Origin of the sequence: Catellatospora methionotrophica, assembly GCF_011297335.1 — a bacterium.
Classification (GTDB): Bacteria; Actinomycetota; Actinomycetes; order Mycobacteriales; family Micromonosporaceae; genus Catellatospora; species Catellatospora methionotrophica.
Genome location: NZ_JAAOTJ010000017.1, coordinates 1 through 113,844 on the forward strand (window position 1 = coordinate 1; position 113,844 = coordinate 113,844).

The window sequence follows — 113,844 nt, forward strand, 5'->3', positions numbered from 1 at the left end:
ACCCACCCCGCCCCGCCTCGCCCCCGGCCTGGCCACCTGCCGCAACTCTTAAAGAGTCGCGGGCTCATGACGGCTTTGAGGCCGCGACTCTTCAAGAGTTGCGCGGGGGTGGTGGGGGATGGGAAAAGGGCGGGTCCGGAGGACCCGCCCTTTTCAGGTGATCAGTGTGGTCAGACCTCGGTCATGTTCAGGCGGCGGCGGCGCGCCAGCATGAAGACGGCGAAGCCGATGGCCACCAGGGCCAGGCCCGAGATCACGAAGGTCGTGACGTTGGTGCCGGTCCGGGGGAGGGTCGGCGGGGCGGAGGGGGAGACCGACGGCGACGGCGTCGGCGTCGGGCACTCCTTGGCCTCGGCCTGGTACTCGTCGATCTTGACGCCGTTCTCGAAGACCTCGATCTTCGTGGCGGCGGCCTTCGGCACGGTCACCTTGACCGGGTCCTCGCCCGGCTGGATGGTGATCTTCTCGCTGGTGAAGCCGCCCGCGCCCTTGACCTCGAACACGGCCGCCTTGGTGGCGTCCTTGGCGTTCATCAGGGTGACGGTGGCGACGCCGGTGCAGTCCGAGGCGAACACGGCCGACGGCTTCGGCGCGTTCTTCACGCAGGTGCCCTCGAACGCGACGACGCGCGACTGGGTGTCGGCCGAGCCGGTCCAGTTCAGGCGGATCTTCAGGCGCGCAGCGGTGGCGTTGCCAGGCACGGCCTGGGTGGCCTGGACCGTGCCGCCGCCCGGGATGCTGACGTCGCCGTGCAGGCCGACCACGCTGGCCAGGTCGGTCAGCGGCTGCCAGTTGTCGGTGCCGAACTCGATCGCCGAGAACTTCGGGTCGTTCGGGTTGGCGGCCTGGTTGATGATCGTGACCTTGGCCGGGTCGGTGTAGTGCTTGTTGATCGCGGCCCAGGAGACCTTCCAGTTGCCGGTCTCGGTGTCACACGCGGCCTGACCGGTGAGGTCGGCCTTGTAGTTGCCGCACTCGGACTTGTCGAGGGCGATGTGGCCCGCGTTGGTCTGGGTGACGTTGTTGGTCCACTTGCCGAAGACGGTGAGGTCGGCGGTGGTGGTGTCCAGGCTGACGCGCTGCTCGCCGACGAGCTTGCCCAGCTTGTTACCGGTCTTGCCGGGCAGGGTGGCACCGTCGACGATGTTCGTGATCGCGGTGTCGGGCGACGACTTGTCGTCCACGACGTCGATCACGGCGCTCAACTTGGTGTCCCAGTTCTCGACGGTCCAAGTGATGATCCACTCGTTCGGCGTGCACTTCGCCTTGGCGGTGACCGTGGTGTGGTGCGCCTGGGCGGGGCTCGCCAGAACGGCGACGCCCGCGAGGCCGAGCAGCACACTGCCGGAGTAGGCGGCCAAGCGGTGCAGGAGGGGGCTCTTCACACGTGCTCCAGTTCGGGGTGTGTGGGACGAGAGGTGAAGCTGTGAAGCGACCGCCTGACCCTAGTGAAGCCCCATCCGGGGTACGAAGTGCTCAGAGTGCAGTTAAAGGAACCGTTGCCGAATCGTTATCGCATTTGCGAGAAGGGCTTCCCGACGGTGGCGCTGCGCGCATGAACAGGTGAACAAGCGTCACCAAGAGGACGACGGCGACCGTCGCACGGCCATGCCGTAGCGTCGTGATCGTGACCAGGATTGTGGCCGGCCGGTACGGCGGGCGACGGCTGACCGCCCCGACCGGCCGCGACACCCGGCCCACGTCCGATCGCGTACGCGAGGCGCTGTTCTCGGCCCTGGAAGCCATGACGGAGCTGTCCGGCGCGCGGGTGCTGGACCTGTTCGCGGGCTCCGGCGCGGTCGGGCTGGAGGCGCTGTCGCGCGGGGCGTCGCACGTGCTGCTGGTGGAGTCCGACGCCAAGGCCGTCCGGGTGATCCGGGAGAACATCGCCGTGCTCGGCGCGGGGAACGCGGCCCGGGTGGCGGCGGGCAAGGCGGCGACGGTGCTGGCGGCGGGCCCGGCCGACGGGGCATACGACATCGTCTTCGTCGATCCGCCGTACGCGCTGGGCGAGGACGACCTCACCGCGGTGCTGGCCGGGCTCGCCGGCAACGGCTGGCTGGCCGAGGACGCGGTGCTGGTCGTGGAGCGCTCCAGCCGGTCCCCGGAACCCGGCTGGGTGCAGGGCGTCACTGGGCAACGCTGCCGCCGTTACGGCGAGACCGCCCTTTGGTACGGTCGCGCCGTTGCGCAGAGTGGCGGAGCGGTCTTACCGGAAGGGTGAGCAGCTAGTGAGGCGTGCGGTCTGTCCCGGGTCCTTCGACCCGGTCACCCGGGGGCATCTGGACATCATCGATCGGTCGTCGCGGCTGTTCGACGAGGTGATCATCGCGGTTCTGGTCAACCAGACGAAGCAGGGCTTGTTCTCCATCGCCGAGCGCATCGAGATCCTGCGCGAGGTCACCAAGAACCTGCCCAACGTACGGGTCGAGTCGTTCCAGGGGCTGCTGGTGGACTACTGCCGGGACAACGACGCCCAGGTCGTGGTCAAGGGCATCCGCGCGGTCAGCGACTTCGACTACGAGCTGCAGATGGCGCAGATGAACATCGGCCTGTCCGGGGTGGAGACCCTGTTCATGCCGACCAACCCGCTGTACTCGTTCGTGGCGTCCAGCCTGGTCAAGGAGATCGCCAAGTGGGGAGGCGAGGTCTCCTCCTTCGTCCCCGAGTTGGTCGAACGGCGTCTGCTGGAGAAGTTCCGGGACGTCGGAACCGACTGAACCGCAGGTCCGTCGCGGCGACGCGCCGCAGGGGTCCCCGGTCTCCCGTGCGGGTGGACGGGGGACGCATCATGGTGTGGACAACAACGCTGGACAAGGAGTGACCGTCGGTGGACCCACTCGACCGTATTGACGACATCATCGCGCTGGTGGAAGCCGCGCGATCGGTGCCGATGTCGCGTAACTGCATGGTCGACCGCGGTGAGCTGATCGGCGCGCTGGACCAGCTCCGGGCAGAGTTGCCCGGCGAGCTGCGGCGCTCCGCCGCGCTGCTGGAGGAGCGGGACAAGATCCTCGACTCCGGCCGGCGCGAGGCGGACCGGATCATCCACGAGGGTGAGCAGGAACACGCCCGGCTCGTCTCGGTGAACGAGATCACGGTCTCGGCCGAGCACGAGGGCTCCCGCATCGTCGGCGACGCCCGCGCCGAGGCGCAGCGGCTGCGCGAGGAGGTCGACGAGTACGTCGACACCGCGCTGGGCAATTTCGAGCAGTTCCTCACGCGCGCGCTGGCCTCCATCGAGCGCGGCCGGGACAAGATGCACGCGCTGCGCGAGATCGGCTCGTTCGTCCCCGGCGACGACGACCGCCCCCTCCCCTTCTGAGTCATGCGGATCCCGGTACGCGGCCTCCATCGGTGTCATCCTGCGCTTCGCTCCGGATGACACCGAGCGGCCGCTCGACGGGCTCCTGGGGCGCACTACCGCGCCGACAGTGGTGGCGGTTCGACGGCGGCCTGTCGCTTCAGGTAATCTTCTACGTCGGCCTGCGATAACGGCCTCCATCTACCTGCTCAGTGAAAGCTCATGCCTGCACACTCGATGAAACACCTCGACCCGCGCGCGCCGCTCGTCCTCGACACTCGGGACCTGCCGCGAGGCGCGGGAGCGATGCGTACCCTCCATCGGGTGGTGCCGGCCCCCGCCGAGCTGGGTCTCCAGCTGATCGGGGTGCCCGAGGGCGCGGATCTGACACTGGACCTGCGGCTGGAGTCGGTGACCGAAGGCGTGCTCGTCTCCGGGACGGTCTCCGGCGACGTGGTGGGCGAGTGCGGCCGCTGCCTCACCGACATCGGTGAGTCGCTGGTCGTCCCGATCCAGGAACTGTTCGCGTACGAGGACAGCGCCACGGACGAGACCACGGACGAGTACGAGGTGGGACGCCTCCAGGACGACATGATCGACCTGGAGCCGTCGCTGCGGGACGCGGTGGTGCTGGCGTTGCCGGTCAATCCGGTGTGCCGAGAGGACTGCCCAGGGCTGTGCCCCGGCTGCGGGGTGCGCTGGGACGATTTGCCCGAGGGTCACACCCACGAGCAGCTCGACCCTCGCTGGGCGAAGTTGGGCAAGCTGACCGGCTCTTCAGGGCCGGACGAGCCGGCTGAGCCGGCGCCCTAGATCGGCCGCTGCCTGCCGCGTTCAGCGCGGTGGGGGCCGAGACCCGGGTACGACGGCTGCGGCCGTACCGAGATAATGGTCGGCGACCGCCGACTACTACTGAGGAGTAAGACAGTGGCAGTCCCGAAGCGCAAGATGTCGCGCAGCAACACCCGTCACCGCCGGGCGCAGTGGAAGGCGACCGTGGTCGCGACCGTGGCCTGCCCGCAGTGCAAGTCGGCCAAGCTGCCGCACGCCGCGTGCAGCGTGTGCGGCACCTACAACGGCCGCCAGGTTCTCGAGGTCTGAGTCTCAGGCGATCCCGGTGTGTCCGGGAAGCTGTGAAACGTCACGTCGCCGGCTGGTCACCGCCAGCCGGCGACGTCGCCGTACCTGTGCTGCCCCTCAGCCGCCGGGAGGGGAGTGAGTGATGGCCTCGAAGCCGTCGCAGGACACGCGAGCCGCAGAGCGGTCCGCGCAGGCCGCCGCGTCCGATCTCGCCGCGGCCTTCGGCGTGACGCTCGAACCTGAGCTGCTGGAACGGGCGCTGACCCACCGGTCGTACGCGTACGAGCACGGTGGTCTGCCGACCAACGAGCGGCTGGAGTTCCTCGGCGACTCGGTGCTCGGCGTCGTCATCACCGCCTCGCTGTACAACGCGCACCCCGACCTGCCCGAGGGTCGGCTGGCGAAGCTGCGGGCCAGCGTCGTGAACTCGCGCGCCCTGGCCGGGGTAGCCCGCTCGCTGGGCAACGCCGGCATCGGCCCGCACCTGCTGCTGGGTAAGGGCGAGGAGACCACCGGCGGGCGTGACAAGGAGTCGATCCTCGCCGACACGCTCGAGGCGCTGCTGGGCGCGATCTACCTCGAGCACGGCATGGAACGGGCCGCCGAGGTCGTCCGCGCGCTGTTCGACCCGCTGATGGCGGAGTCCGCGCGCCGGGGCGCGTCCCTGGACTGGAAGACCAGCCTGCAGGAGCTGACCTCCGCGCACGGCTGGGGCGTGCCCGAGTACGCCATCGAGGAGCAGGGCCCCGACCACGCCAAGATGTTCACCGCCTGGGCGGTCGTCGGCGGCGAGCGTTTCGGCGGGGTCACCGGCCGCACCAAGAAGGACGCCGAGCAGCGGGCCGCGGAGGACGCCTGGCAGGTGCTGTCGCACCGGGCCGTGGACACCTCCCACCCGGAGGCCCGCGAGGCCTAGAGGGAGGCTGGAGCGATGCCTGAGTTGCCCGAGGTCGAGACGGTCCGCAGCGGGCTGGCCCGCTGGGTGGTCGGCCGCACCATCGCCACCGTCGAGGTGCGGCACCCGCGCGCGGTGCGCCGCCACCCGGCCGGGGCGCAGGACTTCGCCGACGTGCTGGCCGGGCGGACGATCACCGAGGCCCGGCGGCGGGGCAAGTACCTGTGGCTGCCGCTGGACAGCGGGGACGCGGTCGTCGGCCACCTCGGCATGTCCGGCCAGTTGCTGGTGCAGCCCGCCGAGACGGCCGAGGAGAAGCACCTGCACATCCGGTTCGACTTCACCGACGGCGGCCCCCAGCTGCGCTTCGTCGACCAGCGTACGTTCGGCGGGCTGGCCGTCTCGCCCGGTGGCGCGACGCTGCCCGCGGAGATCGCGCACATCGCCCTGGACCCGATGGACGACGCCTTCGTCGCGGCGGACTTCCTGGCCGCGCTGCGGCGCAGGCGCACCGCGGTCAAGCGGGCCCTGCTCGACCAGACGCTGATCTCGGGGGTCGGCAACATCTACGCCGACGAGGCGCTGTGGCGGGCGAGACTGCACGGTGAGCGACCCAGCGACGAGCTGACCAAACCGGCCGCCGCGCGCCTGCTGGGGCACGTACGCGACGTGCTCGGCGAGGCGATCGAGGTCGGCGGCACCACGTTCGACGCGCTGTACGTCAACGTCAACGGCGAGTCGGGCTACTTCGAACGCTCGCTCAACGCGTACGGGCGCGAGGGCGAGCCGTGTACGCGGTGCGGCTCGCCGATCCGGCGCGAGCAGTTCATGAACCGCTCGTCGTTCTCCTGCCCGCGCTGCCAGCCCCGCCCGCGCGTGGTCGGCCGGGCCTGACCCTCAGCCCGGCGGCCGGTCGGGGGAGGCGGGCACGGTCAGGTCGGCGTCGGGGTGTACGGCATCGAGCAGGCCGACCGGCAGCGACAGCCGGTGCGCCTGGATGACGAGCTCGTCGACGACGCCGGCCGGGGCACCGGCCAGTTGGTCGAGTGCGGCGGCGTCGAAGCCCTTGTCCCGGCACAGCCGGAGCCGGTCGGTCAGGATCGGCGTGATCCGGGTGCGCAGCGCCGCCTCGGGGGAGTCCCAGCGCACCCGCCCGGCCTGGTCGGTCAGCTCGGCGGGGAAGCGCGCGGCGTCGGGCCGGTCGCGCTCGACCTCGGCCAGCGGGAGGTAGCAGACCGCGCGGCGGCGGGCCCGGTGCAGGTCCTCGACGGTGGACGCGGCGGTGGTGAAGCCGTCGAGCACGTACACGTCGGCAGCGGTGGACCGGGGCGGCGCGGTCAGCGACCACTGCCAGTGCAACCGCTCGGGCATGGCGGCCGGGGGCGGGGCGTCGTACCAGTGCGACGGCCGGGCCGGTGTGGCGCAGGCGACGCAGCCCAGCACGACCATCGCGCTGACCGGCAGGCGTACCCGGCGCACGGCTAGACCGGCACCGGCACGACCGTGGACGCGCCGTGGATCGAGGCCTCGTGAGTGGCCAGGCCGAACCGTGCGCCACGTCCGCGCATCAGCTCGTGGCAGGCGGCGATCTGGTCCAGCGGCACCGAGTGCACCAGGTGCGCGTCGCCGGGGCGTACGCCGGACTCGGTGCCGTGCCGGTAGCGGTCCCACGGGCCCTCGTAGGTGCACAGGACCGCGCCCAGCCCCCGGTAGATCGAGTCGGTGGGGCGGCCGGGGTTCACCAGCAGCGTGTCGAAGCCGATGCGGCGGGCGGCGCGCACCGCGACGGCGACCGGTCCGATCGAGTACGGGCTGGTCGGGGCCTGGTCGAAGAACACGCCCCGGACCGGGTAACCGGCCCAGCGGCCGAGTTCGGCCCGCACCTGCTCGGCCGGGCGCGCGCCGAAGGCGAGGTCGACGTAGCCGAGCAGGCCCGCTCCGGCGCGGACCAGCCGGGTGGTCGCTGCAGTCCAGGTCGGGTCGAGCCCGCTGCCGGGCCCGGCGTCGATGTTGAGCAGGACGGTGGCGCCGACGCCGGCAGCCTCGATCGTCGCCCACAGCTCCGGGTTCAGCTGGGGGTGTGCGGAAAGTGTCAGCAGGGGGGTCACACCCGTTCAACGACCGGTGTCGGCGGCTCGCGACTACCCGCAGGTGACTGTCGGCTAGCTGACCGCCCCGTCCCGCGACTACTCGCGGCCGAACTCCTGGGTCCAGTACGCCGTGCGCCCGCGGTAGGCCAGGCCCACGCCGGTCGCCCGCGCGTCGCAGTTGAGGATGTTGCTGCGATGCCCCGAACTGTCCATCCACGCGTCGACGACGGCCTGGGCGGTCGAGTAGCCGTACGCGATGTTCTCCCCGGCTGCCTCGCGGCGGGGATATCCGGTGGCGGCGAGGCGGTCGACGAAGGTGCTGTCGTTGCGGCCGGTGTGGCTGAAGTAGTTCTGGCGCGCCATGTCGGCGCTGTGGCGGCGGGCCGCGACGGCCATCCGGGGGTCGGCGCGCAGCCGGCGGCAGCCCTCCCGCTCCCGCTCCCGATTGATCAGGAGGGCGACCTGGTTCTCCATCGTGGTGATCCGGTCGGCCTCGGGACTCGTACGCGGTTTGGCCCGCGCGTCGACAGGACGGCCCACGGCCGGTGCACTCGGCCCGGCGGCGACCGGTGCGACAGGCGCGGGTCTCGACGCCGGTGGGGTGATCCGCGATGACGCTGTGTCACCGGAAAGGGAGACGGCGGCGTCACCCGAATCGGTGACGTGCTGGACGTCCGCGGCGGCGGAAGCGCCGGGCGCGGCGGAGACGACGACCGATCCGTCCAAGGTCATCGCGCCACCGAGCAGGGCGGCGACCAGCGCACCCGCGCCGAGGAGCGCGGGCCGCCACCGCAGGGGCGCACGATGCCGGCCGTGGTAACGGCCACGAGGTGCCACGCCCTGACGCTAGCAAGTCCGAACGATTTGTACTGTCGAGACACCTTTTGTGATGTGTGAGCCAGGGCAACTTGACGTGACGGTCGTATCGGCGGACTATGGATACGTCGCCAGTCGCGCCCGACCGCGCTCGCCAGCCATATTCGGAGAAACATTCCGGATGGCCCGGGCCGGGAGTCGCGAATAACTGGGCGCGCGTTTGGCCGGCGAACCGGCAGCGCTTCACAAGGAGACGATATGGCGAAGGCCCTCTATGGCCACGTCACTGCTGCGCCTGATCGGCGTATGCTCGACGAGGTCACCCGGTTGCGTGCCACGGTGCGGGCACTGGAGTTCGAGGTAACCCGGTTGCGTGCGGAGAACGATCGGCTGGCGGCTGCTGCTGCCGAGGCCGACGAGTTCTTCCGTATTGCCGAGCCGGCTCTCACCTGAGCGATCCCCGCGTCAGCGGGGCCGTGGCCATCCACATCATGTATGCGGATCGGCCACAGCGCACCATTCCTTATGCGCGCCTCCACTCCTGTGGCGGCGCGCTTCCTTTTGTCCCGGCCCGTTTTCGCGCCGCCACCCGTTTGACCGGTGGGCGGCGCGGGGCACGTGGCACCCGCACCGACGGCGGCACGTCAGAAGGCCGATCTCCTCGCCGGGTACCCTGCTGCTTTGACCCGATAGCATGTGCCACCCGCCGACCGGCGGGATCGCTGATGATCATTTCGGAGCGCCGTGCACCTCAAGAGCCTGACGGTGAAGGGCTTCAAGTCCTTCGCCTCCGCGACCACGCTGCGGCTGGAGCCGGGCATCACCTGTGTGGTGGGCCCCAACGGCTCCGGCAAGTCCAACGTGGTGGACGCGATCTCCTGGGTGCTCGGCGAGCAGGGCGCCAAGGCCCTGCGCGGCGGCAAGATGGAAGACGTGATCTTCGCGGGGACGTCCGGCCGCCAGCCGCTGGGCCGCGCCGAGGTCACCCTCACCATCGACAACGCCGACGGCGCGCTGCCGATCGACTACACCGAGGTCTCGATCACCCGCCGGATGTTCCGCTCCGGCGAGAGCGAGTACGAGATCAACGGCGACGCCTGCCGCCTGATGGACATCCAGGAACTGCTGTCCGACTCCGGCATCGGCCGCGAGATGCACGTCATCGTCGGTCAGGGCCGGCTGGACAGCGTGCTGCACGCCCGGCCCGAGGACCGCCGCGCGTTCATCGAGGAGGCCGCGGGCGTCCTCAAGCACCGCAAGCGCAAAGAGAAGGCGCTGCGCAAGCTGGACGCGATGCAGGCCAACCTGAACCGCGTCACCGACCTCACCGACGAGCTGCGCCGCCAGCTCAAGCCGCTGGGCCGGCAGGCCGAGGTGGCCCGCCGCGCCGCCACCATCCAGGCCGACCTGCGCGACGCCCGGCTGCGGCTGCTCGCCGACGACCTGTACACGCTGCGCACCACCCTGGACCGGGAGGTCGCCGACGAGGCGGCCCTGCGCACGAAGCGCGAACTGGTCGAGGAGGAGTACGAGCAGGTCCAGTTGCGGCTGTCGGCGCTGGAGTCGGCGCACGCCGCCGACGCGCCCGCGCTGACCCAGGCCCAGGACGTCTGGTATCAGCTCTCCGCGCTGCAGGAGCGCTTCCGCTCCACCGCCCAGCTCGCCGCCGAGCGCCACCGCCACCTGGCCGCACCGGCCGAGGAGGAGCGGTCCGGTCGCGACCCCGACCGGCTGGAGGCCGAGGCGGAGGCTGTACGCGAGCAGGAGGAGGCGCTGCGCGAGGCGCTGACCGACGACCAGGTGCGCCTGGCCGAGGCCGTCGAGCGCCGCCAGGAGCTGGAGCGCCAGCTCGCCGGAGCCGAACGTGCCCTGGTCGCCGCCGTCAAGGCCATCGCGGACCGGCGCGAGGGCATGGCCAAGCTGTCCGGCCAGGTCAACGCCGCGCGCACGCGTACCGCGACCGCGTCGGAGGAGATCGAGCGCCTGTCCACGGCGTACGGCGACGCCGCGATGCGCGCCGAGGCCGCCCAGGAGCAGGTCGACGCCGTCGCCGAGCAGACCTCCGACGCCGACCGCGACAACGCCGACCTCGACACGGCCCACGCCGTCGCGGTCGCCGCGTACGAGGAGGCCAACGCCGCCGTCAAGCGCGCCTCCGACGCCGAACGCGCCGCCGAGAAGGAGGCCACCGGCTGGAAGGCCCGCGAGGAGGCGCTCGCGCTCGGCCTCAACCGCAAGGACGGTGCGGGCGCGCTGCTGGCCCGCGGCGGCGAGGTGCCCGGCCTGCTGGGCAGCGTCGCGTCGCTGCTGGCCGTCGAGCCCGGCTGCGAGGCGGCGCTGGCCGCGGCGCTGGGCGCGCTCGCCGACGCGGTCGCGGTGTCCGGTGTCGACGAGGCGGCCGAGGCGATGCGGCTGCTCAAGATCCAGGATGCGGGCCGTGCCGCGCTGCTGATCGGCACGCCCACCCCGCAGTCGCGGCCCGACGTGGCGCTGCCGAGCGGCGCGCGCTGGGTGCTCGACGTGGTGCGCTGCGCGGACACCATCCGCCCCGCGATCACCAGCGCCCTGCGCGACGTGGTCCTCGTCGCCGACCTGCGGGCCGCTTCCGCCCTGGTCGCCGCCCATCCGTCGCTGCGCGCGGTGACCGCCGAGGGCGACCTGGTCGGCGCGTTCTCCGGCGCGGGCGGCTCGGCCAAGGCCCCCAGCTACATCGAGGTCCAGGCGGCCGTCGACGAGGCCCGCGCCAAGCGGGCCGCGGCCGAGGAGTCCATCGCCGTACTGCGCGAGGAGATCGCCGAGACACGCGAGGTCGCGACCGGCCGCAAGCGCGAGGTCGACGAGGCCGCCGCCGCCAAGCGCGCCGCCGAGGGCGAGCGCAACGCCGCCGCCCGGCGGCTGGCCGAGGTCAGCGCCGGGGCCCGCTCCGCGCAGGCCGAGGCGCAGCGCCTGGCCGCGTCCCGGGACAAGGCCGTCGCCGCCCGCGAGCAGGACCTCGCGCACCTGACCGAACTCGAGGAGCGGCTGATGGCCGCCGAGGCGGTGCCGGTCGACGAGGACCCGTCCACCGCCGAGCGCGACCAGCTCGCCGCGCTGGTGCCGCAGGCCCGCCAGAACGAGGTCGAGGTCCGGCTGGCCGTACGCACCGCCGAGGAGCGGGTCTCGCAGATCGCGGGCCGGGCCGACTCGCTGCTGCGCCAGGCCGCCGCCGAGCGGGCCGCCCGGGAGCGCGCCGCCGCCCGCCGGGCCGCCCGCGAGCGGGGCGCCGCCGTGGCCAAGGCCGTCGAATCCGGCACCCGTGACGTGCTGAACAGGCTGAACGTGGCGCTGGAGGAGGCCGCGGAACGCCGGGACACCATCGCGCAGGCGCGTACGGCGCGGGAGGCCGAGCTGGCCCAGGTGCGCAACGGGGCCAAGCGGCTCGGCGACGACCTGAACCGGCTGACCTCCGAGGTCCACCGCGACGAGGTCGCCCGCGCCGAGCAGCGCATGCGCATCGAGCAGCTGGAAACCCGCGCCGCCGAGGAGTTCTCGATGGACGTGGAGACCCTGCTCGGCGAGTACGGTCCCGACGTGCCGGTGCCGGTGATCATGCTGGGGTCCGCCGACCTGGCCGAGCCGGAGCCGTACGACCGGGCGATCCAGGAGAAGCGCGCCGCCAAGGCCGAACGCGACCTCGCCCTGCTCGGCAAGGTCAACCCGCTGGCGCTGGAGGAGTTCGCGGCGCTGGAGGAGCGCTACAAGTTCCTCTCCGACCAGCTCGAAGACCTCAAGGCCACCCGCAAGGACCTGCTCACCGTGGTCAAGGACGTCGACGACCGCATCCTGGAGGTGTTCGCGACGGCGTTCGAGGACACCGCGCGCGAGTTCCAGGTCGTCTTCCCGATCCTGTTCCCGGGCGGCGAGGGCCGCCTCGTGCTGACCGACCCGGACAACATGCTCACCACCGGCGTCGAGGTCGAGGCCCGCCCGCCCGGCAAGAAGATCAAGCGGCTGTCGCTGCTGTCGGGTGGCGAGCGCTCGCTGACCGCCGTGGCGATGCTGTGCGCGATCTTCCGCGCCCGCCCCAGTCCCTTCTACATCATGGACGAGGTGGAGGCGGCGCTCGACGACGTCAACCTCGGCCGCCTGATCACCCTGTTCCGGGAGCTGCGCTCGCGCAGTCAGCTGATCATCATCACGCACCAGAAGCGCACCATGGAGGTCGCCGACGCCCTGTACGGCGTGACCATGCGCAACGGTGTCACCGAAGTGATCAGCCAGCGGCTGAAGGGCGAGTCCGAATGAGGCGCCGGCCCGCCGAGGCACTGCTGATCGACTTCGACGGTGTGCTCCGCCACTTCGACCCCGCGGCGTACGGCGACTTCGAGTCCCGCCATGGCGTCGCGCCCGCGAAGCTGCTGGAGTCGGGGCTGGAATGGGCCCGCCAGCTGCCCGCGATCACCGGTCACTGGACCCGGCAGCAGTGGCTGGACGAGATCGCGGCGCACACCGGCGCGTCCGCGGCGGCGCTGACCGAGTGGGACGCCTACCCCGGCTACGTCGACGAGGCCGTGCTCGGCTTCGTACGCGAGGTGCGCGCCGCCGGGCGCAGGGTCGGCCTGGCCACCAACGCCACCGACGACCTGTACGACGACCTGGCCCTGCTCGGCCTGACCGACGAGTTCGACGCGATCGTCTCCTCGGCGGAACTGGGCTTGCACAAGCCGTCGAAGGAGTTCTTCAAGGCGGCCTGCCTGGCCCTGGAGACCCCCGCCGACCGCTGCCTGTTCCTCGACGACACCGACCGCAACATCCGCGGCGCCCGCGCCGCCGGACTGTCCGCGCTCCGCTGGGACGGCCCCGCCGCCCTCCCGTACGCCCGAGCCGCCCTGAACCTCTAACCCCACCCGCCGCGCCCCGCGCACCCCGCGCGCCCCGCGCCCACCCCCGGGCCGCAACTCTTAAAGAGTCGCGCCTTCTTGACTGTCCCCAGGCCGCGACTCTTTAAGAGTTGCGGCAGAGGGGGCGTGGCGGGCGGGCGGGGCGGAGGCGCGGCGCGACGTGGCGGTGGGGGCGGTGGGGTGGGTTGGTGTGAAAGTTTCTCTCGGGATGTGGAATCGGTAAGGGGCGGTGACAACCGGATCTCCGTGCTGCGCGTGACTACTACCGGACTCTTGACGATCTCCATGGGCGGCTCTCGGGTAGAGAGCGGTTTCCGGAGATGCGGGGGTGCGCACGACCCGATTCGGCGAGGGGAGCGCGGCGATGTCGTCGTCGCTGGTAGTGGACCGCGTAACGGTGGAGTACACCGCCGGAGCGCCGGTGCTGCGTGACGTGTCCGTGACGGCCATGGCGGGCCGCATGCTCGCGGTGACCGGCCCGTCCGGCGCGGGTAAGACGACCCTGCTGCGGGCCATGGCGGGTGTGCTGCGCCCGGTCAGCGGCGCGGTCGCGGTCGACGGCAGACCGCTGAGGGACCGCGACGACGCGGTCGGTCGCCGGGTGGTGCTGATCCCGCAGGACAACGGACTGGCCACCATCCTCACCGCGGGTGAGAACGTGCAGGTCGTGCTGGTGGCCAACGGGTTCACCCCGGAGGACGCGCGCCGGGCCACGGCCGAGTCGCTGGAGCACGTCGGCCTGTCCGCGCAGGCGGGGCAGCTGGTCGAGGAGCTGTCCGGCGGCCAGCAGCAGCGTACGGCGATCGCCCGCGGCCTGGCCCTGTCCGGTGCGGTGCTGCTGGCCGACGAGGTCACCAGCGAGCTGGACGCGGCCAACCGCGCCCGGGTGCTCGACCTGCTGCGCGCCGAGGCAGACCGGGGCGCCTGCGTCGTGCTGGCCACCCACGACCTCGAAGCCGCCGCCGCCTGCGACGCCGAACTACACCTGCTCGACGGCGCTGCCGAGCTGGTCCGGGCCTGACAACCCATCCAGGCTGCCCCACCGGGCCAGGCCGACTGTCTTGAACCTCACCCCCGATCCGCCTCCCGTGGAAGCGCCTGCCGCGCCGTGATCGGGGAACCCCCGAAGAGGTAGCGCATGCTTCGCTTGGTACTCGGCGTGCTGGCGAGCCGCCGCAGCCAGGCTGTGACCCTGGCCGTGCTGGCCGTGCTGGCGGTCGCCGCCGGCACCGCCGCGCCGCTCTACGCCTCCGCCGCCGACCGCGCCGTGGTCTCCGCCGAACTGCGCGCCGCCACCGCGGCCGAGCGCTCCATCGCCTTCACCGCCGAGATCGCCGCGGCCGGCGGGTACACCGCGCAGCTCGACAGCCTGCGCGGTCAGGTCGCCGAACGCACCGACGGCAGCGGGCTGACCGAGGTCGTCGCGGTGCACGCGGACGGCCGGGTGCCGGGCATCGCGCCGGTCGACGCGCCGCTGTCGATGCGCGCCGACGTGTGCGAGCACCTGGTGTTCACCGCCGGAACCTGCCCGGCCGCCGCGAACGAGGTCGCGATCAGCGAACCCACCGCGCAGCGGCTCGGCGTGAGCACCGGCGGCGAGTTCGTCTACGAGGCCCAGCGCGCCCCGAAGCCGCTGACCCTGCGCGTGGTCGGGGTGTACGACCCGGCGGGGCCGCTGTCCACCGGTGACCCGTACTGGGCCGGGCGGGCCGACTACACGCCGCGTCCGCAGCGGGTGGGCAATCCGATGTTCGTGGCCGCGCCGACGATCGCGGCCCTGGACGCGGCCACGCTGGTCGCGACCGTGGACATGATCGCGGGCGACGAGACCTTCACGGCGGGCAACCTCGACGGGCTGACCGAGGTGGTCAAGCCGGGGCTGGGGCTGGTCGGCGTACGGATCGACAACGGCCTGCCGCGGCTGCTCCAGCGGATCGAGGACACCCGCGAGGTGCTGGGCCTGGCCGCCCCGCTCGGCGCGGTGCAGCTGCTCGTCGTGTGCTGGTTCGTGCTGCTGATGGCAATCGGGTACACCGCCTCGGAGCGGCGCAGCGAGCTGGCGCTGGGCCTGCTGCGCGGCGTGCTGCCCCGGCACCGGGGCCTGCTCGCGCTCGGCCCGACAGCCCTGGTGCTGCTGGTCGCCGCGCCGTTCGGGGTGCTGCTGGGCTGGCTGCTGGTGCGGTTGCTGACCTGGGCGACGTTCGCGCGCGCCCAGGACGTCGTGCTCGATCGGGGGGCTCTGCTGGCAGCGGGTGGCACGCTGCTCGTCGTCATGATCAGTGCGGCGGTCGCCGAGTGGCGGGTGTTCTCCGGCTCGCTGATGGAGGGGCTGCGGCAGGTGCCGACCCGGCGTCGGCGGCGCGTCGGGCTGGTCGAGCTGGCGGTGGCGGTGGTCGCCCTGGCCGCGATCGGGCAGTCGTACGCCACGGACAGCCAGGAGGGCGGGCTGCCACTGCTCGCGCCGCTGCTGCTGGCGATCGTGGTCGGCCTGCTCACCGCCCGGGTGGTGCGGTCCGCGGCGACCCGGTTCGGCGCGTCCCGCCTGCACCGGGGCAAGCTCGCGCACGGGCTCGCGGCGCTCCAGGTGGCACGCCGCCCCGGTGCCGACCGCCTGGTCGCGCTGACCGTCGTCGCGGTGGCCCTGGTCGGATACACGGTGAGCGCCTGGGATGTGGCCGCGAACGCGGCCCGGGAACGGGCCGAGCTGGCGCTGGGCGCGCCCCGGGCGCTGACCGTGTACGCCCAGTCGCGTACCGCGCTGCTGACGGCGGTCGCCAAGGCCGACCCCGCCGGGGCCTGGGCGATGGCGGTGACCCGGCAGGACGACCCCGACATGACGCTGCTCGGTGTGGACAGCACCCGGCTGGCCGCCGTCGCGCTGTGGCCCGAGAACGCGACCGTGTCCGCGGCCGACGCGGCGAACCTGCTGCGTGCGCCCGCCGGTGATCCGGTGATGGTGGCGGGCGGCGGCCTGGAGTTCGACGTGAACACCACCGCGGACTTCGGCGGCCCGATGCGGTTGACCGCCGCCCTGGTCGGACCCGACGGGGCTCCGGTCACCGGCGCGGTGCAGATCGCCGACGGGGCCGGGCGCGCGTCGTACAAGCTGGATCTGCCCGCGTGTGCGGTCGCGCCGGGCTGCCGCCTGTTCTGGCTCAGCTTCCCCCAGTCGCCGGAGGGCTTCGGGCTGGTCCGGCTGCGCCAGCTCGGCCCGGACCGCACGCTGCTGGAGGGGCGGGCCATCGGCGCTGCCTCGCGGTGGCGGCCCGAGCTGGGTGCCGAGCGCGAGGTCACGGTGCTCAGCTCGGACGACGCCGTGGGCCTGAACTACGTGCCCAGCGACCCGCGCCAGATCAGCACCGACATCAGGCTGTACGTGTCCGACGCGCCCGTGCCGCTGCCCGTGGTGGTGTCGGGGCCGCCGTGGCTGCCGCACACCGGCGAACTGTCCGAGATCGAGCCGCTGCAGGCCCTGCCACGGCCGGTGGACCTGCGCTGGCTGTCGCCGGTGCTGCCGGGGGCGGGCGCCTCGGGGGCGCTGTTCGACCTGCAGCTCGCCGACCGGCTCAGCGGCAGCCGCGACAACGCCATCCAGCTGCAGGTATGGCTCAACGAGAAGGCCCCCGCCGACGCCGTGGACCGGCTGCGCGCCGCGGGCCTGGTGCCGGTACGCGACGAGGCGGTGGCCGCGCGCGTCGACCGGTACCGCGAACAGGGTGCGGGGCTGGCCCTGCGGCTGCACCTGGCGGCGGCGGTGCTCAGCGTGCTGCTGGTGGCGCTGGCCGTGCTGGTGCTCGCCGCGACGGACCGCCGCAACCGCTCGGCCGAGCTGGCGGCGCTGCGCCTGCAGGGCCTGCCCGCCGGTGCGGCCGCCCGTGCGGGCCGCCTCGGCAACCTCGCCATGATCGGCATCGCGGCGCCCGTCGGCGCGCTCACCGCCGTCGTCGCCTGGGCCGTCAGCGGCCCGGCCCGGCAGATGCTGACCGCCAGCGGCGGGCTCGCGCCACCGGGACCGGGCCTGCCGGTCGTCGCGGCGGCGGTCGTCGCCGCCACCGCGGTGCTGCTGGCGGCCGCGCTCACCGCCGGGCGCTCGCTGGCTCGGGCCACCACCGGCCGCCCCGGCACTCAGGAGGGACCGCGATGACCGCGCTGCTGTGGGCGATGGTGAAGGCCCGGCGCGGGCTGGCCGTCATCACGCTGGTGCTGACGGCACTGGCCGCGGCCGCCGCGTCGGCGGGACCGCTCTACCAGGAGGCGGCCGCGGTGTCGCTGCGCGGCGTCGAGGTCGCCGCGGCCACCGTCGGCGAACGCGTGGTCACCGCGCAGACCTCGGACGATCCGCGCGGCGGCGAGCAGCCGCTGCGCCCGTACGTCCCCGGCATGATCACCCTCAGCGGCACCTCGGCGCAGGTCGTCGTCACCGGTGAGCAGGGCGAGGAGGGCGAGCAGGGCATGTTCCTGGCCGCCCGGACCGGGGTCTGCCAGCACCTGACCATCGCCCGGGGGCGGTGCGCCACCGGCGAGCGCGAGGTCGTGCTCCGCGAGGACGCCGCCCGCGAACTGAACGCGGTGCTCGGCCAGGACCTGGCGTTCCGGACACCGCCCGTCGGGTCAATGGAGTTCGAGCGCCCCCCGGCGGTCCGGCTCACCGTCGTCGGCCTCTACCGGCCGGTCCGGCTCGACGACCCGTACTGGGGCGACCGCGAGATCCTCACCGGCATCGACCGGCCCGCCGCGTTCGCCACCGAGCGCACCGTGGCCGCCGTCGAGGGCAGCCGGATGCGCATGGTGGACCTCCTGGTCACCCCGGCGGCCTTCGAGAACATGGACGCGCTGCGCGACGACCTGGGCGACGCCGAGTCCGAACTCGACGCGGGCGGCTTCGGCACCGACAGCGAGCTGAGCAAGCTCATCGGCCGGATCAAGGACGGGGAGTCGCAGCTGTCGTCGAGCCTGCTGCTGGCGGCGGTGCCGCTGGTGATGCTGTGCTGGCTGGTCCTGTTCATCGCGGTGGCCGGTGGGGTCGAGCAGCGGCGCGGCGAGCTGGGCCTGACCGCGCTGCGCGGCGTGCCCGCCCGCACCCGGTGGCTGCTGGCCACCGCCGAGACGTCCGTGCCGGTGCTGGTCGCGGTGATCCCCGGCTACCTGCTCGGGTACGCGCTGACGGCACTGCTCGCCACGGTCGCGCTGCCCGGCTCGCCGCCGGTCTACCTGAACCCGGCGTCGGCGCTGTACACGGCCGCCGCCGTGCTCGGCGCGCTGCTGGCCGGGCTGCTCGCGCAGGTGCGCGCGCTGACCACCCCCGTGCTCGGCCTGCTGCGCCGGGCTCGGGTGCGCCGCAGCGGCGGGCTCGTCGGCGGTGTCGAGGCGATGGTCGGCGCGCTCGCGCTGGTCGCCGGTTACCAGGTGGCGGCTGGTGAGGACACCGGCGCCGGCGGCATCGGTCTGCTCGCGCCGCTGTGCATCGCACTGGGTCTCGGCCTGGTCGCCGCCCGCGCGATCGGCATCCCGGCGGAGCGGCTGGGCCGCCGGGCGCTGCGCCGGGGCCGGGTGCGCACCGGCCTGGCCGCGCTGACGCTGGCCCGCGGCGGTGGCACGCACTGGGTCGTGGTCCTGCTGACCGTCGTGTTCGGGCTGCTCGGGTTCGCGCTGTCGGCCCGCGACGTGGCCGCGCAGGCCTGGCACGAACGGGCCGAGGTGCAGGTCGGCGCGGCGCGCGTGCTGCAGGTCGAGACGCTGCCCGCGGCCAGCCTGGTGCACGCGGTGCGCACCGCGGACCCGGCGGGCCGCTACGCGATGGCGGCCATGCGGGTGAACGTGAACACCGAGACGAAGCTGCTGGCCGTGGACAGTTCCCGGTTCGCGGCGGTGGCGCTGTGGCCGGGCGCGTACGGCGCGGCCACGCCCGCCGAGGTGGCGCGGCAGTTGCGGCCCGCCGAGGGCACGCCGCTTACGCTGACCGCCGCCGACGTCGAGATCACGGTGACCCTGGACCGGATCGAGCCGGGCGCGAAGGCGGGACTCACCCTGCGGCTGGTGGGCACCGCCGGGGCCCAGTCCGTCGTACGGGTGGAGGCACTGCGGCCGGGCACGCAGACGTACCGGGTTGCCACGCCCACCTGTGCGGCCAGCCCGTGCCAGGTCAGGAGCCTGTCGGTGGACCTGTTCACGCCCAAGCGCTATCTGGTCGACCTGACCGTCGGCGACCTGCGCGACCCCACGGGCAGGACGCTGCTGTCCGGGGCGGACCTGGCCGGGCACCACTGGCGGCTGCCGCAGACCAGCGCCGCCCGGCCGGTGCCCGAGATGGCTCCCGGCTCCGGTGGCCTGCGGATCTGGGTCGACAGTGTGCTCACGCCCGACATGCGGGCCGCCGCCGACCCCGCGCCCGACCCGCTGCCCCTGGTCGCCGCCGGTGACCTGCCCCCCGAACTGCTCGGGGCGGGCGGCACGGTCCGGGTCCCGATCGTCCGTGCGGGCACCCTGCCACTGGTGCCCCGTTACGGGGCGCACGGCGCGCTGGTCGACCTGCAGTACGCCGACCTGCGTACGGGCGGCGAATCGGACGCGCAGGAGCCCGAGGTGTGGCTGGCCGCCGACGCGCCCGCCGACCTCGTCCAGCGCCTGGAGGCCAACGGCCTGAAGGTGCTCGGCGAGCGCGACGCGGCCGGGCAGCTGCACCTCTACCAGGAGCAGGCTCCCGCGCTGGCGCTGCTGTTCCTGGCCGTGGCGGCGTTCGCCGGGGTGCTGTTCGCCGCGGGCGGCCTGCTCATCACCGCGGTGCTGGAGCGCGGCCGCGGCGACGGCGGACTGGCCGTCCTGCGCGGGCAGGGTGTGAGCCAGCGGGCGCTGCGCGACGCGGACCTGGGCGGACGGTTCGCCCTGGTGCTCGCGGGCACCGTCATCGGCCTGCTCGCCGCCGGGTTGTCGTGGGCGCTGGCCCGCGGGGTGCTGCCCGTGTTCGGCGACGGGGGCACCGCCGTGCCCCCGCCCGACCTGCCCGGCCCGCTGGTCACCGTGCCGATCGTGGCGGCCCTGCTGGTGCTGTTGACAACCTGCCTGCTGGCCACGAGGGTGGCCCGCGGAAGCGAGGGAGTGACGTCGTGAAGAACAACTCCAGCCTGACCGGCCTGGCCGTGGTGTGCCGCCGGGTGGTGCACATCTATCGCGCCGAGGGCGGCGACGTGGTGGCGCTGGCCGGTGTCGACCTCGACATCGCGCCGGGCGAGCGGGTGGCCCTGGTCGGGCCGTCCGGCTCCGGCAAGTCGACGCTGATCGCGCTGCTGGCCGGGCTGATGCGGCCCAGCGCCGGCCGGGTGCAGATCGGCCTGGTCGACATCGGCCGGATCAGCGAGGCCGAACTCGCCCGCCTGCGCGGCACCGACCTCGGCGTGGTGCTGCAGGGCGCGCGGCGCAACCTGCTGCCGTACGCGACCGTGCTCAGCAACGTGTGGCTGGCCCAGCGGCGGGCGGCGCACGTACGCCCCGCCGACCTGGAGCCGCCGGAGCGCATCCTGTCCCTGCTCGGGCTGACCGGGCTGGGCCACCGCAAGGTGCAGGACCTGCCGCCCGGAGCCGCGCAGCGGGCCGCCATCGCCGTCGGCATGGCCGCCTCGCCGGGCCTGCTCCTGGTCGACGAGCCGACCAGCCAGCTCGACCGGACCGCGCGCGACGAGGTGCTGGCCGCGCTGGAGGCCGTCAACACCGAGCGCGGCACCACCATCGTCGCCGTCACGCACGACCCCGACGTGGGCGCGCGGCTGGGCCGGGCGGTGACCATCCGCGACGGCCGGGTCGGCTCCGAGGGCCGCGACGGCCGCGAGTTCGCGGTCATCGCCGGGGACGGGACCGTGCAGCTCCCGCCGGACGTGCTCGACGTGCTGCCGCCCGGCACCCTGCTCTCCGTCGAACACGCCAACGGCAAGGTCACCCTGGTCACCGACGACCACTCGGTCTCCGTACCGGTAGCCTCCGACGCTGCCTGACGGCTTCCCCGCGACCGGCGTGTGGGCCGGTCGTGGGGTGGCTGGGCGCGGGTGTCGGAATGGCGACAGTGATCGGGGTCAGGGTGTGAGGTCGTAGCGGAGGGCGGGGGACAGGCCCTTGCCGTCGGCGGTGCCCTCGATGGTGACGGTCGCGGCGCGGCCGTGGTGGGTCAGCGTGGCGACGGCGCTGCCGAAGTACGGGCGGTCGTACGCCTTCCAGCGCACTCGGGGGCGGGGTACGCCGAGCAGGCGGGCGACCAGGGCCGCCGGGCCGGACAGGGCGCGCGACCAGCCGACCCGGAGCAGGGTGCGCATGACGCCTTGGATGCTCTGGTGCAGTGGTGAGCAGGTGATCTGGTGGACGGTCGCGGTCGCGCCGGGGACGGCGGCACGGGCGACTTACGAGTGGTGCACGTCGCCGCCGAGCACGCTCACCGTGGCGGGGCCCCGTACACCGGCGATCAGGGCGGTGAGCTCGTCGAAGGAGTGCCCGACGGCCGCCCAGTGCTCCAGGTCGTACTGCTGGCGCAGGCGTTCCATGCGGGGGAGCTTCGCGGCCAGCACCTCGATGACGGCCTCGCCGTGGTGGATGGTCGGGGCGAGCAGCCAGGGCAGCGAGCAGGCCAGCACGAGGTGGTCGCAGTCGGCGCGGGCCTGCTCGGCGAGGTCGTCCCAGTGCTCCTGGGGCCACATCCGGCGCGCGGGCCCGTCGAGCACCCGGTTGCCGCGGCAGTCGAGCATGACCAGCCGGGTCCGGCCGACGTCCACGGTGTACCCCCACGGGTAGGGGTCCGGCCCGGCAGGCGTCGCGACGCGCGTCGCGAACGCCGTGAGCACGGCCGTGGCGTCCTCGCCCGCCTGGACGCGGGTCCACACCGGGTCGCGGCGAAGCTGGTCGGGGGTGAGGTTGCCGAGGTGCTGGAACAGCCAGTAGGAGGCGATGCCGGTGGTGCTGCGCTCGTCCCACCAGGGCTCGCGGCGCACCGCGTCGAGCCAGGCGGCCGAGGAGTTCCAGTCGTCCATGATCTCGTGGTCATCGAAGATCATCACACTGGGTACGGTGGACAGCAGCCAGCGGACCGGCATCTCGCCCCACGACTCGTGGTAGAGGTGCACGTACTCGGCGAAGGTGACCACGTGGCCGTCGGGCGCGAACGGGGGCCGGGTCTGCCCGGCCAGCCAGTCGCGGGTCGAGGCGGACAGCCCGTCGGCGTAGATCTGGTCGCCGATCAGCGCCAGCAGGTCCGGCGGGTCGGCCGGTCCGGTCCGGGCCTGGGCGAGCAGCCGGTGCCCGAGCGCTTCGAGGGCGTCGGGATCGTGCCCGGCCTCGGCGTGCGTCTGCGCGCTGGCCTCGCGGCAGGACCCGAACGCGATCACCGCGTCGGTGTGTCCGGGATCGCGGATGGTGATCACCGAATCGGGGTATCCCGGCAGCGGCCAGACGGCCGCGTCGTCGAGTTCGACGGCGTACGACGTCGTGCCGGGCGGCAGCCCTCCCAGCACCACCAGTCCCACGTGCACCCCGAACGCCTCGAACGTGTCCGACGTCACGCTGGCCCCACCGGCCCGCACGCGCACCCGCGCGGGCCGGTCGGTCTGTACCCAGATGACCGCCTGGTCACCGTCGACGCGGCGCAGGAGGGGGCCGAGAAGGAGGTTCGCCACGCGGACATCCTCCGTGATCGGGGCGGTGGGAGCCAGGGCCGGGGCTGTCGTATCGGCGCGCTTGGCCTCCGGTGTCAGCCGGACGGCCCCAGGTTTGAGAGGATGCCGAGCATGAAAGACGCGCTCGTCCCCGTACTCGTGGTCATCGGCCTGCTGCTGCTGGCCGGGCTGACGCTGTTCCTCGTCCGCCGGCCGCGCCGCGGCGCGCTGCCGCCCACCGAGCAGCCGCGCCCGGGGATCGAGCGCGGGGAGCAGGTCCCGCCCAGCGTGATCACGGCTCCCGCGCCGGAGAAGGCCCCCGAGCGGGTCACGCCGACCAAGCCGGCCGTGCCCGCCCCGGCCCCGCCCGCCGCCGGTGAGACCGCACCGCCGGTCGAGGCGCCGCCCGCCCCGGCCGCGCCGGAGATCGAGCAGCCCGAGCCGACCGCGGGCCGCCTGGTGCGGCTGCGCGCGCGGCTGTCGCGCTCGCAGAACGTGTTCGGCAAGGGCCTGCTCGGCCTGCTGTCCCGCGACCACCTCGACGACGACGCGTGGGACGAGGTAGAGGAGAGCCTGATCAGCGCCGACGTGGGCGTGCAGGCGACCACCGAGATCGTGGCGAAGCTGCGCGAGCGCACCCGGGTGCTCGGCACCCGGACCAGCTCCGATCTGCGTACGCTGCTGACCGAGGAGCTGACCGAGGCGCTGGACCCGAAGCTGGACCGCTCGCTGCACACCGGTGTCGTCGACGGCAGGCCGTCGGTGATCCTGGTCGTCGGCGTGAACGGCGCGGGCAAGACCACCAGCTGCGGCAAGATCGCCCGGGTGCTGGTGGCCGACGGCCACACCGTGGTGCTCGGCGCGGCCGACACCTTCCGCGCGGCCGCCGCCGAGCAGCTGGCCACCTGGGGCAGCCGGGTCGGCGCGCAGGTCGTGCGCGGCCCCGAGGGCGGCGACCCGGCCGCCGTGGCGTTCGACGCGGTCAAGAAGGGCATCGAGGCGGGCGTCGACACCGTGCTCATCGACACCGCGGGCCGCCTGCAGAACAAGGTCGGCCTGATGGACGAGCTGGGCAAGATCAAGCGCGTGGTGGAGAAGCACGGCCCGGTGTCGGAGACCCTGCTGGTGCTCGACGCGACCGCGGGTCAGAATGGGTTGAGCCAGGCTCGGGTCTTCACCGAGGTCGCCGACGTCACCGGCGTGGTGCTCACTAAATTGGACGGCACGGCGAAGGGCGGTATCGTGATCGCGGTGCAGCGTGCTCTCGGCATTCCGGTGAAGCTGGTCGGCCTCGGCGAGGGCCCCGACGATCTGGCGCCCTTCGATCCGCAGCAGTTCGTCGCCGCCCTGCTGGGCGACGAGTGACGAACCGACGAGCGACGAGCAGCTGACGAGTCCATGGTGACAGCCCCTTTTCAGGATCCCACCGAGATCCCGCTGCGTGGCGGAAACGTCAGCACCGTGGTGCGGGTCGGCGAGACGGTCCGGCGCAACGCCGGCCCGTGGACCCCGACCGTGCACGCCCTGCTGCGCCATCTCGAGTACGCCGGGTTCACCGGCTCCCCGCGCGCCCTGGGCATGGACGAGCACAACCGCGAGGTGCTGTCCTACCTGCCGGGCGAGTGCGGGGAGTACCCGCTGGCCCCGCACTGGGTCACCGACGAGGCGCTGGTCACCGTGGCCACCATGCTGCGCATGTTCCACGACGCGCAGGCCGGTTTCCGTACGCCGCCGGGCGGGGTGTGGCGCTCGTTCGGGCCGCCCCCGCCGGACGCGGAGATCATCTGCCACCACGACGCCGCCCCGCACAACGTCATCTGGCGGCCGGACGGCACCCTCGCGATGATCGACTTCGACCTGGCGTCGCCCGGCTCGCGCATCTACGACGTGGCGTACGCCGCGTGGACCTGGGTGCCGATCTTCAGTGACCGGGACTCGATCACGCTCGGCTGGCACCGGCCGGACCGGCCCCGCCGGCTGCGCCTGTTCGCCGACGCGTACGGGCTGATCCCGCGCGACCGGCACCGCCTGGTGCGGACCATCCGCAAGCGCATCGTGGACCACGTCGAGGGCATCCGCCGCCTCGCCACCGCGGGGGAGCCCGCGTTCGTCCGGATCGTGCAGAAGGGCCACCTTCGGCGGCCGCTTCGCGACCTTCGGCTGATTGACTACGAGCGGTACACGCTGGAGCACGCACTGCGCTGAATCGCGCCATGAATGGTCTCCTCACGTGTGAACATTTCTTCACACGTACGAAACAGACCGTGACGTGCCGGAAACCGAGCAGCGTCATTGCGCGAAACAGGGGTTGGCAATGCTGCCCTCCAACCAGCACCGATGGCACTGCGGCGATCGGTCGGGGATGACACGAACGGCACTCCGCCGACACGGCGGAGCACCGCGGTCGCCCTCGGGGCTGGCTGGGAGGAACCCACTCACTTTAGGAGGGCAGCGTGCTGCTCGCTGAAGATCCGGTAGTGCTCAGCACCGGAAATACGGCCTGGATTCTCGCGTCGAGCGCCCTCGTGCTGCTGATGACGCCCGGTCTCGCACTGTTCTACGGTGGCATGACCAAGACCAAGAGCGTGCTCAACATGTTCATGATGAGCTTCTCCGCCATCGGTCTGGTCTCCATCCTGTGGCTGGTCTACGGCTTCTCCGTGGCGTTCGGCGACGACGTCAACGGGTTCTGGGGCAACGCGACCCAGTACCTCGGCTCCAACGTGCCGACCGACGCGCTCTGGGGCGCGCTCGACATCCCGGTGTACGTGTTCATCGCCTTCCAGATGATGTTCGCGGTCATCACCGTCGCGCTGATCAGCGGCGCGATCGCGGACCGGGCGAAGTTCGTCGGCTGGCTCGTGTTCGCGTTCGCCTGGGCCACCCTGGTCTACTTCCCGGTCGCGCACTGGGTGTGGGGCGGTGGCTGGATCGGTGCGAAGCTCGGCGCGCTCGACTTCGCCGGCGGCACCGCGGTGCACATCAACGCCGGTGCGGCCGCGCTCGCCCTGGCGATCGTCCTGGGCAAGCGGGTCGGCTGGCCCAAGGACAAGTTCAAGCCGCACAACGTCCCCATGGTGGCGCTGGGCGCGGGCCTGCTCTGGTTCGGCTGGTTCGGCTTCAACGCCGGTTCGGAGCTCGCCGCCGACGGCATCGCCGCGCTGGCCTTCATCAACACCCAGGTCGCCACGGCCGCCGCGCTCGTCGGCTGGCTGATCGTCGAGTGGATCCGTGACGGCAAGCCCACGCTGCTGGGTGCGTCCTCCGGCGCCATCGCCGGTCTGGTCGCGATCACCCCGGCCTGTGCCTTCATCACGCCGCTCGGCGCGGTCGGCCTGGGCATCGTCGCCGGTGTCGTCTGCGCGCTGGCGGTCAGCCTCAAGTACAAGCTCGGCTACGACGACTCGCTCGACGTGGTCGGCGTGCACCTGGTCGGCGGTCTGATCGGCTCGCTGGCGATCGGCCTCATCGGCACCGCCGCCGTCGGCGGCATCGCGGTCGACGGCCTGTTCTACGGCGGCGGCTTCACCCAGCTGGGCAAGCAGGCCATCGGCTCGTTCGCGGTGCTCGGGTACTCGTTCGTGGTGGCCCTGATCCTGGGCTTCCTGATCGACAAGACCATCGGGTTCCGGGTCTCCGCCGACGCCGAGCTCGAGGGCGTCGACGTGGTCGAGCACGCCGAGAGCGCGTACGACACCACGCCCTCCGGCGGCGGCAGCGGCGCCGGCGCCTTCGCCCTGGCCGGTATCGGCGCGGCGGGCAAGGCCCCCAAGGCCGAGGTGGAAGAGACGGCTCCGGTCACCGAAAAGGTCTCCGGCTAAGGTTCCCAGATGGAGGGGTTGAGCATGAAGCTGGTTACCGCCGTCATCAAGCCGTACCAGTTGGACGCGGTGAAGGAGGCCCTGCACGCCATGGGCGTCGCCGGGCTGACGGTCAGCGAGGTTCAGGGTTACGGCCGGCAGAAGGGCCACACCGAGGTGTACCGGGGTGCCGAGTACACGGTCGAGTTCCTGCCGAAGATCCGGATCGAGGTCGTCACGGACGAGCTGGACGTGGAGAAGGTCGTCGACTCCATCGTCACCGCCGCCCGCACCGGCAAGATCGGGGACGGAAAGGTCTGGGTCACCGAGGTATCCGAGGTGGTCCGGGTCCGCACCGGCGAGCGCGGACTCGACGCGCTCTGAGGTATCAGTCGTAACAACCTGAAAGAGGACCACATGGGCCCGGGGAACGTCGTAACTTCCGCATCGGAGGGCGCGGCGGGCCCCGGGCCCGACTACGCGCGGCTCGCCCAGCGCGACCAGGCCTCCATCGGCGCGGACGCCCGGCTCGCCCGCGCCGGGGTGCTCGACGGCTGGCTGCGGCGGCTGCTGCCGGACACCCCCGGCGTCGCCCTGGTGGCCGTCGGCGGGCTGGGCCGCCGCGAGTGCACCCCGCACGGCGACCTCGACCTGATCCTGGTGCACGCCGGGGTGCCGCGGGTCGACGAACTGGCCGCCTCGCTGTGGTACCCGATCTGGGACGCCCGGATGGGCCTGGACCACTCCACGCGTACCGTCGCCGAGTCGCTCGACGCGGCCCACGACGACGTCAAGGTCGCCCTAGGGCTGCTCGACGCCCGCCACATCGCCGGTGACCCGGCCCTGTCCGCCCAGCTCAGCCGCGCTGCGGTGGACCAGTGGCGGCGCACCGCCCGCCGCCAGCTGCTGCGGCTGCGCGAGCTGGTCGAGGAGCGCCACGCCGCCCACGGCGAGCTGGCGTACCTGCTCGAAGGAGACGTGAAGGAGGCCGCCGGCGGCCTGCGCGACGTCGGCGTGCTGCGCGGCATCGGCGTCGCCGGGGTCGCCGACGCGCTGCCGCCCCAGGTGCGCGCCGCCGCGACCCGGCTGCTCGACGTACGCGACGCGCTGCACGTCAGCATCGGCCGCCGCAACGACCGGCTGCGGGCCCAGGAGCGCCTGCAGGTCGCGGAGCTGCTCGGGCTCGCCGACGGCGACGCGCTGCTGCGCCGGATCGGGCTCGACGCGCGGGCCGTGTCCTGGTCGCTGACCGACGCCTGGCGCTCCGTGCAGCGCTGGACCGCCGCCGGAGCCCGCCACGGCGAACCGCGCCCCCGCGAGGCGGTGGCCGTACGCCGCCCGATCGCCCGCGACGTCGTCGCCGCCGACGGCGAGATCGTGCTCGCCCGCGCCGCCGTCGGCCCGCACCCCGACCCGTCGCTGTCGCTGCGCGTGGCCGCCGCCGCCGCCCAGCACCAGATGCCCATCGCCCGCGCCACCCTGGAATGGCTGGCCCGCTTCTGCCCGCCGCTGCCGACCCCGTGGCCCGCCTCGGCGCGCTCCGCACTGCTGACCCTGCTCGGCGCGGGCACCGGACTGGTCGCGGCCTGGGAGGCGTGCGACCGGTTCGGGCTGACCTCGACCTGGCTGCCGCAGTGGACCCGGCTGCGCGGCACCCCGCAGCACCACCCCGTACACCGCTTCACCCTCGACCGGCACCTGGTGCAGGCCGCCGCGAACGCCGCCACCTGGTCGCGCGAGGTCGCCCGGCCCGACCTGCTGGTGCTCGGCGCGCTGCTGCACGACGTCGGCAAGGGCCTGCCCGGCGACCACAGCGAGGTCGGCGCGGAGCTGGCCCGCGAGATCGCCACCGCGATCGGGCTGCCGACCGCCGACGTGGACACGATCGCCGCGCTGGTGCGATACCACCTGGTGCTGCCCGACACCGCGACCCGCCGCGACCTCGACGACCCCGCGACGATCAACTACGTCGCCAAGCTCGTCGGGGACACCGGCACCCTGGACCTGCTGCAGATGCTCGCCCGCTCCGACGCCCAGGCCACCGGCCCGGCCGCCTGGTCGGGCTGGAAGTCGAAGCTCATCGACGACCTGTGCGCGCGGGTACGCAAGGTGCTCGGCGGCGGGCAGCTGCCCGAGCCGACCCCACCCGACCCGGCGCTGCTGGCCGGGCCGCTGCCCGTGGTGCAGGTCGCCGACGACTGGGTGGCGCTGGCCGCGCACGACCGCGTCGGGCTGCTCGCCGCGGTTGCGGGTTGCCTGGCCACGCACAAGCTGGAGATCGTCGCCGCGGGCACCTCAACGATCGGCGAGCGGGCCATCATCGAGTGCGCGGTGAACAACCGCTACGGCGCACCACCGGACCGGGAACTGCTGGCCGCGGACCTGCGCCGGGTCGGGCTGGACCAGCTGCCGCTGCCCCGCCGCCTGGGCGGCGCGGGCGGCCGTAAGCCGGTCACCGGAGCCGAGCCGCGGGTGATCTGGGGCGAGGCCACCGGCGCGACCCTGCTCGAACTGCGCGCCACGGACTCGCCCGGCCTGCTCTACCGGGTCACCTCGGCACTGGCCGCACTCGGCGTCGACGTGCGCACCGCCCGCGTCTCCACCCTCGGCGCCGACGTCGTCGACGCCTTCTACCTCGTCGGCGACGTCGACCGCGACGCCGCCGAAGCCGCCGTCCTCGCCGCCGCCTGACCCGGCCCGGCCGACCTGGTCGGGCTTCGCGGTCAACCCGCGTCAGTCGCGAAGATCGCCGTTTGCGGTCAAAACCTGGAGTCCAACCGCAGGTTTTGACCGCAAACGGCGATCTTGGGCAGCGGGGCCGCGGGTGGTGGGCGGGGCGGTTCGGGGGGCTGGGCAGGTGGGTATGGGGCGACCGGGCGGCAGTGGGATCGGGCCGTGAGGGCAGCGGCTACCCTTACCAGGGCTGCCTGTGGCCGCTCATTCTGACGAACTCGACCCATTGGGGATGTTGCGCTGTGTTTGACACCCTGAGCGACCGGCTCTCCGGCATCTTCTCCAAGCTGCGGAGCAAGGGCCGGCTCACCGACGCCGACGTGGACGCCACCGCCCGGGAGATCCGGCTGGCGCTGCTGGAGGCGGATGTCGCCCTGCCGGTGGTGAAGGCCTTCATCTTCCGGCTCAAGGAGCGGGCGCGCGGCGCGCAGGTCTCGCAGGCGCTCAACCCCGCCCAGCAGATCATCAAGATCGTGCACGAGGAGCTGGTCGCGGTCCTCGGTGGGGAGGCGCGGCGGCTCCAGTTCGCCAAGCAGCCGCCCACCGTGATCATGCTGGCCGGTCTGCAGGGTTCCGGTAAGACCACGCTCGCGGGCAAGCTCGCCCGCTGGCTCAAGGCCCAGGGCAACCAGCCGCTGCTGGTCGCCTGCGACCTCCAGCGCCCGAACGCCGTCAATCAGCTGCAGGTGCTCGGCCAGCGCGCGGGCGTCGAGGTGTACGCGCCGGAGCCCGGCAACGGCACCGGCGACCCCGTACAGGTCGCCAAGGACTCGATCGAGCACGCCCGCCGCCACATGCGCGACATCGTGATCGTCGACACCGCCGGTCGTCTCGGCATCGACACCGAGATGATGGCGCAGGCCGCCGCGATCCGTGACGCGGTCAACCCGGACGAGGTCATCTTCGTCATCGACGCGATGGTCGGCCAGGACGCGGTGGCGACCGCGGAGGCGTTCCGCGACGGCGTGGGCATCACCGGCGTCGTGCTCTCCAAGCTCGACGGCGACGCCCGCGGTGGTGCCGCGCTGTCCGTGCGGGAGGTCACCGGCCAGCCGATCCTGTTCGCGTCCACCGGCGAGAAGCTGGAGGACTTCGACGTCTTCCACCCCGACCGGATGGCCAGCCGCATCCTGGGCATGGGCGACGTGCTGACCCTCATCGAGCAGGCCGAGCAGGCCTTCGACGAGGATCAGAAGGAGAAGATGGCGGCGAAGCTGCTCGGGGGCGAGCAGTTCACGCTGGAGGACTTCCTGGACCAGCTCATCGCCGTACGCCGGATGGGTCCGATCGCGAACCTGCTGGGCATGATGCCGGGCATGGGCCAGATGAAGGACCAGCTGGCCGAGCTGGACGACAGCCACTTCGACAAGGTCACCGCGATCATCCGCTCGATGACGCCGGGCGAGCGGACCACGCCGAAGATCCTCAACGGCTCGCGCCGGGCCCGTATCGCCCGCGGTTCCGGGGTCACCGTCACCGACGTGAACCAGCTGCTCAACCGCTTCGAGCAGGCGCAGAAGATGATGAAGCAGATGGGCGGCATGATGGGCCTGCCCGGCGGCGGCCGCCGCAAGGCGACCAAGTCGCCCAAGAACAAGCGCAAGGGCACCAAGAGCGGCGGCGGTCCGCGCGGCGGTTTCCCGGCCGGTCTGCCCGGCATGGGCGGCGGCATGCCGCAGCTGCCCCCGGGCATGGACCCGGCGGCGCTGGAGCAGCAGATGGGGATGGGCGGCGGCAGCCCGTTCAAGGCGCCGAAGCTCGACTTCGGCAAGCTGATGAAGGGCGACGACAAGGACAAGGACAAATAGGTCCGGTCCGTCCCGCACTTTTTTCGAAGATCGCCACCTCAGGGTCCGCTACCGGTCACCCCCCGACGCCGGGCCTGAGGTGGCGATCTTCGTCTGCATGGGATCGATGCATGCAGTCGGGGAGGCGCCGGCACAGTTGCTGACTGCCATCACTCAGCTGTGCCGACGCCCCGCGCCTGGATCCATTATCGAACACATGTTCGAACAAGGCAAGCGAACCTGCTCGATCGACGCCGACCCCTCCCCGTTCGGGTGACGCGGGAGCGATCGGGCGGTGCGCGTCCACGATGTGGCGGCGATGGCGATGGCGCACACCATGGACGGCAGTGATCAAGTGTGTGGCACAGTGCCTACATGGCGACGGCACTGCATGTGCGGGGCGTGGTACTCCCCGACGACGAGGTCCGTGATCTGTGGCTGGTCGGCGACCGGGTGACCCGCACCCCGGTGCCGGGGGCGCAGACGGTCGCCGACGGCGGCTACGTGCTGCCCGGCCTGGTGGACGCCCACTGCCACATCGGCATCGCGCCTGGCGGGACCCCGGTGACCAGCCTGGAGCAGGCCCGGGAGCTGGCCTTCATGGACCGTGACGCCGGAGTGCTGGCGATCCGGGACGCGGGCTCGCCGTTCCCGTACGCCCAGCTGGACGACGACCACGACGTGCCGCGACTGGCCCGCGCGGGCCGGCACGTCGCCCCGCCGCGCCGGTATCTGCCCGAGATCGGGGTCGAGGTGCCCGCGGACCAGGTCGCGGCAGAGGTGACCCGGCAGGCGGCGGCGGGCACGGGCTGGGTGAAGCTGGTCGGCGACTGGATCGACCGCGATCGCGGCGACCTCGCGCCCGCCTGGGACGAGGCCACGCTCACCGCGGCGGTCGGGGCGGCGCACGCGGCCGGAGCGCGGATCACCGCGCACTGCTTCGAGGAGTCGAGCGTCGCGACGCTGGTCCGCGCGGGCATCGACTGCGTCGAGCACGGCACCGGGCTGTCCACCGACCTGCTGGACGAGATGGCACGCCGGGGGACCGCCCTGGTGCCCACGATGATCAACATCGACACGTTCGGGCACATCGCGGAGCGGGCCGAGGCGAAGTTCCCCGGATACGCCAAGCACATGCGCGCGCTGCGGGACCGGTTCCCGGCCGTGGTGTCGGCGGCGCACGAGGCCGGGGTGCCGATCTACGTCGGCTCCGACGCGGGCGGCGGCATCGCGCACGGCCTGGCCGCGCAGGAGATGCTGCGCCTGCACGCGGCCGGGATGTCCGCGTCCGACGTGCTGGCGGCCGGTTCCTGGGGCGCCCGCGACTGGCTCGGCTTCCCCGGCCTCACCGAAGGCGGCCTGGCCGACCTGACCGTCTACACCGAGGACCCGCGCCGCGACCTGCGTACCCTGCTCCGCCCACAGCGCATCGTGCTGCGCGGCCGGGTCGTCCGCTGACCCGACCGCGGCGCGGGACACGGGCGGGCTGCGGGGAGCGGGCCCGGCGCGGGTCAGTAGGATGACCCGCTATGGCGCGTGTGCTCACTCCCCGGGCGGAAGACTTTCCCCGCTGGTATCAGGACCTGATCTCCAAGGCTCAGCTGGCCGACAACGGCCCGGTCCGGGGCACGATGGTCATCCGGCCGACGGCGTACTCCATCTGGGAGCGCATGCAGGCCGACATGGACGCCCGGATCAAGGCGGCGGGCGCGGAGAACGCGTACTTCCCGCTGTTCATCCCTGAGAGCTACCTCAAGCGCGAGGCCGAGCACGTCGAAGGCTTCTCGCCCGAGCTCGCGGTCGTCACCCACGGCGGCGGCAAGCAGCTGGCCGAGCCGGTCGTGGTGCGCCCGACCAGCGAGACCGTCATCGGCGAGTTCATGGCCAAGTGGGTCGACTCCTACCGTGACCTGCCGCTGCTGCTCAACCAGTGGGCCAACGTGGTCCGCTGGGAGATGCGCCCGCGGATCTTCCTGCGCACGTCGGAGTTCCTGTGGCAGGAGGGGCACACCGCCCACGCCACCGAGGCCGACGCCAAGGCATACACCCTGAAGATCCACCACGAGGTGTACGAGCGCCACATGCGTGAGCTGCTCGCCATCCCGGTCGTGCTGGGCCGCAAGACCAACCGTGAACGCTTCGCGGGCGCCACCAGCACGTACACGCTGGAGGCCATGATGGGCGACGGCAAGGCGCTGCAGATGGGCACCTCACACGAGCTCGGCCAGAACTTCGCCAAGGCCTTCGACGTGGCCTACTCGTCGCAGGCGGGCACCCGCGAGCACGCCTGGACGACCTCCTGGGGCACCTCGACCCGCATGCTCGGCGGCCTGATCATGTGCCACGGCGACGACAGCGGCATGCGGGTCCCGCCCGCGCTCGCGCCGATCCAGGCGCTGGTGACCGTGGTCAAGGAGACCGACGGCTCGATCACCGCCGCGGCTCGCGCGCTGGTCGACGACCTGGCCGCGGCCGGGGTCCGGGTCAAGCTCGACGACCGGGTCGACACCCCGTTCGGCCGCCGCGCCGTCGACGCGGAGCTGAAGGGCTACCCGATCCGGGTCGAGGTCGGCCCGCGCGACCTGGCCGAGGGCCGCGTCGTGCTGGTGCGCCGCATCGACGGCTCGAAGACCCCGCTGCAGCTCGGCGAGACGGTCGGCGCGGTCACCGCCGCGCTGGAGGCCGACCAGAAGGCGCTGTACGACGAGGCGCTGGCGCGTCGCGAAGCCAACACCGTCGAGGTGTCCACGCTGGACGAGGCCATGGAGGCGGCGGGCACCGGCTGGGCACGCGTGCCGTGGTCGGCGGTCGGCGTCGACGGCGAGGCGAAGGCCAACGAGCGCGCGATCACGGTGCGCTGCCTGTTCCGGGCCGACGGCTCGGTCCCGGCCTCCCAGGACGAGCCCGACCTGACCGCGATCCTGGCCCGCTCGTACTGATCCGAACGACACGAGAGCGGCCCCCGTCAGGCTCGGGGGCCGCTCTCGTCATGTCACGCGACCGGTTGCTCCGGCAGGCGCGACAGGATCACCTCGAGCTTGTCCTTGATCAGCGTCACGTCGGTCTTCAGGCCCGCGACGTCGGTCTTCAGGCCGGCGACGTCGTCGTCCAGTGCCGAGAAGCGGGTGTTCATCTCGGCGCGGGTGTCGTCGAGATCGCGCCGCAGCCCCGTGAGGTCGGACCGGTGCTGCTGGTGGTAGACGGTGTGTCGTTCCAGCATCGCCGTGTGCTTGTGCTGGATCGCGGCGATCTCGCCGACCTGCACGATGACCACGGTGGCATCCTCGTCGATCTTGGGGATGCGCCTGTGCTCGGCGTGCTGGTGCTGTTCGATGGGAATCGACATTCCCATTCCTCCTGAGTGTGGAGAACGGACAGGACTCAGGCATGTGGCAGGCTCGTCGATCCGGCCCGGTCGCCCGGACGAGTGCCACCCATCCCGCTCCTGTGTGAGCGGGCCGGGACAGGCCGCTGCTGTGCATCGCGGCAGGGTCGACTCTAGTGTCGTACGACTTGGTCAATCAAGTTCTTCGCTAGGGTTGGCACATGCGCTTCGAACCCGGACGGGTGATCCTGCACCGCCACTTCCACGGCCACCGGATCGGCCTGCTCAAGACCGCCGTGGTCGCCGCCGACGACGAGCAGGGCCTGCTGCTGTGGGTGCCGCGCGGCGCGCCGATGCTGGACCGGCTGGCCGTTGACCGGCGCGGCCTGCGGGCCATGCCGTTCTCGGAGTGGATCGAGACGGAGACGAAGCTCTGGGAGGTCACCTGGTCGGGCCCGAGCCTGCTCAAGTGGCTGCCGCGCGGTGAGGACCACTCGGTGTGGTTCTTCCGCGACGAGGACGGCCGCTTCACGAAGTGGTACGTCAACCTGGAGGAGTCCGGACAGCGGTGGGACGACGGCCACGTCGCGGGCGTCGACATCGTGGACCAGGACCTCGACATCGTGGTCACCCCCGACCGGTCCTGGCGCTGGAAGGACGAGGAGGAGTTCACCGAGCGCCTGGCGTACCCGCAGCACTACTGGGTGGCCGACGGCGACGGGGTGCGGGCCGAGGGCGAGCGCGTGGTCAAGCTGATCGAGGCGGGCGCGTTTCCGTTCGACGGCACCTGGTGTGACTTCCAGCCTGACCCGTCCTGGTCGGTGCCCGCCGAGGTCCCCGGGGGCTGGGACCGCCCCCGCACCCACCCCGCCTGACGGCTCCGCCGCCACCCGATCGGCTCTTCTCGCCGCCCGCGACGCCTCACGGCCCATGATCGCTGTTTCCGGTCAACATCCGCAGTTGGACCGCGCATGCTGACCGGAAACGGCGATCATGCTCACGGTGAGACGGCGCGACAGGGCTGTGCGGTCACGGGCGGGTCGGTAGGGCCGCCCGGATCCGGGCCGACGGGGTGCGGCTCGTCGAGATCGCCGAGGCGGGGCGGTTCCCGTTCGACGGGACCTGGTGTGATTTCCGTCCCGATCCCGCCTGGCCGGTGCCGCGGCGCACAGCGGGTGGGGACCGCCCGCGTGCGATCCGTCCGGTTCCGTCTGGCAGAATGACTAGCTGATATTCGGTGCGTTTCCGGCTGCCCTCTAACTTCCGGGGCGCGGCGATGTCTCGAGCAACGGAGCCCGGCAACCCCACGCAGGGCGATGGCGCTCACCTCAATCCCACAGGAGTGTAAAACCGTGGCCGTTCGTATCCGGCTTCTGCGGATGGGCAAGATCCGCAACCCGCAGTACCGCATCGTCATCGCCGACTCGCGTACCAAGCGCGACGGCAAGGCGATCGAGTACGTCGGTATCTACCAGCCGAAGGAAGACCCTTCGGTCATCGAGGTCAAGTCGGACCGGGTGCAGCACTGGCTGTCGGTCGGCGCGCAGCCGAGCGAGTCCGTGATCGCCATCCTGTCCAAGACCGGCGACTGGCAGAAGTTCAAGGGCCTGCCGGCCCCGCCGCCGCTGCTGGTGGCCGCGCCGAAGGCCGACCGTAAGGCGACCTACGAGGCCGCCGCCCAGGCTGCCGCAGGTCTCGAGCCCGCCAAGGCCGCCCCGGCCAAGAAGGCCCCCAAGGCCGAGAAGGCTGCCGAGCCGGTAGCCGAGGCCAAGGCTGAGGAGCAGACTGTTGCGGCCGGCGACGACCAGCAGAACTGACGCGGCGCTCCGGCCCGCGCTGGAGCACCTCGTCAAGGGCATCGTGGACCACCCGGACGACGTCCGGGTGCGCATGGTCGACAACCGTCGCGGGCCGCGGCTGGAGGTCCGGGTTCACCCCGAGGACCTCGGCACGGTCATCGGCCGTGGTGGTCGTACCGCACGGGCCCTGCGCCAGGTGGTCGGCTCGGTCGGCGGCAAGGGCATCCGTGTCGACATCGTCGACGCGTTCTGACGGCGGATCAGCAGTCACATGCTTCTGATCGTCGGACATGTCATGCGCGCGCACGGCATCCGGGGCGAGGTCCTGGTGCATCCGCGCACTGACGAGCCCGCGTTGCGCTTCGCGGTGGGCTCGACGCTGGTCGTCGAGCCCGCCGTGGCGGGACTGCCGGGCACACTCACGGTGGAGGAGGCGCGCCCGCACTCGGGCGAGCTCATCGTCACCTTCGCGGAGATCGCGGACCGCAACACGGCCGAGCTGGCCAAGAGCGCGGTCCTCAACGTCGACTCCGAGCACGTTCCCGCTCCGGAGGACCCGGACGAGTTCCTGGACCACCACCTGGTCGGGCTCGACGTGGTCACCGTCGGGGGCGAGCCGCTGGGCAAGGTCGTCCGCATCGACCACGCGCCCGCGTCGGATCTGCTGGTCGTACGCATGCCCGACGGCCGTACCGGTCTCATCCCGTTCGTCAGCGCCATCGTGCCCGAGGTGGACGTGCCCGGGGGCCGGATCGTCGTCGACCCGCCCGGCGGGCTGTTCGACCTGTGACGGCCATGCGCGTCGACGTCGTCAGCATCTTCCCCGAGTACTTCGCCCCGCTGGAGCTGTCGCTCATCGGCAAGGCGCGCACCACCGGGGTGCTCGACCTGCACCTGCACGACCTGCGCGGGTGGACGCACGACGTGCACCGCACCGTCGACGACACCCCGTACGGCGGGGGGCCGGGCATGGTGATGCGGCCCGAGCCGTGGGGGCAGGCCCTCGACGAGCTGGTGCCGGAGGGCGCCGCGGCGCGGCTGGTCGTCCCGTCGCCCGCGGGCGCCCCGTTCACCCAGGCCACCGCGTACGAGCTGGCGGCCGCGCAGCACCTGGTCTTCGCGTGCGGCCGGTATGAGGGCATCGACCAGCGGGTGCTGGACCACGCCGCGGAGCGGATGCCGGTCAGCGAGGTGTCGCTGGGTGACTATGTGCTGTTCGGCGGCGAGGTCGCGGTGCTGGTGATGCTGGAGGCGATCACCCGGCTGATCCCGGGCGTGCTCGGCAACGCCGACTCGCTGGCCGACGAGTCGCACGCGCACGGGCTGCTGGAGACGCCGGTCTACACCAAGCCGCAGTCGTGGCGCGGGCACGACGTGCCCGACATCCTGCGCTCGGGCGACCACGGCAAGATCGCCCGCTGGCGGCGTGACCAGGCGCTGCTGCGTACCGCCACCCGGCGGCCCGACCTGCTGGCGGCGCTGGACCCGGCCGCGCTGGACAAGCGTGACCTCGCGCTACTCGACGGGGCTGGATTTCCGGCCCGCCGGGTCGATGTGGCAGAGTAGAGGGGTTGCCGTCCGCGGACGGTGACGTATGCCGTCTGTCGCGCACGCCGTGCACGACGACGAGGACTCCAGCCGACCGCCGCCCCGTGCGGCACGAGCCTGGGTCAGTATCGCCCACACGCGTATCGGCAGCCGATGCGCTGAGATTCAAGGATGCAGCGATGCAAACGCTGGACGTACTTGACGCCGCCTCCCTGCGGACCGACCTTCCCCTGTTCCGGGCTGGTGACACCGTCAAGGTGCACGCCCGGGTCGTCGAGGGCAACCGGTCCCGTGTGCAGGTCTTCCAGGGCGTCGTGATCCGCCGCCAGGGCTCGGGCCTGCGCGAGACCTTCACGGTCCGCAAGCTGAGCTTCGGCGTGGGTGTCGAGCGCACCTACCCGCTCCACGGGCCCGCCATCGACCGGGTCGAGGTCGTGACCCGCGGTGACGTGCGCCGTGCCAAGCTCTACTTCCTGCGCGACCTGCGCGGCAAGAAGGCGAAGATCAAGGAGCTGCGCGAGGCCAAGGTCTCCTGAGACCACGGCATCGACGATCACGGGCGGTGACCCCCTGCGGGGTCGCCGCCCGTTTCGCGTACCCGATGGTTTGTCAAGGCTGTGTTTCACTGGCCGATCGGGACTCCCGAAAAGTTCTCTCTTCTTCTAGGCTTGCGGCCGACATCACGTAGTGGCGAACTTCACGAGCGGCGGCAGCTGTGGCACTCCTCCCCACCGACAGGCCATCCCACGACGACGGCATCACGGGCGAGCAGTGGAAGAAGCGCCGCCGCCGCAGCCGTCGCGGGCGCAAGGGCATGCCGCTGTGGCAGGAACTTCCGCTGCTGCTGGTGGTGGCGTTCTGCCTGGCGGTGCTCATCCGCACCTTCCTGATGCAGGCGTTCTACATCCCGTCCGGTTCGATGGAGGACACCCTGCTGGTCGGCGACCGCGTGCTGGTCAACAAGGTGGTGTACGAGTTCCGCGACCCCGCGCGCGGTGAGGTCATCGTCTTCAAGGGCCCTGACAACTGGGCCCCGGAGAACGGCCTCGACCCCGACGCCGGTTTCTTCTCCAAGCTCGGCCGGACGGTCGGCGACCTGGTCGGCATCAGCCAGCCCGGGGAGAAGGACTTCATCAAGCGGGTCGTCGGGCTGCCCGGCGACCGGGTGTCCTGTTGCGACGTCGACGGCCGGATCTACGTCAACGGCGTCCCCATCGACGAGCCGTACGTGATCCGCAACTCCCCGCGCGGCGACAAGGGCGACAAGACCTGCAACACCCGCGACTTCGACGAGGTCATCGTCGATCCCGGCATGCTGTTCGTGATGGGCGACCACCGTCTGGTGTCACAGGACTCGCGCTGCCAGGGTCAGGTGCCGATCGACGACGTCATCGGCAAGGCGATGGTCGTCGCGCTGCCGTTGAGCCGCTGGGACTCGGTGGCCCACCAGGAGGTCTTCGACAAGGTGCCCGACGCGAATCTGACAGCGGGCGCCGCCGGGCCCGGCCCCGGCGCGTCGGTGTCGCTGGCACTGCCGCTGCTGCTCGGGGCGGTCGTGGTACGCCGCAGGCTTACACGCGACAGGGCAACACAGCTTCGGTGATCGTCGTTTTCAGTTTCGCCGCGTAGGCTCCCTGCGTGATTGACGAGCAGACCAAAAGCAGCAAGGGATCGTTCTGGCGCGAGCTGCCGATCCTGCTGGGTGTGGCCATCATCGTGGCATTCCTGGTGCGGCAGTTCGTGGTGCAGACGTTCTTCATCCCCTCGGGGTCCATGGAGCACACGCTGGACCTCGACGACCGGGTGCTGGTCAACAAGCTCGTCTATGACTTCCGCACGCCGGAACGCGGCGAGATCATCGTCTTCGTGTCACCCGAAAGCTGGCGGAACACCCCCGAGCACGAGGATTACATCAAACGGGTGATCGGTGTGCCCGGCGACCGCGTCGTGTGCTGCGACCCGCAGGGCCGCATCCAGATCAACGGCCACCCGCTCGACGAGCCGTACGTCTACCCGGGCAACAAGATGGCGCCCGAGGAGTTCGACGTCACCATTCCCGAGGGCCGGTTGTGGGTGATGGGCGACCATCGCGAGGCCTCGGGCGACTCGCTGGCCAACTACAACAACCACGGCCAGAACATCGAGGAGGCCACCATTCCGCTGGACTCCGTGATCGGGCGGGCCTTCGTGCTGTTCTGGCCGTTCAGCCGTACGACGTGGCTGACGGTGCCGGAGACGTTCGAGGGCGTGCCGGAGCCGCCGTCCGGAGGCTGACGGTCCGGAGGCTGACACAGGGTGGAGCGGGGGTCACCGGGCGCGCGTGGGACGCGTAGGCTCCGCGCATGATCGACGACGAGAAGAAGCCGCGCGGCGGCCGGGGATCCTTCTGGAAAGAACTGCCGGTCCTGCTGGTGGTGGCCCTCGTCGTCGCCCTGCTGGTGCGGCAGTTCGTGGTGCAGACGTTCTACATCCCGACCGGCTCGATGGAGCAGACGCTGCTCATCGACAACCGGGTGCTGGTCAACAAGCTCGCCTACGAGTTCGGCGAGCCGGAGCGGGGCCAGATCATCGTCTTCGAGGCCCCGGAGACCTGGCGCAGCTCCACCGAGCAGGAGGACTTCATCAAGCGGGTCATCGGCCAGCCCGGTGACCACGTGGTCTGCTGCGACGCGCAGGGCCGGATCACCGTCAACGGCCAGCCGCTGGACGAGCCGTACGTGTATCCGGGCAACAAGGCGGCCCCGTCGCCGTTCGACATCACGGTGCCCGCGGGGCGGGTCTGGGTGATGGGCGACCACCGCGAGGCGTCGGCGGACTCGCTGGCCAACTACAACGGCCACAACCAGGACATCATGCAGGCCACGATCCCGCTGGACGCGCTCGTCGGGCGGGCCTTCGTGCTGTTCTGGCCGTTCGGCAGGGCCACCTGGCTGACCGTGCCGGAGACCTTCGACGCCGTGCCGGATCCGTCACCCGGCAAGTGAGGCGGCCGCGCCCGGAGTGCGCCGGGCCGGGCGTACGAATTAGGCTGCATGACATGCAGGTGGAGCGCCGGGCGAGGCGGGCCGGACGGGTGCTGTTGGTGAACGCGTCCGACCGGGTGCTGCTGTTCCGTGGCAGCGACCCCACGGCCCCCGACGTGAACTACTGGTTCACCCCCGGCGGTGGCCTGGACGACGGCGAGACGACCGCGCAGGCGGCGGCCCGTGAGCTGTACGAGGAGACCGGCCTGGCCGTGCCCGTCGAGAAGCTGGGGCCCGCGGTGCACTCGGAGGTCGCGCTGTTCTCGTTCGACGGCGTCGCCTACCGGCAGGAACAGGACTTCTATCTGGTACGGGTGCCGCAGTGGCGCGTGGACACCGGCGGCTTCGACGAGGTCGAGCGCCGGTGGGTGCACGCCCACGACTGGTGGAGCGTGCCGGAACTGCGCGAGACCGGCGAGATGATCTACCCGGCCGATCTGGTCGCGGTGCTGACCGGGGCGGGGGTCGGCCCGTGCTGAGCCCGTCGCGCCCGGTGCTGCGTACCGAAGGCGGCGTCTACGCCCTGGAGCGTGCGCTGCAGCGCCGCGGGTTCGCGGTGGTGGCCGGAGCCGACGAGGCGGGCCGTGGCGCCTGTGCGGGGCCTCTGGTGGCCGCGGCGGTGGTGCTGCCCGATACGAAGCGGGCCGAGATCGAGGGACTGACCGACTCGAAGCTGCTCACCGCGGCGTCGCGGGACCGGTTCTACGACATCGTCATGGCGACCGCGCTCGCGCACGCCGTGGTCGTCATCGGGCCCGACGAGATCGACGCGCGTGGCCTGCACGTGTGCAACGTGGCGGCGATGCGGCGCGCGCTGGCGGCGCTGACCACGCGCCCGGCGTACGTGCTGACCGACGGCTTCCCGGTCGACGGGCTCGGTGTGCCGAACCTCGCCGTGTGGAAGGGCGACCAGGTCGCGGCGTGTGTAGCGGCGGCCAGCGTGCTGGCGAAGGTGTCGCGCGACCGGATCATGACACAGCTCGATATGGTGTATCCGCAGTACGGCTTCGCGCTGCACAAGGGTTACAGCACCGCCGAGCACCAGGCGGCGCTGGAGGAGCACGGGCCGAGCCCCGTGCACCGGCGCTCGTACCAGAACGTGGCACGGGCGGAGCGGGTGCGCGGCGCGGCCGAGCTGACGGCGCCGACCGGCCTCCGTGGCTAAACGCGCGCCGCTGGGCGCGGCGCGGTACGGTTCATCGGCAGGATGTGGGCCGCAGGAGGGCGAACGATGAGCGCAGAGGATCTCGAGAAGTACGAGACCGACATGGAGCTGCAGCTCTACCGGGAGTATCGCGACATCGTGCGCCAATTCTCCTACGTGGTGGAGACGGAGCGGCGGTTCTACCTGGCCAACCAGGTGGACCTGCACGTGCGCAACTCTGACGGAGAGGTCTACTTCGAGGTCGAGATGCACGATGCCTGGGTATGGGACATGTATCGTCCTGCCCGGTTCGTGAAGAACGTCCGGGTAATGACCTTCAAGGACGTGAACGTCGAGGAGCTCGAGAAGCCCGACATCTCGCTGCCCACCGAAGGCGGATTCTGAGCATCCGGTCCTAGCACACCGGGCGCGTGATCGGGCGGTTGTCCCCAACCGCCCGGTTGTCCACAGGCGCGCCCGGCAGGCCCTCGTGAGCAGGCTCTACGGTCGGGCACGCTGCCGCGATGAGGACCCTGGCGCCCGTGGCGGCGCTTCTATCGATCATCGCCGTGTCCGCGCCGGTTCCTGATCCGCGTGCCACCACGACACAGGTGTCGGCGGTGCGTTACGTCGGCTCGGTGCCTGCTGGGGCACCGGTGTCGGGCGGGTGGCGGTGGCCGCTGGCGGGATCGCCGCGCCTGGTGCGGAGGTTCGATCCGCCCCCGCAGCCCTGGCTACCCGGCCATCGGGGCGTCGACCTGGCCGGGGCGGTGGAGTCGCCGGTGCTGGCCGCAGGTAGCGGAACCGTCGTCTACGCCGGAATGCTCGCCGGGCGGGGCGTCGTCAGCGTGGATCATCCGGGCGGTCTGCGCACCACCTACGAGCCCGTCACGCCGCTGGTCAAGGCCGGTGACACCGTCGCCGGAGGTACGCCGCTCGGCACGCTGTCCGCCGGGCATCCCGGCTGCCCTGCCACCGCCTGCCTGCACTGGGGCCTGCGGCGCGGCGCGATCTACCTCGACCCACTGGCCGTACTCGGCCTGGGCCGAGTCCGACTCCTACCCGGCGGCACTTCGACCCGCTGACCACGACCGCCCTCACGGCTCAACCGGCTGAAGATCGCTGTTTGAGGTCAAAACCTATGTTCTGGCCGCAGGTTCTGCCCTCAACCAGCGATCTTCAGCCGCCGTGTAGTAGGCGGGGGAGGTTTTCGGCGAGGCGGTCGTAGTCGGCGGGGTGGTTGTAGATCTGGGCGCTGATGCGGATGAAGGCCTGGTCGCGCCACCACATCACGTTGGGTTCGACGCCGAGTTCGACGCTGATCCGGGTGCGCAGCCTCGCCGTGTCGGTGACGTCGCGGGCAGCCCCGGCGGGCAGCGGCAGCAGGCGCATCGGCACCTCGGGGCCCGGATCGGGCAGCGCGTCCGGGTCCAGCCCCAGGGACTGGCCGATGATCCGCTGGCCGTACGCGGCGAGGGCGACGTTGTGGCGCTGGATAGCCTCGAAGCCGAAGCGGCCGAACATGTCGAGCCCGGCGGGTACGGCCAGCCAGGGGCTGTGGTCGAGGGTGCCCTGCTGCTCCAAAAACAGCGGGAAGCCGTCGGGCTGGGAGTGCGACACGACCAGCGGCACCATCCGGTCCCGCCAGTGCGGGGCGACCTGCAGCAGCGCCGCTCCCGGCGGGGCGAACGCCCACTTGTGCATGTTGCCCACCCAGAAGTCGGCCTCCAGACCGGCCACCGGACGGTCCAGCATGCCGGGCGCGTGCGCGCCATCGACCAGCAGCGGCACGCCCCGCTCGCGCAGCGCCGTGGCGAGCGCGTGCACGGGGTGGCGCTGCGCGGTGGCCGAGGACACCTGGTCGACGATCACCAGCCGGGTGCGCGGGCCGACCCGGTCGAGCACCGCGGTGACGGTGTCGGCTTCGGACGCGCCGAGCTCGACCGCCGCCGTCACGACGCGTACGCCGCGCCGCCGGTGCAGGTCGTCGACGGCCAGCTCGACGGCGTGGTAGCCGTGGTCGGTGACCACGATCTCGTCGCCCGCCCCTGCCGCCACCGCCGCCAGCGCCAGCGACGTGCCTGTGGTGGCGTTGGCGACGAACGCGCTGCCGGCCGGGTCCGCCCCGCAGAACGCCGCCGCGGCGTCACGAGCCCGTGCCACCCGGTCCCACAGGCCCGCGGTGACGAACCGGGTCGGATTGGCGTCGTGCTCGTCGATCAGCCGCTGCCGGGCCTCGCGCACCGGCACCGGCACCGCGCCGAACGAGCCGTGGTTGAGGTGCGCGACGGCCGGGTCGAGCGCGAACAGTTCGCGGGCGCCGTCCAGCGGGGCGGGTGGAACACCGGTCATGTACCCGGAGTCTAGGGCTTCCGGCCGGTCGGCAGGGGCCGGGCGAACCCGCCGCCGTGCTCACGCAGGTGCCCCCGCAGCGCCAGCGACGGCAGGATCGCCAGCGCCACGCGCAGCGACACCCCGGCGTCGATCGCGATCTGCTCCGCGTACGCCCCGCCGCGCCGTGGCACGGCGTCCACGAGCTGCCGCTCCACCGGGTCGAGGGCGTCGAGCGGCCGGTCCGCGCCGCGGGGCACCGGGGCCAGCTCGCCGATGCCGCCGACCTCCTCCAGCACCTGTGCCACGGTGGTGACCGGCCGTACCAGCTCGTGCGGTTCACGGCGTAGTTCCTCGTGGCAGCCGACGGACATCTCCGAGCTGATCGGGCCGGGCACCGCCATCGCGGCCCTGCGCAGCTGGCGGGCCCGGCGCAGGGTCTGCCGGGCCCCGCTGCGCGCCCCCGCCTCCACCAGCACCGTGCCCCGCGACAGCGCCGCGATGACCCGGTTACGGACGAGGAAGCGCACCTTGAACGGTGCGGTCCCCGGTGGCCATTCGCTGATCAGCAGGCCCTCCTCGGCGATCTGGTCGAACAGGGCGGTGTTGCTCAGCGGATACGGCCGGTCGACGCCGCAGGCCAGCACCGCGACGGTCACACCGCCGGCGGCGAGCGCGGCCCGGTGCGCGAACGCGTCGATGCCGTACGCGCCGCCGGACACCACCGACCAGCCCTGGTCGGCCAGCCCGTAGCCCAGTTCGGTCGCCGCGTGCGCGCCGTAGCCGGTGTTGGCCCGCGCGCCGACCATGGCCACGGACCGCTCGACGGCGTCGTCGAGCCGGTGCGGGCCGCGCAGCCACAGACACTGCGGCGGGTACGTGTCCCGGTCGATCGTGTGCGGGCCGTCGACGCTGATGTGCCGCAGATCGGCCAGCCGCGCGGGCCAATCGCCCGACTCGGGCGTCAGGATCCGTACGCCCAGCCGGTCCGAGCGCTCCCAGAGCTGGGCGGCGAACGCCGCGGGCGTGCGCCCGTGCAGCCGCAGCGCCGCCGCCTCGGCCAGCGGCCCGCTCTCGTGACCCCGGACCAGCCGGTCCAGCGCCTCGACCGGCCCGTACGCGGTGACCAGTTCGTGCAGGCGGCGACCGCCCGGCTCGACCAGGCCGCCCAGCACGATGCGGGCGTCGCGGACCGCCTGGTCGTCGGCCGCGCCGGCGGGTTCGTCGAGGATGTTCACAGGGTGCCTCCGTCGCGCAGGGTCAGGGCGATGTTGATCTCTTCTTTGCCGGGCCGGTCCAGGCCCGCCAGGTCGCTGAGGGTCCAGGCCATCCGCAGCACCCGGTCGTGCCCGCGGGCGGACATCGCCCCGGTGTCCAGCCGATGGCGCAGCTCGCCGGTGACGTCGTCGGGCAGCCGCCACCGGCGCTGGCGCAGCACGGTGCCGGGCACCTCGCCGTTGCAGCGCGCGCCCAGCCCGGCCCAGCGCGTGGCGGCGGTGTCCCGCGCCACCGCCACCCGCTGTGCCACCACCTGCGACGACTCGCGCAGGGACGCGTCGGTGAACAGGTGCGCGGCCTTCAGCGGCAGCAGCGTCAGCCGGATGTCGATGCGGTCCAGCAGCGGCCCCGAGACGCGGCCCAGGTAGCGCCGCTTCACCTGCGGCGTGCACGCGCACGCGGCGTCACCCGACGGGCGGGCGCACGGGCAGGGGTTGGCCGCGAGCACCAGCTGCACCTGCGCCGGATACACCACGACGCCGCGCGAGCGGCCCAGCGTGACCACCCCGCCCTCCAGCGGCTGGCGCAGCGTGTCCAGCGCCTGCCTGCTGAACTCGGGCGCTTCGTCCAGGAACAGGACACCCCGATGTGCCAGTGACAGTGCGCCGGGACGGGCGAGCCCGCTGCCGCCGCCGACCAGTGAAGCCACCGAACTGGTGTGGTGGGGTGCCTGGTAGGGCGGCCTGCGCAGCAGGGGCTCGCCGGGGGCGAGCGTCCCGGCGATCGAGTGCAGGGCGGTGACCTCGAGCGACGCCTCGTCGTCGAGCTGCGGCAGCAGCGACGGCAGCCGCCGCGCGAGCATGGTCTTGCCCGCGCCGGGTGGGCCGAACAGCGCCAGGTGATGCCCGCCCGCGGCGGCCAGTTCCACGCCGAGCCGTCCCATCTCCTGGCCCGCGACGTCGGCCAGGTCCGGTTCCGCCCGGCCCGGCAAGGGTGCGGCGTCCGGTGGTTCGAGCAGCGTGCAGCTGCCGCGCAGGAAGCCGATCACCCGGCCCAGCGTGTCCGCCGCGAGCACCCGCATGCCGGGCACGAGCGCCGCCTCGGCGGCGTTGCGGATCGGCACGATCGCCTTCGCGACCCCGTGGCGGGCGGCGGCCGCCACCATCGGCAGCACCCCGCGCACCGGCCGCACCGAACCGTCGAGTCCCAGCTCACCGAGCACCAGGACGCCGTCGAGCCCGGCCAGCGGCAGGGTGCCGGTGCCGCCGAGGATCGACAACGCGATGGGAAGATCAAATGATGATCCACGTTTGCGTAGGTCGGCCGGGTCCAGGTTGATCGAGATGCGCTGCTGCGGCCAGCGCTCGCCGGAGTTGGTGATCGCCGCGCGGACCCGCTCGCGTGCCTCGTTCAGGGCGGTGTCCGGCAGGCCGCTGAGGACCACCATCGGCAGACCCGGGGCGAGATCGGCCTCGACCCGCACGAGCTGCCCGGCCACACCTTCCAACGCGGCGCACAGCACCATCGCGTAGCTCACCGCGAACCCCCGCCCCGCCGGGCTCCGCGGACCCCGCGCCCGCGAACCCGCCCACTGCGCCCGCAAACCCGCCCGCTGGCCCGCCCACTGCGCCCGCTCATCCGCCTGCCTGTCGTTCGCGCACGTCAGAACGCTCCGCGGATGTGGTCGACGACCGGGTCGGCCCCGTGCGGGGCGTACACGCTGACGACGTCGAAGCGGACCTCGCTGGGGCGTACGCCGCTGACGGCCAGCCACTGCGCGGCGAGCTGGCGTAGCCGCCGGATCTTGGCGCGGGCCACCGCCTCGGCGGGTGTGCCGTACGTCGCACCGCGCCGCGTCTTCACCTCGCAGAAGACCACCGCGTTCCCGTCGCGCGCCACGATGTCGATCTCCCCGGCCGCGCCCCGCCAGTTCCGGTCGAGCAGCACCATGCCCGCGGCCAGTAGATGGGCCGCGGCCAGGCGTTCTCCCCAGGCGCCGAGGGCCTGTGTCACCTTCGTCATGGGTGCTGAGCGAACACGGGGACGGCCCGGATCGCCACGGTCGCCGGGTTGTCCGCTGTGGACGGTGTACCGCTTGTGGATATGCGCCTGATCATGTGGTTGATCTGTTAGGGCGGCCGGCTGTTGGCGTGAAGGTGAAATCTGCTCTACGGTTTGCGGCCGTGGACGGACATGACGACTTCGCCGACTGGCCGAGCCCCTTTCGCGAGCAGCGCGGCGGCCGGGACGACCGGCGCGCACCGGACCAGTACGCATACGACTTCGACGGGGAATCCCGGGTGCCCGCGCCCCGCTCCGGGGACAGCCGTTACGCCTCGCTGGCCGACCTGAGCAGCGGCTCCGGCAGCGGCCGCGACGATCGTGACTGGGACCGTGGCGGTGACCGCTACCAGGCTCCGGCCGACCCGGACTTCGCCCCGCGCGGCCAGCGTTCGGGCCAGGCGCTGCCGCCGGTGGACCAGGACTTCGCTCCGCGCGGATCGCGCTCGGGCGCGCCCCTGCCGCCCGCGGATCCGGACTTCGCGCCGCGCGGCCCGCGTCCCGGTGAGCCGGATCCGGACTTCGCGCCGCGCGGGCAGCGCCCGGCCGACCCGATGCCGGACATCGACTTCGCCCCGCGCAGCCCGCGCGAGCGCGGTCCGGTGTCACCGCCCGCCCTCATGGGCCCGCCCATGGGCAACCCCGACCCGATCCAGCAGCCGACGTCGACCGTGGACTCGGCCGCGGTGCGCCGCTCGGTGGCCGAGTCGGACGGGATCTACCGCAGCAAGCGACCCGCGCTGCTGGTGGCGTTCTGGGCGCTGGCCGGCTTCGGCGAGCTGATGATGCTGAAGTCGCTGCTGGCGGGCGTGCTCAAGACCGACGCGGAGCTCGTGCTGGGACCGCTGCTGGCGATGACGGCGTTCCCGTTCCTCGCCCTCGGCCTGTACGCCCTGACCACGGGCGCGGCCACGGCGGTGCAGTTCCAGGGCCCCCGGGTCTGGCTGCGCACGCCGCTGGCCTACCTGCTGGTGGGCGCGGTGCTGATGCTGGCGGCGGCCACCGCGGCCTGACGCCGCCGACCGCGTTCGCGGTGTCCCGGGCGAGGGTGATCCGGGGCACCGCGTACACTGGGTTATCGCGACCACTTCACGTGGTCGACTTCGCGCGCCCTCCCGCCTTAGACAGGCAGGGCGGCGGCCTCCCTGGTCCCCGTTAGCGGGGTTCCACCATGGCCGACGACCGGGCGCCAGGCGGCAGCCACCGGCTGCCGGTTCAACCAGGGAGAGCACGGGCCCCTGGCCCGTGCCGAGAAGATTGGCCTGCACATGGCTGTAGTCAGCATGCGTCAGCTGCTCGAGAGCGGCGTTCACTTCGGGCACCAGACCCGTCGCTGGAACCCGAAGATGAAGCGCTTCATCTTCACCGAGCGCAACGGCATCTACATCATCGACCTGCGCCAGACCCTCGACTACATCGAGAAGGCGTACGCGTTCGTCCGCACCACCGTCGCCGAGGGCGGCACCGTGCTGTTCGTCGGCACGAAGAAGCAGGCCCAGGAGGCCGTCGCCGAGCAGGCCGCGCGCGTGGGCATGCCCTACGTCAACCACCGCTGGCTGGGCGGCATGCTCACCAACTTCCAGACGGTGTACAAGCGCCTGCAGCGGATGAAGGAGCTGGAGTCGATCGACCTGACCGGCACCGCCGCTGGGTACACCAAGAAGGAGACCCTGCAGCTGTCGCGGGAGAAGACCAAGCTCACCAAGACCCTCGGTGGTCTGCGGGACATGACCAAGCTCCCGTCCGCGGTCTGGATCGTGGACACCAAGAAGGAGCACATCGCCGTCGACGAGGCCCGCAAGCTGGGCATCCCGGTGATCGCGATCCTGGACACGAACTGCGACCCGGACGAGGTCGACTTCCCGATCCCGGGCAACGACGACGCGATCCGCTCGGCCGAGCTGCTGACCAAGGTCATCGCGACCGCGGTCGCCGACGGCCTGATCGCCCGCTCGGGCAAGGCCGCTCGCGGCGGCGACGTCAAGCCGGAGCCCGGCACCGTCGCGGCCGACGAGCCGATGGCCGAGTGGGAGCAGGAGCTGCTGGCCGGAGACAAGCCGGCCGCTGCCGAGGCCCCCGTGGCCGAGGCTCCCGCGGCTGAGGCCGCGCCGGCCGATGAGGCCGCTCCCGCCGCGACCGCCGCTGAGTGACCCGCTGTCACACGGTGCGGATCTTCGATCTGCACCGTGTGATACGACTTGCGAAGTCTTCTACCAAAGAGGGAACTGATGTCCACTATTTCCGCTGCAGACGTCAAGCGGCTCCGTGAGCTGACCGGCTCCGGCATGATGGACTGCAAGAAGGCGCTCGAGGAGTCCGAGGGCGACTTCGACAAGGCTGTGGAGATCCTGCGCGTCAAGGGCGCCAAGGATGTCGGCAAGCGCGCCGGTCGGTCCACCGCCAACGGCCTGGTCGCCCACAAGGGCACCGCGCTGCTGGAGCTCAACTGCGAGACGGACTTCGTCGCCAAGAACGACGCGTTCATCGCGCTGGCCGAGCAGCTCGTCGCCCACGTCGCCGAGACCAAGCCGGCCGACGTGGAGGCGCTGCTCGCCTCGAAGATCGGTGACGGCACCGTCGCCGACCTGATGCAGGACCAGTCCGCCAAGATCGGCGAGAAGCTGGTCATCGGCCGCTTCGCGGTGCTGGAGGGCGCGGTCGCGGTCTACATGCACCGCAAGAGCGCCGACCTGCCCCCGCAGGTGGGTGTCGCGGTCCAGTTCAGCGGCAAGACCGACGAGGCCGGTGCGGACGACGCCCGCTCGGTCGCGATGCAGATCGCGGCCATGCGCCCGAAGTTCGTCACCCGTGACGAGGTGCCGGCCGAGGTCGTCGAGTCCGAGCGCCGCATCGCCGAGCAGACCGCTCGCGAGGAGGGCAAGCCCGAGGCCGCCCTGCCGAAGATCATCGAGGGTCGGGTGAACTCGTTCTTCAAGGACTTCGTCCTGATCGAGCAGCCGTCGGTCACCGACCAGAAGAAGACGGTGAAGCAGGTGCTGGCCGAGGCCGGTATCGAGGTCACCCGCTTCGCGCGGTTCGAGGTCGGCCAGGCCTGAGCCGCCCCGAGCGGAACGCACTAAGAAGGGAGGTCGCGGTGGCAGCCACGGCCTCCCTTTTCCATACCGTCGTCGGGGTCGCCGACGGTGAGACGAAAGGTCGCTGATGTCCGGACACCAGTTCAACCGGGTCGTGCTGAAGCTCTCCGGCGAGGTCTTCGGCGGTGGTGAGGTCGGCGTCGATCCGGACGTCGTGGCCGGGGTCGCCCGCCAGATCGCCACCGTGGTGCGCCGCGGCGTGCAGGTCGCCGTGGTCGTCGGCGGGGGCAACTTCTTCCGCGGCGCCGAACTGCAGAAGCGGGGCATGGACCGGGCCCGCGCCGACTACATGGGCATGCTGGGCACCGTGATGAACTGCCTGGCGCTGCAGGACTTCCTGGAGAAGGAGGGCATCGAGACGCGGGTGCAGACCGCGATCACGATGGCCCAGGTCGCGGAGCAGTACATCCCGCTGCGCGCCATCCGGCACCTGGAGAAAGGCCGCGTGGTCATCTTCGGCGGCGGCGCGGGTATGCCGTACTTCACCACCGACACCGTCTCGGCGCAGCGCGCGCTGGAGATCCACGCCGACGTGGTGCTGATGAGCAAGAACGGGGTGGACGCGGTGTACACCGCCGACCCGCGCACCAACCCCGACGCGGTGCGGATCGACCAGATCACGTTCAACGAGGTGTTGCGGCAGAACATCCGGGTGGCCGACGCCGCCGCGTTCAGCCTCTGCGCCGACAACGGCCTGCCGATGCTCGTGTTCGGCGCCGAGGGCGACGACACCATCGTCCGCGCCGTCAGCGGCGACAAGATCGGCACCCTGATCACCGCCTCCTGACCCACCCCACCCACCCCCGCCCCCCCGACCCCCGCCCGGCCTCCGGCCGCCCCGGCCCAGTGCCGCAACTCTTAAAGAGTCGCGGCATCAGCCCTGCCCGGTAGGCGCGACTCTTTAAGAGTTGCGACGGGCGGTCGGGGTGGTGGGGGAGGGGTGGGCTTGTGGGAGGGGTGGGGTGGACGCCTCGCGCGGGGGCGGAGGTGGCGGGCGGTACCCTATGGCCGCGTGACGGACGGGTTCTGGGCGTGGACGGGTGCGCGGGTGCGGACACGTTCACGCGGTCTCGGACGTGATGCGGGCATCATGCCGCCGTCAGGCGCATGATCGAAGACAGAGCACAGCACGGAGTCAGTGCCCGGCGACCAGGTCGCCGCGGAACGGGGCCCACAGGCTGCCGCGCCGCCACCGGTCGGACGCGGCACACGATCAGAGACGGAGAAGCCCGTGATCGACGACACCCTCCTCGAGGCCGAGGAGAAGATGGACCGGGCGGTCGAGCACGCGAAGGAGGAGTTCGCGGCGATCCGCACCGGCCGGGCCAACGCGGCGATGTTCTCCCGGATCGTGATCGACTACTACGGCACGCCCACCCCGCTGCCGCAGATGGCGTCGATCGGCGTGCCCGAGCCGCGCATGGTGATCATCAAGCCGTACGACGCGTCCCAGCTGGGCGCCATGGAGCGCGCGATCCGTGACTCGGACCTGGGGGTCAACCCCGGCAACGAGGGCACCCAGCTGCGCATCCTCGTGCCGCCGATGACCGAGGAGCGCCGCCGCGACATGACCAAGGTCGCCCGCGGCAAGGGCGAGGACGCCAAGGTCGCCATCCGCAACGTGCGCCGCAAGGGCAAGGAAGAACTCGACCGCATCGTCAAGGACGGCGAGGCGGGCGAGGACGACGGGCGCCGGGCGGAGAAGGAGCTCGACGACCTGACCGCCAGGTACACGGCGCAGATCGACGAGCTCATCAAGCACAAGGAAGTCGAGCTGCTCGAAGTCTGATGAGCGAGCCATACGACACGGACCCTCGCCGGTCCGGCGCTTCCCGGGCGCGGCAGCCCTACGATGCCGCGCCCGACGCGTATACCGACCCCTCCGACCTTCCCGCCGACGAGCCGCGGGGTGGCCGCCGCCGCCGTGAGGACGCGGACCGCGCCACCGCCGGCGACGACACCGGTCACGGCGACTCCGGTCACGGTGACTCGGGCAGCGGCGACTCCGCCGCGACCGGCGAGCGGGCCGAGCCGCCCAAGGACTACGGCCGGGCCGGGCGCAACGTGCCCGTCTCGATCCTGGTCGCGGTCGGGCTGCTGCTGGTCATCCTGACGCCGCTGTTCTTCTTCAAGCCGCTGTTCCTGGTCATCCTGGTGGCCGCCGCGGGCCTGGGCATCTGGGAGATGACCCGTGCCCTGCGCACCTCCGGCGCACGGCCGCCGCTGATCCCGCTGCTCGGCGGTGGCGTGGCGATGATCTGCCTGGCCTGGTTCTCCGGCGTCGACGCGCTCAGCATCGGCCTGCTGATCACCGTGCTGGCCACGATGGTGTGGCGGATGGGCGACGGCCCGGCCGGTTACCAGCGGGACATGGGCGCGGCCGCGCTGATCATGGTGTACGTCCCGTTCCTGCTCGGTTTCGCCGCTCCGCTGACCACGCCGGAGGACGGCAAGTGGCGGATCCTGGCGACGCTGGCCGCGGTCGTGCTCTCCGACACCGGCGGGTTCGTGTCGGGCGTGCTGTTCGGCAAGCACCCGATGGCCCCGACGATCAGCCCGAAGAAGTCCTGGGAGGGCTTCGCCGGCTCGATCGTCGCCACCGGCGTGGGCAGCGCGGCGATCCTGTGGGCGCTACTGGACGTCGCACCGTGGAAGGGCGTGCTGTTCGGCATGGTGGTCTCGGTCGCGGCGGTGCTCGGCGACCTGGCCGAGTCGCTGCTGAAGCGGGACCTCGGCATCAAGGACATGAGCAACATCCTGCCCGGTCACGGCGGCATCATGGATCGGCTCGACTCCATCGTGTTCGCCGTGCCGACGGCGTACCTGTTGCTGTCCGTGCTCGCCCCACCGGCGTGAGGTGAGACACAGCGGGCGGCGCAGGCAGGCGTGGCAAGACCCCGAGCAGCACTGTTGGCACCATCGAGGGCTATCGCCCTCGTGCGGACGTGGGACACTGGATCAGTCATGACGAGCCTTCCGTTGATTTCCGTTACCGATGGTGACGGCGCGACCGCGCGCCGCTCCTCCATGCCGCCGCGCCACCTCGCCGACCTGGATCTGGCCGGTCGGCGCAGCGCCGTGTCCGAGCTGGGTGAGCAGGCCTTCCGCGCCACCCAGCTGTCGACGCACTACTTCGGGCGGCTGGAGCGCGACCCGGCCGGCATGACCGACATCCCGGCCGCGGCCCGCGACCGGCTGACCGAGCAGCTGCTGCCGAAGCTGCTGACCCCGGTCCGCGAGCTCGCCTGCGACGACGGCGAGACCCGCAAGGCGCTCTGGCGGCTGCACGACAACTCGCTGGTCGAGAGCGTGCTGATGGGCTACGGCGACCGGGTCACCGTCTGCATCTCCAGCCAGGCCGGCTGCGGCATGGCGTGCCCGTTCTGCGCCACCGGGCAGGCGGGGCTGACCCGCAACCTGTCCACCGCCGAGATCGTCGACCAGGTGGTGTACCTCGCCGGGGTCGCGCAGTCGGGCGTGATGGGCGGCGAGGCCCGCCGGCTGAGCAACGTCGTCTTCATGGGCATGGGCGAGCCGCTGGCCAACTACAACCGGGTCATCGCCGCGGTGCGCCGCCTGACCAGCCCCTCGCCCGAGGGCCTGGGGCTGTCCCAGCGGCACATCACGGTCTCCACGGTGGGTCTGGTCCCCGCGATGCGCAAGCTCGCCGAGGAAGACCTCTCCGTGACTCTTGCGCTCTCGCTGCACGCGCCCGATGATGACCTTCGCGACGAACTCGTGCCGGTGAACCAGCGGTGGAAGGTCGCCGAAGTCCTCGACGCCGCGTGGGCGTACGCCGCCCGCACCGGCCGCCGGGTCAGCATCGAGTACGCCATGATCAGGGACGTGAACGACCAGCCGTGGCGGGCGGACCTGCTGGGTCGCCTGCTGGCGGGGCGGCTGGCGCACGTCAATCTCATCCCGCTCAACCCCACGCCCGGCAGCAAGTGGGACGCGAGTCCCAAGCCGGTCGAGCGGGAGTTCGTCCGGAGGTTGCGTGCGGCCGGAGTGGCCACTACGGTGCGTGACACCCGGGGACGCGAGATTGACGGCGCATGTGGACAGTTGGCTGCGAGCGAGGTTGAGGCATGAGCGGTAACAGGATTGAGGTTTCGTCGTGAGCTCGCATGGTCAGCGGTTCCGGCGCCGGGCGGTGCGCCGCGGATACAAGGTCGACGAGGTCGACACCTTCCTGGACCGGGTGGAGGCGACGCTCAACGGCGCCCCGGTCGGTCCGGACGTGAGGTCGCAGGAGGTCCGGGACGTCGTGTTCCGGGTGCGCTTCGGCGGATACGACGAGTGGCAGGTCGACCTGCACCTCGACCGGGTCGAGCGCCAGCTCGCCGAGCTGGAGGAGCGCCCTGCCGCGCCCGGCCGCGGCGCCGAGCTGCGGGCCAACATGGCCGCGCCGACCCCGGCCCCCGCTCCCGTGCCGGACCGGATGGGACCGCCGCCTCCGCCGCTGCCGACCCGCACGCCCGCCGCCAACGCGCCGACGGGCGCGCCGCGCTACGAGCAGCCGCGCTTCGACGAGCAGCCCTCCTACGCGGGTCAGCCCGGGATGGGCGGCCCGAACACGGGCGGCCAGGTGCCCGTGGTCCCGCCGGGTCCGCAGGGCAGCTTCGACGGCTTCGGCGGCGGTCACGGCCGCGCCGACATGACCAGCGAGATCCGGATGGAGCGGCCGCAGCCGCCGCGTATGCCCGAGCCGCCCCGCAACGAGCCCCCGCGCGTCGACCCGTACGGGCCGAGCAGCGGTTTCGGCTCCGTCACCGCGCAGCAGCCGGTGTACGGCGGTGCGCCGCAGCGCGGCGGTTACGACAGTGACGCCACGAACACGTTCGGCGCGGTGCCCCCGGCCTCGGCCAACCCGTCCACGTACGGTGGCGGCGGCGGTTTCGCGCCCCCGCCTCCGCCGCCTCCGGCCGCCCCCGCGGGCCCGGCCTACACGGGCGAGCTGGCCCGGGTGGACCAGCTGCGGCGTACGTTCCAGCTGCGCCGGTTCGGCAGCGGCTACGACCCGCAGCAGGTCGACCGGCTGTTCGAGAACGTCCTGGGCTCGCTGTCCGGGCGCACCGGCGGCACGGTCAACGAGGGCGAGCTCGACGCGGGCCGCCTGAACCTGGTGCCGGGCGGCTACTACGAGGCCGAGGTCGAGCAGGCGCTGCGCGAGGTGCGCGACATCGTCGGCAGGCGCTGACCGCGTAAAGCGTGACGGCCCCGGCCGCAGCCCTCAGGGGCGCGGCCGGGGCCGTTCTTGCATTTCAGCCGCTCAGGGCACGTCAGTCGCGCAGGCCGTTGCGGCGCAGCACGATGTCGATGATCATGATCACGGCGAGGAGCCCGGCGATGCCGATCAGCCAGATGGACTCGACGTTGCCCTCGTGGTTGCCGAACAGCATCAGCAGCAGCATGACGATGACCACGGTCCCAGCGATCCGGGCGGCCTTCACCGGGGTGGGAGCGTGCTGGTCGGGCGAGGTTACCGGCTCTTCTGCGGCCACGATCAGGTCCTTCTCTCTCGACTCCAGGCCTCCGCCGACGGCGCGCGTCGCGGTGGCGGCAATACAGTCTGGCATGGCGTGATCCTTTAGGTCGGGGGGAGTCCGGCATCCCGCCGCAGCGGTGGCGGTGAACGGGCCCACCGGAGCGCTCAGGTAGCGTCTATCAGGTCCACTACGGGGCGAGAAGGGAAACGGGCAGTGCGGATCACGGGTACGGGACACGCCAGCATGCGGATCGACACGGCGGCGGGTTCGATCCTGTGCGATCCGTGGGTGAACCCGGCGTACTTCGCCTCGTGGTTCCCCTTCCCCGACAACTCTCAGCTCGACTGGGAGCACCTCGGCGACGTCGACTACCTGTACGTGTCGCACCTGCACCGGGATCACTTCGACGCGGCGCACCTCAAGCGCTTCGTGAACAAGAAGGCCACCGTGCTGCTGCCGGAGTACCCGACCTCGCAGCTGGAGGACGAGCTGCGGGCGCTGGGCTTCACCAGCTTCTTCAAGACCGTGTCCGACGAGGTCCACGAACTCGACGGCGGCCTCAAGGTCATGATCCAGGCGCTGATCTCGCCGACCGACGGCCCGATCGGCGACTCGTCGCTGTGGGTCGAGCACGACGGCGTACGCGTGCTCAACCAGAACGACGCCCGTCCCACCGACCTGATCCGCTTCACCGAGCTGGGTCACGTGCACGCGCACATGCTCCAGTTCTCGGGCGCGATCTGGTATCCGATGGTCTACGAGCTGCCGCAGGCGGCCAAGACGGCGTTCGGCAAGCAGAAGCGCGAGCGGCAGTACGACCGCACCTGGCGCTACATCGACGACCTGAAGGCGTCGTACGTGTTCCCGATCGCGGGCCCGCCGTGCTTCCTCGACGACGAGCTGTGGCAGTTCAACGACATCCACGGCGACGAGGGCAACATCTTCCCCGATCAGGCCGACTTCGTCCGGGAGTACGCCAAGGTCGGCGGGACCAACGGCGTGGTGCTGCTGCCGGGCTCGGTGTCGGCGCTGACCGGGGACACGTGCGAGACCACGCACCCGGTGCCGGACCTGGAGGAGTTCTTCGCCCGCAAGGAGGAGCACCTCAAGGCGTACCAGGAGCGGCAGCGGGTGGTCATCGAGCGGGAGAAGGCGTCCTGGTCGCACCCGGAGATCGACGTGCTGGCCGGCATGAAGGCGCGCATCGAACCGCTGCTGGACGAGTCGGTCCGGCTGGCCCAGGGCGTGGGCGGCCCGGTGCGCTTCGACCTGACCGACGCGGCGGGTGAGCTGGTCGAGTCGATCCTGGTGGACTTCCCGAACAAGGAGGTCCGGATCGCGGCCGACGAGAAGGTCCGCTACCGCTTCCGGACCGAGCGCCGCCTGATCGAGCACCTGCTGCATATCGACGAGGGCGACTGGGTGAACTCGCTGTTCCTGTCCTGCCGCTTCTCGGCGGCGCGGATCGGGCAGTACAACGAGTTCGTGTACGCGTTCTTCAAGTGCCTGTCCGAGGAGCGCCTGCAGTACGCCGAGGGCTGGTACGAGTCGCAGCGGCCCGACGCCGAGGACATCACCGTGGGCGACTGGTCGTTCCAGCGTCGCTGCCCGCACCTCAAGGCCGACCTGACCCGCTTCGGCATCGTCGAGGGCGACCAGCTCACCTGTCAGCTGCACGGCTGGAAGTGGAACCTGGCCACCGGCCGCTGCCTGACCAGTGTCGGCCACGAGATCCGCTCGGAGCCCGCCGGACAGGCCGGTGCGGTGCAGGCTCCCGCCCCGGCGACGGCCGCCTAGCGCACGCGCGACCCGGCCGCTGCCGAGAACTCGGGCGCGGCCGGGTGGGGTCGGCGTCTACGCTGCCGCGGTGGCATTCCCCGCTGAGGCCCGACGCGTCCGCGACGAGACGCTGCTACCGGCCGCGCGGCTGCGCGCGCTGAAGCGCTGCGTCAGCGCGTACGCGCCCTACGGCTATCACCGGACGCTGGCGCTGCTGGTCCGCGCACACGGTCGGCTGGACCGGCCGCGGGCGATGTGTGCGGCCCTGGACACGCTCGAACGCAGCCGCCGCCACTGGCAGGCCACCATGGCCGCACTAGCCCAGCTGCGTTACCGGACCCGCCGCAGCGGACGCCGCCCGCCGTTGCCGTATCAACGACATCTGGAGCGGGAGGTCCTCGGCGGTCATGGCTGGCCGGGCGGCCTGCCCCTCGGCAGCCGCCGAGCGGCAAGGCTGGCCAGGCGACCCGTGCAGGTCGCCTTCCTGGTGCGCCACGGCGCGCTGAGCCCGGCCCGGGGCGATGCCGAACGGCAGCTGCGGGCGTACCTGAGTAGGCGAGACGAGGCCAGCCTGCGGCGTCGTGGCGCAGTGCGCCGAGCGCTGGCCGTGTGCCTGCCGCTGGCTGTCGCCGTGGTCGTCGGCACGGCTATGTTGATCAAGCCGTGGGGTCTGACGAGGTCCCAGTTCGCGGCCATCTTCACGCCGCTGGGCATAGCTGTCTGGTGGCTCTACGACGTGCTGGTCGACCGGTTCGGCAGGGCGCGGGGAGAACCCCAATCCTCCCAGTGAACAGCGTCCGGCGAATAAAGTGAAGACTACAAATATTCACATTCCATGTATACGTTCCTCCAAAACAGTTCTGGGGCGCCCTGCCACAAGCCGTGGCGCGTCCGGCCTGACAGGGAGGAATCGACCATGAGACGTGCCCGCGTGTTGGTGCTGGGTGTCGCGGTGGCGCTGGGTGCCGCCGCGCTGCCCGGGGTGGCTGCCGCCGCGCCCCCGGAGGCGGCTGTGCTCGCCGTCGGCGGCGAGGTCGTGGCCGACAGCTACGTCGTGGTCCTCAAGTCCGGCGCGGACGTCTCCGCCGCGACGGGGCTGGCCGGTCGGCACGGGGCGAGCCTGCGCAAGACGTTCCGGGCCGGGCTGAAGGGCTTCTCGTTCAGCGGCAGCGCCCTGGCCGCCCGCCGGATCGCGGCAGATCCGGCCGTGGCGTACGTGCAGCCCAACATGATCCACCGGGCCAGCGCGACGCAGTCGCCCGCGACCTGGGGCATCGACCGCATCGACCAGCGCAATCTGCCGCTGAGCAACTCCTACACGTACTCGAACACCGCGTCGTCGGTGCGGGCGTACATCATCGACACCGGCATCCGGTTCGCGCACAGCGAGTTCGGCGGGCGGGCCGTCTCCGGCTTCGACGCCATCGACGGCGGCGCGGCCGACGACGCCAACGGCCACGGCACGCACGTCGCGGGCACCGTCGGCGGGACCACGTACGGCGTGGCCAAGGGCGTGACCCTGGTCGCGGTGCGGGTGCTGGACGCCGAGGGCAGCGGCACCACCGAGCAGGTCGTGGCGGGCATCGACTGGGTGACCGCCGACCACGACCCGGGCGAGCCCGCGGTCGCCAACATGAGCCTGGGCGGCGGCGCGGACACGGCGCTGGACAACGCGGTGAAGGCGTCGATCGCCGACGGTGTCACGTACGCCATCGCGGCCGGCAACGGCATCCTGGGCCTCTTCGCGGCCAACGCCTGCAACTACTCGCCCGCCCGGGTGCCCGAGGCGATCACGGTGTCGGCGACGCAGACCAACGACAGCAAGGTCTCCTGGGCCAACCGGGGCACCTGTGTCGACATCTTCGCGCCGGGCGTGAACATCACCTCGTCGTGGTTCACCAACAACACGGCCACCAACACCATCAGCGGCACGTCGATGGCCACGCCGCACGTGGCGGGCGCGGTGGCGCTGTACCTGCAGAACAACCCGGGCGCGACGCCCGCGCAGGTGCAGGCGGCGCTGATCGCCAACGCGACCACGGGCGTCGTCGGCTCGCCGGGCAGCGGCTCCCCGAACCGCCTCCTCTACACCGGCAACTTCTGACCCCACCCCTCAAGCCCCGGCGGGGTCCTGACCCCCGAACCCCGCCGGGCACCGGCAGGGCGCGCCGAGGGGGCCGCCTTGCAACGACGCTGGCCTATCTCATCGAAAAAACTGAGCTCGAATTCGATGAGATAGGCCAGTGTCAATAGAGGGCGCGAGCGTCACATCCTGACGCGCTCGTTCTTCGGGTCGTAGAGGGGGCGCAGGGCGGCCGTGGCCGGGTAGGTGCGCTCGGCGACCTCCACCGTCCAGGTCCCCGCGTCGATCCAGCCCTGGTCGAGTGGCACGTCCCCAGCGTCGATCATCGCCAGCCCGACGGCTCCGCCGAGCGTGTGCCCGTACGACGCGGCCCTGATGTAGCCCACCGGCACCCCGTCGCGCCGCACCACCTCGGCGTGGAACATCATCGCGTCCGGGTCCGTGACCAGGATCTGTAGCAGGCGGCGGCGCAGCGGCCCCTCGGCCTTCTTGGCCAGCACCGCGTCGCGCCCGATGAACCCGCCCGGCTTGTCCAGTGCGACCGCGAACCCGAGCCCCGCCTCCAGCACCGAGTCGGTGTTGTCGATGTCGTGCCCGTAGTCGCGGTAGCCCTTCTCCATCCGCAGGCTGGACAGCGCCTTGAGGCCCGCGTGCCGCAGCCCCAGCGGCCGCCCGGCCGCGACCAGCCGGTCGTACGCGTGCACCGCCTGCTCGGCCGGGATGTACAGCTCGTAGCCGAGCTCGCCCAGGTAGGTGATCCGGATGCACAGCGCGCGGGCGAAGCCGAGGTCGATCTCGCGTGCCGTCCGGAAGGCGAACGCCTCGTTCGACATGTCCGCCGTGGTCACGGCCGCGAGCAGCTCACGCGAACGGGGCCCCTGGATGTTGATCTGGGCGTACGCCCCGGTCACGTCGGTCGCGAACGCGTGCGCCCCGGTTGCCTCGAAGTGGCGGCGCATCCGCGTCTCGACGTGCCGGTGCGCGGTGTCGGAGGCGACCACCCAGAACCGGTCGTCGGCCAGTTTCGTGACGGTCAGGTCGGCCTCCAGGGTGCCGCCCTCGTTCAGCCACTGGGTGTACGTGATCATGCCCGGCTCGCCGTCGACCCGGTTGGCGCTCAGCCGCTCCAGCGCCGTCCCCGCGTCCCGCCCCTGCACCAGGAACTTCGCCATGAACGACATGTCCATGAGGATCACGCCCTCGCGGGCGGCCCGGTGCTCGGCGGCCCAGTACCCGAACCAGTTCTGCCGCCCCCAGGACAGCTTCTCGACCTTGGGCGCGACACCCTCGGGGGCGTACCAGTCGGGGCTCTCCCAGCCGCTGACGTCCTTGAAGTAGCCGCGCTCGGCGCGCAGGCGCTCGTGGATCGGGGACAGCTTCGCGTCGCGCGCGGTCTCCATCGACTTGCCGGGGTAGTGCGGTGCGTAGACCATGCCCAGCGACTCCACCGTGCGGGTCGCGCGGTAGGCCGGGTTGGCCTGGTACGTGTGCAGCCGGTCGATGTTCATGCCGGTCACGTCGATGTCCGGGCGGCCGTTGAGGATCCAGTGCGCCATGGCGCGGCCGATGCCGCCGCCGGTCAGGATGCCGATCGAGTTCAGGCCCGCCGCGACGAAGTAGTTCTTCAGCTCCGGGGCCTCGCCGAGGATCGGGGCCAGGTCCGGGGTGAAGCTCTCCGGGCCGCAGAAGAACTTGCGCACGCCGACCTCGGTCGAGATCGGGATACGGGCCATCGCCTTCTCCAGGTACGGCGCCATGCGGTCCCAGTCCGGGGGCAGCTCGCCGAAGGAGAACGTGTCCGGGACGCCTTCGACCTTCCACGGCGCGCACAGCGCCTCGAACAGGCCGATCATGAGCCCGGCGCCCTCCTCGCGGAAGTAGCCGTACGACGAGGGGTCCTCCAGCACAGGCAGGTCGCCGTGCATACCGTCGATCGGTTCGGTGATCAGGTAGTAGTGCTCGGCGGCCTGCAGCGGGATGCTCACGCCGGCCTTCTCGCCGAGCTGGCGGGCCCACATGCCCGCGCAGTTGACCACGAACTCGGCCTTGATGTCGCCGTACGGCGTGCGTACGCCGGTGACGGTGTTGCCCTGCTTCAGGAACCCGGTCGCGGGAACGTTCTCGATGATGCGTACGCCCCGCAGGCGGGCGCCCTTCGCCAGCGACATGGTGACGTCGACAGGGTTGGCCCGGCCGTCCTCGGCGACGTAGAACCCGGCCAGCACGTCGTCGACGTTCGCCAGCGGGAACAGGCCCTTGACCTCGGCCGGGGAGACCTCGTGCACGTCGATGCCGCACAGCCGGTTGAACGCCGACACCCGCCGGTACTCCTCCAGCCGGTCCGCGTCCGTGGCGACCTGCACGAACCCGACCTGCTTCAGCCCGGTGGCCAGGCCCGTCTCGGCCTCCAGCCGGGCGTACAGGTCACGGGTGTACTTGCGCATCTCGGTCGACGTCTCCGACATCGAGCCGAAGGTGACCATGAGACCGGCGGCGTGCCAGGTGGTGCCGGAAGTGAGCTTGTCCCGCTCCAGCAGCACCACGTCCGCGCACCCCGCCTGCGCCAGGTGGTACGCGATGGAGGTCCCGATGACCCCACCCCCGACCACCACCACGCGCGCACGCTCAGGCAACTGCGGACCGGATGTGTCACTCGTCATAGCGCGCGAGCCTACCTTCCTGACCAGCGAATCAGTCACCCCCCGCCCACCCCACCCCCCACCTGCCGCAACTCGCGGCCCCCGGCCCCCGGCCCCCGGCCCACCCAAGCCGCAACTCTTAAAGAGTCGCGGCCTCCGAGGCGCTCTTTGGGCACAACTCTTTAAGAGTTGCGGACCGAGGCGGCGGCGGCGGTGGGGGTGGGGTGGACCTGGGCGGCGAAGAAGGCGAGTTCGGCTTCGAAGAGGGGTTGGGTGTCGGTGGCGGCCCAGGTGAGCTGCCCGAAGAGTTCGGCGGCGAGGATGCCGTAGAGGCGGGTCCAGGAGGTCAGGAAGACGGCGGTGACCTCGATCGGCAGCTCGCCGTGGGCGGGTAGCGCCCCGGCGAGGCGGTCGAGGTCGACGTGGCCGATGTCGGGAAGCCGACCGGCCTGCCACAGCTCCAGCATGGGCTGCACGAAGATCTGGCCGAGCTGCGCGCCCGCGCACTGCAGGTCGTCGCACTGCTGGTGGAACTGCTCCACGCCGGGCAGCGGCGGCCCGAACATCAGGGTCGCCTCGGGCCGGTGGGCCAGCGCCCAGCGCCGCAGCTCGCGCGCCATGACGAGCAGCCGCCGCACCGGATCGGGGTCGCCGTCGGCGTCGCGGGCGGCCTCGCAGGCGATGCGCACCTCGTTGTGCAGGTCCGTGCACAGCTCGATGACCAGGGCGTCCAGCGCGGGCACGTAGCGGTAGAGCGCGGCGGCGGTCATCCCCATCTCCCGGGCGATGGCGCGCAGCGAGATCGCCGCCGGGCCGCCCGCGACGAGCTGCGCCCGTGCCAGGTCCTTGATCTCGGTCAAGGTGCGCTCGCGCAGGCGCTCGCGGCGGTGTGAGGTGTCCGACATGAAGCTCCCTTGACGGCAGTGAACGCCGTCCGCGAAAGTAAACACCGTTCACTCAAATGAGTGCCGTAAACAAGCATATCGGTTCCGGGAAGGAATCCCATGTTCGCGTGGTGGGGGCGTGCGGTGTACCGCTGGCGCTGGCTGGTGCTCGGCATCGCCGCCGGGGTGCTGGTCATCGGCGCGAGCTGGGGTGGCGGGGTGTTCGGCGACCTGATCAGCGGCGGGTTCGACGACCCGGCCAGCGCGTCCAGCCGGGCGCACCGCGAGATCACCGCCCAGCTCGGCCGCCAGGACGTCGACGTCCTGGCGCTGTACTCCTCGGACAGCCTGACCCAGGACCAGCCCGCGTTCCGCGACGCGGTGACCGCCGTCGCGACCGAACTGTCCGGGCGGCCCGAGGTGTCCAGCGTCGTCGGCGCGCACACCCCGAACCTGCCCGGCCGCTTCACCTCCTCGGACGGGCACGCCACCTACCTGGCGATCCAGCTGCGCGACGGCGACGAGAACAGCAAGCTCGACGACCTCGCCGCGCTGCGCGACGACCTGGCCGCCGACGGGTTGCACACCGAGATCGGCGGCCTCATCCCGTTCCTGGACGACGCGAACACGCGGATCAACGACGACATCACCAAAGCCGAGCTGATCAGCCTGCCGATCCTGCTGGTGCTGCTCGTGTTCATCTTCCGGGGCCTGGTCGCCGCCGTCACGCCGCTGTTCGTCGGGGTGCTCGCGGTGCTCGGCGCGTTCATCGCCGTACGCCTGATCGCGCAGGTCACCGACGTGTCCGTGTTCGCCGTCAACATCATCACGATGCTCGGCCTGGGGATGGCCATCGACTACGCGCTGTTCGTGGTCAGCCGGTTCCGGGAGGAGTTGGCGGCCGGACACGGTCCCGCCGAGGCGGTCGCGCGCACGCTGTCCACCGCCGGGCGGACCGTGCTGGTCTCCGGGCTGACCGTGGCGCTGGCGCTGGCCAGCCTGCTGATCTTCCCGATGGACTTCCTCAAGTCGATGGCCTGGGGTGGCATGGCTGCCGTGCTCGTGGCCATGCTCGCCGCGCTCACCGCCCTGCCCGCCCTGCTGGCCGTACTCGGCCCGAAGGTCAACGCGCTGCGCGTGCCGCAGCCGTTGCTGTTCCGCGCCCGCCCCGCCGGGGAGGGCGGCTGGGCGCGCATCGCCCGCAGCGTGATGAACCGGCCCGTGCTGTACGCCCTCGGGGTCACCGCAGTCCTGGTGCTGGTCGCGACCCCGTTCCTGCGGGCCCAGTTCGGCGGGTTCGACGAGCGGGTGCTGCCCGCGGGCACCGAGTCGCGCACCGTCACCGAGCGCATCGCCGCCGAGTTCCCCGGCGGCAGCGCCGCCCCGATCAGCGTCCTGGTGCTCGGCCCCGGCGCGGACACCATGCTGGCCCGCATCCAGGCCGTCGACAATGTGCCGAGTGCCATGATCGCGGCGCAGAAGGGCGACGCCACGCTGATCACGGCGTCCTACCCGGGGGAGCCCGCCGACGCCAGCGCCCGCGACGTCGTGCAGGCCATCCGGGACCTGCCCGTGCCCGACGGCGCGCAGGTGCTGGTCGGTGGGCGTACCGCGGCGGACCTGGACCAGCTCGACTCCATCGGCGGGCGGCTGCCGTGGATGCTCGGCATGGTCGCGCTGAGCACGTTCCTGCTGCTGTTCCTGGCGTTCGGCTCCATCGTGCTGCCGCTCAAGGCCATCGTCATGAACGTCGTCTCGATCGGGGCGTCGTTCGGCGTCGTCGTGTGGATCTTCCAGGACGGGCACCTGTCGGAGTGGCTCGGCTTCACCGTCACCGGCTTCCTGGAACCCGGCAACATGGTGCTGATGCTGGCGGTCCTGTTCGGGCTCGCCACCGACTACGAGGTGTTCCTGCTGTCGCGGGTCCGCGAGGAGTGGGACGCCACCGGCGACAACACCCAGGCCGTCGCGTCCGGGCTCCAGCGCACCGGCGGGATCATCACCGCGGCGGCGCTGCTGCTGATGGTGGTCCTCGGCGGCTTCGCGACCGGCGGCACCACGACGATCAAGGTGCTCGGCGTCGGCATGGTGGTCGCCGTGGCCATCGACGCCGCCCTGGTCCGGGCGGTGCTGGTGCCCGCCACGATGCGCCTGCTGGGCCGCTGGAACTGGTGGGCCCCCGGCCCCCTCCGCCTCGTCTACCGCCGCTACGGCCTCAAGGAGGCCTGACCGCCCCGCCCCAGCGCCGCGAGGCGCCGCTTCAAGATCGCTGTTTCGGGTCAGAAAGTGTGGTTGGACCACACGTTCTGACCCGAAACAGCGATCTTTCCTAGTGCCGCGGCAGTTGGCCAGGCTCGGCGATCCGCCTGCGGATCACGTGGTACGCCAGCGCGCAGGCGAGGTTCGCGCGGGCAGAGGACGGCCACATCGCGGCGTACTCCTGGCGCTCCATGACGGTGGCCCGTGCCCTCGCCCGCAGTGTGCCGAGCTCACGAGAGCGTTGAGCGAGTACGGCGACCTGCGCCAAGCCTCCGGCGGCGGCGATGCCGTCGCGCACCCACGCCTCGATCTGCGCCGTCGCCGCTGCTCGCACGAGGGCGGCGTCCGTTGGCATGGGTGAGTGGTAGAGGGCCACGGCAAGGTCGCCATACGCAAGGTTCGACAGGGGATCCGCCGGTCCGGCGCTCATGGGTGCTCCACTTCAAGGAAGTGACATGCGTCGCTGTTAACCTTAATGCCTTGCTACTTAAGTCATCAAGGTTGTGTCGGGGGTAGAGTGCGCACCATGAGACCTCTGGGCCGGCACGCGGGCGAACCCGTGTCCTATGTGCTGCCCCAGCCGCCGGGTGCTCCTGACGCGTGGACCACCGAAGCCGCCCAGCAGGGCCGGGTGGGCTCCCAGCGGCTGCTGGAAGTGGCCGAAGTGGTCCCGCCGGGAGCCGTGGCTTCGGTGCTCGGCCCGGCCGTGGTGGTACGTCGCCGCCTGGTGCTGCTCGACGGGCAGCCGGTGGAACTGGCCGACTCGTACTACCCGCTGGAGATTGCGCGAGGCACCGGGCTCGCCCAAGCCGCACGGATCCGTGGTGGCGCGCCGACGCTACTGGCCGAACTCGGCTTCCGGCCCGACGAGGTGGCCGAGCAACTGGCCGTCAGGCCGGGCACTGCGGCCGAGACGGCCGCGCTCGATCTGCCAGGCGGCAGCCAGGTGGTGGAGCTGGTCCGGGTGACCTATGAGCGCGACGGCAGCCCCTATGAGGTCGCGGTGATGGTGATGCGGCCGGAGGGACGCGTATTCCGTTACCGGATGAAGGTGGACGACGATGGCGTATCGCGACGCTAGGCCGCGCCACCACCAGATCGCCGCCGAACTACGTGCCCTGATCATGTCGGGTGAGCTGGCCACCGGCACCCGGCTGGAGTCGACGCAGCAGCTCATGACCCGATTCGCGGTGACCGGGCAGACGGTGCAGCGGGCACTGGCCGTGCTCAAGGACGAGGGATTCGTCGTCGGCCGGGCGGGACTGGGCGTGTTCGTGCGCGACCTTTCGCCGCTGGCGATCGAACCCGCCGCCTACATGCCACCGGCTCGACCCGGTGCCGGTTCCCGCTGGACCGACGGCGGCGGCCACGGCCGGGGCCGCATACACCTGGTCGACGTGCGTGAGGTCCAGCCGCCCGCGTCAGTGGCGGTGGCGCTGGGGCTCGCCGACGGCGTCGGGGCGCAGTTGCGCCAGCAGGTCCTTTTCCTCGACGACGAGCCGGTCGAGCTGGCGTGGCTGTACTTCCCGCTGGACCTCGCCCGGGGCACCGCCCTCGCGGAGCGCAGACTGGTCCGCGGCGGCATACCGCGGTTGCTGGCCGAGGCCGGACACCCGCCGGTCGACTGGACCGACCGGATCTCCGCCCGTTCCGCCACGACCGAGGAAGCCCGGCTGCTCGAACTGCCCGGCGAGGTTCCCGTGCTGCGCACCGCCCGTACGGTGCGCACCGACGGCGGCCGCCCGATCGAGGCGAGCGTGCTCGTCAAGGGCGCGCACCGGTACGAGCTCTCGTACCACCAGGTGGTGGCTCCAGCGGGCGGCGCGTCTCAGCAGTGATCGCGGTGGCGGTCGCGCGCGGATCTTGGCCTGTCTCCCGGCTACCGTGGAGACACGAGGAGTTCATCTGACCACGGGATGGGCGACGTCTGCGGCACCTAGCGTGCTGGCGACAGACATCGACCGACGTGGAGGTCTAACGTGGACCGTCGAAACGTGCTGCGTGCCGGATTCGTGGGCGGCGCCGCTGCCGCCTTCTCGGGCGCGCTGTGGAAAGAGGCGTTCGCCGCGCCCGCCCAGCCCGGTCCGGGCCCCTATGGCGCGCTGCTGGCGGCCGACGCGAACGGGATCATGCTGCCCGCCGGTTTCACCAGCCGGGTCATCGCGCGCTCCAGCCAGACAGTGCCCGGCACTTCGTACACCTGGCATGCCGCTCCCGACGGCGGCGCCTGCTTCGCCGACGGCTCGGGCTGGATCTACGTGTCCAACGCCGAGGTGTCCTCGGGCGGGGCGTCGGCGGTGAAGTTCAACTCCGGCGGCACGGTGACCAGCGCGTACCGCATCCTGTCCGGGACCTCGACCAACTGCGCGGGCGGGCATACGCCCTGGAACACGTGGCTGTCGTGCGAGGAGACGTCGACCGGCCGGGTGTGGGAGACAGACCCGTGGGGCGTGAACGCGGCTGCGGCCCGCCCGGCGATGGGCCGTTTCAAGCACGAGGCCGCCGCCTGCGACCCGGTCAACCACGTCATCTACCTGACCGAGGACGAGACCAACGGCTGCTTCTACCGGTTCATCCCGAACAGCTGGGGCAACCTGGCCACCGGCACGCTCCAGGTCGCCAAGGGCGGTTCGGGCACCGCCGTCACGCTCACCTGGGCCACCGTGCCCGACCCGGACGGCTCGCCGACCGCGACCCGCAACCAGGTCAGCGGGGTGAAGAGGTTCAACGGCGGCGAGGGCTGCTGGTACGACAACGGCATCGTCTATTTCACGACCAAGGGCGACAACCGGGTCTGGGCGTACAACACCGCAACCTCCAAGATCGAGCTGGCGTACGACGACTCGCTGGTGAGCGGCACACCGCCGCTGACCGGGGTCGACAACATCACCGGCAGCGCGACCAGCGGCGACCTGTACGTCGCCGAGGACGGCGGCAACCTGGAGATCTGCGTGATCACCCCGGACGACGTCATCGCGCCGTTCCTGCGCATCACGGGGCAGAGCTCCTCGGAGGTCACCGGCCCGGCCTTCAACCCGGCCGGGAACCGTTTCTACTTCTCGTCCCAGCGGGGCACCTCGGGCTCTTCTTCCGGCGGCATCACGTACGAGGTCACCGGCCCCTTCCGCAGCTGATCGGAGCGACTGCCGGGCCGCGCGGACCCGGCTCGGCAGGCGTCGCCCGGCGTCGGCGGGCGGCTGGGCACGGCCCCGCCGAACCTCGTACGCGCGTGGGAGGATGTGGCTCCCTCGCCGTGGAGACCGCCCATGCCTGTGACCGGCACCTACGGGATCGTGTGCCCGCCCGTCGTTCCGGCGGCGACGGCATGACCGTCGTGGCTGCCGCGCAGCGGCTGATCGTCCGGGAGTGGACCGGCAGCTCCGCCGACCTGGCCCGCAACTACGACATCTACCGGCGCGAAGGGGTCACCCGCTGGCTGGGCATGCCTGTGCCGTTGAGCGAACCGGCGCAGTCGCAGCTGGTCATCGACCGGCGGCGGGAGTTCTACGCGGCCGAGCCCGGCTACGGCGTGTGGGCGGCCGAGCGGCGCGACACCGGTGTGGTCGCCGGGTCGGTGCTGCTCAAGCCACTGCCGAAGCCCACCGACGGTCCGGGGGAGGGCGAGGTGGAGATCGGCTGGCACTTCCATCCGGACAGCTGGGGACACGGGTACGCCACGGAGGCGGCACAGGCGGTGCTCGCCCACGGGTGGGCGCTCGGGCTGGCCGAGATCCACGCCATCGCCCGCCCGGACAACGCGCCCTCGCTGGCGGTCATGCGCCGTCTCGGCATGACCCGCCTCGGCCGCACCCACCGCTGGTACGGCATCGAAGCGGAGCTGTACGTGATCAGCAAGCCGCCGGGGGTTTGGTGAGGTAACACGCCCTTATCCGAAGGTCGACATCTGCCGCCGTACGCCATGCGCCGTTAGGCTGGTGACGGCAGAATCTCCCCGCGGAAGGGGGTGAGCGCGATGGCGGCACCGGTAGAAGCACGGCGACTGCACATGATCGAGGAATGGTCCGAGGTCGAGCAGTGGACCGCCGAGCTGGCACTGCGACTGCTCCCCGAAACGAACGGCCCCACCATCGAGGTCTTCTGCGGGAGTGTCATCGTGTCTCCGCACGCGAACATGGATCATCAGACGATCATGCGAGAGATCGTCTATCGGCTGCATCACGCCGCGAGAGGCATCGACTGCTGGGCATACCCCGAGAGCAACCTGATCTCCGGGGACGATCTCTTCATTCCGGACTTCGGGGTGTTCCGGGTCTCGGGCAGCGGGAAGGTGGCGATGAACATCGCTGACGCGCTGCTGCTGGGCGAGATCGTCTCACCGGGCAACCGCCGCAAGGACATCATCGACCGGCCCAAGCAGTACGCTGCCGCGGGTGTCCCGTGGTTCATGCGGGTCGAGTGCCGCAACCGGGTGCCGGTGCTGGCCCTGCATTCTCTCGTCGACGGGGAGTATCGGCCGGTCGCAGCCGCTGCGGCAGGCACCCGATTCGTCATGAGGGAGCCGTTCGCGTTCGAGATCGATCCCGCCGACCTGCTGGACGAGTAGCCCGCTCAGCGAGCGTCCAGCGGGCTCGGCGAGAATGAGGGCATGATCCCCCGCGAGATCGTGCTGCTCGGCTCCACCGGGTCGATCGGCACCCAGGCGATAGACATCGTGCGCCGTAACCCGGACCGGTTCCGGGTGGTGGCGCTGGGCGCGGGCGGCGGCAACGTGGCCCTGTTGGCCCAGCAGGCGCTGGAGCTGGGCGTCGAGGCGGTCGGGGTGGCCAAGGCGACCGCCGCGCAGGACCTGCAGCTGGCGTTCTACGCCGAGGCGCAGCGGCGGGGGTGGTCGTCGGGGGAGTTCAAGCTGCCGAAGATCCTGGCCGGGCCGCAGGCGATGACGGAGCTCGCGCAGTGGCCGGCCGACATCGTGCTCAACGGGGTGGTCGGTTCGCTGGGCCTCGCGCCGACGCTGGCCGCGCTGCGGGCGGGGCGCATCCTGGCGCTGGCCAACAAGGAGTCGCTGGTGGCCGGCGGGCCGCTGGTGCGGGCGGTGGCCAAGCCGGGGCAGATCGTGCCGGTCGACAGCGAGCACTCGGCGCTGGCGCAGTGCCTGCGCGGTGGCTCGCGGGCCGAGGTGCGCAAGCTGATCCTGACCGCGAGCGGGGGCGCGTTCCGTGGCCGCCGCCGTGAGGAGCTGGGCGCGGTCACCGTCGAGGAGGCGCTCAAGCACCCGACGTGGGACATGGGGCCGGTGGTGACGATCAACTCGGCGACGCTGGTCAACAAGGGCCTTGAGGTGATCGAGGCGCACGAGCTGTTCGACGTGGCGTACGACGACATCGAGGTGATGGTGCACCCGCAGTCGGTGCTGCACTCGCTGGTCGAGTTCACCGACGGCTCGACGCTGGCCCAGGCGAGCCCGCCGGACATGCGGCTGCCGATCGCGCTGGCGCTGGGCTGGCCGGACCGGGTGCCGCAGGCGGCCGCGCCGGTCGACTGGACGATCGCGCACAACTGGGAGCTGCGGCCGCTGGACACCGAAGCCTTTCCGGCGGTGGAACTGGCCAAGGCCGCGGGCCGGGCGGGGCGATGCCGACCGGCGATCTACAACGCCGCGAACGAGGAATGTGTGGCGGCTTTCACAGCGGGAAGTCTGCCGTTCCTGGCCATCGTCGACACCCTCGCGGAGATCCTCGACGGTGCGCCCGACTTCGACGAACCGGGTACCGTCGAGGACGTGCTCGCCGCCGAGCACTGGGCGCGTACGCGCGCACACGAATTGATCAAGGAGAAGAGCGCCTGATGAACGCCCTGGGGATCGCCCTCTTCGCGCTTGTCATCCTGATCTCGGTGAGCCTGCACGAGGCGGGCCACATGGGCACCGCCAAGGCCTTCGGCATGAAGGTGACCCGCTACTTCGTGGGCTTCGGTCCGACCCTCTGGTCGTTCCGCCGCGGCGAGACCGAGTACGGCGTCAAGGGCATCCCGCTCGGTGGCTTCGTCAAGATCGTCGGCATGACGCCGCAGGACGAGGACGCCGACGACGCCAAGGCGATGTGGCGCTTCCCGGTGTGGAAGCGCTCGATCGTGATGTCGGCGGGCTCGCTCGTGCACTTCATCCTGGCCGCGGTCGCGATCTGGGGCCTGGCCATGTTCTCCGGCCTGCCGAACCCGGCACTCGACCACCCGGAGAGCCCGCAGCTGGCGCAGCCGCCCGTGGTCCAGGTGCAGCCGTGCGTGGTGACCGGGACGGCCACCACCTGCACCCCGCAGGACCCGACCAGCCCGGCGAAGGCCGCGGGCCTGCAGGACGGCGACGTCCTGCTGGCCGTCAACGGCCACCCGGTGTCGAACTGGGGCCAGGCCGTCGAGCAGATCCGGCCGCTGGCTCCGGGCCAGGTCGCCACCATGACCGTCAAGCGCGGCGACGCCGAGCAGACCCTGCAGGTCACGCCTGCCGGGGTCGAGCGCAAGATGACCGACGGCAGCACCCGTAAGGTCGCCGCGATCGGTGTCGGGCTCAGCCCGACGGTCCCGTACTTCGTGAAGTACGGCCCGGTGGACGCGGTCGGCGCGAGCGCGCAGCACGCGGGCAACATGGTCGGTGCCACGTTCGAGGCGCTCAAGCAGTTCCCGCAGCGCATCCCGGCGCTGTTCTCCGCCATCGGCGGCGCCGAGCGCGACCCGAACACCCCGATCAGCGTCGTGGGCATCAGCCTGCTGGGCGGCGAGGCCGTCGAGCAGGGCGCGTGGGATCTGTTCGTATCGCTGTTCATCGCGTTCAACCTGTTCATCGGCATCTTCAACCTGCTGCCGTTGCTTCCCCTGGACGGGGGACACCTGTTCATCGCGTGGTTCGAGAGAATTCGTTCATGGGTGTACGCGCGGTTGCACAAGCCAGACCCGGGCCGGGTCGACTACTTCAAGCTGATGCCGTTGACCTATACGGTCATCCTGATCTTCGGTGCGTTCACGCTGCTGACCGTCACCGCGGACCTCGTCAACCCCATCTCGATCAAGTGAGTGTGCTGTGACTGCGATCAACCTTGGTATGCCGGCCGCTCCCCCCGTGCCGCTCGCGCCGCGGCGCCAGAGCCGGCAGATCATGGTCGGCAGCGTGCCGGTCGGCGGGGGAGCCCCGATCAGCGTGCAGTCGATGACGACGACGCTGACCTCCGACGTCAACGCGACCCTTCAGCAGATCGCGGAGCTGACCGCGTCCGGCTGCCAGATCGTCCGGGTGGCGGTGCCGTCCCAGGACGACGTCGAGGCGCTGCCCGCGATCGCGCGCAAGTCGCCGATCCCGGTGATCGCCGACATCCACTTCCAGCCCAAGTACGTGTTCGCGGCGATCGACGCCGGGTGCGCGGCGGTGCGGGTCAACCCGGGCAACATCCGGCAGTTCGACGACAAGGTCAAGGAGATCGCCGCGGCGGCCTCCGCGGCCCGGGTCCCGATCCGCATCGGCGTGAACGCGGGCTCGCTGGACAAGCGCCTGCTGGAGAAGTACGGCAAGCCCACCGCGGAGGCGCTGGTCGAGTCCGCGCTGTGGGAGTGCTCGCTGTTCGAGGAGCACGGCTTCCGTGACATCAAGATCAGCGTGAAGCACAACGACCCGGTCGTGATGATCCGGGCGTACCGGCTGCTCGCGCAGCAGTGCGACTACCCGCTGCACCTCGGCGTGACCGAGGCGGGCCCGGCGTTCCAGGGCACCGTGAAGTCGGCGGTCGCGTTCGGCGCGCTGCTGGCCGAGGGCATCGGCGACACCATCCGGGTGTCGCTGTCCGCCCCGCCGGTCGAGGAGATCAAGGTCGGCACGGCGATCCTGGAGTCGCTGAACCTCAAGGAGCGGGGCCTGGAGATCGTGTCCTGCCCGTCCTGCGGCCGCGCCCAGGTCGACGTGTACACGCTCGCCGAGCAGGTCACCGCCGCTCTGGAGGGTTTCCCGGCACCGCTGCGGGTCGCCGTCATGGGCTGCGTCGTCAACGGCCCCGGCGAGGCCCGCGAGGCCGACCTCGGTGTCGCCTCCGGCAACGGCAAGGGCCAGATCTTCGTCAAGGGCCAGGTCATCAAGACCGTGCCCGAGTCGATGATCGTGGAGACCCTGGTCGAGGAGGCCATGAAGATCGCCGCCGACATGGGCATCGACCCGCTCGCCGACGAGCCCGCCGCCGCGGTGGTCACCGTTCACTGACCGGGTGAGACACCGGAGAAGGCCCCGTTCCGCGAGGAACGGGGCCTTCTCTCGTCGTGCTCGGTGCCGGACGGCGTCGCGGCGAGTTCGCGGGAACCGTCGCCGGTCGCCGGGGCTGTCTGCCGGACCACCCGTACGCGCAGGGTCGCCGCGATGATCGGGTGGCGCATGCTCAGGGTCACTCGGCGAGGATGGCGTAGAGCTTGCGCTTGGTGTCCTGCATCGTCTGCAGGGCCTGCTGGCGCTGGGCGGGGGTGCCGGACATGGCGACCTGGCGCAGCGCGCTCATGATGGCGAAGCCCGCCTCGCGGAACTCCTGGGACTCGGCGATGTGGTCGGCGTCGAAGTCCTGCCAGGGACGGCCCTGGCCCGACTCGCCCGCCCGCTCGGCCTCGGCCCGGCCGGTCTCGGTGAGGGTGAACCGCTTGCGGCCGCCCGTCTCCTCGCTGACGATCAGGCCCTCGTCCTCCAGCAGCTGTAGCGTCGGGTAGATCGAGCCGGGGCTCGGGCGCCATACGCCGCCGGTGCGGGTCTCCAATTCGGAGATCATCTCGTATCCGTGCATCGGCCGCTCCAGCAGCAGCCCCAGCACCGCCGCGCGGGTGTTGCCGCGCCGGCCGCGTCCCCTGCCGTGTCCGCGCCCGCCGGGGCCGAAGCCGCCGAACGGGGGCCGCATCGGCCCGAAGGCGAACAGCCGGGGGTCGTGGTGCCCGTGCCCGTGGCCGCCGTGGCCATGTCCGTGCTCGTGGGTGTCGTGTCCGTGGTGTCGTCGGAACATGTCGTTTCTCCTGGTTCTTGCCGTGGACCCGCGCGCTGCGAGCCTCTGCTGACTATCGCGAACGTATCGGCGATGTGTTTACGATATATCGGCAACGTGTCGACGACAACCCCGATTAAGGGGGATACCACTGGCGGGTCGCGCGGATCTCACTAGGCTGTGGTCATGCTCACCCTTCCGGTGCGGCAGCTGGCCGAAGCTGACCGCGCCGCAGTGGAACGCCTGCTGGCGGCGTACCCGATCGCGGCGGCGCAGGTGGCTGAGCGGGTAGCGACACGTGGCCTGGGCTGGCGCGCCGACGGGCGGCTCTACGGCTACGGCAACCGCCGCCATCCCGAGGCGGTGCTCTGGTCAGGCGGCCAGGTGTCCCCGGTCGGCGCGGACGCCGCCGCGATCGCCGCGTTCGCCGAGCTGGCCTCCGGGCAGCCACGCGTGTGCGCGTCGCTGGTGGGGGAGTCCGAGGCGGTGCTGGGCATGTGGGACCTGCTGCGGCCCGCCTGGGGTCCCGAGCGCACCGTGCGCGCCCATCAGCCGCTGCTGGTGGTGGAGACCCCGCCCGCGGTCGCCGCCGACCCGCTGGTGCGCCAGGTTCGGCCCGACGAGGTCGACCTCGTGTTCCCTGCCTCGGTGGCGATGTACACCGAGGAGGTCGGCGTATCGCCGCTCGGCGACGACGGGGGGCGTGGTTACCGGGGGCGCGTCGCGGAGCTGGTGAAGGCGGGGCGGTCGTACGCCCGGATCGTCGACGGCACGGTGGTGTTCAAGGCCGAGCTCGCGGTCGTCACCCGGCATACCGCTCAGGTCCAGGGGGTCTGGGTGGAGCCGTCGTGGCGCGGGCGCGGCTTCGCGATCGCGGGGATGGCTGCCGTGGTGCGTGACGCGCTGCGCCGGGTCGCGCCGTCCGTGAGCCTGTACGTCAACGACTTCAACACCCCGGCTCGTCGGGTGTACCAGCGGCTGGGCTTCCGGCAGGTGGGCTCGTTCGCGACCGTCCTGTTCTGAGGGCGGGTGTCGCAGGCGCGCCACGCCGAAGCCACGACGAGTTTCGTGACTTTGAGCACCTGGCTAACTACGTTAAGTAACGATAGTGGCTGACCAGATGTGACGGCCGGCGAGGTGACTACCCCCATGGGGCGGATCGTTAAACAGCTCTCTGACACCACCACGAAGTACTACTGGTATCCCGGAGAGAAGCAGGAGTGGATCCGCGCGGTCGTCGCCATCGGCACCGGCGGCGCTTCCGCGGCCCTGATGATGATGCTGACCCGCAACAACCTGGCAGCAGTGGTGATCGGCTGCTCGGTGACGCTGGCGGTGTCGGGGTTCAACTTCGGCCGCCGGGACGCCAAGGCGCTGTCCGGCTTCCCGAACCTCAGCGACAAGGCCGCCCGCCGCGCGGCGATCTCCCACTCCGGCCGAGCGGCCTGGCGGGCGAGCGCGCACGGGGTCGGCGGCGCGGTGGCCGCGATCGTCGTGCTCAACCTCGCCCACCACGGCTGGCTCGCCGACTGGCTGCTACCCGTCGTACCGGCCGTGGTCGGCGCGCTGGCCCACCAGACCGGCATGATCTGGGAACAGCTCGCCAGCACCGTGACCAGCCCCGGCCCCGCCGCGGCCCCGGCTGCCAAGCCGTCCACCGAGTAGTCCGTCATGATCGCGCCGTCCACCGCGCACTCGTCATGATCGCGCCGTCCGCCGCGCACCCGTCATGATCGCCGTTTCGGGTCATGATCTGCGGTCAGACCTCAGGTTTTGACCCGAAACGGCGATCATGCCCGCGCCGCGCCCGCGCCGCGCCGGCGATGGCCGCGCGGCGTCGGGATGGCCGCGCGGCGTCGGGGGCGAGCGGGGTCGGGTTAGCGGCGGAGGGTGTCGAGGGCGCGGGAGGTGGTCCAGTCGCGGTTGGCGGCGGGGGCGCCGAAGCGGTCGGGGAGCAGGGCGTCGAGATCCCAGCTCGGGGTGCCGGAGGTGATCCACTCGGCGAGGTGGCGCCCGATCCCACCGGACAGGGCCATGCCGTGCAGGCCGAACCCGGCCGCGATCCACAGGCCGGGCAGCGAGGAGCGGCCCGCCAGGGGTACGCCGTCGGGGGTGAACGCTTCCACCCCGTGCATGATCTTGGCGAGTTTGGCGCGGCGCAGTTCCGGCATGCGCTCGCCCGCCAGCTGCCAGATCGGGGCGAACGCCGCGTCGTCGGGCGCGGCCAGCTCGCGCGCCTTGGCCAGCGGTTCGGCGTCACCGGCGGGCCAGGCGGGCACCGGGTCGGGCCGGCTGCCGCCGACGATGACGCAGCCGTTGGCGGCCCGCAGGTAGAGCGACTGCTCGGGGATGCGGCAGGTCGGCGTGCTGTCCGGGTCGAGCGCGGGATGCAGGACCTCGCTGACGCCGTACTGATGGAGGATCGGCACGACGGGGACCACGACACCGGCCATCGCCCCGACCGCCCCGGCCGCCGCCCCCGCCGCGTTGATGACGAGCGGGGTCTCGATGACGCCGTCGCTGGTGTGCACCGCGCGGACCTGCCCGCCGGTCGTGTCGATGCCGTTGACGCGTACGCCCGTGCGGATGCTCGTCCCGTGCGCGACGGCCCCCGCGACCAGCGCGTTCACGAAGTCCTTCGGCCGTACGAAGCCCTCGCCGGGCAGCCAGGCCGCGGCCTGCACGTCGGACAGGTCGAGCCGGGGGGCCAGGTTCATGGTCGCCGACGCGCCGCGCAGTTCCAGCGGCACGCCCAGTTCGTCGGCGCGGCGGGCCAGCCGCCGCAGCTCGTCGACGTGGGTGTGGCTGAGCGCGAGCCGCAGTCCGCCGACCGGACGCCAGCCGGGATCGTGGCCGGTCTCGGCGCGCAGCATCGCCGCCAGCGCGGGCAGGTATCCGGCCAGCCGCGCGTGCCAGCCGGGGCCGTCCGGGCCGCGCATGGAGGTCACGAACCCGGCGGTGTGCCAGGTGCTGCCCTCGGTGAGCTCGTGCTGCTCCAGCAGCACCACGTCGCGCCACCCGGCCCGGCCGAGGTGGTATGCCAGGGAGCAGCCGACCACGCCGCCCCCGATGATCACCGCCCGTGCACTCGCTCCCATCTGGTCAGTCGTACCCCCTCCATCCCCCAAACGGAAGCCCCACGCCACAACTTTGCCCACCCCGCCCCCGCCCGCCCCGCTCCGCTGTCGCAACTCTTAATGACTCGCGGCCTTCGGGCTCGCCTGACGCCGCAAGTCATTAAGAGTTGCGGCGAGAGGGGGTTGTTGACGTGGGTGGGTGGGGGCGGTAGGACTGGTGGGCATGTGGTCGGTGGAGCGCCTGCGCGCGATGGTGGAGGCGGGCGACATCGATACGGTGTTGCTCGCGATGACGGACATGCAGGGGCGGCTACAGGGCAAGCGTCTGCACGCGGCGTACTTCCTGGACGAGGTCGTCGGGCATGGCAGTGAGGCGTGCAACTACCTGCTCGCGGTGGACGTGGAGATGACCCCGGTCGAGGGGTACGCCGTCTCGGGATGGTCGCAGGGGTACGGGGACTTCGTGCTGCGGCCGGATCTGGACACGCTGCGGCCGATTCCGTGGCTGCCGGGCACGGTGCTGGTGATGTCCGATGTGCTGTGGCACGACGCCAGCCCGGTGGTGCAGTCGCCGCGGCAGATCCTGCGCCGCCAGCTGGAGCGGCTGGCCGAGCGCGGGCTGACCGCGTACATCGGGACCGAGCTGGAGTTCGTGGTGTACGCGGACACGTACGAGCAGGCGGCGGCGAAGCGTTATCAGGGGCTGACGCCGGCCAACGGCTACAACGTGGACTATTCGCTGCTGGGGACGTCGCGGGTGGAGCCGCTGCTGCGGGCGATCCGGCTGGGCATGGCCGGGGCGGGGCTGGCCCCGGAGAGCGCCAAGGGCGAGTGCAACCTCGGGCAGCACGAGATCGCCTTCCGGTATGCCGAGGCACTGAAGACGGCCGACCAGCACTCCATCTACAAGCACGGGGCCAAGGAGATCGCCGCCGCGCAGGGCATGTCGCTGACGTTCATGGCCAAGCCGAACCAGCGCGAGGGCAACTCGTGCCACATCCACTTCTCGCTGCGTGACGCGCAGGGGCAGCCGGTGATGGCCGACCACGACCGGCTCAGCCCGCTGGGCGAGCAGGTGCTGGCCGGGCTGCTGGCGACGACGGCCGAGATGAGCGTGCTGTACGCGCCGAACATCAACTCGTACAAGCGATACCAGGCAGGTTCGTTCGCGCCGACGGCGCTGCGCTGGGGGCGCGACAACCGCACCTGCGCGCTGCGCCTGGTCGGGCACGACCACTCGCTGCGGGTGGAGCACCGCTCGCCGGGCGGTGACGTCAACCCGTACCTGGCGATCGCGGCGCTGGTCGCCGGGGCGCTGCACGGGATGGACAACGAGCTGCCGCTGGAGCCGGTGTTCACCGGCAACGCCTACCAGGACCCGGCCGCCGCCCGTATGCCCGCCACGCTGCGCGACGCGCTGCTGCGGTGGGAGTCGAGCGCGGTGGCCCGGGAGGCGTTCGGTGACGCCGTGGTGGAGCACTACGGGCACGCCGCGCGGGTGGAACTGGCCGCGTACGACGCCGCGGTGACGGACTGGGAACTGGTGCGGGGGTTCGAGCGGCTGTGAAGATCATCAACCCGGTCACCGAGGAGCTGATCACCTCGGTGGAACCCGTCGACGCGGCCGGGGTGGACGCGGCCGTACGGGCCGCCGCGAAGGCGTTCGAGAGCTGGCGCGACGTGTCCCCGGGCGACCGGGCCCGGCTGCTGCGGCGTTTCGCGGCCGTGGTCGACGCGCACGCCGAGGAGCTGGCGCTGCTGGAGGTGCGCAACGCCGGGCACACGATCGGCAACGCGCGCTGGGAGGCGGGCAACGTCCGGGACCTGCTCGACTACTACGCGGGCACGCCGGAGCGGCTGTGCGGGCGGCAGATCCCGGTCGCGGGCGGCGTGGACGTGACGTTCCACGAGCCGCTGGGCGTGGTCGGCGTGATCGTGCCGTGGAACTTCCCGATGCCGATCGCCGCGTGGGGCTTCGCCCCGGCGCTGGCCGCGGGCAACACGGTCATCGTGAAACCGGCCGAGACCACCCCGCTGACCGCGCTGCGCCTGGCCGAGCTGGCCCTGGAAGCGGGGCTGCCGCCGGGCGTGCTGACCGTGCTGCCGGGCCACGGCGAGGTCACCGGTCAGGCGCTGGTGACCCATCCGGGCGTACGCAAGATCTGCTTCACCGGATCGGCCGAGGTGGGCCGCCAGATCATGGCCGGGTGCGCCGCCGACCTGACCCGGGTGACCCTGGAACTGGGCGGCAAGAACGCCACCCTGCTGTTCGCTGACGCCGACCTGGAGCGGGCCGCCGCCGCGCTGCCCGGGGCCGTGTTCGACAACGCCGGACAGGACTGCTGCGCCCGTTCCCGGTTACTGGTCCAGCGCGAGGTGTACGACGAATTCCTGGCCCTGCTGGAGCCGCACGTCGCGGCCTGGCGCTGCGGCGACCCGATGGACCCGGCCACCGGCATGGGCCCGCTGATCACCGCCGAGCAGCGCGAACGGGTCGCGGGCTACCTCGACGGGGCGGACGTGCTGATGCGCGGCGACGCGCCCACCGGGGCCGGTTTCTGGCACCCCGCGACCGTGCTGGCCGCCCGCGGCACCGGCGAGCGGCACTGGCGCGAGGAGGTCTTCGGGCCGGTCCTGTCCGTGCTGGCCTTCGACGGCGAGGACGAGGCGCTGCGGCTGGCCAACGACACCGAGTACGGGCTGTCCGGTTCGATCTGGACCCGGGACGTGGGCCGGGCGCTGCGGGTGGCCAGGCGGGTCGAGGCGGGTGTGCTGAGCGTCAACTCGCACTCCTCGGTGCGCTACTGGACCCCGTTCGGCGGGGCCAAGCAGTCCGGCATGGGCCGTGAGCTGGGCCCGGACGCCCCGCTGGCGTTCACCGAGACCAAGAACGTCTTCATCTCCACCGAGTGAAACTCCAGCGGTGCCCCGCCCGCGTCCCGCACGCTGTAAGCACGGGAGATGGGCGCCACCGGTCACGCACGGCGAAAGGCAGAGCAGGGCATGGGGCGGTTGCAGGACCGGGTGGCGGTCATCAGCGGAGCGGCCAGCGGCATCGGCGCGGCCACGGCGCGGCGGTTCGCGTCCGAGGGCGCGTACGTCGTGGCGGTCGACCTCGCCGAGGAGGCCGGTAAGAAGATCGCCGAGGAGGTCGGCGGCGAGTTCGTGCAGTGCGACGTCTCCGACGAGGAGCAGGTCCGCGAGCTGTTCGACGGCGTCGCGGCCCGGCGCGGGCGCGTGGACATCGCGTTCAACAACGCGGGGATCTCCCCGCCCGACGACGACTCGATCCTCGACACCGGGCTCGACGCCTGGGAGCGGGTGCTGCGGGTCAACACCACCAGCGTCTACCTGTGCTGCAAGTACGCCCTGCCGCACATGCTCGCCCAGGGCAAGGGCTCGATCATCAACACGGCCAGCTTCGTCGCCCTGATGGGTGCGGCGACGAGTCAGATCGCTTACACCGCCAGCAAGGGCGGGGTGCTCGCGATGAGCCGCGAGCTGGGCGTGCAGTTCGCCCGGCAAGGGGTACGCGTCAATGCGCTGTGCCCCGGCCCGGTGGCCACTCCGCTGCTGATGGAGCTGTTCGCGAAGGATCCGGAGCGGGCCGCTCGCCGACTCGTCCATGTCCCGATGGGCCGGTTCGCCGAGCCCGCGGAGATCGCGGCGGCGGTAGCGTTTCTCGCCAGCGACGACTCATCATTCATCACCGCCTCCCAGTTCGTCGTCGACGGAGGCATTACCGGGGCCTACGTGACGCCGTTGTGAGCGATGTGACCAGACCGTTGATCGGTATCACCACCTATGTGGAAGCCACCCGATTCCTCGTGCACGACACCCGCGCCGCGGTGGTCCCGTGGGCCTACACCGAGCAGGTCGCCAAGGCCGGTGGCCGGCCGGTGCTGGTGCCCCCGATGGCCGACGGCGGCGTGGAGGTCCTCGACGGCCTCGACGGGCTGATTGTGGCCGGTGGCGCCGACGTCGAACCGGCCCGCTACGGGGAGGCGCAGCACCCGAAGGTGTACACCAATCCCCTGCGTGACGCGGGTGAGCTGCCGCTGGTGCGCATCGCGCTGAAGACGGGGCTGCCGCTGCTCGGGGTGTGCCGCGGTATGCAGGTGATGACGGTGGCGTCCGGCGGGCGGCTGCACCAGCACCTGCCCGACGTGCCCGGCACCGGCGAGCACTCGACCCACGGACCGGTCAAGGTGTACGCCGAGCACCCGGTGCGGTTCGCGACCGGTTCGCGGCTGCGCGAGCTGTACGGGGCCGAGTCGGTGGTGAACTCGTACCACCACCAGGCGGTGAAGGATCCGGGGCGGCTGGTGCCGACGGGCTGGTGCGCCACGGACGACATGATCGAGGCGGTCGAGCACCCGGACCACCCGTTCGCGGTGGGGGTGCAGTGGCACCCGGAGGACATGGCATCCAACGCCCTGTTCCTGGCCCTGGTGGACGCCGCGACCCAGGTGCGCCACGCCCGCGGCTCCCGCGCGGAGTTCTTCGCGACGGTCTGACGCGCCCGGCGGTCGGTCTGCCGTCCCGGTTTTTGATCGACGCTGGCCTATCACATCGACTTTGATCTCGTCTGAGTCGATGTGATAGTCCAGCGTCGATGGGGGGCGGGGTGGCGGGGCGTCCCGTCAGGTGGCCGGGGGCGGCGCGGGGGAGTGGGGCGGGGTAGCGTCGCGGGCATGGGCAAGGTGTACGAGCAGATCGACGACCGGATTCGTGACTTCCTCATGGCGCAGCGGGTGTTCTTCGTCGCCACCGCGCCGACCGACCCCGGCGGGCACGTCAACCTCTCGCCCAAGGGCCTCACCGACTCGTTCGCGGTGCTCAGCCCCCACCGGGTCGCGTACTACGAGTACGGCGGCTCGGGCATCGAGACCGTGGCGCACCTGCGCGACAACGGCCGCATCGTGCTGATGGTGTGCGCGTTCGACGGGCCGCCCAAGATCTTCCGGCTGCACGGGCACGGCGAGGCGGTGCTCGCCGACGACCCGCGGGCCGCCGAGCTGATCACGCACTTCCCGGCTCCGCCGCTGGTCGGCCTGCGCAGCATCGTCGTGATCGACGTCACGCGGGTGTCGGACTCCTGCGGCTACGGTGTGCCCCTGATGTCGTACGAGGGCGACCGTGACCTGCTCGTCCAGTTCTGGGACCACAAGACGCCCGAGCAGCGCGAGCACTACCAGGCGACCCGCAACGCGCACAGCATCGACGGAGCCCCGGTCTTCGCCGAGCGCTAGAGTTCAGGGCATGAACGGCCGTGCGACGCTGACCCCTGGCAAGCTCTCCCCGTGGCGGGAGGTGCCCGCCCACATCCCCCGTCCCGAGTACGTCGGCCGCAAGCAGCCGAAGCGCTGGGACGGACCGCTCACCCAGGACGCCGAGTCCATCGAGAAGATGCGGGTCGCGGGGCGGATCGCGGCGCAGGCCGTGCAGCTGGCCGGTGAGCACTGCAAGCCGGGCGTCACCACCGACGAGCTCGACCGGCTGGTGCACGAGTTCCTGCTCGACCAGGACGCGTACCCGTCGACCCTGGGCTACAAGGGCTTCCCGAAGTCCTGCTGCACCAGCCTGAACGAGGTCATCTGCCACGGCATCCCGGACTCGACGGTGATCTCCGACGGCGACATCATCAACGTCGACGTGACGGCGTTCAAGGACGGCGTGCACGGCGACACCGACGCGACCTTCTGCGTCGGCGAGGTCGCCGAGGAGGCCCGGCTGCTGGTCGAGCGCACCCACGAGGCCATGATGCGGGGCATCAAGGCGGTCGCGCCGGGCCGCCCGATCAACGTCATCGGGCGGGTCATCGAGTCGTACGCCAAGCGCTTCGGCTACGGCGTGGTGCGCGACTTCGGCGGCCACGGCATCGGCCAGTCGTTCCACAGCGGACTGTTCATCCCGCACTACGACAACCCCAACGCCGACACCATCATGGTGCCGGGCATGACGTTCACCATCGAGCCCATGATCACGCTCGGTTCCATCGCGTACGAGACCTGGCGCGACTCCTGGACGGTCGTCACCAAGGACCGCCGCTGGACCGCCCAGTTCGAGCACACGCTGGTGGTCACCGAGTCCGGCGCGGACATCCTGACGCTGCCGTGAACCCCGACAAGCCCGACCCCGCCGTGACCGCCGACAGCGGCGCGCGCCCGGCCGTGCCTGTCCCGGAACTCGGCACTCCCGTGGCCGAGGCGCGTTCCGCCCAGGTCGTGTCGCCGATCGACCACGAGCACGCCGACGTGTCCGGCGGCTGGCTGCGCGCGGCGACGTTCGGCGCGATGGACGGGCTGGTCACCAACATCGGCCTGATCGCGGGTGTCGGCGGGGCCGGAGTCGGCGCGCAGACCGTCGTGCTCACCGGCGTGGCCGGCCTGGTCGCCGGGGCCATCTCGATGGGGCTGGGCGAGTACGCCAGCGTGCGCACCGCCAACGAGCAGATCGAAGCCGAAATCGCGAAGGAGCGCCGCGAACTCAAGCGCAACCCCGCCGCGGAGGCCGCCGAGTTGGCCGCGCGCTGGATCGAACGGGGCATCTCACCGGACCTGGCCCGGCAGCTCGCCGAGGACCTGCGTACGCAGCCCGACGAGGCACTGCGCATGCACGTACGCGAGGAACTGGGCATCGACCCGGACAGCAAGCCGAGCCCGTGGACGGCGGCGACCTCGTCGTTCGTCTGCTTCGCAGTCGGCGCGCTGATCCCGCTGCTCAGTTACCTGTTCGGCAGCGAGTCGCTGTGGCTGGCGCTGGGCATCGGCGGCCTGGGCCTGTTCGTCGTCGGCGCGCTCACCGCCCGCTTCACCCGCCGCCACTGGTGGGCCGCCGGCCTGCGCCAGCTCCTGCTCGGCGCGGCGGCCGCCGGAGCCACCTACCTCATCGGCTCCGCGATCGGCGTCAGCGCCGCCTGACCCTGGCGTGTCGGGCCGCTGAGCTGGGCTGCGGCCGGTCAGCGGGGGATGAGGCTGAAGATGCGGATCACGCGGTTCGCGGCGCGCTCCTGGTAGGTCGCGTACGCGGGCCACACCGTCAGCAGCAGCTGCCACAGGCGCTCGCGCTCGGCTCCCTCGGCGAGCACGCCGCGCACGGGGATCTCGCGGCCGCCGAGGGTGACCGTCGCGTCCGCGGTGGCGATCAGGTTCACCGACCAGGCCGGGTGGCCCTGCTGTCCCCAGTTCGAGCCGGTGACCACGAAGTTGTCGCCGTCCCTGACGTACAGCAAGGGTTGGGTGCGCGGCTGGCCGGACTTGCGGCCGGTGGTGGTGAGGATCAGCGTGGGCAGCAGGCCCAGCGCCACGACCCGTCCCTTGGTCAGTTTGGCGACCGCGCGGTCGGCCGGGACGAGGAACCGGCCCATGCGGGCGAACCAACGGCGATGACCCAGGTGACGGGCGAGGCGGGGCAGCATCGGCACAGTGTGCCGCAACCACCCCGCCCGCGAAACCCCACCCCGATCCCCGCCGCAGCCCCGTCCGGCCCCCTCCATGATCGCCGTTTGCGGTCAGAAACTGCGGCCAGACCGCACCTCCTGACCGCAAACAACGATCATCAGACGCTGCAGGTGGGACTACAGGCGGCGTTCGATGGGGAGGCGGGAGCGGGTGAGCAGGCCTGCGCCGGCCATGGCGACCAGGGGGACGACTAGCACGATCGTGATGCTGTCCCAGGGCAGCACCAGGCGCATCGGAGCGTCGCCGTAGATCAGGTGGTCGCCTCCGGCGTTGGTCGCGGCGATCAGTACGGCGGTGGTGCCCAGACCGGCGAGCACCCCGAGGACCGCGCCCAACCCGGAGATCACCCCGGACTGGCTCAGCGACAGCAGTCGGCGCACCCGGGGACTGGCCCCGACCGCGCCGAGGGTGGCCAGGTCGGCGCGGCCGTCAGCGGCGGCCAGGCCGGTGGCGATACCGGCGGCGCCCAGCGCGACGAGCGCCGCGACCACGCCGAGAATCCAGACCATCGGCTCCTCGACGTACTGGGCACCCGACTCGACCTCCACCCTGAGGTCGCCCCCCACGGCGTGCACGGCCGCGTTGAGCCGCTCGGTCTCCCCGGCGGAGGCCACGTGGCCGACGGAGGCGAGCACCATGTCACGGCGTACGCCCAGGCCCAGCCGCTTGATCACGGCAGGGGTGGCCACGGCGAACGCCGCGCTGAGCGACCCGGCGGGCAGCACCGTGGCGGGCACCGTCACCGGCTGCCGGTCGACCGGGTCCCGTTGCGCCTGCTCCGTGGTCTGCTCCTGCCAATCGGTCACGATGACCGTCGCCATGCCGCCGCTGACGTAGCGCGGGTCGGCGACGACCAGGCCGCCCGCCGCCAGTGTCTGCCGGGCCTGGGCCAGGTCGGCCGCGGGCGCGTCGCTGATCGCGTCCAGGGCCGCCGCGTCGTCCACGACCGCGAACTGCACCGTGCCGGTGCCGTTGTCCAAGGCGCAGCGCGGGTCCTCGATCGCGGCCCGGTGCACAATCTCCTTGGTGGGGTAGTTCCACGAAGGGCAGCGTGCGGCCGGGGGCATGTCGAGGTTGAGCGCGCAGCCACGCCCCTGGGCGGGTTCCGCGCAGACGGGGGACAGCAGCTCGTGGGTACGCGCGCCGGGCAGTGCCTGGTGGACCGCGTCCCGCACCCGAGCCAGGTCCGGTGGTGGCGCGGTGTCCGGGGCGTCCTGGCGCACCAGCACACTGCCGATCGGCATCTGCGGCTCGTAGCTGTCGAACCGCTGCTGCTCGTCGCTGCCGACGAACGCGCCGAGGGCCACCGCTCCGGCGACGGCGGCCATCACGGCCGAGATCGCGGGTGCGGCCGAGCCGCGGTTGCGGGCGGTGTCGCGCAGCGCGATGCGCGGCGCGAGCGGCAGCCACCGTCCGGCGCGGGCGATGAGCCCGACCAGCGACGGCGTGAGCAGCACGAGGCCGAGTTCGCCGAGTACGACGCCGGCCATGATCGCGGTGGTCCCGCGCAGGCCGGCTCCGGCGACGGCGATCACCGTGCCGCCGACCGCGAGGACCGTGCCCAGCGTGATCCAGCGCTTGCGGGAGCGGGTGACGCCGCGGCGGCCGGCCAGCACGGTGACCACGCTCTGCCGGGCGGCTGTGAACGCGGGCACCATCGCGGCGGCCAGGCCCGCGCCGACCGCGAGTAGCACGACGCCCGCCTGGGCGGCGGGGAACACCCGCACGCCACCGGCGCGGGCGTGGACGAGGTACTGCTCGAACAGTGGCAGGGCGAGCACGGCGGTGCCGATGCCGAGCCCGACGGCGGCGACCGCCGCGCCCAGGCCCAGCACCACGCCGTCGGCCAGCACGATGCGCCGCAGGTGTGCCGGGGTTCCGCCGGCGGCGGCGACCAGGGCGAGGTCGCGACTGCGCCGCCGCGCTCCGACGGCGAACGCCGGACCGGCCAGCAGCACGACCTCCAACATGATCAGTACAACCATGATCGCGCCGAGGGCGACCTCCTCCACCTCGCTGGTGCTCGTGATGGTGTCGTCCGCCGGGACGACGGGCGGGTCGAGGGCGACCGCCCGGCTGCGCACGACGAGGCCCCGCTCGTTGAGCCGCTGCACGTCGGCCCACAGCACCGGCGACGGCGTGTCGACCAGCCAGTCGGTCGGCGCCGGGAGGACTCCCGGGCGGAACAGAACGGTGTCGCGCAGCGATGTCGGGAACTCGACGACGGCGGTGACGGTGTACGTGTAGTCGGGATTCGCCGTACGGATCTTCCCGCCGGGGCCCACGCCCAGCCGGTCGGCCAGCCCCTCGTTGAGGGCGACCTCGTCGGCGCGGGCGGGCGCGACGCCCGACAGCAGCTCGACGTACCCGCGCAGCCGCGGGTCGGCGAGGTCGGCCCCGCGGGCGCTGACGCCGCCGATGCCGTCGGGGGTGAACACGTCGACGCCGCCCTCGGCGACCTGGCTGACCGTCGACCCGGCGGGCAGCACCGCCAGCAGTTCGGCGGCGGTCGGCGGCGACTGGCGCATCGCGCCCGTCGAGGAGTAGCCACCGCCCAGCGGGGGCTGGCTGACCGGCCCGTCGGCGACCCACTCGACGACGGCGTCGTACTGCCCGGCCTGCCGGGTCAGCTCCTCGACGGGCGTGAGCTGGTGCATGTCGTAGGAGGCCGCGACGAACGACATCATCGCCACCGGCAACCCGATCATGGCGATGACCAGCGTGGACCGGCCACGCGAGCGCAGCGCCTCCCGGCGGGCCATACGCAGCGCGGGGGCCCAGCCCCGAAGCCACCTCATGACGCGGGCTCCAGCAGCTGTTCGGGCTGGGTCAGCGGGCCGGAGGCGTCGACGATGCGGCCGTCGCGCAGGAAGACCACCCGGTCGGCCCAGGCGGCGTGCCGGGCCTCGTGCGTGACCAGCACCGCCGCCGCCCCGGCGTCGACCCGGGCGCGTAGCAGCCGCAGCACGGCCTCGCCGGTCACCGAGTCGAGCGCGCCGGTCGGCTCGTCGGCCAGCACCAGGCGGCGCTGCCCGACCAGGGCGCGGGCGATGGCGACCCGCTGCTGCTGGCCGCCGGACATCTCATCGGGGAAGCGGTCGGCGTATCCGTCCAGCTCCACCTCGGCCAGCGCGGCTTCGGCCAGCGGCCGGGCCTTGCGGGCGGCGAGGCCGTCCAGCTCCAGCGGCAGCGCCACGTTCTCCACGGCGGTGAGGCTCGGCAGCAGGTTGAGGGCCTGGAACACGTAGCCGACGCTGCGGCGGCGCAGCCCCGCCAGCTCCCGGCGGCGCAGCGTGGACAGGGCGACGCCCTCGACCAGCACCTCGCCCGCGTCCGGCGCGTCGAGCCCGCCGGCGAGGTTGAGCAGCGTCGACTTGCCGGAGCCGGACGGGCCCATCACGGCCACCAGTTCCCCGGCGAGCACGTCGAGGGTGATCCCGGCCAGCGCGTGCACCGCCGCCTCGCCGGTGCCGTGGGTGCGTTGCACGTCACGCAGTTGCAGGACGGCGTTCATCGCCGTGCCTCCCGTGGGGTGTCGTCGTGGGTGGGCAGCGGGGCGGGGGCGGGCTTGTCGTAGCGCACCAGGGCCGTCTCGCAGTGGTCGAGCCAGCGCAGCTCGGCCTCGGACTGGAAGATCATCGATTCGAGGACGAGCCGCCAGGGCAGCTCGGCGTCGGTGCGCTTGAGCCGGGTGTACTCCTGCAGCGCGCGCATCGTCGCGCTGCGCTGGGCCATCACCACGGCCTGCACGTCGATGCCGGGCGTGGTGATGGCGAGCGCGAGCTTGATGGCCAGCTCGTCACGGGGCCGGTCGGCGCGGGCGATCGGGGTGGCGAACCAGAGCGCGAGCTCGGCCCGTCCCTCCCCGGTGATCTCGTAGGGGCGCTGCCCCCCGTCGTTCTCCGGCAGCGCGCGTACGAGGCCGTCCCGGTCGAGGCGGTTGAGGGTGGTGTAGACCTGGCCGATGTTGAGCGGCCAGGTGGAGCCGGTCGAGTCCTCGAACTCGGCCCGCAACTGGTAGCCGTAGCGGGGACCGCGTTCGAGCAGGGCGAGCAAACCATGCCTGATGGACATGGATACTGAGTATGCATACTCGGTATGCGGTAAGCAAGACGAGCCCCGTGTACGGGCGAAGAAGGCCTGCTACTGGGTCTTGCGGCCCGGATACGACACGGTGGCGGGAGTGACCGCCGCGAGCTTGCGCCAGCGGGTGCCGCGTACCGCCGCGTCGGTGTAGGCGAGCAGGATCTGCCGCCGGACCTCGCCCTCGGCGTCGGCCAGCGCCGCCCGCCAGGTCGCCGCCACGCCGTCCTCGATGTAGGCCGCGAGCTTGAGCGCGTCGGCCCGGGTGGCCACCGGGAACGGCAGCGCGTAACCCGCCTGCGCGACCGGCGCGGTCGCCTTCAGGTCGGCGAGCTGCACCAGCAGCGCGTCGCGCCGGGTCCGGTGCGCCTCCTCGCCGGTCCGCGCCTGGGCCTGCCCGGCCTTGTCCAGCAGCACCCCGAACCGGGCGTACGCGAAGATCGCACTGTGCTCCGCGCCCAGCGCGGCCTGCAACCGCTCCACCAGTTTCGCGCCGCGGTCGCTGGTGCCGTCGGTCGCGGCGATGATCCGTTCGCTCATACCAGCACCTCCACGTGGGTGGCGCGGGCGGCGGCGATCTCGCCGACGAGCACGGCGCGGGCCGGGGTAGTGGCGACGCAGGCTTCGACGGCCTGCTTGGCGGCCGAGACCTCGGTGGTGCGCAGGCTCTTGAGGATGGCCTTGCGGTCGCCGGTTACCGGAGCCGCGGTGGCGGCGGTGAAGGCGCTCGGCGAGGGCCGCGGGCTCATGATCGCGTCCAGCGCGGCGGCGTGCGCTCGATGCGTCTCGCGCAGCGGGGTCAGCAGCGGGGTGAGCGTGGTGTCGGCGGCCAGCGCGGCGTCGTACGCGGCGACCAGCGCGTGGGTCCCGGCGAGCAGGCCCATGAGGGCGTCCGGCGGGGGTGGCGCGTCCGGCGTCGGGTCGAGCAGGTCGCAACCGGCCAGCGCGGTCACCGCCGCGGCGGCCGTCGCCGTCATCGCCCCGGCCCGCAGCAGCTGCCGTCGATTCGGCCGGGAGCCCCCCGACCAGCTATGATCATGTCCCCGCGTACGCACCGCGCCAGTCTCCCCTATGACGGCCGCGGCTGCCACTCCTTGATCACGTGTCCGACGCGCGCGCCGCGACCGCAGCGCGCCGCTGGTAGCTGCCGCGTGCTCGCGGGTTACGCTCTGCGCAATCGATGAATCACCGAGAGGGGTGCCCCAAGATGGCTCAGCGTGGCCGTGCCACAGGTCGTCAGGCGGGCCGGACGCCCGCTCGGGCGGCGGCACCGGCTCCGGCCAGGACCTCTCCCACCGAACTGGCGGCGCGCCGCGCCCGGTTCGAGGCCGTGATCGGCCCCGTCGTGGCCGGCACCGGCTACGACCTGGAGGACCTGTCGGTCAAGCAGATCGGCCGCCGGCACCTGGTCCAGGTGCTCATCGACGGCGACGGCGGCGTGGGTCTGGACACCATCGCCGAGGTCTCCCGCGCGGTGTCGCGGGCGCTGGACGAGGCCGAGGAGTCCGGCACCGACCTGATCAAGGGCGAGTACCAGTTGGAGGTCTCCTCGCCCGGCGTCGACCGGCCGCTGACCCTGCCGCGCCACTGGGCCCGCAACACGGGTCGGCTGGTCAAGGTCAAGGCCGGGGACAAGACGCTGACCGGCCGCGTCACCGCCGCCGACGCCGACGGGGTCACCCTCGACGTGGACGGCGCGGAGCACGCGCTGAGCTACGACGCGCTGGGCCCGGGACGCGTGCAGGTCGAGTTCAAGCGCATGAACGAGATCTCCGATGAGGAGCTCGCGGAGTTCGACGACGACTCGTCCGACGACGACGAGGACTTCGACGACGACGAGCAAGACGATGAAGGAGAACAGCGGTGAACATCGATCTTGCGGCGCTCCGTGCGCTGGCACGCGACAAGGAGATCTCCGAGGAGACCATCCTGCAGGCAATCGAGTCTGCGCTGCTCACCGCATACCGGCACACCGAGGGCGCGCAGTCGCACGCGCGCGTGGAGATCAACCGCCAGTCCGGCGCGGCCGTGGTGTACGCGCAGGAGTACGGCGGCGAGAACGAGCTGCTGCGCGAGTGGGACGACACCCCGCACGACTTCGGCCGGATCGCGGCGATGACGGCCAAGCAGGTCATCCTGCAGCGCCTGCGCGAGGCGACCGACGAGGTGCACTTCGGCGAGTACGTCAACCGCGACGGCGACCTGGTCACCGGCGTGATCCAGGCGCACGAGACGCGTACCGAGAAGGGCATCGTCTCGGTCGACCTGGGCAAGGTCGAGGCCGTGCTGCCCCAGTCGGAGCAGGTCCCCGGCGAGACCTACCCGCACGGCCAGCGCATCCGCTGCGTGGTCGTGCACGTCGCCAAGAGCTTCCGCGGACCGCAGGTCACCCTGTCGCGCTCGCACCCGGCCCTGGTGAAGAAGCTGTTCGCGCTGGAGGTCCCGGAGATCGCCGACGGCACCGTCGAGATCGCCGCGATCGCGCGCGAGGCCGGGCACCGTACGAAGATCGCGGTGCGGTCCAACGTGCAGGGTGTCAACCCGAAGGGTGCCTGCATCGGCCCGATGGGCCAGCGCGTGCGCGCGGTCATGAGTGAACTGCACGGCGAAAAGATCGACATCATCGACTGGTCGGACGACCCGGCGGAGTTCGTGGGCAACGCGCTCTCCCCGGCGAAGGCCCTGAAGGTCGAAGTGGTGGATCTCGCAACGCGTGCGGCGCGCGTCACGGTGCCGGACTACCAGCTCTCGCTGGCGATCGGCCGGGAAGGGCAGAATGCCAGGTTGGCTGCCCGTCTGACCGGTTGGCGAATCGACATCCGGTCCGACGCGGCCGACTCCGGCACCGCGCAGCCGCGTGGACCGCGCTCAGCGGCTGATCACGAGACGGAGCCGGGCGGCACTCCCGTCTCCGCATAGGGGTAGACTCAACAGGTGGTACGACGCTCGCGGCCCGCACCGCTTGTGGCGGCCTCATCAGTCACGCCTGTGCCGCCTCCGGTGCGCACGTGCGTCGGATGCAGGCAGCGGGCGTCCGCTACCGAACTGCTCCGCGTCGTGGCGGTGGCGTCGGGAGCTGACCAGTTCAGCATCCGACCCGACCCGCGACGCAGATTGACCGGCCGGGGTGCCCACGTGCACCCGTCACCGGCCTGTCTCGAGCTGGCGCTGCGGCGTCGTGCCTTCGGGCGCGCGCTGCGGATAACCGGGGTCATCGATACCGGGGAGCTGGCCGAGGCGATCCACGGACCGTGACGGCCCGAGGGTCACGAACCGATCCGAAGGATCACCGCCAGACCAGTCACGGGGTGGCGGACCCACCGTGGACGGCGGCCTCATCAGCCCCGTCTGAGGATCAAGCAAGGTAGGACTACCAGCATGGGCACACGATGAAGTCGCAAAAATGATCAGGCTTCAAGTGCACAAGTGAGGTCGCGCGGGTCACTGCCCGGCGACCTCGGAGTGAGGAGTGCAGTGGCAGGCAAGGCCCGCGTACACGAGCTTGCTAAGGAGCTCGGCGTCGAGAGCAAGAACGTTCTCGCCAAACTCAAAGAGATGGGCGAGTTCGTCAAGTCCGCGTCGAGCACCGTAGAGGCTCCCGTCGCCCGTCGGCTGAAGGACGCCTTCGCGGCCGGTTCGGGAGCGCCCAGCGCCCCGAGCGCGCCGTCGGCGCCCGCCGCGGCGGCGACCACGGCGGCGACCGCGAACGAACCCCGGGTGACGGCACGTCCGGCACCCCCCAAGAAGCCAACGGCTGCGGCACCGCCCATGAAGCCGAAGGCACCGACCTCCATGGTTCCGCCGACCCCGGTGACGAAGCCGGCCAGCGCCCATGACATCGAGGTCGCCGCAGCCGAGGCCCGCGCCTCGGCGCTCAAGGCCGAGCAGGAGGCCTCTGTCCGGGCCGCCCAGCAGGCTGCCAAGCAGCGTGAGGACCAGCCCCGCGGCGACGGCCCGAAGCCCAGCTTCATGCCGCCCCGTCCGGGCTCGAACGCGGCCCGCCCGCCGGCGGCCGCTCCGACCAGCCGTCCCGGTGCGCCGGGTGGCGAGCGTCGCGACGGTCGTCCCGGCGCTCCGCGTCCCGAGGGCGGCCGCGACGGCCGTCCGGCCGGTCCGCGTCCCGAGGGCGGCGCCCGTGAGGGCCGCCCGGCCGCGCCCGGTGGCGCTCGTCCGCCCCGTAGCGGCGGCAACAACCCGTTCGGCATCTCGCAGGGCGGCGCTCCCACGCGTCCGTCCCCGGCGGGCATGCCCCGTCCGAACCCGGCTTCGATGCCGCCTCGGCCCAGCCCGGCTTCCATGCCGCCGCGGCCGAACCCGGCGTCGATGCCCAGCCAGCGTCCCGCCCGTCCGGGTGGCGGCGCGGGTCGTCCCGGTGGTCCGGGTGGCGGCACAGGCCGTCCCGGCGGTCCCGGTGGCGGCGGCGGCTTCCGTGGCGGCCCTGGTGGCGGCGGCGGTGGCGGCTTCCGTGGCGGTCCCGGTGGCGGCGCTGGCGCCGGCACGGGCTTCCGTCCCGGTGGCGGTGCTCCCGGTGGCGGCGGCGGTTACCGCGGCGGTCCCGGTGGTGGCACCGGTGGCCCGCCGGCGGGTGGCGCAGGCCGTCCGGGTGGCGGTGCCGGTGGTCGTGGCCGTGGTGGCGGCGCTGCCGGTGCGTTCGGTCGTGGCGGCGGCAAGTCGCGCGGCCGCAAGTCCAAGAAGCAGCGGCGTCAAGAGTTCGACAACCTGTCCGCGCCGACGATGAGCTCGGGAGCTCCTCGCGGCCAGGGTCAGGAGATCCGGCTGCCGCGCGGAGCCTCGCTGTCGGACTTCGCCGACCGCATCAACGCCAACCCGGGCTCGCTCGTCCAGGAGATGTTCAACCTGGGCGAGATGGTCACGGCGACGCAGTCCTGCACGGACGAGACGCTGCAGCTGCTCGGTGAGCACCTCGGTTTCCACGTGGAGATCGTCAGCCCCGAGGACGAGGACCGCGAGCTGCTGGCCCGGTTCAACATCGACCTCGACGCCGACGTCGACGTCGAGCGGCTGGTCAGCCGGCCGCCGGTGGTGACCGTCATGGGTCACGTCGACCACGGTAAGACCAAGCTGCTAGACGCGATCCGGTCGGCGAACGTGGTCGAGGGCGAGGCCGGTGGCATCACCCAGCACATCGGCGCGTACCAGGTGCACGTCGAGCACGAGGGCGAAGAGCGGGCGATCACCTTCATCGACACCCCGGGCCACGAGGCGTTCACCGCCATGCGTGCCCGTGGCGCCCAGGCCACCGACATCGTCGTGCTGGTCGTGGCGGCCGATGACGGCGTCATGCCGCAGACGATCGAGGCGCTCAACCACGCCAAGGCCGCCGACGTGCCGATCGTGGTCGCGGTGAACAAGGTCGACAAGCCGGAGGCCAACCCGGGCAAGGTGCGTCAGCAGCTGACCGAGTACGGCCTGGTCGCCGAGGAGTACGGCGGCGAGACCATGTTCGTCGACATCTCCGCCAAGAGCCGTCTCAACATCGACGGCCTCCTGGAGGCGGTCCTGCTGACCGCCGACGCGTCGCTGGAGATGCTGGCCCCGATCGACGGGCACGCCCAGGGTCTGGCCATCGAGGCCCGGCTCGACAAGGGCCGCGGCCCGGTCGCGACGGTGCTGGTCCAGAAGGGCACGCTGCGGGTCGGTGACTCGATCGTGGCGGGTAACGCCTACGGTCGCGTCCGGGCCATGCTCGACGAGAACGGCACCCCGCTGGCCGAGGCGGGCCCCGCCCGTCCGGTGATGGTGCTCGGTCTGACCGCGGTGCCGGGTGCGGGTGACACCTTCCTGGCCGCCGACGACGACCGGACCGTTCGCCAGATCGCCGAGCAGCGCCAAGCCCGTAAGCGGGCTGCCGAGCAGGCGAACCTGCGCGGCCGGGCGACGCTGGAGACGCTGCTCGAGAAGATCAAGGAGGGCGAGCGCACCTCGCTCGACCTCATCATCAAGGGCGACGTGTCCGGTTCCGTCGAGGCGCTGGAGGACGCGCTCGTGGCGCTGCCGATCCCGGAGGAGATCCAGCTTCGGATCATCCACCGCGGCGTCGGTGCGATCACCGAGAACGACGTCAACCTGGCGTCGGCCTCGTCGAACTCGACCGCGATCATCATCGGCTTCAACGTGCGGCCGATGGACCAGGCACGCGACCTGGCCGATCGCAACGGCGTGGAGATCCGGTACTACACGGTCATCTACCAGGCCATCGAAGAGATCGAGGCGGCCCTCAAGGGCATGCTCAAGCCGGAGTACGAAGAGGTCGCCCTGGGTTCGGCGGAGGTCCGCGAGGTCTTCCGTTCGTCCAAGGTGGGTCTCATCGCCGGTTGCATCGTCCGGTCGGGTCTGCTGCGCCGCAACGGCAAGGCACGGGTCGTCCGCGACGGCGCGGTCGTGGCGGAGTCCGCCTCGATCAGCTCGCTCAAGCGGTTCAAGGACGACGCGACCGAGGTCCGCGAGGGCTTCGAGTGTGGTCTGACCCTGGGTGGCTACAACAACCTGCAGGTGGGCGACATCATCGAGACCTTCGAGATGCGCGAGAAGCCGCGGGTGTGATCCCGTGACGCGGGGCGGGGCCCCGGTGCGAAACCGCGCCGGAGTCCCGCCCCGCTCCGTGTCCGTGGGTAGACGGACGACACAGTCTTTGCTTGATCGTCGTTGAGAAGGCGGCGGAAGGAGTTGGCACAGGTGGCTAGGTACGGGCTTCTGGTGGCGCCGTCGGCGAACCGGGTCTACACGCAGTCGGCGCCGGAGTTGATGGCGGCCGAGCTGGCCGTGTTCTCCGAGCGGGCGCTGGCCGGGCGGATCGAGCCGGCCGAGATCGTCGAGTTCGCCGGGCGGCCGTACCTGACGTTCGAGGTCGAGGACGCGCTCGGGCCGGACGAGCTGCGGGTGCTGGCGAACCTGTCGTCGGCGTACGCCCTGTTCGAGATGGTCGACGGTGGTCTTCTGCGGCCGCTGGGCGAGCCGTCGCTGGACCGGTACGACGACGACCTGATCACCATCCAGAAGTACGCGGGCAAGACCAACGAGCACTTCACCAAGCTGCTGCTCAACGTCACCGTGCTGGCCACCTCCTGGGCCGAGCAGCTGCTGAGCAAGCGGTTCGCGGTGCTCGACCCGGTCGCCGGGCGGGGCACCACGCTCAACCAGGCGCTGATGTACGGCTGGGACGCGGTCGGCATCGAGCTCGACGGCAAGGACGTCGAGGCGTACAGCGCGTTCCTGAGGACGTGGCTCAAGAACAAGCGGATCAAGCACACCACCGACATGGTGCCGCTGCGCCGCGAGGGCAAGCGCCTGGGCCGCCGCTTCGACGCGCGCATCGGCGACGTACGCGACGACCCGCAGCACCTGTCGGTGTTCGAGGCCGACACGATCCAGTCCCGGGCGCTGCTGAAGGGCAACTCGGTCGACGTGATCGTGGCCGACCTGCCGTACGGCGTCGTGCACGGCAGCCGCAGCGCCAAGGGCCTGGCCCGGGGCCCGCAGGAGCTGCTGGAGGAGGCGCTGCCCGGCTGGACGTCGCTGCTGCGCCCCGGCGGTGCGCTGGGCATGTCCTGGAACACCCACGTCGCCCCGCGTGAGGACGCCCTGGACCTGCTGGAGGAGCACGGACTGGAGGCCGTCGACTACGAGGGCTTCGAGCACCGCGTCGACCAGGCGATCACCCGCGACATTCTGGTGGCCCGCAAGGTGTGACCTGGCGTACTGTTCACGCTCGTGCATACCGGAACATCCGTTTTCGACCTCCTCCTACCCGGCGACTCCCGGTCGCTGAAGGAGAAACGGTCGTACATCCGTCCGATCATCGCGGCGCTGAAGAAGTACGAGGTGGCGGTCGCCGAGGTGGGCGCCATGGACCTGCACGGGCGCGCCGAGATCGGCGTGGCCGTGGTCGCCGCCGACCCGGCCCACGTCAACGAGGTGCTGGACCACTGCGAGCGCCTGGTGGTCGGCCGCCCCGAGGTCGAGGTCCTGTCCGTCAAGCGCCGCTGGTACGGCGACGACGACTGATCCGCCCCCGGGCGGTTCGTTTACGCCGGTGTATCCGTGGTCACAGGGTGCGTCGGAGCGCTCAGCTCCCACGCGTGACCGTCGGGCCCGGCGGGTAGTGTCATGGTGTTGGTTTCGACCCTGGCTCGTCACCGCGGCCGGCATGAGTCGGCGCGGGCGCGTCGTGGTCGTCGGTCGCGGAGGTGACGTGATGGCTGATCCGGCCAAGGTTCGCAAACATGCGGAGCGAGTGCGTGAGCTCGTCGCATCGGTGATTCGTACCCAGATCAAGGACCCGAGGCTGGGGATGATCACGATCACCGACGCGCGGATCACCGCCGACCTGCGCGAGGCGACCGTCTTCTACACCGTGCTCGGCGACGCCGAGGAGCAGGCGGGCACCGCCGCGGCGCTGGAGAGCGCCAAGGGCATGCTGCGCGGCGTGGTGGGCCGGGCCCTGGGCCTGCGCCACTCGCCCTCGCTGGCGTTCGTCTCCGACGACGTCCAGGAGCACGTGAAGCACATCGACGACCTGCTCGCCGAGGCCAAGCAGCGCGACGAGGTCGTGCAGCAGCTGGCCGCGGGCGCGGCGTACGCCGGTGAGGCGCAGCCGTACAAGGTCGACGAGGACGACGACGAGGGCGCGTCCGACGACGATGACGAGGACGAGCCCGCGCTGCGCGCGGCAGTCCAGCGGTGAACACGACGACCCTCGCGGCAGGCACCACGGGCCGCCCGACCGAGCAGGACTGGGCCGCCGCGGTGAACGCGGTGCGCTCGGGCCTGCGGCCGGGCGCCCGGGTGCTGCTGGTCTGCCACGTCAACCCCGACGGCGACGCGCTGGGCAGCATGCTCGGCTTCGCCCAGGGGCTGCGCAAGCTCGGGGTCACCTCGCTGCAGTGCACGTTCCCCGGCGCGTTGAGCGTGCCGGAGCCGCTGCACATGCCGGCGATGGACCTGCTGATCCCCGAGGGCGCGGCCGACCCGGCCCCGGACCTGCTGGTTACCTTCGACGCGGCCAGCGAGTCGCGGCTGGGAGCGCTGGTGGACCGGCTGGAGACCGCGACGGTCAGCCTGGTGCTGGACCACCATGCCTCCAATACCGGTTTCGGCAAGGTGTCGCTGGTCGACCCGTGCGCCGCGGCCACCTCGGTGGTCGCCGCGGAGCTGCTGCGCCGCCTGGACGTGCCACTGGACCGGGAGATGGCCGAGTGCCTGTACATCGCCCTGGTCACCGACACCGGCTCGTTCAAGTTCGACCTGACCACGCCCGAGGTGCACGAGCTGGCGGCCCGGCTCGTGGCCGCCGGCATCGACGTCGGGGCGATCTCGCGGCGCATCTTCGACAGCCGCCCGTTCGGCGCGGTCCGGATGTTCGGCGAGGTGATGGGGCGCGCCCAGCTGGAACCGGAGTCGGCGGGCGGGCGCGGGCTGGTGTACGCCGTGGCCACGCTTGACGACCTGGCCAAGCACCAGCAGCCGCCGTACGTGCTGGAGGCGCTGATCGACTCGGTGCGCTGTGTCGCCGAGGCCGATGTCGCGCTGCTGCTCAAGCAGGTCGCCCCGGCCGAGTGGGCGGTCTCCATGCGCAGCAAGGGCGGCGCGGACGTGAGCCGGATCGCGGTCGAGCTCGGCGGCGGCGGTCACCGCCTCGCGGCCGGGTTCACCGGCCACGGCACCGCCGAGCAGATCATCGACGCGGTACGCGGCCGCCTGGCGGCGCAGTTCTGAGCACGTCTCGCTGGAAGATCGCCGTTTCCGGTCATGATCTGCGGTGCGGCCGCGGTTTCTGACCCGAAACGCTGATCTTGCCCGCAGGCTGGGGAGAAGATCTCCCCAAAGACCGGGCAACGGAGCACAATCAGGTCATGGAACAGCGTCCTGAGCTCACCGTCGCGCCGGTGTCGCCCTGGGCGCGGGCGCAGGTCATGCTGCCGGTGTTCGTTCCCTTCGCGCTGATCGGCGGGCTGCTCCCGTCGTTCTCGCTGGCCGCGAACCTGTACGTGCTGGCGCTGGGCGGCGGGCTGCTGCTGGCGGGCATGTCCTCGCGGCTGCCCCGCCGGGCCGCGCCGGTGACCCTGCTGCCGGGCGTCGCCTGGTGGCTGGTGCCGGTCGCCGTCTTCGTGGTCGCCGAGGTCGTCACGTTCGCCATGGGCTCGACGCACGACTACCCGACCCTGTCCCTGCTGGCCGATCCGCTGCTCGACGGCTACCTGCTACGCGCTATGGCGTACTTCGGCTGGCTTGCCGGATTCTGGGGACTGGTGCGCCGATGAGCCTGACCCGCCTGCTCGCCATCGCGGGCTTCGTCCTCGCCGGGCTGACCGTGCTCGCCGTGGAGTGGGCCGCCCGCCGCCCCGGCTCCCGCATCCCGACCCTCGGCGACGTGTCCGCCCTGGTCATGCGCTACGACATCGGCGGTTTCCCCGTAGGCCGCCTCGCGATCCTCAGCTTCTGGTTCTGGCTCGGCTGGCACTTCCTCGCCCGCTAACCCACCCCCACCCCACCCCGGCCGCCGCCGGCCCCACCCTTCTGTCGCAACTCTTAAAGAGTCGCGGCTACCGGCGTGCCCTGAGGCCGCGACTTTTTAAGAGTTGCGACAGAAGGGGCGGGGCGGGGGCCGGGGGGAGGGGTGTGACGGATCTGCAAACGGGCATATCCGACTGGTCGTGCGTTCAGGTGACGTTCAGCAGGGGTGGGGGGTGGTGGGGGTTCCGGGATGTGGGAAGGTCTGTGCAGGATGTGGAACTGAACGATAGTTTTGTCTGCAGCGAAGCCACCTGTCGTCCACAACGACCTGCGGCTGAGCGACAGTCACACCGGCGACAGAGCTCGGCGATCCCGAGAGCGGCGGCGGACTACAGAAGAGCGCGGCGTGCGTACGCGACCGCGCGACGAAGTTGACCCGTTGTCATTCTTGGAAAGGACCGTGCCATGCCCACGTCGAAGAAGCCCCAGCCGCAGCCCACCGAGGAAGAGCGCGAGCGCGAGCAGGCCCGTCGTGCCCTGCAGACCTCGATGGACACCCGGCAGTAGTACTCCCCGCAGACAACGGGGACCCGGCGGGTTTTCGTGGCGTCTAGGCTGTCGTGATGTCCTCGACAGCCGTGCCCGTGGCACCCGCCATCGATGAAGCTCTCGCGGGCCTGGCACTGCAGACCCGCCGCCTGCGCATCGCGGCGTGGGCCGTCGGCGGTGCCGGTCTGCTGGTCACCGCGTTGATCGCGGGCATCCGGGATGACACCGCGTGGGTGTGGCGGTCGGTGGCCGCGATCATGGCGCTGGGCGTGTTCTTCGGTTACGCCATCGCGGTCCGGCCGCTACGGCGCTGGCGCCGCCCACAGCTGCTCCTGCCGTCGGCCGCGACCTCCGGCTTCGTCACCGCGGCCGCGCCGGTCAGCCACGCGCCGACAGCGCTTCTGCTGGCCGTGGCCGGGTTCGCGCTCGGCTCGGGCGCGGTCTGGACGGCGCTCGCCGTCGCGCTGCTCGCCGCGGTGGTGAGCCTGCGGCCGCAGCAGCTCGCGGTGACGCCCAGCGCGCTGCGGGTGCGCCGGATCATGACGCGCTCGGTGCCCTGGGCACAGCTCGAGGACCTGCGGGTGACCACCTCGGGCGGGTGCGATGTGCTGACGCTGGTGGTCGACCGACCCGGCCGCCCACCCGGTTCCGTGCGTATCGCGCTGGCCGCGCTCGACGTCGACCCCGCCTACCTGCTGCACCTGTCGCGGCACTACCGCGCTGTGCCGCAGGACCGCACCGCCATCGGCGCACCTGCGGAGCTGGACCGCCGCCGTGCCGCCTACCTGGCCGTGGCCGCCGCCGGTCCCAGCGCGCTGGAGCCGGACGCCGCCCCGGCACCGGCCGCCGGACTGATCGAGCAGCTCGCCGACGTCATCGACCCCGGCGCCGACCCGGGTCCGCTGCCCGCTGCGGCGGCGTCGTGACCGTCGCGCGCGACACAGCGTCGGCCGAGTACCGGCGGATCGCGGCACTGGCGCTGCCCGCGCTGGTCGTGCTCGCCGCCGAACCGCTGTACGTGCTGGTCGACACCGCCGTGGTGGGCCACCTGGGCCGGGTGCCGCTGGCCGCGCTGGGCATGGCGGGCACGGTGCTCGGGCTGGCCGTCTGGCTCGGCAACGTGCTGGCGTACGGCACCACCGGCCGGGCAGCGCGCCGCTTCGGGGCGGGTGACCGGGCCGGGGCGGTGCAGGAGGGCGTGCAGGCGTCCTGGCTGGCGGTGCTCGCCGGGCTGGGCCTCGTCGCGGCGGCGCAGGTCTTCGCCGGGCCGCTGACCCGGGCACTGTCGGGCAACGGGCCCGAGTCCGCGGACGTCGCCGCGCTGGCCGAGTCCTGGCTGCGGGTGGCCAGCCTCGGCGCGCCGTTCATCCTGCTGGCGATGGCGGGCAACGGCTGGATGCGCGGGGTGCAGGACACCCGCCGCCCGCTGCGTTACGTGCTCGGCGCGAACCTCGCCTCGGCGGTGCTGTGCCCGCTGCTGGTATACACCCTGGGCTGGGGCATGGTCGGCTCCGCCTGGGCCAACGTGGCCGCGCAGACCGCCTCCGGCGGGCTGTTCCTGCGGGCGCTGATCGTCGAGCGGGTGCCGCTCGCGCCGCGCTGGGACGTGCTGCGCCGCCAGGTGTCGGTCAACGCCAACCTGCTCGTGCGGGGGGCGGCGTTCCAGGCGTGCTTCCTGTCCGCGGCGGCGGTGGCGGCCCGGTTCGGCGCGGCCGCGCTGGCCGCCCACCAGATCGCGCTGCAGCTGTGGTTCTTCAGCGCGCTGGTGCTCGACTCGGTGGCGATCGCCGCCCAGTCGCTGGTCGGCGCGGAGCTGGGGGCCGGGGACGCGCCCGCGGCCAAGCGCACCGCGCGCCGCATCGCCTGGCTGGGCGGCTGGTGCGGGGTCGCGTTCGCCGTCGTGCTCGGCGCGGGCGTGGCGGTGCTGCCCGCTCTGTTCGTCGACGATCCCGCGGTATGGGAACAGGCCGCGCTGATCTGGCCGTGGTTCCTGGTGCTGCTGCCACTGGGCGGGATCGTGTTCGCCCTCGACGGGGTGCTGATCGGCGCGGGCGACGTGGCATACCTGCGTAACCTGACCATCATCGCCGCCGTGGCCGGCTTCCTGCCGCTGACCTGGCTGGCGTACTACCTCCAGCTCGGGCTGCCCGGCGTGTGGGCCGGGCTGACCATGTTCCTGGTGGTGCGCCTCGTCGCGCTGCTGCTGCGGATGCGCACCGGCGGCTGGGCCGTGCCCAGCCCGGGACCGGTTCCCGCCTCGCCTTAGGCTGGACCGTTGTGAGCGTTAAGAGGGAACAGCGCCCGGTGACCGACGGGCTCATCGTGGTCGACAAGGCCGGCGGCATGACGTCGCACGACGTCGTGGCGCGGGTCCGCCGGATCGCGGGCACCCGCAAGGTCGGCCACGGCGGCACGCTGGACCCGATGGCGACCGGGGTGCTGGTGCTCGGTGTCGGCAAGGCGACCCGGCTGCTCACGTACGTCGTGGGCACGGCCAAGGTCTACCGGGGAGTGATCCGGCTCGGGCAGGTCACGGTCACCGACGACGCCGAGGGCGACGTCACCGCCACCACGCCCGCCGGGCACGTCACCGACGAGCAGATCCACGCCGGGCTGGCCGCCATGACCGGCGAGGTCGACCAGGTGCCGTCGGCGGTCAGCGCGATCAAGGTGAACGGGGTGCGCTCGTACCACCGGGTGCGGCAGGGCGAGCAGGTCGAGCTGCCCGCGCGCCGGGTGACGATCTCCCGGATCGACGTGTCCGAGATCACCCGCGACGGCGACGTGGTCGACGTGGCCGTGGAGGTGGCCTGCTCGTCGGGGACCTACATTCGCGCCATCGCCCGTGACCTGGGCGCCGGGCTCGGTGTCGGCGGTCACCTCACCGCGCTGCGGCGCACCGCCGTGGGCGGGTTCACCCTCGCTGAGGCGTACACCCTGGAACAGCTCGCGGAGCTGGCCGACCCGGTGGCGCTGCCGCTGGCACAGGCCCTGGGCCGCGCCATGCCGGTGCGCGAGGTCGACGCGGACGCGGCGAAGATCGTGTCGCACGGCGGGCCGCTGCCTCCGGTCGGCCAGGCCGGGCCGTACGGTGTGGTGGGCCCGGACGGGGCCGCGCTGGCGGTCATGTCCGAGCGCGGCGGCCGGGCCAAGGCGGAGATCGTCCTGGTGGGAGGCGAGCAGTGATGCAGCGTTGGCGGGGGTACGACGCGGCGCCGGGCGGCTGGGGCCGCGCGGTCGTCACCATCGGCGTCTTCGACGGGGTGCACACCGGGCACCAGCAGACCATCGGCCACGCCGTGCAGCGCGCCCGCGAGCTGGGCCTGCCCGCCGTGGTGCTGACCTTCGACCCGCACCCGTCCGAGGTGGTGCGCCCCGGTTCGCACCCGGCGATGCTGACCTCCCCGCAGCGCAAGGCCGAGCTGCTGGAGGGACTGGGCGTCGACGTGCTGTGCGTGCAGCCGTTCACGCTCGACTTCTCCAAGCTCGACGCGAACCGCTTCGTGCACGACGTGCTGGTGGAGAACCTGCACGCGGCGCTGGTCGTGGTGGGGGAGAACTTCCGGTTCGGGCACCGGGCCGCCGGGGACGTGGAACTGCTGGCCAAGCTGGGCCGCACGTTCGGCTTCGCGGTCGAGTCGGCCCCGCTGGTCACCGGCGACGGCACGGTCTACTCCTCGACGTACGTGCGGGCCTGCGTGGACGCGGGTGACGTGGCGGCGGCCGCGGCGGTGCTGGGGCGGCCGCACCGGCTGGAGGGCGTGGTGGTGCGCGGCGACCAGCGCGGGCGGGAGATCGGCTTCCCGACGGCGAACCTGATGGTGGCCAGGTACGCGGCGGTGCCCGCCGACGGGGTGTACGCCGCCTGGCTGGTGCGCGGCAACGAGCGGCTGCCCGCCGCGGTGTCGATCGGGACGAACCCCACGTTCTCCGGCCAGGACCGGCGCGTCGAGGCGTACGTGCTCGACTTCAGCGGCGACCTGTACGGCGAGCGCCTGGCCCTGGACTTCGTCAGCCACCTGCGCCCGACCCTGAAGTTCGACGGCGTCGACGCCCTCGTCGAGGCGATCCACGACGACGTGGCCCGCACCCGCGCGGCCCTGGGCGTGCCGGCCTGATTCATGATCGGCGTTTGGTGTCATCTCGTCGGGTAGGACCGCAGATCATGGCACGAAACAGTGATCTTGCGAGGCGGTGACGGGGCGGCGGCGTGGACGCGGCGCGGCGCGGGGAACGCGTAGTTTGCGTATCCCGGCGGGGTGGTATCTCACCGGCTGGTAGCCTGGGAGGGACACCGGGTCACCGGTGTCGGCCCGGTATGCCTGCACGACGCCGCGGGATATCGGGTGGCAAGAACCACCAGTTAGGGAGACCATGGCGCTCGACGCTGCAGTCAAGACCCAGATCATGGCGGACTACGCCACCGTCGAAGGTGACACCGGTTCGCCGGAGGTCCAGGTGGCGGTCCTCACCAAGCGGATCCAGGACCTGACCGAACACCTCAAGCAGCACAAGCACGACCACCACAGCCGTCGTGGTCTGCTGCTGCTGGTCGGCCGCCGCAAGCGGCTGCTGGCCTACCTGCAGAAGTCGGAGATCACGCGCTACCGTGCGCTCATCGAGCGCCTCGGCCTGCGCCGATAGTTCCGACGGGGGAGCGGCGCCAGTCGCTCCCCCGATGTTCGACCACACTTTGGCACGCACCCGCCGTCGGGAAGAAACACCGGGCCTGGCGCAAGCAACACACCCAGGCCAGCCGGTTGGGTCGGTCCTCGGTAGTGGTGTCCGGAGCGAGCTCCGGGCGCTTCGATCGAAGACCGACTGTCCTACCCGGCAACGGGCGGCTCGTGCCGCGACAGAAGGAGCACACAGCTTCATGACCGAGCACAACCTCGGCGAACAGACCAGCAAAGCAGTGATCGACAACGGGTCGTTCGGCACCCGTGAGATCACTTTCTCGACCGGACGGCTGGCCCGACAGGCCGCCGGCTCCGTCATCGCCCAGCTGGGCGACACGGTGGTCCTCTCCGCGACCACCGCGGGCAAGCAGCCCAAGGACCAGTTCGACTTCTTCCCGCTCACGGTGGACGTCGAGGAGCGGATGTACGCCGCGGGTCGCATCCCCGGCTCGTTCTTCCGCCGCGAGGGCCGTCCCAGCGAGGACGCCATCCTCACCTGCCGCCTGATCGACCGGCCGCTGCGGCCGTCGTTCGTGAAGGGCCTGCGCAACGAGGTCCAGGTCGTCGAGACGATCCTCTCGCTCGACCCGGAGCACCCGTACGACGTGGTCGCGATCAACGCGGCCAGCATGTCCACCAAGCTGTCCGGCCTGCCGTTCAGCGGCCCGATCGGCGCCACCCGCGTGGCGCACATCGACGGCCAGTGGGTGGCGTTCCCGACCCACGCCGAGCTGGCGCGCGCCACGTTCGACATGGTGGTGGCCGGTCGTGCCCTCGAAGACGGCGACGTCGCCGTCATGATGGTCGAGGCCGAGGCCACCGCGAACACCGTCAAGCTGGTCGCGGACGGCGCGCAGGCGCCGACCGAGGAGATCGTGGCCGGTGGCCTGGAGGCCGCCAAGGTCGCCATCCGCGAGCTGTGCCGCGCGCAGAGCGAGCTGGCGGCGGTCGCGGCGAAGCCGGTGACCGAGTTCCCGGTGTTCCTGGACTACCAGGACGACGCGTACGCGGCCGTGAAGGCGGCGGCGGGCTCCGAGATCGCCGAGGCTCTCAAGATCGCCGGTAAGGCCGATCGCGAGCAGGCCCTCGACCTGGTCAAGGAGAAGGTCGTCGGCCAGGTCGCGCCGCAGTTCGAGGGGCGTGAGAAGGAGGTCTCGGCCGCCTTCCGGTCGCTGACCAAGTCCGAGGTGCGCAATCGCGTGCTGCGTGACGGCGTCCGCATGGACGGCCGTGGGCTGCGGGACATCCGCCAGCTCACCGCCGAGGTGCAGGTGCTGCCGCGGGTGCACGGCTCGGCGCTGTTCGAGCGGGGCGAGACCCAGATCCTGGGCGTCACCACGCTGAACATGCTGCGCATGGAGCAGGCGCTGGACACTCTGTCGCCGGAGAAGACCAAGCGCTACATGCACAACTACAACTTCCCGCCGTACTCGACCGGTGAGACCGGCCGGGTCGGCTCGCCGAAGCGCCGCGAGATCGGCCACGGCGCGCTGGCGGAGCGGGCCCTCATCCCGGTGCTGCCGGCGCGCGAGGAGTTCCCGTACGCCATCCGGCAGGTGTCGGAGGCCCTGGGCTCCAACGGCTCGACCTCGATGGGTTCGGTCTGCGCGTCGACCATGTCGCTGCTGAGCGCCGGTGTGCCGCTGAAGGCCCCCGTCGCCGGTATCGCCATGGGCCTCATCTCCGACGAGGTGGACGGCAAGACCCAGTACGTGACGCTGACCGACATCCTCGGTGCCGAGGACGCGTTCGGTGACATGGACTTCAAGGTCGCCGGTACGCCGGACTTCGTGACCGCCCTGCAGCTGGACACCAAGCTCGACGGCATCCCGTCGGACGTGCTGGCCGCCGCACTGCAGCAGGCCCACGAGGCGCGCCAGACCATCCTGGGTGTGATGGCCGCGGCCATCGCCGCTCCGGGTGAGATGAGCGAGTACGCCCCGCGGGTCACCTCGGTCAAGATCCCCGTCGACAAGATCGGCATGGTGATCGGGCCCAAGGGCCAGACCATCAACGCGATCCAGGACGAGACCGGCGCCGAGATCTCCATCGAGGACGACGGCACGATCTACGTCGGCGCGACCAACGGCCCGTCGGCCCAGGCCGCCGTGGACCGGATCAACGCCATCGCGAACCCGACCATGCCGAAGGTGGGCGACCGCTTCCTGGGCACCGTGGTGAAGACGGCGGCGTTCGGCGCCTTCGTCTCGCTGCTGCCGGGCCGCGACGGCCTGCTGCACATCTCCAAGGTGGGCGACGGCAAGCGGGTCGACCGCGTCGAGGACTTCCTCAACGTCGGCGACAAGGTCGAGGTCGTCATCGCCGACATCGACGCGCGCGGCAAGGTCTACCTGGACAAGATCGGTCCCGACGGGAACCCGATCGTCAGCGACAAGCCGGTCCCCCGCGAGGGTGACCGGGGCGGCGAGCGCGGCGGCGACCGCGGCCCGCGTCGCGAGGGCGGCGACCGGCCGGCCCGCAGCGCTGAGGGTGGCGGCGAGCGCCGTCGCACCCAGCGTCGCGACTGACGTCGTTGACCAGCCAGAACAGCTAGAACACAGCCCGCGGGGAAGGAATCCTTCCCCGCGGGCTGTGCCCGTTACCCGCCCTCGCTGAGGAACCGTGCCGCCCATGTCTCCTGCACCTGTCACCGGCGGCGAGCCCACGCCGCAGTCCACCGGACCGGCTCCCGCCGCCCCTCGCGCTGGGCGGGCCGACACCGCCTCCGGCCAAGCGGATGCCGCCTCCGGACAGGCCGGTGTCGCCGACGGGCCGACTGATGCCGCCTCCGGGCAGGCGAGTGGCCGACGGCGGGCCGCTCCCGCCGCACCTGCCGCCCGTTCCGGCAGCGGTGCGCGGGCGGTGACCCGGGTCCTCGACAGCGATCCGCTAGGCGGGACGGTACGGCGCACCGTGCTGCCCAACGGGATGCGCATCCTCACCGAAGCCGTGCCCGCGATGCGCAGCGTGACCTTCGGCATCTGGGTCGGCGTCGGCTCGCGCGACGAGGCCCCGCAGCTCGGCGGCGCGTCGCACTTCCTGGAGCACCTGCTGTTCAAGGGCACCCGCAAGCGTTCCGCGCTGGACATCTCGGCGCAGATCGAGGCGGTCGGCGGCGAGACCAACGCGTACACCGCCAAGGAGTACACCTGCTACTACGCGCGGGTGCTCGACGCGGACCTGCCGCTGGCCATCGACGTCATGTGCGACGCGGTCGCCGACTCGGTGCTGGCCGAGGCCGACGTCGAGACCGAGCGCGGGGTGATCCTCGAAGAGATCGCCATGCACGCCGACGAACCCGGTGACGAGGTCCACGACCTGCACATGGAGGTCCTGTACGGCGACCATCCGCTGGGCCGCCTGATCTCGGGCACCGCGGAGACCATCACGCCGATGACCCGTAAGCAGATCAACAGCTTCTACCGGCGGCGGTACACCCCGCCGGTGATCGTGGTCGCGGCCGCGGGCAACCTGGACCACGCGACCGTGGTCAAGCAGGTGCGGGAGGCCTTCGCGGGTACGCCCCTCGGCGACGCCCCGGCGGCCTCCCCGGAGCCGACCCGCTCGCCGCACGCGAAGGTCAAGCACCGCCCGGCCGCCACGCTGGTGCGCCCCGACGACACCGAGCAGGCCCACCTGGTGCTCGGCGGCCCGGCCCTGCACCGCCACGACGAGCGCCGGTTCGCGCTCGGCGTGCTGAACAACGTGCTCGGCGGCGGCATGTCCAGCCGCCTGTTCCAGCAGGTACGCGAGAAGCGCGGGCTGGCCTACTCGGTCTACTCCTACACCTCGCAGTACGCCGAGACCGGCAGCTTCGCCGTGTACGCCGGTTGCGCCCCCGCCAAGGCCGACGAGGTCCTCGCCCTGATCCGCCAGGAGCTGGCCGATACCGCCGCCCACGGCATCACCGCCGAGGAACTGCGCCGCGGCAAGGGCATGCTCAAGGGCTCCCTGGTCCTCGGCCTGGAGGACACCGGCTCCCGGATGAGCCGCCTCGGCAAGGGCGAACTCATGCACGGCGACCTGATGTCCGTCGACGAACTCCTGCGCCGCATCGAGTCCGTGACTCTCGACGAGGTGAACCACATAGCCGCCACGATCCTCACCGCCCCCATGTCCCTGGCCGTGGTAGGCCCCTTCGACGAGACCGCCTTCCAGCTGTAGCCCCCTTCCCTGGGTCGATCATGAACTTATGGACGGGCTGGGCGGCGTGTCGCCACCCCTAACTTCATGATCGATTCGGGGGTCGGGGCAGGTGGGGGAGGGGTGTCCCGAAAGCGCGTGGTCGTCGCGCTGGGGGCCGTCGGATCCGCTAGGTTGGGCGCGTGACTGATGAAGTAGAGCCGCTGCGGGTCGGTGTGCTGGGTGCTCGGGGACGGATGGGCATCGAGGTGTGCCGGGCCGTGGACCGGGCCGACGACCTCGATCTCGTGGCGATGATCGACCAGGGCGACTGGCTGTTCAACGCCTCCGACGCCTCCGCACAGGTCATCGTCGACTTCACCGCGCCCGACGTGGTGATGGACAACCTGCACTGGTGCATCGACCAGGGCATCAACGTGGTGGTCGGCACCAGCGGGTTCACCGATGAGCGGCTGGCGCGGGTCAAGGCCTGGCTCGCGGCCAAGCCCGAGGTCGGCGTCGTGATCGCGCCCAACTTCGGCATCGGCGCGGTGCTGATGATGGAGTTCGCCGAGCGGGCGGCCCGCTACTTCGACTCGGTCGAGATCATCGAGCAGCACCACCCGAAGAAGGTCGACGCGCCAAGCGGCACCGCCCTGCACACCGCCCGCCTCATCGAGCAGGCCCGCAAGGCGGCAGGCAAGCCCGAGATGCCTGACGCGACCACCGACGAGATGGCAGGGGCGCGCGGGGCCGAGGTCGGTGGCGTACGCATCCACAGCGTGCGCGCCGCAGGCCTGGTCGCCCACCAGGAGGTCCTGTTCGGCACCACCGGCGAGACTCTGACGATCCGCCACGACTCCTTCGACCGGGCCTCATTCATGCCCGGCGTCCTGCTCGCCATCCGCGAAGTCGTCCAGCGCCCCGGCCTGACCCTCGGCCTGGCCCCACTCCTGTAACCGTCCCGCCGGCCCCGCGCGCCGCTACAAGATCGCTGTTTCGGGTCAGAACCTGTGGTCCAAACGCAGGTTCTGACCACAAACAGCGATCTTCGGGAGGGGCGGGCGGGTCCCGGAGGGGCGGGCGGGCCCGGAGGGGGCGGGTCAGAGGGTGGTGTGGAGGCGGAGTTGGGGGACGAGGAGGTCGTCGACGTCGAGGGCGCGGGTGGCACCGTCGGGGGCCCAGCCCGCTGAGGTGAGGAACTTGCGGGTCGCGGCGTCGGCGTCGAAGGCCCAGCAGACGGCGCTGTCGAAGCCGTCGCCGCGCCACAGGTCGACACTGGCCGCCAGCAGCCGGCTGCCATGGCCGCGCCGCCCCCAGCGGGGCTCCACCAGCATGTCCGTGACGGCTGCCACGTTCTCGCGCTCCGGGGTGTGATCCTCGTCGGCGGCCAGCGCCCCGTCGTCGAAGGGACCGGAGGCCGCGAAACCCACCACGTATTCTTGGACGGCCTGCTCGACCGCGTTCTGCTCGACGGCGACGAGGACCCGGTGGCGGCCGGTGGGGGGCGCGGTGACCGCGTCCGTCCAGCGCAGCGCCAGGAACGCCTCGTCGATCTCGTCCAGGACGTGTTTGGGCAGCACCCGGCGATAGGCGACCCGCCAGGTCGCCAACTGGATACGTGCTATCTCGCCGGCGTCGTCGGGACGCGCCGGTCGGACGAAACCGACTGCCACGCCCGAAGCGTACCGAGCCCACCCGGGCACTGATCAGGAGGTCTGGCTTGAGCCGTGGACGGCAGATCGCGACGGTGTCGGCCCTGGGGGTGGCGGCACTGGTGTTCGTCGCGCTGTTCGCGCAGCGGCACGGCTTCTTCGACCTGAACGTGTACTACGGCGCGGTCCGGTTCTGGACCGGCGGCGGCGAGATCTACGACTTCGTCCGGCCGAACAGCACGTACGGCTTCACGTACCCGCCGTTCGCGGCGCTGACCATGCTGCCGATGGCGCTGCTGTCGTGGCCCGCCGCGATCGCGGTGAGTTCGGTCGCGACGGCGCTGGTGACGTGGTGGCTGCTGCGGCTGCTGCTCGGGCCGGTGATCGCGGCGCAGCGCTGGACGCCCTGGTTCGCGGTGGCGATCGCGCTGTGCCTGGTCACCGTGTACGAGCCGATGCGCGAGACCTTCCTGTTCGGCCAGGTCAACATGCTGCTGCTGGGGCTGGTCGCGGCGGACCTGCTGCTGTTCACGCGCAGGGGCAGCCGGTGGGGCGGGGTGGGCATCGGCCTGGCCACCGCGATCAAGCTGACCCCGGGCATCTTCATCGTGTACCTGCTGATCACCAGGCGCTGGCGGGCCGCGGCGGTGGCCAGCGGCACGGCGTCGGCGGCGACACTGCTCGCGGCGGCGGTCGCGCCGGACGCCACGCGCGAGTTCTGGACCAGTGCGCTGTGGGACACCGACCGGGTCGGCGTGCTGTCGTTCATCTCGAACCAGTCCCTGCAGGGCGTCGTCGCCCGGCTGACCACGGGCCACCCGAGCAAGGCGCTGTGGGCGGTGCTGGTGGTGGCCGTGCTGGCGGTGTGGTTCGTGCGGTCCCGGGCGGCGGTGGCCCGGGGCGACGAGGTCGCCGGGCTGGCGTTCACCGGCATCATCGGCGTGCTGATCAGCCCCGTGACCTGGGTCCACCACCTGGTGTGGCTGATTCCCGCGCTGGTGCTGCTGGTCGAGCACGGCTTCGCCGCCGCGCCGCGCAGCCACCGCCGGTGGGCGCTGCTGGGCCTGGCCGGGGTGTCGTACGTCATCCTGTCCAGCCGGGTCGTCTGGCTGTGGGAGGGCGACGTGGGCGGGTTCGGCACGCTGCTGGGCTCGAACCTGTACGTCTGGGTCTGCCTGGCCCTGCTGTGCTGCACGCCGCTGGCGGCGGCCGGTTCAGCCGCGCCTGAGGGCGCAGCGCAGCTCGGGGATGTCGACGTCACTGCCGGTCGGCCGGTACGCGGCCCGAAGTCCGTCCGGGTGTAGCCCGTGCCGGGCGTAGAACCGCAGCGCCCGGTGGTTGTCCGCGAGCGCCCAGAGCCGCACCTCGGCCTGCGGCAGCGCGTCGAGCGCGGCCAGTAGCAGCGCGTCGCCCGACCCGGTGCCCCAGTGTGCGGGGTCGACGTAGATCGCCAGGATCTCGCCGTACTCGGGTCGCAGCGGGCTGCCGTCCAGCTCCTGGGCGCGGTAGGGGCCGTGGCAGACGAACCCGGTGACGGTGTCTGCGTCGTGCGCGACAAGGTTGCGGAAGGGGTTGTCCGGATCGGCGAGCCGATCGAGCCGCCACGCGGTCCGGGCGGTCACGTCGAGTGCGGCCAGAACATGGTCGGGCACGATTCCGGCGTACGCCACCTGCCAGGCCCGTATGTGCACCGCCGCCACGGCTGCGCAGTCGCCGGGTGTCTCCGGCCGAACGCTGATCCCCATGCCCGCAGAGCCTACGAAGACCCGCCCCGACGGGCAAAGAGGTTACGAAGGCGTCCTTCCTCACCGGTAGGCGTCGGGGGTGGGGGGTAGCGTCGGGCGGCGTGGAGACGGTGACGGTCGCGCAGGCGCGGAGGATGGCACTGGCGGCGCAGGGGTTCGCGGATCGGGCGCCGAAAGGGCCGGTCGGGGCGCGGCAGCTGCGCAAGGTGGTCGGCCGCACGGGCCTGTTGCAGATCGACTCGGTGAACGTGCTGCAGCGCGCGCACTACCTGCCCGCGTACAGCCGGATCGGGGCGTACGACCCGGCGGTGCTGGACGGGGCGAGCGCCCAGCGGCCGCGCTGGCTGTTCGAGTACTGGGGGCACGAGGCGTCGCTGCTGCCGGTGGAGCTGCAGCCGCTGATGCGGTGGCGGATGGCCAGCGCGCAGGGGGTCTGGGGCGGCCCGCGCAACATCGCGGCACAGCGGCCTGACCTGGTGGCGTGGGTGCTGCAGGAGGTCCGCGACCGGGGGCCGGTGACCGCCGCCGTGATCGAGCAGGACGTGCCCAAGCCCAAGGACAACTGGGGCTGGAACTGGTCGGACGCGAAGAAGGCCCTCGAATGGCTGTTCTACGCGGGCGAGATCACCTCGGCGGGCCGGACCAGCCAGTTCGCGAGGCTGTACGACCTCACCGAGCGGGTGCTGCCCGCCGCGGTGATGAGCACGCCGACCCCGGAGCCCGCGGCGGCGTACCGGGCGCTGGTCGAGATCGCGGCGCGGGGGCTGGGCGTGGCGGCGGAGCCGGAGCTGCGCGACTACTTCCGGCTGCCGGTGGCCGGGGCCCGGACCGCGATCGCCGAGCTGGTCGAGGCCGGGCTGCTCGTGCCGACGCGGGTCGAGGGCTGGAAGCACCGGACGTGGCGGCACCGCGACGCGGCACTGCCCCGCAAGGTCGCGGTGTCGACGCTGGTCAGCCCGTTCGATCCGCTGATCTGGGAGCGCTCGCGCACCGAGCGGCTGTTCGGCCTGCGCTACCGGATCGAGATCTACGTGCCGCAGGAGCAGCGCGTACACGGCTACTACGTGCTGCCGTTCCTGCACGGCGACCGGTTCGCCGCGCGTGTCGACCTCAAGGCCGACCGCCGCGCCGGGGTGCTGCGTGTGCCCGCCGCCTGGGCCGAGCCCGGGGTGGACGAGCATGCCACGGCCGAGGCCCTGGCGGTCGAGCTGCGCCGCCTGGCGGGCTGGCTCGGGCTCGGCGAGGTGGCCGCTCCCGAGCGCGGTGACCTTGCTCCCGCGCTCGCCGATGCGGGTATGCGCGGCAGTGTAAGTTCAATCTCGTGACCGAGGCCTCCGTGACGCCGCACGGCCC

108 protein-coding genes and 2 pseudogenes (1 of these 110 only partly in view) are annotated in these 113,844 nt (G+C 71.9%); 85 read left to right on the forward strand and 25 right to left on the reverse strand.

Going from position 1 to position 113,844, the window contains the following annotated elements:
• Window positions 1–170: 170 nt before the first annotated feature.
• Window positions 171–1,385 (reverse strand): LPXTG cell wall anchor domain-containing protein, encoded by a 1,215-nt coding sequence (locus HAV40_RS28870; RefSeq protein ID WP_166386751.1) that lies wholly within the window; start codon window positions 1,383–1,385, stop codon window positions 171–173.
• Window positions 1,386–1,615: 230 nt separating this feature from the next.
• Here HAV40_RS28870 and rsmD point away from each other — a divergent pair.
• The 7 genes and pseudogenes from rsmD to mutM all read left to right on the forward strand — a co-directional run.
• Window positions 1,616–2,224: pseudogene (rsmD, locus tag HAV40_RS28875) on the forward strand (16S rRNA (guanine(966)-N(2))-methyltransferase RsmD); the annotation flags it as partial.
• A gap of 7 nt (window positions 2,225–2,231) precedes the next feature.
• Window positions 2,232–2,720, forward strand: a complete 489-nt coding sequence (coaD, locus tag HAV40_RS28880; RefSeq protein WP_166386755.1) for a pantetheine-phosphate adenylyltransferase — start codon at window positions 2,232–2,234, stop codon at window positions 2,718–2,720.
• 110 nt (window positions 2,721–2,830) lie between these two features.
• Entirely contained in the window at window positions 2,831–3,325 is a 495-nt protein-coding gene (locus tag HAV40_RS28885) for an ATP synthase subunit B family protein (protein WP_155390095.1), read from the forward strand.
• Window positions 3,326–3,526: 201 nt separating this feature from the next.
• Window positions 3,527–4,117, forward strand: coding sequence for a YceD family protein (locus HAV40_RS28890; RefSeq protein ID WP_166386757.1), 591 nt, complete (start codon window positions 3,527–3,529; stop codon window positions 4,115–4,117).
• A gap of 114 nt (window positions 4,118–4,231) precedes the next feature.
• On the forward strand, window positions 4,232–4,405 hold the full coding sequence (rpmF, locus tag HAV40_RS28895) for a 50S ribosomal protein L32 (protein WP_166386759.1): 174 nt from the start codon (window positions 4,232–4,234) through the stop codon (window positions 4,403–4,405).
• A gap of 121 nt (window positions 4,406–4,526) precedes the next feature.
• Entirely contained in the window at window positions 4,527–5,300 is a 774-nt protein-coding gene (gene rnc, locus HAV40_RS28900) for a ribonuclease III (RefSeq protein WP_166386761.1), read from the forward strand.
• A gap of 15 nt (window positions 5,301–5,315) precedes the next feature.
• Window positions 5,316–6,173: a bifunctional DNA-formamidopyrimidine glycosylase/DNA-(apurinic or apyrimidinic site) lyase gene (mutM, locus tag HAV40_RS28905; RefSeq protein WP_166386763.1), complete on the forward strand. Its 858-nt coding sequence runs from the start codon at window positions 5,316–5,318 to the stop codon at window positions 6,171–6,173.
• Between the two features lie 3 nt (window positions 6,174–6,176).
• Here the strand turns inward: mutM and HAV40_RS28910 are convergent, their stop codons facing one another.
• The 3 genes from HAV40_RS28910 to HAV40_RS38690 form a co-directional block, all read right to left on the reverse strand.
• The gene (locus HAV40_RS28910) at window positions 6,177–6,758 is read right to left on the reverse strand and encodes an endo alpha-1,4 polygalactosaminidase (RefSeq protein WP_166386765.1); all 582 of its coding nucleotides are present in this window, start codon (window positions 6,756–6,758) and stop codon (window positions 6,177–6,179) included.
• 2 nt (window positions 6,759–6,760) lie between these two features.
• A complete protein-coding gene (locus HAV40_RS28915) occupies window positions 6,761–7,387 on the reverse strand; it encodes a spherulation-specific family 4 protein (protein WP_166386766.1) in 627 nt (208 codons plus the stop codon).
• A gap of 78 nt (window positions 7,388–7,465) precedes the next feature.
• Window positions 7,466–8,206, reverse strand: coding sequence for a CAP domain-containing protein (locus HAV40_RS38690; RefSeq protein ID WP_239086917.1), 741 nt, complete (start codon window positions 8,204–8,206; stop codon window positions 7,466–7,468).
• A 237-nt stretch (window positions 8,207–8,443) separates the two neighbouring features.
• Here HAV40_RS38690 and HAV40_RS28925 point away from each other — a divergent pair, with 237 nt between their 5' ends.
• From HAV40_RS28925 to HAV40_RS28955, 7 genes are all read left to right on the forward strand, one after another.
• Complete coding sequence (locus HAV40_RS28925) at window positions 8,444–8,638, forward strand: hypothetical protein (RefSeq protein WP_155372087.1); 195 nt, start codon at window positions 8,444–8,446, stop codon at window positions 8,636–8,638.
• 291 nt (window positions 8,639–8,929) lie between these two features.
• Window positions 8,930–12,469, forward strand: coding sequence for a chromosome segregation protein SMC (gene smc / locus HAV40_RS28930; RefSeq protein ID WP_166386768.1), 3,540 nt, complete (start codon window positions 8,930–8,932; stop codon window positions 12,467–12,469).
• On the forward strand, window positions 12,466–13,065 hold the full coding sequence (locus HAV40_RS28935) for an HAD-IA family hydrolase (RefSeq protein ID WP_166386770.1): 600 nt from the start codon (window positions 12,466–12,468) through the stop codon (window positions 13,063–13,065). The genes smc and HAV40_RS28935 overlap by 4 nt, the downstream gene beginning before the upstream one ends.
• Window positions 13,066–13,429: 364 nt before the next feature.
• A complete protein-coding gene (locus tag HAV40_RS28940) occupies window positions 13,430–14,086 on the forward strand; it encodes an ABC transporter ATP-binding protein (RefSeq protein ID WP_166386990.1) in 657 nt (218 codons plus the stop codon).
• Between the two features lie 117 nt (window positions 14,087–14,203).
• Entirely contained in the window at window positions 14,204–17,209 is a 3,006-nt protein-coding gene (locus tag HAV40_RS28945; RefSeq protein ID WP_166386772.1) for a hypothetical protein, read from the forward strand.
• Window positions 17,206–20,172: an FtsX-like permease family protein gene (locus tag HAV40_RS28950; RefSeq protein ID WP_166386774.1), complete on the forward strand. Its 2,967-nt coding sequence runs from the start codon at window positions 17,206–17,208 to the stop codon at window positions 20,170–20,172. Before HAV40_RS28945 ends, HAV40_RS28950 begins: the two co-directional genes overlap by 4 nt.
• Window positions 20,169–21,050 (forward strand): ABC transporter ATP-binding protein, encoded by an 882-nt coding sequence (locus HAV40_RS28955; RefSeq protein ID WP_239086918.1) that lies wholly within the window; start codon window positions 20,169–20,171, stop codon window positions 21,048–21,050. The genes HAV40_RS28950 and HAV40_RS28955 overlap by 4 nt, the downstream gene beginning before the upstream one ends.
• 78 nt (window positions 21,051–21,128) lie before the next feature.
• Here the strand turns inward: HAV40_RS28955 and HAV40_RS28960 are convergent.
• Window positions 21,129–22,733: pseudogene (locus HAV40_RS28960) on the reverse strand (alkaline phosphatase D family protein).
• Between the two features lie 93 nt (window positions 22,734–22,826).
• On the opposite strand from HAV40_RS28960, the gene ftsY reads away from it, so the two are divergent.
• The 8 genes from ftsY to proS all read left to right on the forward strand — a co-directional run bounded on the left by ftsY (window position 22,827) and on the right by proS (window position 33,953).
• Entirely contained in the window at window positions 22,827–24,059 is a 1,233-nt protein-coding gene (gene ftsY, locus HAV40_RS28965) for a signal recognition particle-docking protein FtsY (protein WP_166386776.1), read from the forward strand.
• Between the two features lie 36 nt (window positions 24,060–24,095).
• Window positions 24,096–24,899, forward strand: coding sequence for an aminoglycoside phosphotransferase family protein (locus HAV40_RS28970; protein WP_239086919.1), 804 nt, complete (start codon window positions 24,096–24,098; stop codon window positions 24,897–24,899).
• A gap of 329 nt (window positions 24,900–25,228) precedes the next feature.
• The gene (locus HAV40_RS28975) at window positions 25,229–26,515 is read left to right on the forward strand and encodes an ammonium transporter (RefSeq protein ID WP_166386994.1); all 1,287 of its coding nucleotides are present in this window, start codon (window positions 25,229–25,231) and stop codon (window positions 26,513–26,515) included.
• A gap of 24 nt (window positions 26,516–26,539) precedes the next feature.
• On the forward strand, window positions 26,540–26,878 hold the full coding sequence (locus HAV40_RS28980) for a P-II family nitrogen regulator (protein WP_166386781.1): 339 nt from the start codon (window positions 26,540–26,542) through the stop codon (window positions 26,876–26,878).
• Window positions 26,879–26,911: 33 nt separating this feature from the next.
• The gene (locus HAV40_RS28985) at window positions 26,912–29,185 is read left to right on the forward strand and encodes a [protein-PII] uridylyltransferase (protein ID WP_166386783.1); all 2,274 of its coding nucleotides are present in this window, start codon (window positions 26,912–26,914) and stop codon (window positions 29,183–29,185) included.
• A 284-nt stretch (window positions 29,186–29,469) separates the two neighbouring features.
• Window positions 29,470–31,035 (forward strand): signal recognition particle protein, encoded by a 1,566-nt coding sequence (gene ffh / locus HAV40_RS28990; protein WP_166386785.1) that lies wholly within the window; start codon window positions 29,470–29,472, stop codon window positions 31,033–31,035.
• A gap of 354 nt (window positions 31,036–31,389) precedes the next feature.
• Entirely contained in the window at window positions 31,390–32,472 is a 1,083-nt protein-coding gene (locus HAV40_RS28995) for an amidohydrolase family protein (protein WP_166386787.1), read from the forward strand.
• 71 nt (window positions 32,473–32,543) lie between these two features.
• Window positions 32,544–33,953, forward strand: coding sequence for a proline--tRNA ligase (proS, locus tag HAV40_RS29000; protein ID WP_166386789.1), 1,410 nt, complete (start codon window positions 32,544–32,546; stop codon window positions 33,951–33,953).
• Between the two features lie 53 nt (window positions 33,954–34,006).
• Here proS and HAV40_RS29005 read toward each other — a convergent pair whose 3' ends face one another.
• Window positions 34,007–34,360 (reverse strand): hypothetical protein, encoded by a 354-nt coding sequence (locus HAV40_RS29005; protein ID WP_166386791.1) that lies wholly within the window; start codon window positions 34,358–34,360, stop codon window positions 34,007–34,009.
• A 200-nt stretch (window positions 34,361–34,560) separates the two neighbouring features.
• Here HAV40_RS29005 and HAV40_RS29010 point away from each other — a divergent pair, with 200 nt between their 5' ends.
• The 13 genes from HAV40_RS29010 to HAV40_RS29070 all read left to right on the forward strand — a co-directional run bounded on the left by HAV40_RS29010 (window position 34,561) and on the right by HAV40_RS29070 (window position 42,938).
• Window positions 34,561–35,214, forward strand: coding sequence for a ribonuclease FAU-1 family protein (locus HAV40_RS29010; RefSeq protein WP_166386793.1), 654 nt, complete (start codon window positions 34,561–34,563; stop codon window positions 35,212–35,214).
• A 477-nt stretch (window positions 35,215–35,691) separates the two neighbouring features.
• On the forward strand, window positions 35,692–36,156 hold the full coding sequence (gene rpsP / locus HAV40_RS29015; protein WP_166386795.1) for a 30S ribosomal protein S16: 465 nt from the start codon (window positions 35,692–35,694) through the stop codon (window positions 36,154–36,156).
• Window positions 36,128–36,391, forward strand: a complete 264-nt coding sequence (locus HAV40_RS29020) for an RNA-binding protein (protein ID WP_166386797.1) — start codon at window positions 36,128–36,130, stop codon at window positions 36,389–36,391. Before rpsP ends, HAV40_RS29020 begins: the two co-directional genes overlap by 29 nt.
• Before the next feature lie 18 nt (window positions 36,392–36,409).
• A complete protein-coding gene (gene rimM, locus HAV40_RS29025) occupies window positions 36,410–36,928 on the forward strand; it encodes a ribosome maturation factor RimM (RefSeq protein WP_166386799.1) in 519 nt (172 codons plus the stop codon).
• A 5-nt stretch (window positions 36,929–36,933) separates the two neighbouring features.
• Window positions 36,934–37,704 carry a tRNA (guanosine(37)-N1)-methyltransferase TrmD gene (gene trmD, locus HAV40_RS29030; RefSeq protein WP_166386801.1) on the forward strand — a complete coding sequence of 257 codons (771 nt, stop codon included), beginning with the start codon at window positions 36,934–36,936 and terminating at the stop codon, window positions 37,702–37,704.
• A gap of 161 nt (window positions 37,705–37,865) precedes the next feature.
• On the forward strand, window positions 37,866–38,222 hold the full coding sequence (gene rplS, locus HAV40_RS29035; RefSeq protein WP_166386803.1) for a 50S ribosomal protein L19: 357 nt from the start codon (window positions 37,866–37,868) through the stop codon (window positions 38,220–38,222).
• Window positions 38,223–38,443: 221 nt separating this feature from the next.
• Complete coding sequence (gene lepB / locus HAV40_RS29040; RefSeq protein ID WP_239086926.1) at window positions 38,444–39,289, forward strand: signal peptidase I; 846 nt, start codon at window positions 38,444–38,446, stop codon at window positions 39,287–39,289.
• Between the two features lie 35 nt (window positions 39,290–39,324).
• Window positions 39,325–39,960 (forward strand): signal peptidase I, encoded by a 636-nt coding sequence (gene lepB / locus HAV40_RS29045; RefSeq protein ID WP_166386805.1) that lies wholly within the window; start codon window positions 39,325–39,327, stop codon window positions 39,958–39,960.
• Between the two features lie 68 nt (window positions 39,961–40,028).
• Window positions 40,029–40,670: a signal peptidase I gene (gene lepB, locus HAV40_RS29050; protein WP_166386807.1), complete on the forward strand. Its 642-nt coding sequence runs from the start codon at window positions 40,029–40,031 to the stop codon at window positions 40,668–40,670.
• A gap of 53 nt (window positions 40,671–40,723) precedes the next feature.
• A complete protein-coding gene (locus HAV40_RS29055; protein WP_166386809.1) occupies window positions 40,724–41,188 on the forward strand; it encodes an NUDIX hydrolase in 465 nt (154 codons plus the stop codon).
• Window positions 41,182–41,874 carry a ribonuclease HII gene (locus HAV40_RS29060; RefSeq protein ID WP_166386811.1) on the forward strand — a complete coding sequence of 231 codons (693 nt, stop codon included), beginning with the start codon at window positions 41,182–41,184 and terminating at the stop codon, window positions 41,872–41,874. The genes HAV40_RS29055 and HAV40_RS29060 overlap by 7 nt, the downstream gene beginning before the upstream one ends.
• A 66-nt stretch (window positions 41,875–41,940) precedes the next feature.
• Window positions 41,941–42,258 (forward strand): DUF2469 domain-containing protein, encoded by a 318-nt coding sequence (locus tag HAV40_RS29065; protein WP_020523399.1) that lies wholly within the window; start codon window positions 41,941–41,943, stop codon window positions 42,256–42,258.
• Window positions 42,259–42,377: 119 nt separating this feature from the next.
• Window positions 42,378–42,938 (forward strand): murein hydrolase activator EnvC family protein, encoded by a 561-nt coding sequence (locus tag HAV40_RS29070; protein ID WP_166386813.1) that lies wholly within the window; start codon window positions 42,378–42,380, stop codon window positions 42,936–42,938.
• A 94-nt stretch (window positions 42,939–43,032) separates the two neighbouring features.
• Here the strand turns inward: HAV40_RS29070 and HAV40_RS29075 are convergent, their stop codons facing one another.
• The 4 genes from HAV40_RS29075 to HAV40_RS29090 all read right to left on the reverse strand — a co-directional run bounded on the left by HAV40_RS29075 (window position 43,033) and on the right by HAV40_RS29090 (window position 47,424).
• A complete protein-coding gene (locus tag HAV40_RS29075) occupies window positions 43,033–44,205 on the reverse strand; it encodes an aminotransferase class V-fold PLP-dependent enzyme (RefSeq protein ID WP_166386815.1) in 1,173 nt (390 codons plus the stop codon).
• 11 nt (window positions 44,206–44,216) lie between these two features.
• Window positions 44,217–45,422: a DNA-processing protein DprA gene (dprA, locus tag HAV40_RS29080; protein ID WP_239086920.1), complete on the reverse strand. Its 1,206-nt coding sequence runs from the start codon at window positions 45,420–45,422 to the stop codon at window positions 44,217–44,219.
• A complete protein-coding gene (locus HAV40_RS29085) occupies window positions 45,419–46,939 on the reverse strand; it encodes a YifB family Mg chelatase-like AAA ATPase (RefSeq protein WP_166386817.1) in 1,521 nt (506 codons plus the stop codon). The genes dprA and HAV40_RS29085 overlap by 4 nt, the downstream gene beginning before the upstream one ends.
• A 125-nt stretch (window positions 46,940–47,064) precedes the next feature.
• Window positions 47,065–47,424, reverse strand: a complete 360-nt coding sequence (locus HAV40_RS29090) for a YraN family protein (RefSeq protein ID WP_166386819.1) — start codon at window positions 47,422–47,424, stop codon at window positions 47,065–47,067.
• Between the two features lie 161 nt (window positions 47,425–47,585).
• On the opposite strand from HAV40_RS29090, the gene HAV40_RS29095 reads away from it, so the two are divergent.
• From HAV40_RS29095 to HAV40_RS29130, 8 genes are all read left to right on the forward strand, one after another.
• Window positions 47,586–48,476: a hypothetical protein gene (locus tag HAV40_RS29095; RefSeq protein ID WP_166386821.1), complete on the forward strand. Its 891-nt coding sequence runs from the start codon at window positions 47,586–47,588 to the stop codon at window positions 48,474–48,476.
• Window positions 48,477–48,731: 255 nt separating this feature from the next.
• Window positions 48,732–49,613, forward strand: coding sequence for a 30S ribosomal protein S2 (gene rpsB, locus HAV40_RS29100; protein WP_166386823.1), 882 nt, complete (start codon window positions 48,732–48,734; stop codon window positions 49,611–49,613).
• Between the two features lie 78 nt (window positions 49,614–49,691).
• The gene (gene tsf / locus HAV40_RS29105; RefSeq protein WP_166386825.1) at window positions 49,692–50,519 is read left to right on the forward strand and encodes a translation elongation factor Ts; all 828 of its coding nucleotides are present in this window, start codon (window positions 49,692–49,694) and stop codon (window positions 50,517–50,519) included.
• Between the two features lie 106 nt (window positions 50,520–50,625).
• Complete coding sequence (gene pyrH / locus HAV40_RS29110; RefSeq protein WP_166386827.1) at window positions 50,626–51,345, forward strand: UMP kinase; 720 nt, start codon at window positions 50,626–50,628, stop codon at window positions 51,343–51,345.
• 444 nt (window positions 51,346–51,789) lie between these two features.
• The gene (gene frr, locus HAV40_RS29115) at window positions 51,790–52,347 is read left to right on the forward strand and encodes a ribosome recycling factor (protein WP_166386829.1); all 558 of its coding nucleotides are present in this window, start codon (window positions 51,790–51,792) and stop codon (window positions 52,345–52,347) included.
• Window positions 52,347–53,414 (forward strand): phosphatidate cytidylyltransferase, encoded by a 1,068-nt coding sequence (locus HAV40_RS29120; RefSeq protein ID WP_166386831.1) that lies wholly within the window; start codon window positions 52,347–52,349, stop codon window positions 53,412–53,414. The genes frr and HAV40_RS29120 overlap by 1 nt, the downstream gene beginning before the upstream one ends.
• Before the next feature lie 108 nt (window positions 53,415–53,522).
• Entirely contained in the window at window positions 53,523–54,650 is a 1,128-nt protein-coding gene (gene rlmN, locus HAV40_RS29125; protein ID WP_166386833.1) for a dual-specificity RNA methyltransferase RlmN, read from the forward strand.
• 25 nt (window positions 54,651–54,675) lie between these two features.
• A complete protein-coding gene (locus HAV40_RS29130) occupies window positions 54,676–55,758 on the forward strand; it encodes a DivIVA domain-containing protein (RefSeq protein ID WP_166386835.1) in 1,083 nt (360 codons plus the stop codon).
• A gap of 82 nt (window positions 55,759–55,840) precedes the next feature.
• Here HAV40_RS29130 and HAV40_RS29135 read toward each other — a convergent pair whose 3' ends face one another.
• Complete coding sequence (locus HAV40_RS29135; protein ID WP_239086927.1) at window positions 55,841–56,062, reverse strand: DUF2631 domain-containing protein; 222 nt, start codon at window positions 56,060–56,062, stop codon at window positions 55,841–55,843.
• A 204-nt stretch (window positions 56,063–56,266) separates the two neighbouring features.
• On the opposite strand from HAV40_RS29135, the gene HAV40_RS29140 reads away from it, so the two are divergent.
• The 3 genes from HAV40_RS29140 to HAV40_RS29150 all read left to right on the forward strand — a co-directional run bounded on the left by HAV40_RS29140 (window position 56,267) and on the right by HAV40_RS29150 (window position 59,930).
• The gene (locus HAV40_RS29140) at window positions 56,267–57,844 is read left to right on the forward strand and encodes a Rieske 2Fe-2S domain-containing protein (RefSeq protein WP_166387000.1); all 1,578 of its coding nucleotides are present in this window, start codon (window positions 56,267–56,269) and stop codon (window positions 57,842–57,844) included.
• 70 nt (window positions 57,845–57,914) lie between these two features.
• Window positions 57,915–58,616: a hypothetical protein gene (locus HAV40_RS29145; RefSeq protein WP_166386839.1), complete on the forward strand. Its 702-nt coding sequence runs from the start codon at window positions 57,915–57,917 to the stop codon at window positions 58,614–58,616.
• Between the two features lie 126 nt (window positions 58,617–58,742).
• Window positions 58,743–59,930 (forward strand): S8 family peptidase, encoded by a 1,188-nt coding sequence (locus HAV40_RS29150; protein ID WP_166386841.1) that lies wholly within the window; start codon window positions 58,743–58,745, stop codon window positions 59,928–59,930.
• Between the two features lie 161 nt (window positions 59,931–60,091).
• On the opposite strand, the gene HAV40_RS29155 is transcribed toward HAV40_RS29150, so the two are convergent.
• Together HAV40_RS29155 and HAV40_RS29160 are read right to left on the reverse strand one after the other, a co-directional pair.
• On the reverse strand, window positions 60,092–62,569 hold the full coding sequence (locus HAV40_RS29155) for a GcvT family protein (protein WP_166386843.1): 2,478 nt from the start codon (window positions 62,567–62,569) through the stop codon (window positions 60,092–60,094).
• A gap of 161 nt (window positions 62,570–62,730) precedes the next feature.
• Window positions 62,731–63,453 carry a TetR/AcrR family transcriptional regulator gene (locus HAV40_RS29160; RefSeq protein ID WP_166386845.1) on the reverse strand — a complete coding sequence of 241 codons (723 nt, stop codon included), beginning with the start codon at window positions 63,451–63,453 and terminating at the stop codon, window positions 62,731–62,733.
• A 99-nt stretch (window positions 63,454–63,552) separates the two neighbouring features.
• Here HAV40_RS29160 and HAV40_RS29165 point away from each other — a divergent pair, with 99 nt between their 5' ends.
• A complete protein-coding gene (locus HAV40_RS29165) occupies window positions 63,553–65,661 on the forward strand; it encodes an MMPL family transporter (RefSeq protein WP_166386847.1) in 2,109 nt (702 codons plus the stop codon).
• 100 nt (window positions 65,662–65,761) lie between these two features.
• On the opposite strand, the gene HAV40_RS29170 is transcribed toward HAV40_RS29165, so the two are convergent.
• Window positions 65,762–66,046, reverse strand: a complete 285-nt coding sequence (locus HAV40_RS29170) for a hypothetical protein (RefSeq protein ID WP_166386849.1) — start codon at window positions 66,044–66,046, stop codon at window positions 65,762–65,764.
• A gap of 171 nt (window positions 66,047–66,217) precedes the next feature.
• Here HAV40_RS29170 and HAV40_RS29175 point away from each other — a divergent pair, with 171 nt between their 5' ends.
• The 8 genes from HAV40_RS29175 to ispG all read left to right on the forward strand — a co-directional run bounded on the left by HAV40_RS29175 (window position 66,218) and on the right by ispG (window position 73,888).
• A complete protein-coding gene (locus HAV40_RS29175; protein ID WP_166386851.1) occupies window positions 66,218–66,772 on the forward strand; it encodes a UTRA domain-containing protein in 555 nt (184 codons plus the stop codon).
• Window positions 66,753–67,529: a GntR family transcriptional regulator gene (locus HAV40_RS29180; RefSeq protein ID WP_166386853.1), complete on the forward strand. Its 777-nt coding sequence runs from the start codon at window positions 66,753–66,755 to the stop codon at window positions 67,527–67,529. Before HAV40_RS29175 ends, HAV40_RS29180 begins: the two co-directional genes overlap by 20 nt.
• 141 nt (window positions 67,530–67,670) lie before the next feature.
• A complete protein-coding gene (locus HAV40_RS29185) occupies window positions 67,671–68,825 on the forward strand; it encodes an alkaline phosphatase PhoX (RefSeq protein WP_166386855.1) in 1,155 nt (384 codons plus the stop codon).
• Window positions 68,826–69,016: 191 nt separating this feature from the next.
• Window positions 69,017–69,565 carry a GNAT family N-acetyltransferase gene (locus HAV40_RS29190; protein ID WP_166386857.1) on the forward strand — a complete coding sequence of 183 codons (549 nt, stop codon included), beginning with the start codon at window positions 69,017–69,019 and terminating at the stop codon, window positions 69,563–69,565.
• Between the two features lie 99 nt (window positions 69,566–69,664).
• Entirely contained in the window at window positions 69,665–70,255 is a 591-nt protein-coding gene (locus tag HAV40_RS29195; RefSeq protein ID WP_239086928.1) for a Uma2 family endonuclease, read from the forward strand.
• A gap of 60 nt (window positions 70,256–70,315) precedes the next feature.
• Window positions 70,316–71,497, forward strand: a complete 1,182-nt coding sequence (gene dxr, locus HAV40_RS29200) for a 1-deoxy-D-xylulose-5-phosphate reductoisomerase (protein WP_166387002.1) — start codon at window positions 70,316–70,318, stop codon at window positions 71,495–71,497.
• On the forward strand, window positions 71,494–72,717 hold the full coding sequence (locus HAV40_RS29205; protein ID WP_166387004.1) for a M50 family metallopeptidase: 1,224 nt from the start codon (window positions 71,494–71,496) through the stop codon (window positions 72,715–72,717). Before dxr ends, HAV40_RS29205 begins: the two co-directional genes overlap by 4 nt.
• Before the next feature lie 7 nt (window positions 72,718–72,724).
• On the forward strand, window positions 72,725–73,888 hold the full coding sequence (ispG, locus tag HAV40_RS29210; protein WP_166386861.1) for a flavodoxin-dependent (E)-4-hydroxy-3-methylbut-2-enyl-diphosphate synthase: 1,164 nt from the start codon (window positions 72,725–72,727) through the stop codon (window positions 73,886–73,888).
• Here the strand turns inward: ispG and HAV40_RS29215 are convergent.
• Window positions 73,882–74,070: a hypothetical protein gene (locus HAV40_RS29215; protein ID WP_166386862.1), complete on the reverse strand. Its 189-nt coding sequence runs from the start codon at window positions 74,068–74,070 to the stop codon at window positions 73,882–73,884. The two genes, ispG and HAV40_RS29215, sit on opposite strands and share 7 nt — an antisense overlap.
• Complete coding sequence (locus HAV40_RS29220; RefSeq protein ID WP_166386864.1) at window positions 74,067–74,666, reverse strand: PadR family transcriptional regulator; 600 nt, start codon at window positions 74,664–74,666, stop codon at window positions 74,067–74,069. Before HAV40_RS29220 ends, HAV40_RS29215 begins: the two co-directional genes overlap by 4 nt.
• A 165-nt stretch (window positions 74,667–74,831) precedes the next feature.
• On the opposite strand from HAV40_RS29220, the gene HAV40_RS29225 reads away from it, so the two are divergent.
• Both HAV40_RS29225 and HAV40_RS29230 read left to right on the forward strand, forming a co-directional pair.
• Window positions 74,832–75,668 carry a GNAT family N-acetyltransferase gene (locus HAV40_RS29225; RefSeq protein ID WP_166386866.1) on the forward strand — a complete coding sequence of 279 codons (837 nt, stop codon included), beginning with the start codon at window positions 74,832–74,834 and terminating at the stop codon, window positions 75,666–75,668.
• Window positions 75,669–75,794: 126 nt separating this feature from the next.
• Window positions 75,795–76,310: a hypothetical protein gene (locus tag HAV40_RS29230; RefSeq protein WP_166386868.1), complete on the forward strand. Its 516-nt coding sequence runs from the start codon at window positions 75,795–75,797 to the stop codon at window positions 76,308–76,310.
• 212 nt (window positions 76,311–76,522) lie between these two features.
• On the opposite strand, the gene HAV40_RS29235 is transcribed toward HAV40_RS29230, so the two are convergent.
• Complete coding sequence (locus HAV40_RS29235; RefSeq protein WP_166386870.1) at window positions 76,523–77,743, reverse strand: NAD(P)/FAD-dependent oxidoreductase; 1,221 nt, start codon at window positions 77,741–77,743, stop codon at window positions 76,523–76,525.
• Between the two features lie 202 nt (window positions 77,744–77,945).
• Between HAV40_RS29235 and HAV40_RS29240 the strand changes: the two genes are divergently transcribed.
• The 7 genes from HAV40_RS29240 (at window position 77,946) to HAV40_RS29270 (ending at window position 84,645) form a co-directional block, all read left to right on the forward strand.
• Entirely contained in the window at window positions 77,946–79,289 is a 1,344-nt protein-coding gene (locus HAV40_RS29240; RefSeq protein WP_166387006.1) for a glutamine synthetase family protein, read from the forward strand.
• 2 nt (window positions 79,290–79,291) lie between these two features.
• The gene (locus HAV40_RS29245) at window positions 79,292–80,635 is read left to right on the forward strand and encodes an aldehyde dehydrogenase family protein (protein ID WP_409365010.1); all 1,344 of its coding nucleotides are present in this window, start codon (window positions 79,292–79,294) and stop codon (window positions 80,633–80,635) included.
• A 90-nt stretch (window positions 80,636–80,725) separates the two neighbouring features.
• On the forward strand, window positions 80,726–81,490 hold the full coding sequence (locus HAV40_RS29250; RefSeq protein ID WP_166386873.1) for a 3-oxoacyl-ACP reductase: 765 nt from the start codon (window positions 80,726–80,728) through the stop codon (window positions 81,488–81,490).
• Between the two features lie 5 nt (window positions 81,491–81,495).
• Complete coding sequence (locus HAV40_RS29255; protein ID WP_275413521.1) at window positions 81,496–82,239, forward strand: gamma-glutamyl-gamma-aminobutyrate hydrolase family protein; 744 nt, start codon at window positions 81,496–81,498, stop codon at window positions 82,237–82,239.
• Window positions 82,240–82,416: 177 nt separating this feature from the next.
• Entirely contained in the window at window positions 82,417–82,974 is a 558-nt protein-coding gene (locus tag HAV40_RS29260) for a pyridoxamine 5'-phosphate oxidase family protein (protein WP_166386877.1), read from the forward strand.
• A 10-nt stretch (window positions 82,975–82,984) separates the two neighbouring features.
• Window positions 82,985–83,842 (forward strand): type I methionyl aminopeptidase, encoded by an 858-nt coding sequence (map, locus tag HAV40_RS29265; RefSeq protein ID WP_166386879.1) that lies wholly within the window; start codon window positions 82,985–82,987, stop codon window positions 83,840–83,842.
• Between the two features lie 107 nt (window positions 83,843–83,949).
• Window positions 83,950–84,645, forward strand: a complete 696-nt coding sequence (locus tag HAV40_RS29270; RefSeq protein WP_275413524.1) for a VIT1/CCC1 transporter family protein — start codon at window positions 83,950–83,952, stop codon at window positions 84,643–84,645.
• Window positions 84,646–84,683: 38 nt separating this feature from the next.
• Here HAV40_RS29270 and HAV40_RS29275 read toward each other — a convergent pair whose 3' ends face one another.
• The 6 genes from HAV40_RS29275 to HAV40_RS29300 all read right to left on the reverse strand — a co-directional run bounded on the left by HAV40_RS29275 (window position 84,684) and on the right by HAV40_RS29300 (window position 90,245).
• On the reverse strand, window positions 84,684–85,148 hold the full coding sequence (locus HAV40_RS29275) for a nitroreductase/quinone reductase family protein (protein WP_166387010.1): 465 nt from the start codon (window positions 85,146–85,148) through the stop codon (window positions 84,684–84,686).
• 153 nt (window positions 85,149–85,301) lie between these two features.
• Window positions 85,302–87,983 (reverse strand): FtsX-like permease family protein, encoded by a 2,682-nt coding sequence (locus HAV40_RS29280; RefSeq protein ID WP_166386881.1) that lies wholly within the window; start codon window positions 87,981–87,983, stop codon window positions 85,302–85,304.
• Window positions 87,980–88,699 carry an ABC transporter ATP-binding protein gene (locus HAV40_RS29285; protein ID WP_166386883.1) on the reverse strand — a complete coding sequence of 240 codons (720 nt, stop codon included), beginning with the start codon at window positions 88,697–88,699 and terminating at the stop codon, window positions 87,980–87,982. Before HAV40_RS29285 ends, HAV40_RS29280 begins: the two co-directional genes overlap by 4 nt.
• Window positions 88,696–89,259 (reverse strand): PadR family transcriptional regulator, encoded by a 564-nt coding sequence (locus HAV40_RS29290; protein ID WP_166386885.1) that lies wholly within the window; start codon window positions 89,257–89,259, stop codon window positions 88,696–88,698. The genes HAV40_RS29285 and HAV40_RS29290 overlap by 4 nt, the downstream gene beginning before the upstream one ends.
• A gap of 69 nt (window positions 89,260–89,328) precedes the next feature.
• Entirely contained in the window at window positions 89,329–89,808 is a 480-nt protein-coding gene (locus HAV40_RS29295; protein WP_166386887.1) for a ferritin-like domain-containing protein, read from the reverse strand.
• Window positions 89,805–90,245: a hypothetical protein gene (locus HAV40_RS29300; protein ID WP_166386889.1), complete on the reverse strand. Its 441-nt coding sequence runs from the start codon at window positions 90,243–90,245 to the stop codon at window positions 89,805–89,807. The genes HAV40_RS29295 and HAV40_RS29300 overlap by 4 nt, the downstream gene beginning before the upstream one ends.
• Window positions 90,246–90,475: 230 nt before the next feature.
• On the opposite strand from HAV40_RS29300, the gene rimP reads away from it, so the two are divergent.
• The 18 genes from rimP (at window position 90,476) to dapB (ending at window position 110,050) form a co-directional block, all read left to right on the forward strand.
• Complete coding sequence (rimP, locus tag HAV40_RS29305) at window positions 90,476–91,135, forward strand: ribosome maturation factor RimP (protein ID WP_166386891.1); 660 nt, start codon at window positions 90,476–90,478, stop codon at window positions 91,133–91,135.
• On the forward strand, window positions 91,132–92,187 hold the full coding sequence (nusA, locus tag HAV40_RS29310) for a transcription termination factor NusA (RefSeq protein ID WP_166386892.1): 1,056 nt from the start codon (window positions 91,132–91,134) through the stop codon (window positions 92,185–92,187). Before rimP ends, nusA begins: the two co-directional genes overlap by 4 nt.
• Window positions 92,188–92,256: 69 nt before the next feature.
• Window positions 92,257–92,523 (forward strand): YlxR family protein, encoded by a 267-nt coding sequence (locus HAV40_RS29315; protein ID WP_203671899.1) that lies wholly within the window; start codon window positions 92,257–92,259, stop codon window positions 92,521–92,523.
• A gap of 219 nt (window positions 92,524–92,742) precedes the next feature.
• Window positions 92,743–95,832 (forward strand): translation initiation factor IF-2, encoded by a 3,090-nt coding sequence (gene infB / locus HAV40_RS29320; RefSeq protein ID WP_166386896.1) that lies wholly within the window; start codon window positions 92,743–92,745, stop codon window positions 95,830–95,832.
• 132 nt (window positions 95,833–95,964) lie between these two features.
• Window positions 95,965–96,978, forward strand: a complete 1,014-nt coding sequence (locus HAV40_RS29325) for a TRM11 family SAM-dependent methyltransferase (protein ID WP_166386898.1) — start codon at window positions 95,965–95,967, stop codon at window positions 96,976–96,978.
• 21 nt (window positions 96,979–96,999) lie between these two features.
• Window positions 97,000–97,293 (forward strand): DUF503 domain-containing protein, encoded by a 294-nt coding sequence (locus HAV40_RS29330; RefSeq protein ID WP_166386900.1) that lies wholly within the window; start codon window positions 97,000–97,002, stop codon window positions 97,291–97,293.
• A gap of 190 nt (window positions 97,294–97,483) precedes the next feature.
• The gene (gene rbfA / locus HAV40_RS29335; protein ID WP_166386902.1) at window positions 97,484–97,972 is read left to right on the forward strand and encodes a 30S ribosome-binding factor RbfA; all 489 of its coding nucleotides are present in this window, start codon (window positions 97,484–97,486) and stop codon (window positions 97,970–97,972) included.
• Window positions 97,969–99,003, forward strand: a complete 1,035-nt coding sequence (locus tag HAV40_RS29340; RefSeq protein ID WP_166386904.1) for a DHH family phosphoesterase — start codon at window positions 97,969–97,971, stop codon at window positions 99,001–99,003. The genes rbfA and HAV40_RS29340 overlap by 4 nt, the downstream gene beginning before the upstream one ends.
• Window positions 99,004–99,140: 137 nt before the next feature.
• On the forward strand, window positions 99,141–99,548 hold the full coding sequence (locus HAV40_RS29345) for a hypothetical protein (protein WP_166386906.1): 408 nt from the start codon (window positions 99,141–99,143) through the stop codon (window positions 99,546–99,548).
• A complete protein-coding gene (locus HAV40_RS29350; protein WP_203671875.1) occupies window positions 99,545–99,763 on the forward strand; it encodes a DUF6186 family protein in 219 nt (72 codons plus the stop codon). The genes HAV40_RS29345 and HAV40_RS29350 overlap by 4 nt, the downstream gene beginning before the upstream one ends.
• A gap of 601 nt (window positions 99,764–100,364) precedes the next feature.
• Entirely contained in the window at window positions 100,365–101,216 is an 852-nt protein-coding gene (locus HAV40_RS29355; RefSeq protein WP_166386908.1) for a hypothetical protein, read from the forward strand.
• Window positions 101,213–102,556: an MATE family efflux transporter gene (locus HAV40_RS29360; protein ID WP_166386910.1), complete on the forward strand. Its 1,344-nt coding sequence runs from the start codon at window positions 101,213–101,215 to the stop codon at window positions 102,554–102,556. Before HAV40_RS29355 ends, HAV40_RS29360 begins: the two co-directional genes overlap by 4 nt.
• Window positions 102,557–102,567: 11 nt before the next feature.
• Complete coding sequence (gene truB / locus HAV40_RS29365; RefSeq protein ID WP_275413522.1) at window positions 102,568–103,476, forward strand: tRNA pseudouridine(55) synthase TruB; 909 nt, start codon at window positions 102,568–102,570, stop codon at window positions 103,474–103,476.
• Entirely contained in the window at window positions 103,476–104,408 is a 933-nt protein-coding gene (locus HAV40_RS29370; protein WP_166386912.1) for a bifunctional riboflavin kinase/FAD synthetase, read from the forward strand. The genes truB and HAV40_RS29370 overlap by 1 nt, the downstream gene beginning before the upstream one ends.
• 256 nt (window positions 104,409–104,664) lie before the next feature.
• Window positions 104,665–104,934 carry a 30S ribosomal protein S15 gene (gene rpsO, locus HAV40_RS29375; RefSeq protein WP_166386914.1) on the forward strand — a complete coding sequence of 90 codons (270 nt, stop codon included), beginning with the start codon at window positions 104,665–104,667 and terminating at the stop codon, window positions 104,932–104,934.
• Between the two features lie 232 nt (window positions 104,935–105,166).
• Complete coding sequence (locus tag HAV40_RS29380) at window positions 105,167–107,497, forward strand: polyribonucleotide nucleotidyltransferase (RefSeq protein ID WP_166386916.1); 2,331 nt, start codon at window positions 105,167–105,169, stop codon at window positions 107,495–107,497.
• 103 nt (window positions 107,498–107,600) lie between these two features.
• Window positions 107,601–109,133, forward strand: coding sequence for a M16 family metallopeptidase (locus HAV40_RS29385; RefSeq protein WP_166386918.1), 1,533 nt, complete (start codon window positions 107,601–107,603; stop codon window positions 109,131–109,133).
• Between the two features lie 161 nt (window positions 109,134–109,294).
• Window positions 109,295–110,050 (forward strand): 4-hydroxy-tetrahydrodipicolinate reductase, encoded by a 756-nt coding sequence (gene dapB, locus HAV40_RS29390; protein ID WP_166386920.1) that lies wholly within the window; start codon window positions 109,295–109,297, stop codon window positions 110,048–110,050.
• A gap of 144 nt (window positions 110,051–110,194) precedes the next feature.
• Here the strand turns inward: dapB and HAV40_RS29395 are convergent, their stop codons facing one another.
• A complete protein-coding gene (locus HAV40_RS29395) occupies window positions 110,195–110,767 on the reverse strand; it encodes a GNAT family N-acetyltransferase (protein WP_166386922.1) in 573 nt (190 codons plus the stop codon).
• Window positions 110,768–110,814: 47 nt separating this feature from the next.
• On the opposite strand from HAV40_RS29395, the gene HAV40_RS29400 reads away from it, so the two are divergent.
• Window positions 110,815–112,050, forward strand: coding sequence for a glycosyltransferase 87 family protein (locus HAV40_RS29400; protein WP_166386924.1), 1,236 nt, complete (start codon window positions 110,815–110,817; stop codon window positions 112,048–112,050).
• Here the strand turns inward: HAV40_RS29400 and HAV40_RS29405 are convergent.
• Complete coding sequence (locus HAV40_RS29405) at window positions 111,961–112,491, reverse strand: GNAT family N-acetyltransferase (RefSeq protein WP_166386926.1); 531 nt, start codon at window positions 112,489–112,491, stop codon at window positions 111,961–111,963. The genes HAV40_RS29400 and HAV40_RS29405 overlap by 90 nt on opposite strands.
• A 134-nt stretch (window positions 112,492–112,625) precedes the next feature.
• On the opposite strand from HAV40_RS29405, the gene HAV40_RS29410 reads away from it, so the two are divergent.
• Complete coding sequence (locus HAV40_RS29410) at window positions 112,626–113,816, forward strand: winged helix-turn-helix domain-containing protein (RefSeq protein WP_166387016.1); 1,191 nt, start codon at window positions 112,626–112,628, stop codon at window positions 113,814–113,816.
• Window positions 113,813–113,844 carry the beginning of a DUF2752 domain-containing protein gene (locus HAV40_RS29415; RefSeq protein WP_166386928.1) on the forward strand. 481 nt of this gene lie beyond the right edge of the window, so only the first 32 of its 513 coding nucleotides appear in the window; its start codon is at window positions 113,813–113,815; its stop codon lies off the right edge, out of view. The genes HAV40_RS29410 and HAV40_RS29415 overlap by 4 nt, the downstream gene beginning before the upstream one ends.

Coding starts and splice junctions, on each gene's coding strand:
- HAV40_RS28935 (WP_166386770.1), top strand. CDS start 12,466: ATGAGGCGCCGGCCCGCCGAGGCACTGCTGATCGACTTCGACGGTGTG.
- HAV40_RS29180 (WP_166386853.1), top strand. CDS start 66,753: ATGGCGTATCGCGACGCTAGGCCGCGCCACCACCAGATCGCCGCCGAA.
- HAV40_RS29345 (WP_166386906.1), top strand. CDS start 99,141: ATGGAACAGCGTCCTGAGCTCACCGTCGCGCCGGTGTCGCCCTGGGCG.
- HAV40_RS29250 (WP_166386873.1), top strand. CDS start 80,726: ATGGGGCGGTTGCAGGACCGGGTGGCGGTCATCAGCGGAGCGGCCAGC.
- HAV40_RS29405 (WP_166386926.1), bottom strand. CDS start 112,491: ATGGGGATCAGCGTTCGGCCGGAGACACCCGGCGACTGCGCAGCCGTG.
- rlmN (WP_166386833.1), top strand. CDS start 53,523: ATGACGAGCCTTCCGTTGATTTCCGTTACCGATGGTGACGGCGCGACC.
- rnc (WP_166386761.1), top strand. CDS start 4,527: ATGGCCTCGAAGCCGTCGCAGGACACGCGAGCCGCAGAGCGGTCCGCG.
- HAV40_RS29120 (WP_166386831.1), top strand. CDS start 52,347: ATGAGCGAGCCATACGACACGGACCCTCGCCGGTCCGGCGCTTCCCGG.
- HAV40_RS29220 (WP_166386864.1), bottom strand. CDS start 74,666: ATGTTCCGACGACACCACGGACACGACACCCACGAGCACGGACATGGC.
- HAV40_RS29155 (WP_166386843.1), bottom strand. CDS start 62,569: ATGACGAGTGACACATCCGGTCCGCAGTTGCCTGAGCGTGCGCGCGTG.
- HAV40_RS29230 (WP_166386868.1), top strand. CDS start 75,795: ATGGGGCGGATCGTTAAACAGCTCTCTGACACCACCACGAAGTACTAC.
- HAV40_RS29295 (WP_166386887.1), bottom strand. CDS start 89,808: ATGAGCGAACGGATCATCGCCGCGACCGACGGCACCAGCGACCGCGGC.
- HAV40_RS29070 (WP_166386813.1), top strand. CDS start 42,378: ATGAGGACCCTGGCGCCCGTGGCGGCGCTTCTATCGATCATCGCCGTG.
- HAV40_RS29195 (WP_239086928.1), top strand. CDS start 69,665: ATGGCGGCACCGGTAGAAGCACGGCGACTGCACATGATCGAGGAATGG.
- ftsY (WP_166386776.1), top strand. CDS start 22,827: ATGAAAGACGCGCTCGTCCCCGTACTCGTGGTCATCGGCCTGCTGCTG.
- HAV40_RS29385 (WP_166386918.1), top strand. CDS start 107,601: ATGTCTCCTGCACCTGTCACCGGCGGCGAGCCCACGCCGCAGTCCACC.
- HAV40_RS28985 (WP_166386783.1), top strand. CDS start 26,912: ATGGGCCCGGGGAACGTCGTAACTTCCGCATCGGAGGGCGCGGCGGGC.
- rimP (WP_166386891.1), top strand. CDS start 90,476: ATGGCTCAGCGTGGCCGTGCCACAGGTCGTCAGGCGGGCCGGACGCCC.
- HAV40_RS29160 (WP_166386845.1), bottom strand. CDS start 63,453: ATGTCGGACACCTCACACCGCCGCGAGCGCCTGCGCGAGCGCACCTTG.
- rimM (WP_166386799.1), top strand. CDS start 36,410: ATGCTTCTGATCGTCGGACATGTCATGCGCGCGCACGGCATCCGGGGC.
- HAV40_RS28980 (WP_166386781.1), top strand. CDS start 26,540: ATGAAGCTGGTTACCGCCGTCATCAAGCCGTACCAGTTGGACGCGGTG.
- HAV40_RS29010 (WP_166386793.1), top strand. CDS start 34,561: ATGCGCTTCGAACCCGGACGGGTGATCCTGCACCGCCACTTCCACGGC.
- HAV40_RS29150 (WP_166386841.1), top strand. CDS start 58,743: ATGAGACGTGCCCGCGTGTTGGTGCTGGGTGTCGCGGTGGCGCTGGGT.
- HAV40_RS28995 (WP_166386787.1), top strand. CDS start 31,390: ATGGCGACGGCACTGCATGTGCGGGGCGTGGTACTCCCCGACGACGAG.
- HAV40_RS29065 (WP_020523399.1), top strand. CDS start 41,941: ATGAGCGCAGAGGATCTCGAGAAGTACGAGACCGACATGGAGCTGCAG.
- trmD (WP_166386801.1), top strand. CDS start 36,934: ATGCGCGTCGACGTCGTCAGCATCTTCCCCGAGTACTTCGCCCCGCTG.
- HAV40_RS29240 (WP_166387006.1), top strand. CDS start 77,946: ATGTGGTCGGTGGAGCGCCTGCGCGCGATGGTGGAGGCGGGCGACATC.
- rbfA (WP_166386902.1), top strand. CDS start 97,484: ATGGCTGATCCGGCCAAGGTTCGCAAACATGCGGAGCGAGTGCGTGAG.
- HAV40_RS29350 (WP_203671875.1), top strand. CDS start 99,545: ATGAGCCTGACCCGCCTGCTCGCCATCGCGGGCTTCGTCCTCGCCGGG.
- HAV40_RS29355 (WP_166386908.1), top strand. CDS start 100,365: ATGTCCTCGACAGCCGTGCCCGTGGCACCCGCCATCGATGAAGCTCTC.
- HAV40_RS29055 (WP_166386809.1), top strand. CDS start 40,724: ATGCAGGTGGAGCGCCGGGCGAGGCGGGCCGGACGGGTGCTGTTGGTG.
- rplS (WP_166386803.1), top strand. CDS start 37,866: ATGCAAACGCTGGACGTACTTGACGCCGCCTCCCTGCGGACCGACCTT.
- HAV40_RS29225 (WP_166386866.1), top strand. CDS start 74,832: ATGCTCACCCTTCCGGTGCGGCAGCTGGCCGAAGCTGACCGCGCCGCA.
- HAV40_RS29370 (WP_166386912.1), top strand. CDS start 103,476: ATGCAGCGTTGGCGGGGGTACGACGCGGCGCCGGGCGGCTGGGGCCGC.
- map (WP_166386879.1), top strand. CDS start 82,985: ATGAACGGCCGTGCGACGCTGACCCCTGGCAAGCTCTCCCCGTGGCGG.
- HAV40_RS29190 (WP_166386857.1), top strand. CDS start 69,017: ATGACCGTCGTGGCTGCCGCGCAGCGGCTGATCGTCCGGGAGTGGACC.
- rpsO (WP_166386914.1), top strand. CDS start 104,665: ATGGCGCTCGACGCTGCAGTCAAGACCCAGATCATGGCGGACTACGCC.
- pyrH (WP_166386827.1), top strand. CDS start 50,626: ATGTCCGGACACCAGTTCAACCGGGTCGTGCTGAAGCTCTCCGGCGAG.
- HAV40_RS28950 (WP_166386774.1), top strand. CDS start 17,206: ATGACCGCGCTGCTGTGGGCGATGGTGAAGGCCCGGCGCGGGCTGGCC.
- mutM (WP_166386763.1), top strand. CDS start 5,316: ATGCCTGAGTTGCCCGAGGTCGAGACGGTCCGCAGCGGGCTGGCCCGC.
- HAV40_RS29280 (WP_166386881.1), bottom strand. CDS start 87,983: ATGAGGTGGCTTCGGGGCTGGGCCCCCGCGCTGCGTATGGCCCGCCGG.
- HAV40_RS29380 (WP_166386916.1), top strand. CDS start 105,167: ATGACCGAGCACAACCTCGGCGAACAGACCAGCAAAGCAGTGATCGAC.
- HAV40_RS29235 (WP_166386870.1), bottom strand. CDS start 77,743: ATGGGAGCGAGTGCACGGGCGGTGATCATCGGGGGCGGCGTGGTCGGC.
- proS (WP_166386789.1), top strand. CDS start 32,544: ATGGCGCGTGTGCTCACTCCCCGGGCGGAAGACTTTCCCCGCTGGTAT.
- tsf (WP_166386825.1), top strand. CDS start 49,692: ATGTCCACTATTTCCGCTGCAGACGTCAAGCGGCTCCGTGAGCTGACC.
- lepB (WP_166386807.1), top strand. CDS start 40,029: ATGATCGACGACGAGAAGAAGCCGCGCGGCGGCCGGGGATCCTTCTGG.
- rpsB (WP_166386823.1), top strand. CDS start 48,732: ATGGCTGTAGTCAGCATGCGTCAGCTGCTCGAGAGCGGCGTTCACTTC.
- HAV40_RS29300 (WP_166386889.1), bottom strand. CDS start 90,245: ATGACGGCGACGGCCGCCGCGGCGGTGACCGCGCTGGCCGGTTGCGAC.
- HAV40_RS28945 (WP_166386772.1), top strand. CDS start 14,204: ATGCTTCGCTTGGTACTCGGCGTGCTGGCGAGCCGCCGCAGCCAGGCT.
- HAV40_RS29005 (WP_166386791.1), bottom strand. CDS start 34,360: ATGTCGATTCCCATCGAACAGCACCAGCACGCCGAGCACAGGCGCATC.
- HAV40_RS29410 (WP_166387016.1), top strand. CDS start 112,626: ATGGCACTGGCGGCGCAGGGGTTCGCGGATCGGGCGCCGAAAGGGCCG.
- HAV40_RS29290 (WP_166386885.1), bottom strand. CDS start 89,259: ATGTCCATCAGGCATGGTTTGCTCGCCCTGCTCGAACGCGGTCCCCGC.
- HAV40_RS28975 (WP_166386994.1), top strand. CDS start 25,229: ATGACGCCCGGTCTCGCACTGTTCTACGGTGGCATGACCAAGACCAAG.
- HAV40_RS29260 (WP_166386877.1), top strand. CDS start 82,417: ATGGGCAAGGTGTACGAGCAGATCGACGACCGGATTCGTGACTTCCTC.
- HAV40_RS28890 (WP_166386757.1), top strand. CDS start 3,527: ATGCCTGCACACTCGATGAAACACCTCGACCCGCGCGCGCCGCTCGTC.
- HAV40_RS29175 (WP_166386851.1), top strand. CDS start 66,218: ATGAGACCTCTGGGCCGGCACGCGGGCGAACCCGTGTCCTATGTGCTG.
- HAV40_RS29075 (WP_166386815.1), bottom strand. CDS start 44,205: ATGACCGGTGTTCCACCCGCCCCGCTGGACGGCGCCCGCGAACTGTTC.
- HAV40_RS29165 (WP_166386847.1), top strand. CDS start 63,553: ATGTTCGCGTGGTGGGGGCGTGCGGTGTACCGCTGGCGCTGGCTGGTG.
- HAV40_RS29170 (WP_166386849.1), bottom strand. CDS start 66,046: ATGCCAACGGACGCCGCCCTCGTGCGAGCAGCGGCGACGGCGCAGATC.
- HAV40_RS29285 (WP_166386883.1), bottom strand. CDS start 88,699: ATGAACGCCGTCCTGCAACTGCGTGACGTGCAACGCACCCACGGCACC.
- HAV40_RS29090 (WP_166386819.1), bottom strand. CDS start 47,424: ATGACGAAGGTGACACAGGCCCTCGGCGCCTGGGGAGAACGCCTGGCC.
- HAV40_RS28940 (WP_166386990.1), top strand. CDS start 13,430: ATGTCGTCGTCGCTGGTAGTGGACCGCGTAACGGTGGAGTACACCGCC.
- HAV40_RS28925 (WP_155372087.1), top strand. CDS start 8,444: ATGGCGAAGGCCCTCTATGGCCACGTCACTGCTGCGCCTGATCGGCGT.